General features: G+C 52.5%; 98 protein-coding genes and 1 riboswitch (2 of these 99 running past the window's edge). Of the genes, 32 read left to right on the top strand and 66 right to left on the bottom strand.

What is annotated here, in order from left to right; all coding sequences use genetic code 11:
* The 4 genes from GYMC10_RS07145 to GYMC10_RS07130 all read right to left on the bottom strand — a co-directional run.
* On the bottom strand, window positions 1-91 hold the 5' portion of the coding sequence (locus tag GYMC10_RS07145; protein ID WP_015733939.1) for a hypothetical protein. The gene continues 266 nt to the left of window position 1, outside the view; 91 of the gene's 357 nt are visible here — the first part of the coding sequence; it begins with the start codon at window positions 89-91; its stop codon lies off the left edge, out of view.
* Window positions 92-175: 84 nt separating this feature from the next.
* Window positions 176-880, bottom strand: a complete 705-nt coding sequence (locus GYMC10_RS07140; RefSeq protein WP_015733938.1) for a glycosyltransferase family 2 protein — start codon at window positions 878-880, stop codon at window positions 176-178.
* A gap of 354 nt (window positions 881-1,234) precedes the next feature.
* The gene (locus GYMC10_RS07135) at window positions 1,235-1,816 is read right to left on the bottom strand and encodes a WIAG-tail domain (RefSeq protein ID WP_015733936.1); all 582 of its coding nucleotides are present in this window, start codon (window positions 1,814-1,816) and stop codon (window positions 1,235-1,237) included.
* A gap of 72 nt (window positions 1,817-1,888) precedes the next feature.
* Window positions 1,889-3,034, bottom strand: a complete 1,146-nt coding sequence (locus tag GYMC10_RS07130) for a glycosyltransferase family 4 protein (protein ID WP_015733935.1) — start codon at window positions 3,032-3,034, stop codon at window positions 1,889-1,891.
* A gap of 283 nt (window positions 3,035-3,317) precedes the next feature.
* On the opposite strand from GYMC10_RS07130, the gene GYMC10_RS07125 reads away from it, so the two are divergent.
* On the top strand, window positions 3,318-4,421 hold the full coding sequence (locus GYMC10_RS07125) for a YheC/YheD family protein (protein WP_015733934.1): 1,104 nt from the start codon (window positions 3,318-3,320) through the stop codon (window positions 4,419-4,421).
* 52 nt (window positions 4,422-4,473) lie between these two features.
* Here GYMC10_RS07125 and GYMC10_RS07120 read toward each other — a convergent pair whose 3' ends face one another.
* The 6 genes from GYMC10_RS07120 to GYMC10_RS32485 form a co-directional block, all read right to left on the bottom strand.
* Complete coding sequence (locus tag GYMC10_RS07120; RefSeq protein ID WP_015733933.1) at window positions 4,474-7,359, bottom strand: DUF5704 domain-containing protein; 2,886 nt, start codon at window positions 7,357-7,359, stop codon at window positions 4,474-4,476.
* Window positions 7,360-8,161: 802 nt separating this feature from the next.
* Window positions 8,162-9,364, bottom strand: a complete 1,203-nt coding sequence (locus GYMC10_RS07115) for an S-layer homology domain-containing protein (protein ID WP_015733932.1) — start codon at window positions 9,362-9,364, stop codon at window positions 8,162-8,164.
* Window positions 9,365-9,688: 324 nt separating this feature from the next.
* Entirely contained in the window at window positions 9,689-10,087 is a 399-nt protein-coding gene (locus GYMC10_RS07110; protein ID WP_015733931.1) for a helix-turn-helix transcriptional regulator, read from the bottom strand.
* 114 nt (window positions 10,088-10,201) lie between these two features.
* Window positions 10,202-10,933, bottom strand: a complete 732-nt coding sequence (locus tag GYMC10_RS07105; RefSeq protein WP_041621941.1) for a hypothetical protein — start codon at window positions 10,931-10,933, stop codon at window positions 10,202-10,204.
* 185 nt (window positions 10,934-11,118) lie between these two features.
* A complete protein-coding gene (locus GYMC10_RS07100; RefSeq protein ID WP_015733929.1) occupies window positions 11,119-11,844 on the bottom strand; it encodes a hypothetical protein in 726 nt (241 codons plus the stop codon).
* Between the two features lie 260 nt (window positions 11,845-12,104).
* Window positions 12,105-12,263, bottom strand: a complete 159-nt coding sequence (locus tag GYMC10_RS32485; protein WP_009591751.1) for a hypothetical protein — start codon at window positions 12,261-12,263, stop codon at window positions 12,105-12,107.
* A gap of 222 nt (window positions 12,264-12,485) precedes the next feature.
* Between GYMC10_RS32485 and GYMC10_RS07095 the strand changes: the two genes are divergently transcribed.
* The 6 genes from GYMC10_RS07095 to queF all read left to right on the top strand — a co-directional run bounded on the left by GYMC10_RS07095 (window position 12,486) and on the right by queF (window position 16,493).
* Window positions 12,486-12,938 (top strand): cell division protein ZapB, encoded by a 453-nt coding sequence (locus GYMC10_RS07095; RefSeq protein WP_015733928.1) that lies wholly within the window; start codon window positions 12,486-12,488, stop codon window positions 12,936-12,938.
* Between the two features lie 54 nt (window positions 12,939-12,992).
* Window positions 12,993-13,697, top strand: a complete 705-nt coding sequence (locus tag GYMC10_RS07090) for an AIM24 family protein (RefSeq protein WP_009591651.1) — start codon at window positions 12,993-12,995, stop codon at window positions 13,695-13,697.
* A gap of 110 nt (window positions 13,698-13,807) precedes the next feature.
* A riboswitch (PreQ1 riboswitch) is annotated at window positions 13,808-13,839 on the top strand.
* A 135-nt stretch (window positions 13,840-13,974) separates the two neighbouring features.
* Window positions 13,975-14,652: a 7-cyano-7-deazaguanine synthase QueC gene (gene queC / locus GYMC10_RS07085; protein ID WP_015733927.1), complete on the top strand. Its 678-nt coding sequence runs from the start codon at window positions 13,975-13,977 to the stop codon at window positions 14,650-14,652.
* Window positions 14,649-15,140, top strand: coding sequence for a 6-carboxytetrahydropterin synthase QueD (gene queD, locus GYMC10_RS07080; RefSeq protein WP_015733926.1), 492 nt, complete (start codon window positions 14,649-14,651; stop codon window positions 15,138-15,140). The genes queC and queD overlap by 4 nt, the downstream gene beginning before the upstream one ends.
* Window positions 15,133-15,927, top strand: coding sequence for a 7-carboxy-7-deazaguanine synthase QueE (queE, locus tag GYMC10_RS07075; protein ID WP_036662526.1), 795 nt, complete (start codon window positions 15,133-15,135; stop codon window positions 15,925-15,927). Before queD ends, queE begins: the two co-directional genes overlap by 8 nt.
* Before the next feature lie 68 nt (window positions 15,928-15,995).
* A complete protein-coding gene (gene queF, locus GYMC10_RS07070) occupies window positions 15,996-16,493 on the top strand; it encodes a preQ(1) synthase (RefSeq protein ID WP_009591586.1) in 498 nt (165 codons plus the stop codon).
* A 112-nt stretch (window positions 16,494-16,605) separates the two neighbouring features.
* Here queF and GYMC10_RS07065 read toward each other — a convergent pair whose 3' ends face one another.
* From GYMC10_RS07065 to GYMC10_RS07055, 3 genes are all read right to left on the bottom strand, one after another.
* Window positions 16,606-17,511 carry an EcsC family protein gene (locus GYMC10_RS07065; protein ID WP_015733924.1) on the bottom strand — a complete coding sequence of 302 codons (906 nt, stop codon included), beginning with the start codon at window positions 17,509-17,511 and terminating at the stop codon, window positions 16,606-16,608.
* A gap of 196 nt (window positions 17,512-17,707) precedes the next feature.
* The gene (locus tag GYMC10_RS07060; protein ID WP_015733923.1) at window positions 17,708-18,181 is read right to left on the bottom strand and encodes a Dps family protein; all 474 of its coding nucleotides are present in this window, start codon (window positions 18,179-18,181) and stop codon (window positions 17,708-17,710) included.
* A gap of 205 nt (window positions 18,182-18,386) precedes the next feature.
* Complete coding sequence (locus tag GYMC10_RS07055) at window positions 18,387-19,835, bottom strand: potassium/proton antiporter (RefSeq protein ID WP_041621940.1); 1,449 nt, start codon at window positions 19,833-19,835, stop codon at window positions 18,387-18,389.
* Between the two features lie 212 nt (window positions 19,836-20,047).
* Here GYMC10_RS07055 and GYMC10_RS07050 point away from each other — a divergent pair, with 212 nt between their 5' ends.
* On the top strand, window positions 20,048-21,157 hold the full coding sequence (locus tag GYMC10_RS07050; RefSeq protein ID WP_015733921.1) for a GNAT family N-acetyltransferase: 1,110 nt from the start codon (window positions 20,048-20,050) through the stop codon (window positions 21,155-21,157).
* Between the two features lie 292 nt (window positions 21,158-21,449).
* On the opposite strand, the gene GYMC10_RS32480 is transcribed toward GYMC10_RS07050, so the two are convergent.
* Together GYMC10_RS32480 and GYMC10_RS07040 are read right to left on the bottom strand one after the other, a co-directional pair.
* A complete protein-coding gene (locus GYMC10_RS32480; protein ID WP_186326487.1) occupies window positions 21,450-21,728 on the bottom strand; it encodes a hypothetical protein in 279 nt (92 codons plus the stop codon).
* Between the two features lie 103 nt (window positions 21,729-21,831).
* The gene (locus GYMC10_RS07040) at window positions 21,832-22,509 is read right to left on the bottom strand and encodes a general stress protein (protein ID WP_009591703.1); all 678 of its coding nucleotides are present in this window, start codon (window positions 22,507-22,509) and stop codon (window positions 21,832-21,834) included.
* Window positions 22,510-22,744: 235 nt separating this feature from the next.
* Between GYMC10_RS07040 and GYMC10_RS07035 the strand changes: the two genes are divergently transcribed.
* A complete protein-coding gene (locus tag GYMC10_RS07035; RefSeq protein WP_015733919.1) occupies window positions 22,745-23,698 on the top strand; it encodes a hypothetical protein in 954 nt (317 codons plus the stop codon).
* 72 nt (window positions 23,699-23,770) lie between these two features.
* Window positions 23,771-24,010, top strand: a complete 240-nt coding sequence (locus tag GYMC10_RS07030; RefSeq protein WP_015733918.1) for an NHLP leader peptide family RiPP precursor — start codon at window positions 23,771-23,773, stop codon at window positions 24,008-24,010.
* Window positions 24,011-24,101: 91 nt separating this feature from the next.
* Here the strand turns inward: GYMC10_RS07030 and GYMC10_RS07025 are convergent, their stop codons facing one another.
* The 3 genes from GYMC10_RS07025 to GYMC10_RS07015 form a co-directional block, all read right to left on the bottom strand.
* A complete protein-coding gene (locus tag GYMC10_RS07025) occupies window positions 24,102-25,991 on the bottom strand; it encodes a sensor histidine kinase (protein WP_015733917.1) in 1,890 nt (629 codons plus the stop codon).
* 154 nt (window positions 25,992-26,145) lie between these two features.
* A complete protein-coding gene (locus GYMC10_RS07020; RefSeq protein WP_015733916.1) occupies window positions 26,146-28,059 on the bottom strand; it encodes a sensor histidine kinase in 1,914 nt (637 codons plus the stop codon).
* Window positions 28,060-28,341: 282 nt separating this feature from the next.
* A complete protein-coding gene (locus GYMC10_RS07015) occupies window positions 28,342-29,793 on the bottom strand; it encodes a SulP family inorganic anion transporter (RefSeq protein WP_015733915.1) in 1,452 nt (483 codons plus the stop codon).
* A 341-nt stretch (window positions 29,794-30,134) separates the two neighbouring features.
* Between GYMC10_RS07015 and GYMC10_RS07010 the strand changes: the two genes are divergently transcribed.
* The 4 genes from GYMC10_RS07010 to GYMC10_RS07000 all read left to right on the top strand — a co-directional run bounded on the left by GYMC10_RS07010 (window position 30,135) and on the right by GYMC10_RS07000 (window position 32,774).
* Window positions 30,135-30,833, top strand: a complete 699-nt coding sequence (locus GYMC10_RS07010) for a hypothetical protein (RefSeq protein WP_015733914.1) — start codon at window positions 30,135-30,137, stop codon at window positions 30,831-30,833.
* A 281-nt stretch (window positions 30,834-31,114) separates the two neighbouring features.
* The gene (locus GYMC10_RS32475) at window positions 31,115-31,291 is read left to right on the top strand and encodes a hypothetical protein (protein WP_015733913.1); all 177 of its coding nucleotides are present in this window, start codon (window positions 31,115-31,117) and stop codon (window positions 31,289-31,291) included.
* Between the two features lie 96 nt (window positions 31,292-31,387).
* Window positions 31,388-31,780, top strand: a complete 393-nt coding sequence (locus GYMC10_RS07005; RefSeq protein WP_015733912.1) for a hypothetical protein — start codon at window positions 31,388-31,390, stop codon at window positions 31,778-31,780.
* A 271-nt stretch (window positions 31,781-32,051) separates the two neighbouring features.
* On the top strand, window positions 32,052-32,774 hold the full coding sequence (locus tag GYMC10_RS07000; protein ID WP_036662507.1) for a peptidylprolyl isomerase: 723 nt from the start codon (window positions 32,052-32,054) through the stop codon (window positions 32,772-32,774).
* A 180-nt stretch (window positions 32,775-32,954) separates the two neighbouring features.
* Here the strand turns inward: GYMC10_RS07000 and GYMC10_RS06995 are convergent, their stop codons facing one another.
* Window positions 32,955-35,063, bottom strand: coding sequence for a class I SAM-dependent methyltransferase (locus GYMC10_RS06995; protein ID WP_015733910.1), 2,109 nt, complete (start codon window positions 35,061-35,063; stop codon window positions 32,955-32,957).
* Window positions 35,064-35,235: 172 nt separating this feature from the next.
* On the opposite strand from GYMC10_RS06995, the gene GYMC10_RS06990 reads away from it, so the two are divergent.
* The 5 genes from GYMC10_RS06990 (at window position 35,236) to GYMC10_RS06970 (ending at window position 40,953) form a co-directional block, all read left to right on the top strand.
* Entirely contained in the window at window positions 35,236-35,955 is a 720-nt protein-coding gene (locus GYMC10_RS06990) for a 3-ketoacyl-ACP reductase (protein ID WP_015733909.1), read from the top strand.
* A gap of 319 nt (window positions 35,956-36,274) precedes the next feature.
* On the top strand, window positions 36,275-37,198 hold the full coding sequence (locus GYMC10_RS06985) for an AEC family transporter (protein WP_015733908.1): 924 nt from the start codon (window positions 36,275-36,277) through the stop codon (window positions 37,196-37,198).
* A gap of 33 nt (window positions 37,199-37,231) precedes the next feature.
* Window positions 37,232-38,413, top strand: coding sequence for a MalY/PatB family protein (locus tag GYMC10_RS06980; RefSeq protein WP_015733907.1), 1,182 nt, complete (start codon window positions 37,232-37,234; stop codon window positions 38,411-38,413).
* A 167-nt stretch (window positions 38,414-38,580) separates the two neighbouring features.
* Window positions 38,581-39,846: an MFS transporter gene (locus GYMC10_RS06975; protein WP_261979611.1), complete on the top strand. Its 1,266-nt coding sequence runs from the start codon at window positions 38,581-38,583 to the stop codon at window positions 39,844-39,846.
* Between the two features lie 12 nt (window positions 39,847-39,858).
* Window positions 39,859-40,953: an ArsR/SmtB family transcription factor gene (locus GYMC10_RS06970; RefSeq protein WP_015733905.1), complete on the top strand. Its 1,095-nt coding sequence runs from the start codon at window positions 39,859-39,861 to the stop codon at window positions 40,951-40,953.
* Window positions 40,954-41,129: 176 nt separating this feature from the next.
* Here the strand turns inward: GYMC10_RS06970 and GYMC10_RS06965 are convergent, their stop codons facing one another.
* The 8 genes from GYMC10_RS06965 to GYMC10_RS06930 form a co-directional block, all read right to left on the bottom strand.
* A complete protein-coding gene (locus tag GYMC10_RS06965) occupies window positions 41,130-43,049 on the bottom strand; it encodes a DUF4855 domain-containing protein (RefSeq protein ID WP_015733904.1) in 1,920 nt (639 codons plus the stop codon).
* Window positions 43,050-43,220: 171 nt separating this feature from the next.
* Complete coding sequence (locus GYMC10_RS06960) at window positions 43,221-43,928, bottom strand: N-acetylmannosamine-6-phosphate 2-epimerase (RefSeq protein ID WP_015733903.1); 708 nt, start codon at window positions 43,926-43,928, stop codon at window positions 43,221-43,223.
* Between the two features lie 47 nt (window positions 43,929-43,975).
* Window positions 43,976-44,809 (bottom strand): carbohydrate ABC transporter permease, encoded by an 834-nt coding sequence (locus tag GYMC10_RS06955; RefSeq protein WP_015733902.1) that lies wholly within the window; start codon window positions 44,807-44,809, stop codon window positions 43,976-43,978.
* Window positions 44,809-45,738 (bottom strand): carbohydrate ABC transporter permease, encoded by a 930-nt coding sequence (locus GYMC10_RS06950; RefSeq protein ID WP_015733901.1) that lies wholly within the window; start codon window positions 45,736-45,738, stop codon window positions 44,809-44,811. The genes GYMC10_RS06955 and GYMC10_RS06950 overlap by 1 nt, the downstream gene beginning before the upstream one ends.
* Before the next feature lie 88 nt (window positions 45,739-45,826).
* Window positions 45,827-47,143: an ABC transporter substrate-binding protein gene (locus tag GYMC10_RS06945; protein WP_015733900.1), complete on the bottom strand. Its 1,317-nt coding sequence runs from the start codon at window positions 47,141-47,143 to the stop codon at window positions 45,827-45,829.
* 255 nt (window positions 47,144-47,398) lie between these two features.
* The gene (locus tag GYMC10_RS06940) at window positions 47,399-48,361 is read right to left on the bottom strand and encodes an ROK family protein (RefSeq protein ID WP_015733899.1); all 963 of its coding nucleotides are present in this window, start codon (window positions 48,359-48,361) and stop codon (window positions 47,399-47,401) included.
* 102 nt (window positions 48,362-48,463) lie between these two features.
* Window positions 48,464-49,333: a MurR/RpiR family transcriptional regulator gene (locus tag GYMC10_RS06935; protein WP_015733898.1), complete on the bottom strand. Its 870-nt coding sequence runs from the start codon at window positions 49,331-49,333 to the stop codon at window positions 48,464-48,466.
* Between the two features lie 190 nt (window positions 49,334-49,523).
* Window positions 49,524-50,051, bottom strand: coding sequence for a hypothetical protein (locus tag GYMC10_RS06930; protein WP_015733897.1), 528 nt, complete (start codon window positions 50,049-50,051; stop codon window positions 49,524-49,526).
* 173 nt (window positions 50,052-50,224) lie between these two features.
* Between GYMC10_RS06930 and GYMC10_RS06925 the strand changes: the two genes are divergently transcribed.
* The 4 genes from GYMC10_RS06925 (at window position 50,225) to GYMC10_RS06910 (ending at window position 53,067) form a co-directional block, all read left to right on the top strand.
* Window positions 50,225-50,818: a M15 family metallopeptidase gene (locus GYMC10_RS06925; protein ID WP_015733896.1), complete on the top strand. Its 594-nt coding sequence runs from the start codon at window positions 50,225-50,227 to the stop codon at window positions 50,816-50,818.
* 269 nt (window positions 50,819-51,087) lie between these two features.
* Window positions 51,088-51,474 carry a GntR family transcriptional regulator gene (locus tag GYMC10_RS06920; protein WP_015733895.1) on the top strand — a complete coding sequence of 129 codons (387 nt, stop codon included), beginning with the start codon at window positions 51,088-51,090 and terminating at the stop codon, window positions 51,472-51,474.
* Window positions 51,464-52,342 carry an ATP-binding cassette domain-containing protein gene (locus tag GYMC10_RS06915; RefSeq protein ID WP_015733894.1) on the top strand — a complete coding sequence of 293 codons (879 nt, stop codon included), beginning with the start codon at window positions 51,464-51,466 and terminating at the stop codon, window positions 52,340-52,342. The genes GYMC10_RS06920 and GYMC10_RS06915 overlap by 11 nt, the downstream gene beginning before the upstream one ends.
* On the top strand, window positions 52,339-53,067 hold the full coding sequence (locus GYMC10_RS06910) for a hypothetical protein (protein WP_015733893.1): 729 nt from the start codon (window positions 52,339-52,341) through the stop codon (window positions 53,065-53,067). The genes GYMC10_RS06915 and GYMC10_RS06910 overlap by 4 nt, the downstream gene beginning before the upstream one ends.
* A gap of 85 nt (window positions 53,068-53,152) precedes the next feature.
* Here GYMC10_RS06910 and mmsB read toward each other — a convergent pair whose 3' ends face one another.
* From mmsB to GYMC10_RS06870, 8 genes are all read right to left on the bottom strand, one after another.
* Window positions 53,153-54,319 (bottom strand): multiple monosaccharide ABC transporter permease, encoded by a 1,167-nt coding sequence (gene mmsB, locus GYMC10_RS06905; protein ID WP_009591707.1) that lies wholly within the window; start codon window positions 54,317-54,319, stop codon window positions 53,153-53,155.
* Window positions 54,320-54,321: 2 nt separating this feature from the next.
* A complete protein-coding gene (mmsA, locus tag GYMC10_RS06900) occupies window positions 54,322-55,854 on the bottom strand; it encodes a multiple monosaccharide ABC transporter ATP-binding protein (RefSeq protein ID WP_015733892.1) in 1,533 nt (510 codons plus the stop codon).
* 43 nt (window positions 55,855-55,897) lie between these two features.
* Complete coding sequence (gene chvE, locus GYMC10_RS06895) at window positions 55,898-56,983, bottom strand: multiple monosaccharide ABC transporter substrate-binding protein (RefSeq protein WP_036662480.1); 1,086 nt, start codon at window positions 56,981-56,983, stop codon at window positions 55,898-55,900.
* Window positions 56,984-57,349: 366 nt separating this feature from the next.
* Complete coding sequence (locus GYMC10_RS06890; RefSeq protein ID WP_015733890.1) at window positions 57,350-64,192, bottom strand: invasin domain 3-containing protein; 6,843 nt, start codon at window positions 64,190-64,192, stop codon at window positions 57,350-57,352.
* Window positions 64,193-64,453: 261 nt separating this feature from the next.
* Entirely contained in the window at window positions 64,454-65,671 is a 1,218-nt protein-coding gene (locus tag GYMC10_RS06885) for a response regulator (RefSeq protein WP_015733888.1), read from the bottom strand.
* On the bottom strand, window positions 65,668-67,611 hold the full coding sequence (locus tag GYMC10_RS06880) for a sensor histidine kinase (protein WP_015733887.1): 1,944 nt from the start codon (window positions 67,609-67,611) through the stop codon (window positions 65,668-65,670). The genes GYMC10_RS06885 and GYMC10_RS06880 overlap by 4 nt, the downstream gene beginning before the upstream one ends.
* Window positions 67,592-68,599 carry a substrate-binding domain-containing protein gene (locus GYMC10_RS06875; RefSeq protein WP_015733886.1) on the bottom strand — a complete coding sequence of 336 codons (1,008 nt, stop codon included), beginning with the start codon at window positions 68,597-68,599 and terminating at the stop codon, window positions 67,592-67,594. Before GYMC10_RS06875 ends, GYMC10_RS06880 begins: the two co-directional genes overlap by 20 nt.
* A gap of 244 nt (window positions 68,600-68,843) precedes the next feature.
* Window positions 68,844-69,434 (bottom strand): TetR/AcrR family transcriptional regulator, encoded by a 591-nt coding sequence (locus tag GYMC10_RS06870; RefSeq protein WP_015733885.1) that lies wholly within the window; start codon window positions 69,432-69,434, stop codon window positions 68,844-68,846.
* 189 nt (window positions 69,435-69,623) lie between these two features.
* Here GYMC10_RS06870 and GYMC10_RS06865 point away from each other — a divergent pair, with 189 nt between their 5' ends.
* Window positions 69,624-70,334, top strand: a complete 711-nt coding sequence (locus tag GYMC10_RS06865) for a futalosine hydrolase (protein WP_015733884.1) — start codon at window positions 69,624-69,626, stop codon at window positions 70,332-70,334.
* Complete coding sequence (locus GYMC10_RS06860; RefSeq protein WP_015733883.1) at window positions 70,331-71,188, top strand: 1,4-dihydroxy-6-naphthoate synthase; 858 nt, start codon at window positions 70,331-70,333, stop codon at window positions 71,186-71,188. Before GYMC10_RS06865 ends, GYMC10_RS06860 begins: the two co-directional genes overlap by 4 nt.
* Window positions 71,189-71,404: 216 nt before the next feature.
* On the opposite strand, the gene GYMC10_RS06855 is transcribed toward GYMC10_RS06860, so the two are convergent.
* Together GYMC10_RS06855 and GYMC10_RS06850 are read right to left on the bottom strand one after the other, a co-directional pair.
* Window positions 71,405-71,920 carry a mismatch-specific DNA-glycosylase gene (locus GYMC10_RS06855; RefSeq protein WP_015733882.1) on the bottom strand — a complete coding sequence of 172 codons (516 nt, stop codon included), beginning with the start codon at window positions 71,918-71,920 and terminating at the stop codon, window positions 71,405-71,407.
* Between the two features lie 41 nt (window positions 71,921-71,961).
* A complete protein-coding gene (locus GYMC10_RS06850; RefSeq protein ID WP_015733881.1) occupies window positions 71,962-72,465 on the bottom strand; it encodes a hypothetical protein in 504 nt (167 codons plus the stop codon).
* 154 nt (window positions 72,466-72,619) lie between these two features.
* On the opposite strand from GYMC10_RS06850, the gene GYMC10_RS06845 reads away from it, so the two are divergent.
* The gene (locus GYMC10_RS06845) at window positions 72,620-73,138 is read left to right on the top strand and encodes an RNA polymerase sigma factor (protein ID WP_015733880.1); all 519 of its coding nucleotides are present in this window, start codon (window positions 72,620-72,622) and stop codon (window positions 73,136-73,138) included.
* A complete protein-coding gene (locus GYMC10_RS06840) occupies window positions 73,135-74,106 on the top strand; it encodes a DUF4871 domain-containing protein (RefSeq protein WP_015733879.1) in 972 nt (323 codons plus the stop codon). Before GYMC10_RS06845 ends, GYMC10_RS06840 begins: the two co-directional genes overlap by 4 nt.
* A 236-nt stretch (window positions 74,107-74,342) precedes the next feature.
* On the opposite strand, the gene GYMC10_RS06835 is transcribed toward GYMC10_RS06840, so the two are convergent.
* The gene (locus tag GYMC10_RS06835) at window positions 74,343-75,224 is read right to left on the bottom strand and encodes a DUF6612 family protein (RefSeq protein ID WP_015733878.1); all 882 of its coding nucleotides are present in this window, start codon (window positions 75,222-75,224) and stop codon (window positions 74,343-74,345) included.
* A gap of 125 nt (window positions 75,225-75,349) precedes the next feature.
* On the opposite strand from GYMC10_RS06835, the gene GYMC10_RS06830 reads away from it, so the two are divergent.
* Window positions 75,350-75,910 (top strand): DUF1273 domain-containing protein, encoded by a 561-nt coding sequence (locus GYMC10_RS06830; protein WP_015733877.1) that lies wholly within the window; start codon window positions 75,350-75,352, stop codon window positions 75,908-75,910.
* A gap of 15 nt (window positions 75,911-75,925) precedes the next feature.
* Here GYMC10_RS06830 and GYMC10_RS06825 read toward each other — a convergent pair whose 3' ends face one another.
* The 13 genes from GYMC10_RS06825 to GYMC10_RS06770 form a co-directional block, all read right to left on the bottom strand.
* Window positions 75,926-78,523, bottom strand: coding sequence for a TPM domain-containing protein (locus tag GYMC10_RS06825; protein ID WP_015733876.1), 2,598 nt, complete (start codon window positions 78,521-78,523; stop codon window positions 75,926-75,928).
* 185 nt (window positions 78,524-78,708) lie between these two features.
* Entirely contained in the window at window positions 78,709-79,827 is a 1,119-nt protein-coding gene (ald, locus tag GYMC10_RS06820; RefSeq protein ID WP_015733875.1) for an alanine dehydrogenase, read from the bottom strand.
* Window positions 79,828-80,118: 291 nt separating this feature from the next.
* Window positions 80,119-81,618 carry an alpha-glucosidase/alpha-galactosidase gene (locus tag GYMC10_RS06815; RefSeq protein WP_015733874.1) on the bottom strand — a complete coding sequence of 500 codons (1,500 nt, stop codon included), beginning with the start codon at window positions 81,616-81,618 and terminating at the stop codon, window positions 80,119-80,121.
* Window positions 81,619-81,725: 107 nt separating this feature from the next.
* Window positions 81,726-82,643, bottom strand: a complete 918-nt coding sequence (locus GYMC10_RS06810; RefSeq protein ID WP_015733873.1) for an AraC family transcriptional regulator — start codon at window positions 82,641-82,643, stop codon at window positions 81,726-81,728.
* A 156-nt stretch (window positions 82,644-82,799) separates the two neighbouring features.
* On the bottom strand, window positions 82,800-84,788 hold the full coding sequence (locus tag GYMC10_RS06805; protein WP_015733872.1) for a methyl-accepting chemotaxis protein: 1,989 nt from the start codon (window positions 84,786-84,788) through the stop codon (window positions 82,800-82,802).
* 6 nt (window positions 84,789-84,794) lie between these two features.
* Window positions 84,795-84,917, bottom strand: coding sequence for a hypothetical protein (locus tag GYMC10_RS32895; RefSeq protein WP_255250579.1), 123 nt, complete (start codon window positions 84,915-84,917; stop codon window positions 84,795-84,797).
* 220 nt (window positions 84,918-85,137) lie between these two features.
* Window positions 85,138-85,806, bottom strand: coding sequence for a response regulator transcription factor (locus GYMC10_RS06800; protein WP_015733871.1), 669 nt, complete (start codon window positions 85,804-85,806; stop codon window positions 85,138-85,140).
* A gap of 57 nt (window positions 85,807-85,863) precedes the next feature.
* Complete coding sequence (locus GYMC10_RS06795; protein WP_015733870.1) at window positions 85,864-88,296, bottom strand: PAS domain S-box protein; 2,433 nt, start codon at window positions 88,294-88,296, stop codon at window positions 85,864-85,866.
* Window positions 88,297-88,703: 407 nt separating this feature from the next.
* On the bottom strand, window positions 88,704-89,504 hold the full coding sequence (locus GYMC10_RS06790; protein WP_015733869.1) for an ABC transporter ATP-binding protein: 801 nt from the start codon (window positions 89,502-89,504) through the stop codon (window positions 88,704-88,706).
* Window positions 89,491-90,501: an ABC transporter ATP-binding protein gene (locus GYMC10_RS06785; RefSeq protein WP_015733868.1), complete on the bottom strand. Its 1,011-nt coding sequence runs from the start codon at window positions 90,499-90,501 to the stop codon at window positions 89,491-89,493. The genes GYMC10_RS06790 and GYMC10_RS06785 overlap by 14 nt, the downstream gene beginning before the upstream one ends.
* A gap of 7 nt (window positions 90,502-90,508) precedes the next feature.
* On the bottom strand, window positions 90,509-91,345 hold the full coding sequence (locus GYMC10_RS06780; RefSeq protein ID WP_009591588.1) for an ABC transporter permease: 837 nt from the start codon (window positions 91,343-91,345) through the stop codon (window positions 90,509-90,511).
* Between the two features lies 1 nt (window position 91,346).
* Window positions 91,347-92,357: an ABC transporter permease gene (locus GYMC10_RS06775; protein ID WP_085981266.1), complete on the bottom strand. Its 1,011-nt coding sequence runs from the start codon at window positions 92,355-92,357 to the stop codon at window positions 91,347-91,349.
* A 103-nt stretch (window positions 92,358-92,460) separates the two neighbouring features.
* A complete protein-coding gene (locus GYMC10_RS06770; protein WP_015733867.1) occupies window positions 92,461-94,284 on the bottom strand; it encodes an ABC transporter substrate-binding protein in 1,824 nt (607 codons plus the stop codon).
* A 246-nt stretch (window positions 94,285-94,530) separates the two neighbouring features.
* Between GYMC10_RS06770 and GYMC10_RS06765 the strand changes: the two genes are divergently transcribed.
* On the top strand, window positions 94,531-95,784 hold the full coding sequence (locus GYMC10_RS06765; protein ID WP_228468782.1) for a sensor histidine kinase: 1,254 nt from the start codon (window positions 94,531-94,533) through the stop codon (window positions 95,782-95,784).
* Between the two features lie 68 nt (window positions 95,785-95,852).
* Here the strand turns inward: GYMC10_RS06765 and GYMC10_RS06760 are convergent, their stop codons facing one another.
* Both GYMC10_RS06760 and GYMC10_RS06755 read right to left on the bottom strand, forming a co-directional pair.
* Window positions 95,853-96,197, bottom strand: coding sequence for a hypothetical protein (locus tag GYMC10_RS06760; RefSeq protein ID WP_015733865.1), 345 nt, complete (start codon window positions 96,195-96,197; stop codon window positions 95,853-95,855).
* Between the two features lie 173 nt (window positions 96,198-96,370).
* Entirely contained in the window at window positions 96,371-97,669 is a 1,299-nt protein-coding gene (locus GYMC10_RS06755; protein ID WP_015733864.1) for an alpha-glucosidase/alpha-galactosidase, read from the bottom strand.
* A 191-nt stretch (window positions 97,670-97,860) separates the two neighbouring features.
* On the opposite strand from GYMC10_RS06755, the gene GYMC10_RS06750 reads away from it, so the two are divergent.
* On the top strand, window positions 97,861-98,745 hold the full coding sequence (locus tag GYMC10_RS06750; protein WP_015733863.1) for a helix-turn-helix transcriptional regulator: 885 nt from the start codon (window positions 97,861-97,863) through the stop codon (window positions 98,743-98,745).
* A gap of 72 nt (window positions 98,746-98,817) precedes the next feature.
* Here GYMC10_RS06750 and pepT read toward each other — a convergent pair whose 3' ends face one another.
* The 11 genes from pepT to GYMC10_RS32470 all read right to left on the bottom strand — a co-directional run bounded on the left by pepT (window position 98,818) and on the right by GYMC10_RS32470 (window position 109,429).
* The gene (gene pepT / locus GYMC10_RS06745) at window positions 98,818-100,050 is read right to left on the bottom strand and encodes a peptidase T (protein ID WP_015733862.1); all 1,233 of its coding nucleotides are present in this window, start codon (window positions 100,048-100,050) and stop codon (window positions 98,818-98,820) included.
* Window positions 100,051-100,195: 145 nt separating this feature from the next.
* Window positions 100,196-101,032, bottom strand: coding sequence for a MetQ/NlpA family ABC transporter substrate-binding protein (locus GYMC10_RS06740; RefSeq protein WP_015733861.1), 837 nt, complete (start codon window positions 101,030-101,032; stop codon window positions 100,196-100,198).
* A gap of 56 nt (window positions 101,033-101,088) precedes the next feature.
* On the bottom strand, window positions 101,089-101,787 hold the full coding sequence (locus tag GYMC10_RS06735) for a methionine ABC transporter permease (RefSeq protein ID WP_015733860.1): 699 nt from the start codon (window positions 101,785-101,787) through the stop codon (window positions 101,089-101,091).
* Window positions 101,780-102,541 carry a methionine ABC transporter ATP-binding protein gene (locus GYMC10_RS06730; protein WP_015733859.1) on the bottom strand — a complete coding sequence of 254 codons (762 nt, stop codon included), beginning with the start codon at window positions 102,539-102,541 and terminating at the stop codon, window positions 101,780-101,782. The genes GYMC10_RS06735 and GYMC10_RS06730 overlap by 8 nt, the downstream gene beginning before the upstream one ends.
* Before the next feature lie 145 nt (window positions 102,542-102,686).
* Window positions 102,687-104,657: a tetratricopeptide repeat protein gene (locus tag GYMC10_RS06725; protein ID WP_015733858.1), complete on the bottom strand. Its 1,971-nt coding sequence runs from the start codon at window positions 104,655-104,657 to the stop codon at window positions 102,687-102,689.
* A 212-nt stretch (window positions 104,658-104,869) separates the two neighbouring features.
* On the bottom strand, window positions 104,870-105,367 hold the full coding sequence (locus GYMC10_RS06720) for a DUF3995 domain-containing protein (RefSeq protein WP_015733857.1): 498 nt from the start codon (window positions 105,365-105,367) through the stop codon (window positions 104,870-104,872).
* Window positions 105,368-105,539: 172 nt separating this feature from the next.
* A complete protein-coding gene (locus tag GYMC10_RS06715) occupies window positions 105,540-106,214 on the bottom strand; it encodes a response regulator transcription factor (protein WP_015733856.1) in 675 nt (224 codons plus the stop codon).
* 93 nt (window positions 106,215-106,307) lie between these two features.
* Window positions 106,308-107,294: an ATP-binding cassette domain-containing protein gene (locus GYMC10_RS06710; protein WP_015733855.1), complete on the bottom strand. Its 987-nt coding sequence runs from the start codon at window positions 107,292-107,294 to the stop codon at window positions 106,308-106,310.
* Between the two features lie 15 nt (window positions 107,295-107,309).
* Complete coding sequence (locus GYMC10_RS06705) at window positions 107,310-108,110, bottom strand: ABC transporter permease (protein WP_009591717.1); 801 nt, start codon at window positions 108,108-108,110, stop codon at window positions 107,310-107,312.
* A complete protein-coding gene (locus tag GYMC10_RS06700) occupies window positions 108,107-108,883 on the bottom strand; it encodes an ABC transporter permease (protein WP_015733854.1) in 777 nt (258 codons plus the stop codon). Before GYMC10_RS06700 ends, GYMC10_RS06705 begins: the two co-directional genes overlap by 4 nt.
* A gap of 408 nt (window positions 108,884-109,291) precedes the next feature.
* Complete coding sequence (locus tag GYMC10_RS32470; protein WP_187293012.1) at window positions 109,292-109,429, bottom strand: hypothetical protein; 138 nt, start codon at window positions 109,427-109,429, stop codon at window positions 109,292-109,294.
* A gap of 396 nt (window positions 109,430-109,825) precedes the next feature.
* On the opposite strand from GYMC10_RS32470, the gene GYMC10_RS06695 reads away from it, so the two are divergent.
* On the top strand, window positions 109,826-110,269 hold the full coding sequence (locus GYMC10_RS06695; protein WP_015733853.1) for a hypothetical protein: 444 nt from the start codon (window positions 109,826-109,828) through the stop codon (window positions 110,267-110,269).
* A gap of 566 nt (window positions 110,270-110,835) precedes the next feature.
* Here GYMC10_RS06695 and GYMC10_RS06690 read toward each other — a convergent pair.
* Complete coding sequence (locus GYMC10_RS06690) at window positions 110,836-111,747, bottom strand: LysR family transcriptional regulator (RefSeq protein ID WP_015733852.1); 912 nt, start codon at window positions 111,745-111,747, stop codon at window positions 110,836-110,838.
* Between the two features lie 119 nt (window positions 111,748-111,866).
* Here GYMC10_RS06690 and GYMC10_RS06685 point away from each other — a divergent pair, with 119 nt between their 5' ends.
* On the top strand, window positions 111,867-113,261 hold the full coding sequence (locus GYMC10_RS06685) for an MFS transporter (protein ID WP_015733851.1): 1,395 nt from the start codon (window positions 111,867-111,869) through the stop codon (window positions 113,259-113,261).
* A gap of 300 nt (window positions 113,262-113,561) precedes the next feature.
* Here GYMC10_RS06685 and GYMC10_RS06680 read toward each other — a convergent pair whose 3' ends face one another.
* Window positions 113,562-115,343: the 3' portion of an ABC transporter ATP-binding protein gene (locus GYMC10_RS06680; protein WP_015733850.1), read on the bottom strand. 81 nt of this gene lie beyond the right edge of the window; the window shows 1,782 of its 1,863 coding nt (coding positions 82-1,863); the start codon falls outside the window, past its right edge; it ends in the stop codon at window positions 113,562-113,564.

Below are 115,343 nucleotides of genomic sequence, written 5' to 3'. Positions count from 1 at the left end.
CTGCTGCATGACGCTGAGCTTCTAGAATGCGCGCTAATTGCTGCTGGGAGTGCGATAGGTATTCGACCATATCATCTATTTTTTTCTCCACGACATAACTCTCCTTCGCTCATCATATTTTTCAACATATGCTTCGACAAGCTTCCTGGTGCCATCAATAATGCCATCCTTCGAATCAAGTGAATAGATCCTTAGCTGGCAACATCGTTCTATATTGCTGCGGAACTCGCCCTAACCATTCGCTTATGCTTTCCTGTAATGATGGAAGCCCCTCATCTAGTCCTCCAACCTCCGTTAACAGCTCGGGGCGGAACAGAGCACAGCATGCATTTAACCGGTTATGGATATCCGCTTCGTCCCCGGAAAGTACGGGGGTTCCTGACTGTGCAAAACTAACGCAAACCGTTTTGATAGCGGGTGCATGTTCCAGCTCATCCATCAGACCGCCGATCCAGTTATCCATAACAGGTGTACAGCCATATAGAATAACTAACTTCTTCCCGTGTGCAGCACGAAGTGCCTTATTAAGAACAACCGCTATGCCTTGACCACTTCTCTCCATAATGTGTCGTACCGCTCCGATCCGGCCGCGCACATATTGCCTGGTTCCTTCCGAGGAGCCGGCATCAGCTATGAGCAGCTCATATGGATGCGGCGTTAAGGCTTCGATTCTTCTAATCTTGCCAATGGCATCTTCGTTTGGATCATGAATGGGAATGATGATGCTGATGCCCTCAAATGAGGCTTCTCCGTTTTTTTGTCCGTGTTGAACGCCATAAGAATAGCCAACGATAAATCCATCCTTCCGTCCTTCAACCGGATCAGCTTTGGGAAGAGTCGCCGATAAAGATGTCCGTAAGCGAGTGCCGCGTCTCTTCATCGTAAAAAGTCCTTCATATACATTCCGCCTCCCGTTTCTCATCACTGCGTGAGGACCGAATAATCATTTGGCAATTCATTTCTATTGTATGTTGACTTTCTCGCTTCGTGACGGCATCCACAGGGACCATTCCATTCTCTAAACGTATGATCATCTTCCATATGTAAACAACACTTGATTGGAGTAACATGTTCGTAAATGAGCGTCATTCGGAGAACTCCTTAGTATTCACTTTCGCGGATGATTGCACTGAGGCTCTTTCGGAACGGCATCTTCATCATGTTGACGAATGGGACCTCCCACGGTTACTAAAAAGGATGGGTGGAATCTCGCTTCCCCCATCCTTCTCCTCCATTATGTTGCCATCCGGCCTATTGAGATCCAGTACAGCCAGCCTTCTGAGATCACAGTGCCTGCCGGCCGCGTAATTCCGATGGCCACCTCCGCATGCTGCCGTTTTCGAATGCCAGCTTGAAACACCGGATCACTGCACGATGCCACCACTACATAATGTTCATCTTGATAGGAGGTCTGAAGCGGTATTGCAATTTCGATCGTTTCTTGTTCATCAGAAAAGATGAAGGGGAAATATCCAAACTGCTGAAGTAAAGGCATATCAGGAATCCCTTGAACCGGATTAAAGGAAAGATGACTCGGTTGAACCGATTCAAGCGCTAGTTTGGAAGAAATAATGGATTCGGATGACAGATGAATACTGTGTACGGCATAATCCTCAATCGCTTCACTTCTTACGCTGCGATGCTGCAGATGGGAAGCACTGATTACATCATCAGCCAACGCGTGATCCATCACATCATTATCTAAATCTGACCACTTGCCGGAAGTTCCTCTGATGGCTATCTTCTTATTATAGCCATCGTACCGCCGAAAGGGCCTTCCCCTTCTTATCCTGGTGATCCTTCTGGCTTTGTTCACTGTCAGCTCTCTCCTCTGCTTCTAATCGTTACCTTCATCCTATTCAAGAGAAGGGGCTACTGCCACAGTCGGTTAGATGGTTTGCATCAGGTTAGCCCATCGTTCTGCCGTATGATCCCATCTGAAACGCTGACGTACCGTTTCACGGCCAGCCATCCCGATTCGGGTACGCAGATTCTCGTCCTGAAGCAATCCGTTAATCCGTTCGGCAAGCCCGCCAGGAAAATCATCCCTTTGAACCAGGTAGCCCGTCACGCCGTTCTCCACGATCTCCGGGATACCGCCTGCATTCGCAGCGATGACGGGAACTCCTGCAGCCATGGCTTCCACGTTCACGAGCCCAAAGGCTTCCCTCGGCGCTGAGGGGACAACCACAATATCGGCAAGCGAGTACCAGTCTGCAATTGCGGGATAAGGGATAAAGGGGCGGAAAAATACCCATTGGGTATAAGGTCCGGCCGTTCTTTTCAGTTCCCGTACATATGCGGTTTCCCGATCGGATCCGTAGGCTGCACTCCCGATGATAAGCAAAAGAACATCCGGATGCTTGTCAATGATATGAGGCAATGCGGCAATCAGATGGTGAACCCCTTTGTCAGGGATGAGCCGTCCCGCAAACAGAATGATTCGCCGTCCGCTCCATCCGTAATGAGCAAGCTTTGCCTCTCTTAGTGCCTTGGCAGCAGGACTGAAAGCAGGAGTAAAATGATCAAGACTCACACCAAGATGATTAATCGTGATCTTCTCCAGAAGCCCAGCATGTCTTGAAGTGATATCCTCCAGCAGGAAACGGCTGTTCACCACAATGCCGTCCATCCAGCGAGCAATGGTCCCAAAACGCTGCTCGCTCATATACGGAGGTGAAATAAATGTATTGGAGTGAAGATTCAATACGATTTTCACATCCGGCAGATGCATTTTGAGGCGCTGCGCCAGCAGCGGCCGATTGTGAACTTCGATAATATCCGGTCTCCACTTCTGAAGCCTCCGCAGCAAGGAAGGATAATAATTCGTTCCAGATGGCAGGCGGTAGCACGGAACGCCGTTGATCGTGTCTTTTGAAGGGAGCCCTTTTCCCAGTACTCCGAATATGCGCACATCCATGGCACCCTGCGCTAATGGAATGGTCTGCTCTACTACCCGCTCGACGGAGCTGCTCCTCCCCGATGGAATGACAAACGATCCCGGCGTCACAACCGCCACCTTCCGCAAACCCATAACTCCACATCCTTCTCACATCTTATCTATATGAAAAACACCTACTGATATATCAAAGGTTCCCCCTTGACCCGTAGTGTTTCGTTGCCATATCCAAAATGCGCATACCTGTTCATTTGTATGGTTAGATACCTTAACATATACCGAATCAGGGCCTGTTGGTGACTAATTCCCGACAAAGAATAGGCCAACCACGGGCGACACCCGTCCATCCGGGACAATCATCCTCACGCATACGATATGGTACAAAGACTACAGGATTATGGTGACAAGGAGGGTGACCATGCATCTGGAATATGTCGGCATTCTGCTCAACAACAATACGTATCGCAGAATTTCCAGCGGGGGAATCGGCACTGAATCACTGGCCAACTACGAAGAAGCTGCTGCCATGAATGGGTTGGTTCCTTGTTTTTTTACAATCCATCATATTTCACTAGAGACTGGAAAGGTGACTGGTTTTGTTCCGGCTCCAGCTGGATATTCGCAAGTGCATATTCCCATCCCACGCGTTATTCATATGCGGGCTATTTATCATAAAAAACAGGAGCAGGCGCTGATTGATCAACTGATCAAGCGCGGGGTATTCGTTTATAACGGGCGTACGCGTTACGGTAAAAACGTTATACATCATATGCTGGAGCAGGACCAGGGGATATTACCATCCCTGCCTCATACGGTAGAAGCTACCCCTGCCTCGATTCGCTCCATGCTGAGCCAGCACGGGGATCTTGTTCTAAAACCATGTAATGGAAGCATCGGGGTTGGTATCATGCGATTAAAAGGTAACTCTTTACGCAGTCAATTCACTTACTCCCGCTCATCCCCATCGGCCAAGGGCTGGCGAACGGTTACCTTGCCGCCCGGTAAGCTCCATCCTCTGATCTATCAGCGGATTAGGCAAGCTCCATTCGTTGTACAGCAGCGCATACCGCTTGCCGAATATGATGACCGCCCCTTTGATATCCGAGTTACCGTTCAGCGCGGGGGAAGCGGGCGCTGGGAAGTCGCCGGCATGTTCGCCAAAACATCGGCTCCACGAACGTTTGTCTCCAACATTGCTCAAGGCGGCTCAGCCTATCGGGTCCCGGACATACTCGCCCGCTGTATGCCTGACTTGCCTGTAGGACTTACCATCGAACGAATTGCTGAGTTTTCCCTCCATGTCGCCAAGACGCTGTCCTTGTATATTCCGTACGCAGCTGATTTTGGAATGGATGTCGGCATTACCGAGAATGGAAAGATCTATTTCATTGAATGCAATGGCTGCGATCAACGTTATGGATTTCGGGAAGCCGGAATGGAGGAAGTTTGGAAATACTCATACTACAATCCGATGGCTTTTGCCCGGTATCTTTATGATAACGGGGTCTGGCCGCATTATTGAATGGAAAAAACCAGCCTCTCCTGAGAACGGGAGAGGCTGGTTCATGACGATTTTAATGGGGAACCTGGGAGTTGAAATCCCCTTTACTGGATTGATCCGCATGGTAAAATACGACATCCCCATCCAGCAGGGTAAATCTTTTGCCATACGGATCGGTATAGGTTCGGCTGTACCCTTCAAGCTGCCACTGATTCATGAGCGGTGCATGAATGTATTGCAGATGGGGCTTGGCCGTATTGCCCTCCCGGATCGTCTCGATGTTGAAATTGACCACGATATACCCCTTCTTCAGAAATACAGAGGACTTCTCGTCCAATCGGTTACTCCGCCCATAAGCCGCCAGATCCGTTCCTTTCTTCACCACATAGACGTCGGCAGGAAGGCTGTATTCACCGTACCAGCGCTGAACAGCGGCGTTGGCCCGCTCTCCGTCAACGGAGGTTGGCAGCCCCGACTTTGGCCCAATCAATGTTCGAATGCCGGAAGGCAGCAGCATCCAGTCGAGCCGGCCTACCCAGGTCTTGCTCTTGCTGATCTTCTCCATGTACTGCTTCGCGTAGGCCGCCGGGGACATTCCCGCCGGTGCCCCACCGTGGTTGTATAGATACGAAGCGGTATCCTGCAGTTCCTCTTGGGGTACATTGCGCAGCCTTTCATTCAGAATGACGTAACGCTTCTCTGTATCCTGAGGGGAACCGATTCGAATGAACTTCCGGTTTCCACTGTGGTAATACAGATCGACAGGCTGACGTCCGCTGCCGTCTTTATTCACGAAATAAAAGCTCGGCGTAACCGAAATGCCGTCCTGCGCCCCGAACATATTGCCCTTCGTCTTCAAATCGAATTTGAAGTGGTATCCTGTCTTCACGGCCGCATTCTTATACCCCTGTGCCGGATGCTTGCCCGGAGCGATGGGAAGCGTATAAGGCAGCGCGTTCCCCCGGGCCTCGCCGTCAATGCCGCGGAGTCCTGTCCAATAGGACGCCCCGCTTGGTGACGCATTCCCTTTTTGTTTGCGGAAGACCGTCTCCCAGTTATAATCGGCAATATCCGTGATATGAAAATCATACACGCGCCCGATCACTTCTACAGGTTCTATATCCGTAGCCACATGGTGGGATAAATTCGTGTTGGCATCGGGCTGCGTCGTATAGTCGGGCGGCGCGTTCTCCGCAATCGTACGGAAGTACACCTGGTAATCGCCCTCATCTACCCACACCGGCAGAAAAAACTCCGTGTCCAGCTGTGCCGTCGGGATCGTGATCCAGGTGTCTTTTGGATAGAAGGTGCGCTTGTCGCTGCTGTACACATCGAACGGAAAATAAACCTGCTTCGATCTTACATACTTCGCATAGTCCCGGTTTCCGTATCCCTGAATGTTCCGATGCTGGCCTGAGGTAGGGATGCGTACCGTAAACGGCCGATCCAAGATGAAGGCGGACCGATTCGGATTGGGGGTCGTCTTCTGGTTGTGGGCCTGATCATCCGTTACGGAGGAATAGTTGACGACCGGGGTGTGGACCGTGACGGTGTTTATGGCGTTGACCGGGAACGATTGAGGGGACCCGCCATTAATGTTGCCCGGGATGAGCTCGTAATCAATCGTACCGGTGCTCGCCGTATTTGCTTTATTCAACAGCGTACTGCTGATAAGATAGTTTCTGCCGTACAATACGTCTCTTTGAATCGTCGCTGCCGGAGGGATAATCCCTGGTGATGGCGCCGTTCCCTGTGCCCAGCTGTCACTCATGACGGTAGATCCGTTAAACAGGACTTTGTCGTTTCTTACCTGGTTTTGGCCCACGGCCGACTCGGCTGCGGACGTAAAATCAGTTGTCGGCACCGCCGGTCTGCTTGAACCGCCTGGAACGGTTTCCGTCCCTAAATCCACTTCTTCGCATGAAGCAGGCTCCACATGATCGTCAAGACTCGTGCTGTGATCGGACGTAAGAACGGGAGGTGTGTAACCGGCTGGAGTGAGGCTCACCGAACCGCCTGGTAAAGCATAGTTGCTGACAGTCGTTTTGGACAGCTTATAAACCTCCAGGTTATCGATTTGCCAGTAGGAGTACGGCCTCGTTATCGTCACCTGTTCTTCTACCGGAACCTCTTCTTCCATAGGTTCATCGGGCGTGCCGGGATCATCCGGTCCTGAGCTTGGCGTTCCCGGGATCGTCCAGGTGAGAAGGTATGTTTTTTTGACGGGAACGGTGTAGGTGATCTCCCCCGTCATGTTCGCCCATTGGTTCTTGTACAGATAATTGAGGCCAAACACATTGACGTACAGGGATTCCGAAGTCGGTATCCCGTCAAGAACATCAAACTTTTCTGAATCCCGGTTATCCGCCTTAATGACACCCGTTGCCACGGGGTCCATTACCGTGTGCGAAGTAACAGTTCCCTTTCTAGCAGCACCGATTTGGATCCCGCATGTGTTGGGCGGACCGCCTGAGCCTCCATCTCCACCGCCGCCCCCTCCTCCGTTATTTCCGCACGTTGACCCTGCCCCCACCTGAATCATGGCATCGTCGGTTTCGTCCAAGGCTTGGGCCGTGTCCTTAAAATGAGCCGTAATCGTCGCTTGCCCCGTCGTTGCCACGGCTGTAACCACACCGGAAGCGTTCACGGACATGATGCTGTTATCCGAGCTTCGCCAAGTCAACTTATCGTGTCTTTGCAGATTGTATGTACTTCCGTCTACCTTCGTTAATTTCGCTGTAAGTTGAACGGTACCGGCCGGCGGAACACAGGTGGGGCCGGTAATTTCCAGGCTTGATGTTCCATCTGCAAAGGTGGCTCGGAGGAGTTTGTCTTTGTACATATAAGTGTAGGAATCAAAAGACACCCAAAACTTAGCAAAGTACCATACCTGCTTTGCTCCTGGATTTGCCCAGTATCGGTTGTAAGTGTCATTGTTGAATGTTTGAGTATAATACATCCTTATACTATCAATTGAAGTGACATCTGCTATTTGCCCTACTAAGGTGCTTGGATCAGTTGTCCCAGTAGATCCATGAACATCTGGAATTCGTGATGTATTGTCAATCTTTGTATTTGAAGAACTTATATCATTAGTAGAGATAGCACTATGTTTTATCCACGTCCCTTCCAAGGTATGCCCGGTTTCACTTATCAAAAAAGCAGTAGTTCGATTGATAGGTAAAGATAATTTATTATCCGTACAGCCAGGATATTTAGGAAGTTGGTGTCCTTGAATTGTTTCTTTTTCTACATAACCATTACAGTTTCTATTATCCATGATAGTTCCATTGGTACTTGATGCTTTCCATAATTGGCCAAAGTTATGACCTGCATCTGTTACTGACCACCTATCCCAATAATATACGCCACCATAATTGGTATTATCTACTGATGAAACCTTTAGTCTTGTACCACTTAGAGAATCCTTTCCAGCCCATGTTGTAGAACCAGGAGTAAACCCTTTGACTGTTCTGATAGGGTTATTAGTACTCTTATTTATCCATTCAAGTTTTTTTATTACTTTTCCTGCGGGAGCATTTACACTAATTCTTGTGGTTTCTAGCTCCTTTTTAGATGAAAATAATATTCCACTATATTCGTAATCTTCAGTAGTTGTTACAAAATCATACGTAATATTCTGTGTAGTATCAGCAGCATCCAAGGTGTCGATCGGAGGAATGCAAATAGAGACTATAGACAATGAAAGAAAAAAAATCGCTGTTTTAAATAAATATTTATTCTTAATCATGTTGAGTTACCTATCGTATGAGCTTTGACTTTGATAGGGTACTCTGATAAATCGGAGCTCCAGCCGAGATAGTTTCTACTAAGACCCTAATGTTTCCGTCTGTGCTAAAACCAGTTTTCGGGATAACTAGACCATTAATTTTTCTTTTTGGATCTTTGGATTCAACAAGATATGCCATATTCAATAGTTCTCCAGTTGGTTGGCCGTTATATCCCAAGATTGCTAGATTCAATTGATTAATTGGGTAGGACTTAGGCTTTTTATTTATCGGCAAATGTGACTTCAATACGATTACATAAGCTTGAAGATCATTAGTAAAAAGATTTTCTTTCGAACCAAATTTCCATACTAGTTTATCTTTACTTGGCAATAGCTTGCGATTCGGATCTTTCGGATCATTCCAATCTATTGCAATAAGTTCATCAACTTGGGCTACTATGGATCCATCCGGCGCTCCGAAACGCAATTTGGATGTTTTCCATGAATCAATTCCAAAATTTTTGTTATGATTATCCGGCCCATTAAAAATCTCCGGTGCCACCGAGAAAATATTCGTCTTGTGCCAATACCCCTCAGCTGCAGCTACTGCATATTTATCCACGGGTAGCTCCTTGCCGCTTTTTACCTGAAGCAGTCGCTCAATGACCGCAATCGCTTGAGCTCTTGTGGTAGCGCCTGTTGGTGATATTACGCCCGGGGCGGTCCCGGATATGATGCCATCCTTGGATGCAAGATACATCCACTGCTTATCCTCTACATTTTTGTACCCCAGTGCTTTTACCGCCAGTTTGGACATTTCTTCACGCGTCATCCGTTGAGTCAGGTTACCGTCGGCATAATCGCCGACTTTATAGATCCCTGCCGATTCTGCTGCCGTCACGTAAGGAGCATACCAGGAACCTGAACTTGTAGAAGCTGCCTCAAGCTCCAGGGCCGACACCGCCATTTTGATGAATTCCGCTCGGGATACCTGTTGGTTAGGCAGGAATCTTTTATCCGGGTACCCATCCACATAACCTCGTTGTACCGCATCTTGAATAGCTGCCTGGGCCCAGTGGCCTTGAATATCCGTAAACTGGATAACCGGGGTCTCACGAGACTCCACCGCTTTGCCGATCGTATTGTCTTGGGCCGCCTCCGCCACGGCCGAATTCAAGCTTCCGACGATCACGGTTAGCACCGTTAATACACTCATCAAAATCTTCTTTTTCATGCATATCCTCCTGAAAATCGTTATAGATAAACCCTATGTCATTGCTTCATATCTCCTTTCTACGCCCTTGCTTAGGGACATCTACCGAGACTCTCACAATTACACAATGCTTACAGTTTTGTATGGATGAGAGAAATTGTAGTTATTTTATCATATAATCCACTATTTTGGTATAATATTCCTAACCTGATTCTAGTTGACTAGTTGATTCATCATCTCTATTCACGACCGCAGTTGCACCCTGAACATGACAAAACCTCGACGATAGTCACATGAATTTGTGTCCATTCGTTCGAGGTTTAATTGTTACATGTAGTGAAAGTGTTATAAACCGGTAGTGGATTCTTCCCGGTCCCCGGCCTGAATTTCAGCCTTCTCCGCGCTTTGCTTATATACAGCAGCCAACACCTTTTCATAAGCGCTTTCAAATTCATCCGGCAGGATCGGCTTGATTTTGTCCATTACATTCAGCAGTTTAAATAATGCCTGTACCTCCTCTTCCGTTAAACCAAGGGGGTACATTGCAAAATGTCCAATGAAGGTATAGCCGCGGCCGCGGCCTTGGTGAGTGATGGGGATATGCATGGCACTGAGGGCATCCATATCCCGATAAATGGTTCTTTCACTGGTTCCACAGCGTTCGGCAAGCTCCCGAGCAAGTATTCCTGGTCTTGCTTGTACAAGGGTAATGATTCTCATTAGTCGGATCAGTCGGTCTGTCATATGGCATTCTCCCTATCTTTCTAGTAAATTAGACATATTTTTGTTGACTGCTAAATAGTACATTCGACCCTGATATCATTTTTCCTTTTTTATATAGGGATTCTTGTTTCCTGGTTATGACTTAAGTCTAAAGTCCCTTTTCCAGTTCGCATTTTCAGAATAAAACTGCTGATATGTATTCTTATATAGAACACTAAGTTTATAAAGGACTTCGGCCTCCTTTAAATATTCCGGATCTCGAAATCGGGTTGCGTATAAAAGCATCTCATCTGCCTGTCTACGAATCAGATCTTCACCTTGAGTCAAATTCCCCTGTTCCAGCTCTTCTCTTGCCTGCTCCAGGATGAAAGCATTCTGGTATAATTTCAGTACTTTCTCTACCCGGTAATCTGCTTTTCGGTATCTCAATGTCGTATGATTGCTGAATTGAAGCGGTATCGTTCGGGACGGCTGCAAAACCACCTTCTGCTTTAGAACATCCATATAGGTCCATAAAGCAGTAACGATCGGATACACCCCCGATTGACGAGCACCGACACTCAGCTCAAGAACCAACTGCTTGGTTCTCCCTTCGGACAAAGAGCCTAAAGACAACGAGATGTTGCGATCATTCAGAACCTCCCCTTGGCAGCCATACATCTGTTCCACTTGAACGCCTTCTCCTAATTGAAGGTGCAGCTGGACTTCTTCGGCTATGCGCCGACGAAGTCCATTGGACTGCGTTTTCTGCTTCTGGACACCAGCCCTCCACTCGATCAGCAGAAAGACTTGATTAGTGCCGCCAGCGAACACATGGCTGTGGCTCCATGTATAATCCGAATACAAGCCTGACTGCAATACATCCACCTCTTTCCTCTTCTTCTAATAATGTACCAATAGAGAGGGACATCTTACTGTCACGGAACATATGTTCCCATCCTAATTTCGACAAAAAAAGACCACAGCCCTTATGAGCTGCGGTCTTTCGTGGATATGCTTTATGTCAGTTCGCGTACAAGGAAAACTGCGGCTAACCTCGGAATGCCCTTCCTTTACAATAAAATGGTGTTGACGACGGCAAGCAGCACAACATATATCCCTAAAGCGATCCCAATGAATTTGACCAGCTGGGTTGAGCCGATCCGGTACAACTCGATTGCGGCGGCGCTGTTTGCTGCCAATCCGGTCATTAGAGCAAATACAAGGAGGAAGAAAGCCGGCTTTACCAACAAGAAGCTGAGCAGTCCACTAACGATAAGCACCGTTCCGAACGGCAGCTGGAACGAGCCCATTTTGGCGATGTAATCCTTCATGTCGAGCTTTTGTTTGGTCATCATGTTCCCGGCAAGCCAGAACGAACCCAGCAGGATGACGGTTGAGAACAATCCCAGCAAAAGAAAACGGCTCCCCATGCCGAAATCGCTTAACAAGGCGGACATCATGCCCAGTCCGGAATAGAACATCCGCTTGACTCCAAGGCCGAACAACCAAAAACCGAGGATGCTGGAGGCCATCCCGATCAGGCCATAGATCATGCCTGTTTGATCCCCCCGCATGTTCAGGGCGCTCATCGGATTTTTCAATAGATTCAGCAGCACCTGACCATCGACTTGAACGGCCGATGAAGTTTTGGCATGCGAGCCTCCGGCCGATGCGGAATCGGGACGCCCATGTTCCGGCTCCGCATCGGCCGCCGTGTATTTCGCCGAGATGTCGTTAGCGCATTGATGTGCGACGCCATCCGTTAATTCTTTACCGCAATGAATGCAAAAGCCCATTTTCTTCAAAACTCCTTTTCTCCTGTTATGGTTTATGTATACTGATTCAAGTTACGACCTAGTATAAAGGATAAATGTATTATTTTGTAACTGTTTCTGCCATAAAACGTCAGATTCAGACGATATTTTCTGTTTGTTTAGGATACTCCCATCCTGCAGCAGAATGAAAACGACTTCGATAGATTAACGCCAACCAACGCAAAAAAGCCCGGAGCGTTCTCCGGGTTTTAAAGGCTGCTTATTTGAATATACGGGATCTACTAACCTATTACCGCTGCCGAAGCGGACTTCGTATCTCCCATAAATCTTTCAGTGCGTTGAATGGGCGCGTACGTGACTTTATCGATTAATAAGCCGTTGCCTACGGGCTTTCCATTCACCGTTATCATAATTTTCTTCACGTTGTTATCTTTCATCATAATCGCAATCTCCTTTTTATCTGTTAGATCATTTTATGTTCATTTCGTATGGGATGGCCTCTATGCGCTTGCTTGAATACATTACCCGCCGCATTGGCAAGTTAAACAACTTAGCTGCGAATGGATTCACTTCCCATGCGAATGTGGGTAATATATATTAATAGAAACCTGTCGAAATCTGATTCGTATTTACTATAAATAATCGAATGGTGGTGACCCCGCATGTTTAAGCCGTCAAAATCCAGGCTCATCCAACTTTCATTTATTCTGCTGGTGGCAGGAATCGCGTTGCCGGCCGGAGGACGGACCGCCAGCGCCAATTATTTCAATAATATGTACGATAATATCCAGCAGTTCACGGGACTCCCCGATGAAATAAACCAGCTTAAGAGCAACTATAACCAAGCCCTGCAAGAGCTTGATAAAGCCAAGATCGCTTCCGAACGGCTGCAGCAGCAAAATCTGACCCTGGCGGAACAGAACTCCAATCTTGCAGAGCAGAACCAGCAATTAACCCAAATGGTAAGCCAGTTACAGGAGGCTGAAGCCGCACGAAAGCGCGGGGCGGAACGTTTAAAAACGGTAGCGATCACCGCCGTGGCGTTGGCTGCCGGATACTTTGTCATCATTCGTGTCCTGCGATTCGGCATGCGCCGAACGAACCGTTCGAGATAGGACAAGCTCTTATCCAGTTCCATACCATTCAACCAGGCAAAAGGAGGCGCGGCGATGATTATCCGAATGGAAGATGCGGCCGGCAGCGGAGCAGGTCAAGCGGTTACGTTCTCCTTGACGGAGGGGGACACGGCGCATGTCCTTCATCCCGAGCAGATCGTTGCCTATCGGGGACCCTCCTCCGGGCGCAGCGATCGACTTATGAACGTGAAGGGCATCTACCGCAAAAAAAAGCTGATCCGTGCCGACATTACGGGACCCAGCCAGTTTACGGCTGCGCTTCCCCCGGGCTTCAACATGCATGAAATTCAGCTGGAAGGCGAACAGGACATGCTCTATGATTTTCGTCATGTTTTCTTTTACACCCGGTTTGTTACGATGCAGACAAGAATACTGAAAATCAAAAACATGCTGGTCACGCGAGATGCCATTAAGATGAAGTTTTCCGGGAATGGCAGCATCGGCATTCTGACCCAAGGCCCGGTATGCAAAGTCAAGCTGCATCCTACCGAGCCGCTGTATGTGGACGCCGGAAGCATCATCGCCTACCCCGAAGCCGCTAAGCTGGATCTGACCGTATACGGCAATCATCTGGCCAGCCAGCACATGAACTATCACTGGAAGCTGACTGGCGACGGTTATGTTCTGTTTCAAGCGGGACGCCAGAATCAGCGGCTCGTGAACGATTTAAACGACGAAGGCATCATCAAGCGATTCCTGCGGGAAGCAATTCCCTTCGGCGGAGTGTTTATCAAATAATCCGGCCGTGTTATAATGGAGGGCGTAATCGGACTGCATGCCGGTCACGGCTCTCCATGCGGTCACAAGGACAACAGAAGACAATCCATGCGCCTGCATCGGTGCGTGGGAGAGGTTCGTGAACTCCCTCTATAAAAAACTATCGTGTCTTATTCGGTGTTACACCCTAAGAATAAGGCTTGTTTTTTTACGGATTCAGTTCAATGAACTTCTCTTTCTTCTACGGGATCGGCCCTCTGGGGCTGCTCTTAAATTATGAAGGATGAGAGGTTTTTTTATGCTTAAAAATGAAAAAGCAGTCGTTGTTTTCAGCGGGGGGCAAGACAGCACCACCTGCCTGTTCTGGGCGAAGGAACGCTTCGCCGAGGTGGAAACCGTAACATTCGATTATGGACAACGCCATAAGCTTGAAATAGAATGCGCGGCACAGATTGCCAAGGAGCAAGGCGTGAAGCAGACGGTGCTTGATATGAGCCTGCTTAATCAGCTGGCACCGAATGCATTAACGCGCAGCGATATCGAGATCGCCGAAGGCGACGGCTTGCCTACGACGTTTGTGGATGGCCGAAACCTGCTGTTCCTCAGCTTTGCAGCCGTGCTGGCCAAGGGCGTCGGAGCGAAGCATCTGATCACGGGCGTATGCGAGACGGATTTCAGCGGTTATCCCGACTGTCGGGACAGCTTCATCAAATCGCTCAACGTTACGTTGAACCTGGCCATGGATTACCCGTTCGTCATTCATACTCCGCTCATGTGGCTCGACAAATCCGAAACCTGGGAGCTTGCCGACCAGATGAATGCGCTCGAATATATTCGCGATCATACGTTAACCTGTTATAACGGCATCAAGGGAGACGGCTGCGGGGAATGTCCTGCATGCCAGCTGAGAAAAGCGGGGCTCGACAAGTATATGCAGCGCCGCAGCGGCATCTCCGAGAGGGGGCGCCTGGTATGAGCCGCGAGCCCGGGGCTTTCCGCATTGTAGAGCATCTGCAGAAGCTTGGCGAAGACATCGATGCCGGAAGCCTGCGTTACCATCGGAAGCGGGTGCTTGTTTCCAAAGAGTTTACCTTCGATGCTGCGCACCACCTGCATTGCTATGAGGGAAAATGCAAAAACCTGCATGGCCACACGTATAAAGTGGTTTTTGGTATCAGCGGAACTCCAAACGAGGTCGGCATTACCGTGGATTTTGGAGACATCAAGGATTGCTGGAAAACGAGTATCGAACCTTACCTGGATCACCGTTACCTGAACGAGACCTTGCCGCAGATGAATACGACAGCAGAGAACATGGTGGTCTGGTTGTTTGAGAAAATGGAGGAGGCCCTCCGCAGCAGAGAATCCTACGAGGAACAAGGCATGCGAACGGAATTCGTTCGCCTGTTCGAGACGCCGACCAGCTATGCCGAGGTCAGACGGGAGTGGATGATCCATGAATAATGTGCATGAAACGCCTGTTACGGATTCAAACGGGGGCTCCTCCCCTGCCATGACGGTGGACCGTCCGATTCCCGTGATGGAAATTTTCGGTCCTACCGTTCAAGGCGAAGGCATGGTCGTTGGCCGCAAGACGATGTTCGTTCGGACGGCGGGCTGCGACTATCGCTGTTCCTGGTGCGACTCCGCATTCACATGGGACGGTTCCGCAAAGGACTCCATCTCGCTGTTGAGCGCTGATGAGATCTGGCAAGAGCTGTACCGTCTGGGCGGAGAACGCTTCGATCACGTCACCCTGTCCGGCGGCAATCCCGCTCTTCTTCCCCAGCTTGGTGCGCTTGTGGATGAGCTGCATCGGCACGGAATTACCGTTGCCGTGGAGACCCAAGGCTCACGCTGGCAGGACTGGCTGAATCATATCGATGAAGTCACCATTTCCCCCAAGCCGCCAAGCTCGGGCATGGATACGGACTGGGGCAAGCTCGACGATATCGTCTCGCGTTTATCCGCCCGTCCGCCCGGCAGAACCTTCAGCTTGAAGGTTGTGGTCTTTGACGATAAGGACTTGACCTACGCGGAAACGGTCCATGAACGATATCCGAACGTGCCATTTTACTTGCAGACCGGTAATCCCGATGTAGGCACTGGGGACACGACTTCGCTTGTCTCCCATCTGCTGGACCGGTACGAGTCGCTTGTTGATGCGGTCATGCAATCCGACCGGTTAAACGATGTGCGCGTCTTGCCGCAATTGCATACGCTCGTCTGGGGGAATAAACGCGGCGTATAGCACGGCATCAAGAATTTACCGATGATTGGATTGAGTTTGAATTCATATACATGAAGGAGTTATCATAAATGGCTGGAAGACAAAAAGAAGAAATGGAAGACGTTACCCTGCTCGGCAACCAAGGCACGAAATACACCTTCGAGTATGATCCCGGCATTCTGGAGAGCTTTGACAATAAGCATCCCTACCGCGACTATTTCGTCAAGTTCAACTGTCCCGAATTTACAAGCTTATGCCCGATCACAGGCCAGCCGGACTTTGCGACCATCTACATCAGTTACATTCCGGATATCAAGATGGTGGAGAGCAAGTCCTTGAAGCTGTACCTGTTCAGCTTCCGCAATCACGGGGACTTTCATGAGGACTGCGTCAATATCATCATGAATGACCTGATCAAGCTGATGGATCCGAGATATATCGAGGTATGGGGCAAATTCACCCCGCGCGGCGGCATTTCCATCGATCCGTACTGCAATTACGGTCGCCCGGGCACCAAATACGAGGAGATCGCCGCGAATCGTCTGATGAACCATGACCTGTACCCCGAAAAGGTGGATAATCGGTAAGAAACCACCTTTATGGGTTGCGTCATGATATTTTCCGATGTTGATTAAGTAAAGGGATGTCCGCGCATGGCGGGCATCCCTTTTTGTCGTGTCGATCCGTGTATATCCTTGATTACAGCGGATATTCCATATTCCGAAGACGGTAATGAACACGCCGCTTCTTGTACAGCATTTTCCCGGCTTCGGCCACATCGCTTATAGTGCCTTTGTTGCTGATCGAACCGAATACGATCCCGGCGATCGGAATCAGCTGAAACAGCTTTTTCATCCCGAAGTTATCGGTATACGACTGGACGACTTCACGCCAGCCCTGCAGTTGCGAGAAGACCTGCTCCGTCGCCTGGACGTCGTCAAAACTGGCAAGCTCCTCCAGCACCGCTTTCTTTCCGACGATGTCGGCGGATGCAAACTGCAGGCATTTCACGATAAACACCCGCTCCCGGGGATCGTTCGGATCATACCCGTAACAAAGGGCCATCTCCTGAAGCACCTTGAGCGATTGACCGAGCACCATGGGAAGATCGGCCGCTATCGTAAATACGCCTCCGATTCCCGTTGCCGCCCCTTGGGCCGCCGCGAATTTGACCCGCTTTACCGTCAGCGTATCCGCTGCCGCATCCATGACCTGGAGCGGCAATTTCGCGGCTGCTGCCAGCGTAAGTCCGGAAGCCACCGCCTGCTCCTCTCCGTTCCCAGCCCCGCCCGACTCCGCCTCGCCTGATTTCGCGGAAGGGTCGTTCACCGCGGCTGAACCTTCCAATCCAGCGGTCTGAGCCAGAACGTTCATGACCGACTTCTCGCGAACCAGATGCTTCCCGCCGCTTTGAATAAATCCGCCTACCTCGTTCAAGGCGCTTCCGATTTTCTCTTGAACAGCCTTGGGCGTGAGGCGATCCAGCAACATAAAGGGAATTCTTCCGAGCTTCTCCCAGAACATGACGTCCTTCTGTTCCTTCTCCCATTTCAAAATCTCTTGAAGCTGCGACTCCAGCTGGTGTCGTGATTCCATCTCTGCCATCCTCACTACTCCTCTATCCGAATTAAAACGATCTATGAAGGTTATACGCATAAAATTGAAGAAAGGCGCAATAAATTTCAAATTGAATCTTGCAACAGCATTCGCAAGGCGAACAAAAAAAGAGAACGACCCTTATCAGGTCGATCTCCCTTTGCTTATGTTAGCCGTCATGAAACGGCAGCAACGGATATGAACTTTATTTGCCCAAAAATGCGTTCAGCATCCACGAATGCTTCTGCACATCGCTCACCATGCCGGTCAACAGATCGGCTGTCGCATCGTCGCCCTCTTGGTTTGCTGCCTCGATACCGGACTTGAGCTCTCCGGCCACTTTCTCGAAATCCGCAACCAGCTGTCCGACCATCTGCTCGGCCGTGTTTTCATTCGAGACCTCCTGCAGCGTCGTCAGCTTCAAATATTGAGCCATGCTGGCGGCCGGTTTGCCGCCGATGGCCAGCATTCGCTCTGCCAGCTCATCCACATAACCAGCGGCCGTGTTGTACAGCTCCTCGAATTTCTCGTGCAGCACGTAGAACTGAGGACCTTTCACATACCAATGATAATGGTGCAGCTTCACGCCAAGCACACTCCAGTTGGCTACCTGCGTATTCAGAATTTGTTGAAGTTCATCGGTCGTATTTCCTTGTGCTTGTTGGGTTAGGTTACTCATCTATATCGTCTCCTTTGATATTGTATTTAGACTTATTCTAAATCCTTGAATTAATCATAACAGATTCTTGTCTCTTTTGCAAAGGAAATCGAAACTTCTCGGATGAAGATAGGATGAAGAAATTACCTCCGATTTATACCTATCCTAAATTATTTTTAAGACCGTCTGCTGTGATGGGCATCATATAGCTTCAGCTGCGAAATCCCTAGGATAACCCCAGAATTGATTTCATTTCCTTCCGTTTTTGCTTCGGATTCATCACGTACAACGTGTCCCCTGCCTCAATGACGGTGTTTCCTCTCGGCGTGATGATCCGCTTCTTCCGAATAATGGCCGTAAAGAGGATGTCGTCCGGCAGATTCAGCTGCTGAATCTCCTTGCCGACGATGGGCATATCCCCATCCACCAGCACGTGGCTGATCTCGGAATCCGTTTTTCCTAGTGCCATCAGCTCCAATAAGGACGGAGCCTTTGCTTTATCCTTCTCCACCAGTGCAAGCCTTTGCGTGAGCGGAGAGATTGTGGTGCCCTGGATCACCGCTGAAGTCAAAACAACAAAGAACACGACATTAAAAAACAATTCCCCCTGCCTGATTCCCGCCAGTACGGGATATGTAGCCAATACGATCGGTACGGCCCCGCGGAGGCCGGCCCATGAAATCAATATTTTCTCGCGGACGGCAAATTTGGCGAACAGCAGACTGCTGAACACGCCGATCGGCCTGGCGATGAAGATGAGAATCAAGGACAACAGGAGTCCTTGCCATACGACCTTCGACAGCTCGTTTGGGAAGACAAGAAGCCCGAGCAGCACAAACATCACGATCTGCATCATCCACGCGAAACCTTGGTTGAATGCTTGAATCGTCTTACGGTACGTCAGCTCGGTATTGCCGAGCAGCAAGGCCATAACGTATACGGCAAGCAAACCGCTGGCTCCAAGCCATGCGGCGGCGGCATACGTCAGCACGGCAAATCCTAAAGCGGTCACGGGGTATAGCCCCGAAGAATCGAAGTTGATGCGATTGATCACATAAACGGCCAGCATGCCGACAAGAATGCCGACAACCAGTCCCAATCCCATTTCCATGACAAAGGAAAAAATAAGCCCGAACAAATTTAGGCCCGGATGTTCTATCCATTCGATTAAGGACACGGTTAGAAACACCGCCATCGGGTCATTGCTTCCGGATTCGGCCTCGAGCGTCATTCGAAGCCTTTTCTTCAGATTCGTTCCGCCAAGAACCGAGAATACGGCTGCCGCATCCGTCGAGCCGACGATAGCGCCGATTAACAGCCCTTCTTTCAAAGAAATATCAAGCACGAAAGAGGCGCATAGTCCGATTACAACGGTTGTCAGCAGGACGCCTATCGTGGCAAGCGAAATGGCCGGACCCAGAACCGGCTTGATTTCTTTGAAGTCGGTCTGCATCCCGCCCTGAAACAAAATGACGATCAGTGCGAATATGCCGACCAACTGCGTGAGCTGCGCATTATCGTAGTAAATGAAACGGCTGAGAATCATCCCGATCGCGATAAACAGCACCAGAGCGGGCATGCCGAAACGGGAAGAGAACTTGGTGGTCAATACGCCTGTCAGAAGCAAGGCGCCGCACAGCAAAATCATGGAATCAACAAAACTTGGCAAGCTCATCCCTCCGGCGTCAGATTCGTTCATTTATTATTACCCGAAAAACACCGCCTTTTCGCATGCGCCTAAACCGTAAAACGCTTCGCTGCAGGGCTGGCTAACTCCGCCAACCGGACAATTCCGAATAGCCTTAGAAAACGTTTACTGGAAATTCCCTGCCCAATGACTTTATACTGGTAATAACAAGCGACATACATAGGGGAGGCGTCAATCGAGTGAAGATTTCTATGATGAAAAGCGATCAATTGCAACAAGCCGTCGAGCTGTCCGACCGTATTTTTCTTAAGCAGCCGGAGCAGCCTTCAATGGGGGTATCCTTCCCTCCGATATTCTCGCCGGGCATCAGCCATTCCTACGGTGCCTGGGATCAGGACAAACTGGTGTCTTTCATGGGATTCGTGCCGTTCACCATCCAGACTCGCGGTGCCAGATTAAATATTTTCTCCATCGGCTCCGTCTGCACGGACCCGGATTACCGGGGTCAGCGACTTGCAGGCAATCTCCTGGAACAGTGCATGCGGCATGGCGAGGCTTCCGGTGCATCCCTCATCCTTATTTCCGGCGGCAGATCCCTGTATACCCGGGCAGGCAGCCGTCTATTCGGGCGGGCGCTCCGGTTCCGTCTATCTCCGGCCGTCGTGGAGCCGCTGCGTGCTGCAACGGGAAAAAAAGTGAACATCCGGGCCATGCAGCCGCACGATTTGTTCCAGATCCAAAGACTGATGGAACAGCGGGAGGCTGGATATGTTACGACGGCTTCGGAGCTTAACAAGCTGCTGGATGCAAGCGCATACTCCAACGTGATCCGCCTTAACCAGCAGGTGCTTGTCGCCGAAGAAGACGGGGCGCTGACCGCTTTTGCCATCATCGCCGTACCCGGAGACACGATGACGCCTTCCAGGGAGTCTACCCTCGTCGAGTGGGGAGGAAGCCCTGAAGCAGCCGCACTGATTATAGCCGATGCCGTCGCATCCTTCAGCCTTTCAGAGCTTACGGTTCCGCTGCCTTGGCAGGATAAGGAGCTTGCCGCTTTAATCCAATCTGCCGGTACCCTGCCTGAGTATATTCGCAACGAGGGAACCATTTATTTGGTAAGCGGCCCGCAGCTGCTTCGTCAGCTGGCTCCTCTGCTTCCGGAGGGGTTGATCCAGGCGGACGGCGAACATGGTCCGTACCGTCTTACCCTGAGCCATGAAACGTTGGAGCTGGATGACGAAGGTTTGCTTTCCATCCTGTTCGATCCGGAATCCCCGTATCGGGCTAACGGGAGCGTAACCTTCGATCCTGTCCCTCTCCCTTACGCAACCGGACTTCAATATATATAATGGAAGAACTAAAGGTGCATCTGATCCTTTCCCTAAGCAGGAGAGGTCATATGCGCCTTTTTTACTTTCGCTTGAGATTGACTAACCTGGAACCTGTTCATCCCAAGCAGAACCAGCGTCGGTACTCGCATCCCGAGGAGTGGCCGTCCGCCTATTTTTCCCAGGATAAGTGCCCTTCCTCTCCGCTTCCACATAGAATGGGATAACCGATCTGATAGAAAGAGGTGCAAGGCCTTGAGTCATCAACCGAAAAGAGGGCTTCAATCCCAAACAAGCCTCGGTATCCCGGGTCTCATCCCTGGATACCCTTACTATCCTTATCCATACTATCCACCGTTTTATCCGGTCTATCCGTTTCCTCCGTTTTACCCGGGGTATCCCGGATTCCCCGGACATGGGCATGGGCATGGGCACGGTCCTTGGCATCCGGGACATGGCCCAGGACCGTGGCATCCGGGTGGACCTGGACATGGCCCCGGTGGACCTGGCGGTCCTGGACATGGGCACGGCCCCGGCGGTCCCGGGTACGGGCCGAGGGGTGCGAGAATGCAGCGCAACAAGCGTTAAACACGACTTCAAGCAAGCCCCGTGAAGCCGGATTGTCGCCGCAAACAAACCGCCCGGAAGAATCCGGGCGGTTTGTTCATCGTTCATGATGCATATGAGAATAACCCTTATCGTCTCTTCGTGGTTTCTTCACGATCCGGGCTAACAATGTTAGGACTCACGGCGCCGCCATTGCCATCGCCATAGCCTTGATACAGGTTAGGGTCCGGCACGGCATCCTCGGTGGCAGCAGCCGCTTCAGAACGCGAATCTACCGGTGCTCCTGTACCGCTGTAGGTACCTTCTTCACGGTAATGATGTTCATTGAGCGCGCTGTTGCTGCGGAATATATCATATACCTGGCCACCGTTCGACTCATCGGCATCCACCATGACCAGAATATGCCCTTCATCGACGTAGCCCCCATATTCCTCCGCTTGATCTTCCGGAATGCCAAGGCCGATCAGGCCTCCTACCAACCCGCCTGCACCGGCACCCACGGCGGCGCCCGTCAGCGTTGCCGCGATCGGTCCAGCGGCAATGATCGGACCAATGCCCGGAATGGCCAATGCGCCAAGACCTGCGAGCAATCCGGTGACGCCGCCCAGCACGCCGCCGGTAGCCGCTCCGGAGGCCAATCCCTCGGGCGCTTTGGTCCCGGTCTCGTCCTGAATATGGGAAGATTCGCCGCGATCCTTGGCAATGACAGAGATTTCATCGGCTCTGAATCCTTGCTGCTTTAGTTCCTCAATGGCTCGGGTTGCTTCCTGCTCCGTCCGAAAAGCTCCTACAATTTTCTGAGTCATATGAATTCCTCCTATTTGGTCATTTTCGGTTATCGCTGTACATCCCTAAATTAAACGCCCGCCGCCATAATCAAACAAGGAAACCGAATAACCGCTTGTAAAGAACCCCGTCGCAGAGCCGAAACTTCCACATATCGCCATGGAATGGGACTGGTAATATTTAACTCCATTAGCATTCATGTTAATATAGCAAGTAAGCACTTGTACCTTAAAAATTGAATAGGTTGGTGATTCCATGAACTGGTTCAAGCCTTTCGAGGACGATCTTGCCGCCGCTTTCTCGGCCTGCGAAGCAAGGCTGTCCGAATTCCCTGCTCCCCTGAACCAAATCGGTCTTTCATACCTCAGAAAGTTTGACGTCTTTGAGCAGGACAGTTCCAAAAATTACATCTGCTATCTGCTTCCCTTCTGGATGAAAGAACGGACCGCACTCCCTGCCGAGATATACCGTGATCTCTCCACGGCCAACATTATCGGCATGTTATACTACTTCATTCAAGACGACATCATGGACTCGCCTCATGACGGCCAGTCCTCTATCGATCCGAAACACCATCTCGCGCTTGCCAACCTGCTGTATTACGAATTTCTCACATCCTATCAACCCTACTTCCCGGCAAATTCAGAATTCTGGTCTTATCTCAAACACTATACGCACGAATGGTCGGAAGGCGTCATCCATGAAACCCGGGAGGATTACTTCAAGCACGACAGGGCCATGGTTGCCAAAAAGGCGGCTCCCGTAAAGCTGGGAAGCACCGCCGCACTGCTTCTATCGGATCAAGCAGACCTTATTCCACGAACGAACGATGTGATGAATCATGTGCTGCTTACCTTGCAGATGATGGACGATTGGACCGATTGGAAGCAGGATCTTGCAGATGGCAGCTACAACTGCCTGCTCTCCCTCATTAAATCGGAACGGGGGCAACCGCAGGACGCTGTTCTAACGATATCCGAAGTGCAGGAAGCCATCTTTATCAACAACATGCTGAAGCCTTATGCAGAGATTGCCGCTGCCACCCATGCCCATCTCTTATCGGTTGATATAGAGGCTCCGCATCTGATTTCCTTCCATCAAACCATGGTGGATGAACTTCAGAACGAAGCGAATCATATCGAAAATAGTAAAAAAACCTTGTCTTTTGGCGGGTTAAATTACCATTTGTCTATTCTAAACAAAAAATAATAGATTTTATATTTGTTCCATGGTATTCTTTAAGAGTAAAAAATAACCAATTTATTTGAAAGGGTGATTCTTATGACGACAGAAGCCATCTTTCAAACACAATTGATTCAAAAAGCCTGGGAGGATCCTAGCTTTAAGGCAAGACTGCTGAGCGATCCAAAGTCCGCGATCAAGGAAGTTCTTGGTGTACGGATTCCCGACCACATCGAGATTCGAACGCTTGAAGAGAATCCGGGCGAGCTGTATCTGGTCATCCCTCCGAATCCGACTAGCGTGATCAAATCGGAAGCCAAGGAAAGAGCCATCTGGTAAAGACTACATAACAGCCTGGACATTTCATAAATAGATGAATAGGTAAAAAGAGTGGGGACGGTAACCGCCATCGCTGCCGCAGCTTAGCGAATCATTCGCAAGCTGCGGGAAGCGTAATGACGGCATCGGTCCCCACTCCTTGTTTACTCGTAAAATAAATGTCCCCATCCATGGCCTCGATAATTCGGAAGGTCACCATCAGGCCAAGGCCCGTACCCTTCGTTTTGTTAGAGAAATAGGGCTCTCCCAGACGTGCCAGCACATCCGGCCCCATCCCCTCTCCATTATCCACCACATGAATAAACACCTGGCCTTGCTGGCGATAGCAGCGGATATGAACCAGCCCTTCGTCGCCCAGCGCCTCAATGCTGTTCTTCACGATGTTAATGAAGGCCTGCTTGAATTTCGAGGAATTGCCCCGAATCGTAATATCCTCCGGAATATCGACGGTAATTCTGCCTCCTTGCAGATGAGCCAGCGGGCCGAGTATGCCTTCGATATGCTTGAACTCCTCGGATATCCGCAGCACCGTGTCTTTGCCGAATTCCGGCTTGGCAAAGGTTAAGAAATCCGTAATGATGCCCGAGGCACGGTCCAGCTCGACCAAGGCCAGATCCAGATACTCCCGTTCGGTGGACTGGGCTTTTCCGGTGAGGAGCTGCAGGAATCCCCGCGTCACTTGCAGCGGGTTGCGAACCTCATGCGCGACCGATGCCGCAAGCTCACTGATGATCTCCATCTTCTCCGAACGCTGCAGCTCATTGTTGAACATCTCAAGCTCTTTGGAGTATTGAAGCATCTGTTCGTGATTTTTGGCAAAATGCCGTCCGAGAATAACGATGAGCGCAATAATGAAGCTGACGATGCCCCATTTCCAGAGGAACAGATTGTAGCTGCCCCGGGTCAGGAAAAACTGCAGCAGCTCGCCCAAACCCACAATGGCAAACACCGCAAAGCCAGCGTTGAAAATAATGGCGTCCTTATTTCCCTTAACGGCATAGTACATCGAGCTTCCGACCAGCAATACGAATTGAACAATCATGACAAAACCCAGGACCTGAACGGAGAAGAAATAATACAGGTCGAACCATTGATTAAAGGCCCATTGATTGAAGATCAGGAACAGGCCGCAGAACAGCGAATAGAATACCTGGAACTTCCGAAGTTTGCGCAGCACGCCCCTCCAGCCGGGGCCGAAGATTTTTTCAAAAAAGAGACTGAACGAAGGAAGTAAAATAAATAATGAGATGTCATATAACTGAGTATATAAATTTCCATATTCATCAAAAATCGTATAAAGAAACGGGGAGTATGTAAATACCAGTATGCCAACGGATAAAATAATAAACGATAATGACAGGACGGTAATCAAATATTTTCTGTTCAGAAACACGGCGCAGATCAGCATCACCAATGCAATAAAAACAAAGGCGCTCCCGAGGATGATATCCACCAGATTCGACTTCACGAACTGGTTCAACAGATCATGATAGTTGCCGACCAGTATTTTCCCTTCCATCGTCACATGATCTCGCGCGGTTTCCAGCCAGATGTACAGATCCTTCCCGAGTAAGTCCTGGTGAAGGGGAAGCAAAATGTAGTTCAGCTCATAATTGTACGTACGGGTTGATTCGTAAATCTTCTCATGGTCCGCATATACCGCAACCTGCTGTCCGTGCAGCTTGTCAATCAAAATGCCGGGGGATGCCGATGATATTTCGGGAATCTTCATTTGAATCCATGCGGATGCCTTGGCATGCGGCTTGGAAGGCGTCGAAGCTCCGGTCGAAGTTACCAGCCAGTCATCCCTGTGGGCCGGTACGCTGTCCGGTACCCCTCGGGTTTCGGACCAAAGGATTTTCCACTCCTTAATCGCTGCCCGAGCTGCCGTTTCTTCGGTGGCAAAGACAAGCCCAGGTAACCCCTGGCTAAAAGCTATAACGATGATCAGGAACACAGCGATTCTCCATCCAGACCTCATGAACACACCTCAAACATTATAATGGGTGATTCTCTTACTGTGTTATTCGCTGCGGCAAAACCTTCCACCTTCTAATTTTCGGAAAAATGATAAAATTTTCTATTATTGATATAACAAAGAGAGATGCAGCGCGGCATCTCTCTTGATTGGAAATCTAAACCTCCAATGAATCAGGAACGGACGGAAAGCGAATGATCGCCTCGGTGCCGCTTCCTTTTTCACTGATAAAATGAATGGTTCCTCGCATCGCTTCGATGATTCGGAAGGTGACCATCAGGCCAAGCCCCGTCCCTTTCGACTTATTCGAGAAATACGCCTCGCCCAGCCTCTCCAGATCCCCAGCCTCTATTCCAATGCCGTCATCTTGGATGTGAATCACGACTTCACCTGATTCGGCATAGGCCCAGATGCGAATAACGCCTTCTCCATCCAGTGCCTCGATGCTGTTCTTGACGATATTAATCATCGCTTGCTTCAGTTTGGATGAATTACCGTTGATGTATAATTCCTTGGCGTCATCCAGTTCGATCGTGCCCCCGCTCAGATTCGCAAGCGGCAGCAGAATGCCTTTCACATGCTTCAGCTCCTCATACACGTTCAGCCTGGTCTCATGCTCCAATTCAGGCTTGGCAAACGTGAGGAAATCCGTGATGATCCCGGAAGCCCGGTCCAGTTCTTTCAGCGCCAAGCCAAAATACTCCTTTTCCGTCTGCTTGGAGTTCTCGGCCAAAAGCTGCATGAAGCCGCGCGTCACTTGCAGCGGATTTCGAACCTCGTGCGCAACCGAAGCGGCGAGCTCGCTGATGATCTCCATTTTCTCCGATCGCTGAAGTTCTTGATTAAACATCTCCAGCTCCCGGGAATATTGCAGCACTTGCTCATGGCTTCGGGCGAATTTACGCCCCAGCAATATGATCAGGGAGACGATCAGGCCGATAACGCCCCATTTCCACAGAAAGAGCTCATAATGCCCGTCATGGTAATAGAAGGCCAGCATATCTCCGAGCGTCGCTATCGCCATCATGCCGAAGCCTGCGGTAAAAATATAAGCGTCCTTGTTGCGCTTGGCAGCGTACAGAATCGTGGTACCGATCAGCAGCACCATCTGCAGGATAATCAGGATGCCGAGAATCTTCACGGAGAAGAAATAGTACATATCATAAAACGAATGATGGCTCAGAACATGTACCGCAAGGAAAACCAGGCAGATCCCGGAGTAGGCCATCTGAATTCTTCGGCCGTAGCGAATGATCCGGTAGGGACCGGGTCCGTAGATTTTCTCGAAATAGAAATACAGCGCCGGCAAAACGGTGAAAAGCGAAATATCAAATACCGAGACCCATACGCTGCCGAGTTCGCCATAAAAGGTGTACAGGAACGGCGAGTACGTAATTAGCAAGGCTCCGCTTGCCAGAATGATCACGCTCAGGGACAGCCAGCTGGATACCGTATGCTTCGGAAGGAACAAGCAGCAGAAGAACATGACCACCGCAATAAACAAAAAGGAGCTGCCTAATATAAAATCCTCCAAATCCTTCTTGATAAAACCTCTACGCAGATCATCATACTCGCCGAGCATGATCTCGCTATCGATGCCTAACGTCATATCGCTAGAACCGTTTGTCCATATATAAACGGTTTTGCCGGCATCATCCGGATGAAAAGGAAGCAGCAGCGAATGATTCGTATACATATAGTCCCGCTTGGCTTCATACACCGGTTCATCGTTCAAGAAAGCCAGAACATCCTGCCCCTTGATCCGGTCAATCATAATGGCCGATTGTTTCCAAGGAAGGTCGGGCAGGGTAAAACGATTCCATGCTGAAGATACCCCATCTGACTTTGGGGGTTCTTTGTTCTCTGGTGTCCCTGTCAGCCAACCGCTTGAATTCCGAATGCCGGCCGGCGAAACAACCTCCTGTTGTTCGTTATCCCACATAAACTGCCAATCAGGTATCACGGTATGAGCACGCTCAGCATCCGATTGTCCCGGTGATAAAATCGATATAATCAGCAGCAGCGGCACGACCAGCAGAAGCAGGAATATGGATTTGGGCATATCCTTCATCTAGTCAGCACCTCTAACCGTTATTGTCAATATAAATCCGCCTTCTTCTCCATCCTTTGCCGATTCGACAAACTTCGAGTTCATTTACAATCAATATAACATGAAATGCCATGTATCGTTTGTAAAATTTTATTTACGTTCATTGCGACAACAGGCCGAAAAGCAAGAATGGCGGTGCAAGGATCATATCCTTGAGCACCGCCATTTCTTCATTTGGCATGTTTTTCATCTGACAAACCTTACCTCTATTGAGCACACCTGCTTACAGAATGACTAATGCTTCTAATGCGTAGAGTTTGAAGCAAGGCCGACTTTATCGACCATCCGCTGGCTTTCGTCGTTCAACCCTATGAGCGTGAGGTCTTTCCCCGCTTCCTTGTACTTATGCCATACCTTCGAAATGGCATTCGTGGCTGACTGATCCCATACATGGGATTTGGAAAAATCAATCACGACATGTTCCGGATCATCGTTCACGTCAAACAGATTTACAAAATACATCATCGTTCCGAAAAACAGCTGTCCCCGGATTTCGTATACCTTGGTGCCGTTCGGCTGCATATGGGGCACGGCGTGGATTTTGGCCATCTTCCACCCGAAATTCAGGGCGCTTAAGATAATCCCGATCATGACCCCGATGGCCAGATTATGAGTCGCTACCACAATGATGACCGTTGCCAGCATGACGATGGCATCCCCTAACGGCACGCGGTGAAGCGTGCGAAGCGATCCCCATTCAAACGTGCCGATCGAAACCATAAACATGACCCCGACAAGCGCCGCCATCGGAATCTGTTTCACGACATCCCCGAGCACAATGATGAGGAACAGCAGAAACACGCCGGAAACCAAGGTGGATAACCGGGTGCGCCCTCCCGATTTCACATTAATCACCGTCTGTCCGATCATGGCGCAGCCCGCCATGCCGCCAAAGAATCCGGTGATCACGTTGGAAACGCCCTGACCGCGGATTTCCCGGTTCTTGTCGCTGCCCGTCTCGGTCATCTCATCCACGAGCGACGCGGTAAGCAGCGATTCCGTCATCCCGACGACAGCAAGAGCCAGGGAAATAGGCAATATCGTCATGATCATGTCCAAGCTGACGGTTACATTCGGAATGTGGAAGAACGGCAGTGCCTGGGTAATGTTGCCCATGTCCCCGACCGTTTGCACCGGAGCTTTGAACCAAACCGCAACGATGGTCATCACGATGATCGCAACGAGTGCCGACGGAACCGCTTTGGTTACCAGCGGCAATAAATAAATGATCAGCAGCGTGCCGATCACCATCAAGTACATCGGCCACGATTCGCCCTTGAAATTCGGAAGCTGGGCCAGAAAAATGATGATGGCCAGGGAATTCACGAAGCCGGTGATGACCGGCTGGGGAACAAACGTGATAAAACGTCCGAACTTGAGCGCTCCCATCAACCATTGCAAGATTCCCGTCAAAATCGTTGCCGCATACAAATACTCGATCCCGTGCATAGCCACAAGCGGTCCCATCAATGACGCCATGGCCCCTGTCGCCGCTGAGATCATGCCGGGACGGCCGCCGAAAAACGAAATGCTGACGGCAATCACGAAGGACGCATAGAGTCCCACCATCGGATCAACGCCTGCCATGATAGAGAAGGCGATCGCTTCCGGGATGAGAGCGAACGCTACCGTCAGACCCGATAAAATATCTTTGCGCGAGTTGCCAAAGAAGCCTTGTCTAATCCATTGAAACAAAGTCCTGATCACTTCCTGTTCTGTTGTTGGTTGTTGACAATCCACTCTCAGAATTGTCCCGGTCCGTTAGTCGCTTTTTCGATTATAACGGGATCATTTTAAAATTTCATTGTTCAATTTAAGGGAAATAATCCACGAAATCATTCATTTTCTCTCATTTATCTTGTGTTTGGTCCATTTTCCTTATTTGAAAATTTTCATAATACGTCAACCGACAGGGAAAGATAGAGCTTGCTTGGTTTACCATAACCTGAATGTTTCGGGATTCATTCTTGATTCAGCGGGTAAAGTCGAAGTATAGAAACCTATTGTAATTGAAAACAAGGAAGGAGATGGACACGATGCGAGACGAAAACAATCGGAATACGCTGGCAGATTTGACATATTTGGAATTCGAGGCCAAACGGAAAGTCGAGGATACGGATTTGATTCCGCAAGACGATCTGAGAGACGTCAACACCTATACGGAGCAAAGCCTAAGCAGCGAAGACGCGGATCATATCGCGTACGATCAGAGTGAAGCGGCTCCTGCGGATGCAAAACCGGAGGAGCGGATGAACCCCGATCACAGCGCCATCGATGCATGGGAAGCTACAGGTGCCGATCCGGATCAACGGACCATTGCCGATGAGCGGTTATCCTTGTCATCCGATGCCGGAGAAGCCGACGAGGTGCGGCTGGACCGTACCGCCGACGAAACGGTTATTCGCGATGTCGCGGACGACGAGACGGACCGGGAATGGCGGGCCATCGAGGGTGAGCCCCCAACTCGTCCGGGTGACGAGGTCATCGCCGAGTACACCGGCGATACGGAGCAGAGAGTCGCAGCCGACGCCGCGTTTTCAGGCAGCGGTACCGCCTTTCTGAATCAGGACATTTTTATGAATTACCCTTCGGGTGAAGAGGAGTATACGCCGCTGGAGGATGTGCCGGACGCGGACGCGATTGCGGCCAACAGCCCGGTGGATCCCGCCGCGCCTCCGACGGAACAGATGCACGGAACCGATTTGCTGAACGGCAGCAATGGCGAGGACGACTAAAACCTGCAAGACCCGCCTCTCCTTATAGGAAGGCGGGTCTTATACTAGCACTGTATGATCCCTCTATTTTCCGAATATGATATCCAGCCAGCCGAGAAATGACATCCACAACAGGATGCCGATCAGGGTACCCCATATGAGTGCCGTTAATATGTTGCCCTTTCTTTCCATGCCTACGCCTCCCATACAACCGTCTTTATAGTAAAACAGTATGGGTCAAGCTATCAGTTCTTATACCAGCCGTTCATTTCAAAGATTCGATTTCATAGGAGGAACAGCCGATGAAGAAACAACCTGACGAGAAGCACCGTTTAGTGACCGAACGCGACATCGATGAGGAATTCGGCCTGTTTGTCGAGGATTCCTATCCGGACAGCATTCCGATACCCGACAGCATCAAACACGAGAAGCCGGATGGCAGTGGTACGAGTAACCGCGGAAATCCTCCGTCATCCTAAACAACACCGGGCAGGAATCGTGATCCTCTTCTTTCACCCATGCCATACCTTCCAACATACACTACACCATACGACCCTGGAAGGATGATGCCTCATATGAAAGGATTGCCGATCCATCCCTGCAGACATAAGATCACCCTGCAGCAGCGACTGGCCTCGTTGACCGGACATCTGGTGGAAATCAACGCGCCGAACACCGGGTTGGAACCCGGACGGCTGCAGCGGGTATTCCCGAAAAATTTCATCAAGGTGCAGGGCGAGCTTTTTGTGCCGTCCAGTCTCAACTCGGTTCGGGTATTCGATGTCAAGCCGCCGGGCAAAACGGTGCGGGTTGGGGTACGGACCACCTTCCCGACGCGCGGCGCCTTCGACCGGATCCGGCTTGTCAGAATCGGAGCCGATTTCATCGAATTGCTTGCCAAGGACAAGAACCGTTCGCGGATTCTGCTCCCTTTAAACAAAGTGGAGGGCATATTTCCTGCCAAGTAAAGACGTACAATGCTCCCCATTTCCTGAAGCTTCCGGACTTGTACAGGTTCGGGAGCTTATTTTTTGCATTCTTAGCCGCTGGCCTTGATTCGTTAATCGCAAGGAAAACATCCTCTATACGCGGTCGGTCTTCTGTGACATAACGTTGATAACGGTTTCCTTAATGTATACTCCGCTATTTCGATTTTCAGTACTTGTCCAACCTGTGATAAAATATGATACAGATTACATGCTTAAGACCTGATAAGGCAAAGCACAGGAGGAGTCAATGATGTTGAAACGCAGAACACGCTGGATGACGGCCCTGCTCGTCATTCTTGGGCTGTTGTTCGTGATGACGGCATGCGGCCAGAATGACAAGGAAACCGAAAGCGGCGCAGGCGGCGGAACAGGTTCGACGAACGGCGCTGCGGCGCCCGAAGCGGAACCGCCGAAGGAAACCGAGGTCAAGCAGAACGTGCCCGACCCGAACGCTAGCCACCCCATCGTCACGATTGAAATGGAGAACGGCAAAACGATAAAGCTTGAGCTTTACCCGGAGGTTGCGCCGAATACGGTGAACAATTTCATCTCCCTGGTGGAACAAGGGTTTTACGATGGCACAGGCTTTCACCGCGTCATCCCCGGCTTCATGATTCAAGGAGGCGATCCTGACGGAAAGGGCACGGGGGGACCCGGCTACGCGATCGCCGGAGAATTTACGTCCAACGGGTTTCAGAATGACCTGAAGCATACGACAGGCGTATTATCCATGGCGCGCGCGCCGGATCCAAACTCCGCCGGTTCGCAATTCTTCATTATGGTCGCGGATGCGCCTTCGCTGGATGCCCAGTACGCCTCCTTCGGTAAGGTCATCGAAGGCATGGAAACGGCTGAGGAAATCGTGGGCTTGGAGCGGGATCAGATGGACAAGCCGCTTGAAGTGCCCGTCATGAAGAAAGTGACGGTCGATACGCTCGGGAAGGATTATCCGGATCCCGAAAAGCAGGAATAGCTTTTTTGGGATAAGCGCTACGGCTCAAGCGTATCAGCGAACCATTTTCCTTCCTCGCTTGTGAATGAGCACAGAATCCGGACGGCTTACCAAACAACATGCGAAAGAGGACCGAAGCACGCTTGAAATATAGCTGCGTTCCGGTCCTCTTTTTTTATAGATTACAGCAGGGTATGGCCTTTACGGACGGGCCGGCTTCTCGATCACGTAAAGGCAGGTGCTGTCCGGCAAAGTTACCGCCTTCCCATCCTCATCCATGAATTCGATGCGGTCAGCCAATGCCTCGGCATATCCTTCCTGAAGATAATGCTGCTGCACGCGGATCAGCGCTTCGGAGCCCAGCGTTCGGCGGATGCACTCCGCATACTGCGTAGGCGTGAAATATCCGAACTGCTCCTGCACTTCATGAACATACGCTTCGGGGCCCCAAGTATAGGTATACAGAAACTCCATCGCATCGTTGACAGGCATGCGCACCTCCGCGTCAGCCAGCTGCTCGTAGGATATGACCCGGCCTTTGAAATCCGAGGCATACCGGTTCAGCCATTCCATGCCGTCGTCCTCAAGGAAACGAATCCTTCTCCAGGTATCCTCGGGCTCGGTCATGATTCCGTCACGGATAATAATGCGACCCCCGGGTGCAAGCACCTCATAGGCACTGAGCAAGGCTGCCTCCACGGTCGCCGTATTGAAGCGCACACCGTCTGTTTCAATGTACGAATACAACTCATGCAGTATCGAGGAGAAGATGACTGTATCGACGCTTCCGGGTTTCACATAGTCCCTGAGATTCAGCGCGTCCCCCTTCAGGACCTCCCATGTTTTGTGCTCCAAACGTTTGCGTTTCTCCAGCGCTTCAATCACGTTCGAGGAGATATCGATCCCGACGGGGCGCGCGTGCGGCAGCCGTTCCTCGATCAGGTCAAGCAGCACGCCTCCACCGGGACCGATATCCAGTACCGCCGTTCCCGTGATATAATCCAGAATCACTTTCTTGTAATCTCCCGTGCTGTTCATATCGTTTAAATAACTCTCTTCGTTATGAAACCGGTCATAAGCATCCCGCCTCAGGCCAAACAGATCAAACAACAGCAGCACTGCCTTCTCGTAGAGCGGGGATTTCTCCGCCTCGATGCAAAAATCGATTAATTTCTCCGCGGCCTGCGAGAATTCGAAGGTAAAGAATACCGTATCCGGCAGCTCCGGCTTTCGTTCGATGCGGTGGCGCAGATGCGGGTTGGCACTCGCCTGCCCGCGGTGGCAAGCCTCCCAATCCGTCTGGCGCAAATATTGCTCGATCATTCTTTTCTTGTACACGTTCAGCTTCTTGACGCCCTTGTAATCGTAATACATATCGTTCATCAGCGGCTCAAAGCTCAGGTGGCTCACCGAATCCGAAGACAATTGATCCTCCGGGCTCTGTTTCTCCGGATGGAGAGCCAGCAGCAATACCTTCACGAACTCTTCCAACGAGAAATCCTGCAGGGCCGCTTCCACATACCAAAGCGTCATGTCCTGAAACCCATGCAGGGCAGCAGGCAGATCCGTCTGCCTCCGAATCTCCTGAAACTGCCTGTCGAAATCTTCTCCCCGGGCAATGGAAGCGGTCCGAAGGCGGCGCAGCCTTTCCTCGTAAGTCCACCGATCCGGGACGCTCCCTTGGGCAAGCTTGCGAATCAGTTGTTTGATTTCCTCCTCAACGGAATGCCATAGCTCCTCCGATACGGCAGCAATGATGCAGTGATTCAAAGGGATCAGCAGCCGGATCAGCTCATCTTCGGTCAGCCGTTCTTCCTCCGTAAGCTTAATCAGCGGCAGGTTTTCCTCGAAGGCGACTTCCCCCCGGATGTGTTGCCCGAGCAGTCCATGGGTAAGTATGAGAGTATGTACCATCTCTTCGTGCGATGACAGGGTTCCCCTGCCTTGCCGGATATGTCTTTCATACAGCTGCGCGGACCCGATATTATGCAGGAACAATTGGATGCCCGACTGCTGCCAGCGAAGGCGTTCCCTCATCGTTCCGCCCTTGGCCGTTTCCGCCCACACCAGGACATCTTCCAGCAGCTCTTTGATCCAATAGGAAACAGGCAGCGAATCCAGTATCTTCAATGTGCGTTCTACATAATCCAGCACGGGGTTGGCATGGGTCAATTGCCCGATGGACGTGATCCGTTCCAGATTGACGATTCGTTCCTCGGCCGATATCAGCTTCAATAGCCATGGATGCGTTCCCGCAGCCGATTCATCCCCCTGACGAAACGCGGTTATGATATTCAGCGCTTGCAGCATAGGTTGTTCCTCCACTTCCTGTTAAAAATGAACAAAGGTTATCTTGGTTTCGCTGCTACGATTATAACAAATTGTTTAGGGTGGATCGCGGGCATTTGGTAGTTGCGGATGGTACAGGGTATACTGGTCAACGAAACCATATTTTTTTATCAATGTGAAGGAGTGAATGTACATGAGCCTGAAAAATAAAACAGCCCTCATCACAGGTGCAGGCAAAGGGATTGGACGCGCCCTGGCCATCGCACTTGCCAAGGAAGGCGTGCACGTTGGACTCGTCGCCCGTACGGCAGCAGACCTGGAGCCGCTTAGCGCCCTGGTTGCCGAGCAATATGGTGTCAGAGCCGTCGCGGCGGTGGCCGACGTTTCCGTGCAGAGCGAGGCAGAGGCTGCTTTCGCGGCGGTAAACATGGAGCTGGGCTCGGTGGACATTCTGATCAACAACGCGGGCATCGCCCAGTTCGGCAACCTGCTGGAAATGGAACCGGAAGCCTGGAAGCGTATCGTCGACGTGAATCTGATGGGGACTTACTATATGACGCGCGCAGCGCTGCCCGGCATGATCGAGCACAACCAAGGAGACATCGTCAACATCTCTTCTACGGCCGGAGAACGCGGATTCGCCACGGGCTCAGCCTATAACGCTTCGAAATTTGCCGTGATGGGACTGACCGAAGCCGTGCTGCAGGAGGTCCGCAAGCACAACATCCGCGTGACGGCGCTGACCCCGAGCACCGTGAACACGGATCTCGCCGTCAATGCCGGCTTGAAGATCGGCGACGAGGACCGGATGATGCAGCCGGAAGACGTAGCCGAGCTAGTGCTGGCTGCGCTCAAGTTGCCGCAGCGCGTATTCGTCAAATCCGCCGGGATTTGGACTACCAACCCGCAATAAGGACGCGCCGACAGACGCGCCCATTGCAATAACCAATTCAAGGGTGTTCCTTGGTCAGGGGCCAAGGAACACCCTTTTTGCGTGCAGCCGGCGTGTAACGCGATGGTCTGCGCCAGTGAATCCTGCGCAAACCTTCCCTCAAAGTTCCGATGAAGTCAAGAACGTTTCGCTTAAAGGCCCGGCAAGATGCGTGTGCTTTGTTCTTTTTTCCATGCGGAATCAAGTGTCAACCATCCGTTGTCATGATATAATGACATGGCGTCATACGCACAGCCAGACCATTACCAAGCTATACTCATGGAAAGAAGATGACAACAGCATGATCGCCGACATTCTACTTGAAGTGGTACTTCCCATCTTTGTCCTGATAGGCTTTGGCATTATTATGCAATATGCCTTTAAGCTCGATTTGTACACACTCGCCAAAATCAACTTTTACTACATTACGCCTGCAGCCGTATTTATGAGTATGTACGAATCCAAGATGTCACCGCAGCTTCTGGGCATGGTGGCGTTATTTTATGCGCTTTATATCGGCGTCCTCTACTTGATCAGCATGCTGGTTGCCAGACAGCGCAAGTTCAACCGGGGGATGAGAGCCGCATTTACCAACAGCCTCCTGCTGGATAATTCGGGAAACTACGGCCTTCCGATCAATGATCTGGCCTTCAAGGGAGATCCGATGGCCGGCTCGGTGCAAGCGCTGATCATGTCTTTTCAAAGCCTCCTTACGTTTACGTACGGAGTTATTTCCATTCAGGGAGCCAAGACGGAGGGATTATACAAACAGGCCATTATCGGATTTCTGAAAATGCCCGTCCCCTATGCCCTCGTCATCGGCATTGTGCTGCATGCCCTGGCCTTGCCGCTTCCGGTCTTTATCTCGCAGCCGCTGACCTATGCGGACCAGTCCATGGTGGCGATCGCCCTGCTGACGCTCGGGGCACAGATTATTAAATATCCGCTGCGCCTGCGCCGGCTCGATGTTTACCTCAGCGTCCTGCTGCGTCTTTTGGTCGCGCCGGCTATCGGCATTCTGATCGTGCTGCTGCTCGGGCTAAAAGGCGTTCCGGCTCAAGCGCTCATCATCGCTTCCGGCATGCCCGTCGGCGTCAATTCGTCCATCCTGGCGGAAGAATATCAGAATGAGCCTGATTTTGCTGCACAAACTGTCCTTATATCGACCATACTAAACGTAATTACGATTACCGGCCTGATCACGCTGGCCAAATTCATAGCCTAAAGACCAACTCTACTCAGCTAGGAGGAATTACATATGAATTTTGATCTTGCGATTGACCGCACCTGCACCAACTGTCAGAAATGGGACAATGTCCCCACCGTCTTCGGCGTGCCGGACGCGCTTCCGATGTGGGTGGCCGACATGGATTTTGCCGCACCATCCGCCGTTGTAGAGGCGCTTCATAAACGGGTGGAGCATGGCGTGTTCGGCTATACGTTCCCGTCCGACTCTTACCGCGAAGCGATTAGCGATTGGATGAAGAAACGCCACAGCTGGAGCATTCAGCAGGAGTGGATTCAATTCTGTCCGGGCGTCGTCCCGGCTCTCAGCCTTATCGTGGATGCGTTCACCGAGCCGGGCGATCAAGTCGTCATCCAGACGCCGGTCTATCCGCCGTTCTACAGCGTCGTTCAGGACCATGGCCGTGAGCTGGTGCATAATCCGCTTCTTCTTAGCGAAGAGGGGGATTACACGATGGATTTCGAGGACCTGGAGAAGAGCTTTTCTACCGGCCATGTCAAAATGATCATTCTGTGCAGTCCGCACAACCCGGTGGGCCGGGTGTGGAGCCGAGCGGAGCTGGATCGTCTGGCTTCCCTCTGCCAGCAATACGACGTGCTTGTCGTATCGGATGAAATCCATGCGGATCTGGTGTTTGAACCCGGCGCGCATACGCCGTTCGCCGCGCTGTCCGAGGATGCCGCTGAGCGTTCCATCATCTGTACGGCTCCTAGCAAGACGTTTAATATCGCCGGCCTGAACACGGCGAACATCATCATCCCGAATGCGCAGCTGCGCAGCAAGTTCCGCAAAATATTGAACCGTTACGCCATCGGCTCCATCACGCCGATGGGTGCGGCCGCCACCGAGGCTGCTTACCGTGAGGGCGAACCGTGGCTGGATGAGCTTCTGGTTTACATCCGCGGGAACATGGAGCTGGTAGCCCAATATGCACAGGAACATCTGCCCGAGCTGAAGGTGGTTATGCCGGAAGCCACCTACCTGTTGTGGATTGATTTCCGCGGCATGGACATGTCCCACGAAGAGCTAAACCGCTTCCTCGTTCAAGAGGCGAAGCTCGGATTGAACAGCGGCGCCGCCTTCGGCAAGGAAGGCGAAGGCTTCATGCGCATGAACCTGGCCTGCACGCGCGCCACCGTTCAGGAGGCGTTGTCCCGCCTGAACAAAGCTGTCGGGGAATGGCGGAAGGCTTAAAAACATACAAGATCCCGGAATGAAATGATAAACGGAGTCAAGCCCAAGGCTGACTCCGTTTATTTTTTTATTTTACGATAACGGCTCTTTTATTAGATAATGATCTAAAATTATTATTGACCATCATCTAACAGTTATGTTTTACTTCTATCTAGAAAGGTGGTTAGATGATGGTGATACAAGAAAACGCTCGAGAGATTCGTTATCGGGATCTGTCATCCCAAAAGGAGTATCTGAAGTTAATGATGGCCAATGCCGTGAACCGGTTCGGCGATTCCATCGACATGATTGCTTTTTCCTTGATGGTATACCAGCTTACCGGTTCCGCCTCATGGGTAGCCGTTATTTTCGGCATCAATGCACTCCCTTCCATCCTGTTTCAGCCCTTTGCAGGCGCCATCGTTGAAAGACTTCACAAGAAAACCATCATGATCCTTGCGGATATCGGACGAGGAGTGATTGTAGGCGTCACTGCCGTCCTGCTTATGCTTGATCTGCTTCAGCCCTGGATTCTGCTTGTGCTTACGTTCATGAATTCCACACTGGAATCCCTTCGCATTCCCGCCGGGTTAGCCATCATTCCCCAAGTGCTTGATAAAGCCTTATATACCCATGGCATATCCTTAAATTCAACCATCAAGAAAATCGTGGAGTTAGCCGGTCTTGGCGCTGCCGCAGCCATCATCGGATTATTCGGCCTTGGGGTGGCTATTATAATCGATGCCGTCACCTTTTTACTGTCCGCCCTCTTCATTCTGGGCATCAACAGCAAGGAAACATGGCAGCGGAGCCCGATTCGGCTGGATTTGAAAGGCTATCTCCATGCGCTGGCCGAGGGATTCATCTATCTAAGAAAGGCAAAAGTCGTATTCGCCGTCTGCATATTAGGCGGCATCATGGGCATCTTTCTGATTCCCATTAACTCCATGATAGCTCCATACACGACGGGAGTGTTAGGACTGTCCGCCAAGGGGTTGTCCGTTGCTGGCATTTCCTCAACGATCGGTCTTGGCATCGGTGCCTTCTTGTTCCCTTACTTAAGAAAACATTTCTCTGCACGCATTCTGTTCATCACTGGCGGGACGTTCATTGGAATCTGTTATCTGGTATGGTTCTGGATATCGCACTATTCCGGACAAGTCATGCTGACCTATGTCATGTTGGCTTCTACCATGCTGATATTCGGTTTTTTTGCTTCCTTCGTGGAAACAGTGATCGGGGTATCCTTCATGGAACACATTGAGGAATCCTACTTGTCTCGCGCCGGTGCTATTTTTAACGCGATCGCAAGCTCAACCATTCCGCTCGGTTCGCTGATCGTCGCCACCGCGATGACGTTTATAACCCTTGAACAGCTATTTGTCGCTACTGGTATTTTTACAATTATATTGTTTGTTGGTATGCTCTTCATAAACACATTACGCCAGCTGTAAAGGAGTAATCCCATGAACATAACGGTATTGGCAAGGCCGGATATTCTCCGTGAATGCATCGAATTGCTCTATCGGTATACGAATCATGAAGACACACGGTCCGTGAAGAATGAACTCACGATGAAATATAATCTGGACTCGCCGGACCTATTGCAAACCTTCGACCCCATCATCGAGATAGGAGAGCTGGTTTACGGCCAACTGGAAGCAGCGCCTGATCGCATGGCTTTTTTCTTCGAAAGCCGGGGACAAGCGGGGTGGTGCTGCGCCAAGCTGCTATTGGATGAATATCTCCGCTCAGCGGGTACGAATGCGAATATCCTTCGGCTATCCTCTGTCATGCAGGATGAACGGCGGCGCAAATACGCGGAGTCTCTCTTCCGATTATTTATGGGGGATGCCGAAAGCCACGAATGCCCATCGACTCATACCGATGCCGATCTGACCAACATGATTGACGGACTCGAACTGGACGTTCAGGAAAAATGGACGTTACATCTCTTATATCAGAACTTCGAGATATACATGCAGGAATTGCAGAGCATCCTTGAACAGGCCGTGACCCTGTACGAAGAACAATTGCCCTTGCTAGAACCTCTGCTGGAGCGCTTTGCGGAAAGATACCATCAGGTGGTTCAAACCGAACCGCTGGAGTACATCAATAACCGATTCCAAATCCACCTCATGGATGATAAGGAAATCCGAATCGTTCCGCAAATCATGGGTTTCAATATGGTCACGCTCCATCCACAACAAAACGAGAATTCAATAGAAACGCTTTATATCGGCATTCTCTTTGAAGCTCTTCAAGAAGCGGTTAGCCGGGTCATCTCCGACGAGAAGATATGCAAAACGTTGAAAATGCTGAGCGATGCCAGCAAATTTGCAATTCTGAAGTCGATTTACCGTGAGCCGGCATACGGTTCGGAACTGGCCGACCGGCTGAATCTAACCACGGCTACCATCTCGCATCATATGAACGCACTTATACACCAGGGGTTTGTCATGATGGAAAAGCGGGCAAACCGCATCTACTACCGAATGAATCGGACGGCTGTCGAGACTTACCTGGAACAGCTGCGATCCAGCTTATTGCAGCAGGAATGAGCAGTCGTCCTTGCATGCCCGGTACGGGATTTATTCTCTCCGCATAAGGAAAAAGAAGGGTGAGCCAAGGTCTCTCCTTTGGCTCACCCTTCTTATGCAACTCTTTCTCTTCCAAAGCCGTTAGTCGCTTCGCCAAACGCAAATAGCTGTTGAGCGAACTCTTTTCCGTCTGTATGCTACTGCAAACGCTTCGCCAAATATTCGCCGTTTGCCTTCAGCATGGGATAGGCTTTGCCGGATACCGCCCCGCTCTCCTTATGGCTCTCAAGCAATTTCATAAAGCCGTCCATGTGGTGGGCCGCCTGCTGCTTGTTCCCCTTCTCTTCGAAGCGGATGACCGAATCCAGGTGCGCCGTAAGCGAGCGGGCAGCCCCATGGTTCGCAAACCCGCCTCCTTGCTCCAACTGATCGACCAGACGTTTCAGGTGCAGGGAGCTTGTATTCTCCAGCTGGTACGTTCCTGTAACAAACTGATACAACCAGTCATACATAATCCGGATATCCGGATCCTGGCTTGCCGCTGCATCTCTTAACACAGGCCCGGAGCCTTTGTAATACGCTTTGAAGGTATCGTTCATATAACCATACTTCACGCCGCCATCCAGGTACTCCTTATACCGGTTGCGGAATACTTCGTCGGTCAGCATCCGTCCGTCAAACTCGATCTCGACGCCCATCCCGAATCGTTTGGCCGTGTATGCGGCATCGTCCAGGCGCTCGCTGCTCATGTCTTCAAAGAAATAGTTCGGCTGGAACGCGACCGCGTCGAATCCGACCTCTTCCCACATATAACTCTTATAGGCCAAGAAATGAGGAATCCAGAAGGACTTTAAGCCTTCGACGTGAATTTGGCCGTTTACGTATTTCAGCATATCCGGACCGGAAGCGCTCGTGCTTACCTGTTCGGACAGCCAGTATAAACCGACAAGCTCCAGATTGGAATAATGGTTAGCCTCCCACCGCTGCAGCACTTCGTCCATCCACCAGCGGATCGCCTTTTGCCTGTTCGCCATGGCCGACTCCTCACCAACGGCCCCGGCGTTAAAATTTTCGGAGATTCCATCTCCGTCCACGTCACCGAAGTCGGTCTGATACTCGCCCGTATCCGGGATCATCACGACGACCTTGGTTTTATGGTCAGGCTGCCCCAGCTTGGCTCCCACCTCCTTGGTGGCTTCATTGAGCTGGTGCATCTCGCCGTCCGCATCAAAAGTCTTGTCGAGGTACCACTTCCAGTCCTGCAGGTTCGCGCCGCCGCCAAAGTCGCGACCATCCGGGGATATCAACCCAAGCGTAAGCACGCCGTCAAAAAACCAATCCACCGGCTCCCCGTTCTGGTCCACGTAGCTGATCTGAGGAATGATCTCCTCTTTGCTCCAGTCTCCATCCCCATTGGCATAATGACCATTGTATAGAAGGGACAAATCATGAATGCCGGCCGTAGCCTCTCCCGGCTGTAAATATTTAAATTCTTGCGGCGGAAGCTGCACCGCCCCAGCGGCTTTGCCATCAGTCCCCATGATCTCGATTTCGTCGATGAAGGTCCAGGCCCTTGTATGCATGGTGAAGCTTACCTTCACATAACGCGCGTAAGCGAACTCCCCATCTTCGAAGCCCGGCACGCCATCGGTCTGGCTATCCCAAGCGTACGTTTCGTCTACGGGCGGACCGTCCACCCATAACGTCTGGGTCGCTTTATTCGTCAAGTTCGCCCAATGAACATTATCGTCCGAGACATACATCGAAACCGTTAGCGGAAACAGAATCGCCGAGCCAGGCCAATCCTGCAGAAAACGCGCGTTGATGCCCGAGATGGATTTGGCCTCGCCAAGATCAAATACGACCTCACGCGTCTTCTTGCGTATATGACCGACCCATGCGGGATCCAGTACATTCCGCGTTCCATGTATTCCGTCGTTCAGTTTATGGCCAGGGTCGGGATAATTGGCTTCCGGGGCCTCCGACCACGAGTAGGTTGCATTTCTTGCCAGGTTTCGCACCTCCGATTGAGCCTCATCAGCATAAGCGAAAGGAATGATCGAGAACATCATGGCCACAATCATGGCTAACGATACCCGTTGTTTCATAGAACGCATATAAATTAACCTCCTCTTATCATGCTTCCTGATCTTCGCCGGTTTTCACCGGACTTCAGCCTTACGAACTCCAGCAATCGTGGGCCGGCGCCGTAACTCGCGCCATTGCCATGGTTTCGTCATCTCACCCCCTTCCAGTCATGGTCTGCCTTCATGCCTCCAATCCTATATTCAACCCCCCCTGCCCTTTCCTTCGTTCAGATCCACCTGCGCTTCAATCGATTTCCGATATCGTTCGGTTATATCCTGGGGACGCGTAATGGCGCTGCCTACCACGACAAACCGGGCACCCGCATTCAGAGCCTGAATCATGTCGTCCGCACTGGCAAACCTGCCTTCGGCTATAACCGGCAGCCGCGTTTCCTGAACCAGCCTTGCGACCAGCCCGATGTCGGGTTTCGTACTTTCCGGACTGTAGGCTGTATACCCCGACAGCGTTGTGGAAATATAATGTACGCCCAAATCGGCCGCATACAGCCCTTCCTCCAAGGTAGAAACATCCGCCATCACATGGATTCCCCGACGAATCAGCTCATCGACTACCTCTTTCAATTTGTTCCCATCCGGTCTCGGTCTCCGCGTCCCGTCCATAGCTACGATATCGGCGCCTGCCTCATGGACGGCTAAAGCATCCTCAAGGGTTGGCGTAATGTAAACGGGATAACCTTCGATCTGCCGTTTCAGCAGCCCGATGACCGGCACGCTCACCGCCGCTTTAATCGCCGCTATATCAGCCGTTCCATTGGCCCGGATCCCGATGGCTCCTCCCAGCACGGCCGCTTTCGCCATTTCAACCATATGCTGCGGTCCAAACAGCGGCTCTCCCTCATACGCCTGACAAGACACCACTAATCCTCTATCTGTAATCATCCGCCTCATATTTAGCTCCTACATCTGGTTTAGTATAAATTTGCGTCATCCTTTGTTTACTTCAACCCCGTAATCGTGATGCCTTCGATAAACTTCTTCTGGACGAAGAAGTATAGAACGATGATGGGAATCGTAAACAGCGTAGCGGCTGCCATTAAAGGCCCCCACGCCACCCCATTCTCCCGAATAAATTGCTTCAGGCCGATGGACAGGGTCCATGTTTCCTGATCGTTCAAGTAAATCAACGCTCCCTGGAAATCGCCCCATGCGCCCAGAAACGTAAACAGGCCGATTGTCAGAAGGGCCGGTTTGGCAAGCGGCAGCACGATTTGGGCGTAGATGCGAAACTCCGACGCGCCGTCGATTTTGGCTGATTCGGTGAGCTCCATCGGAATTCCGTTAAAAAACTGCCGGATCAGGAACACATTGTACGCCATTCCCGTCCCGAACCACGCCGACAGCACCAGCGGCCAGTTGGAATTCAGCAGGTTGACCTTGTTGAATACGACATACAGCGGAATCATCGTTACCTGCATAGGGAGCATCAGCGTGCTGAGCATCAGGATAAACAGCATGTTTCGGCCTTTAAATTGAATTCTCGAAAAGCCGTACGCGACCAGCGGCGACAAAATCACGACGCCTGCAACGCTCATCAAGGCAATCACGACGGTGTTCCAAGTGTATTGGATGAACGGAATCATGTTGACCGCGTTCACGTAGTTATCCCATATCCATTCCGTCGGAATCCATTGGATGGGAATGACGAAGATTTCCTCCTCGGTCTTAAAGGTGGTCAGCAGCAGCCAGGCGAAGGGCGCCAGAAACAGCAGGCCCACGAGGATTAACAGCATATGAGGAATGATCTTTCGGCCGATAAATGCTTCGTTCATTATTTTTCACCTCCATAGAAGACCCACTTGCTGGATGTTTTGAAGATTAACAGGGTCAGCAGCAGCACGATGATAAACAAAATCCAAGCCATCGCCGAGGCGTATCCCATCTTCAGGAACATGAAGGCGTTCTGGAACAAATAAATCGCATAGAACAAAATCGAGTTCCCCGGCCCGCCAATGGCCTGATTGCTTGATTCCGCAAACACGTAGCCTTGGGAAAAATATTGAAAGGAGCCGATCAGCCCCATAATGAGCTGGAAGAAGGTCATGGGCGAGATGGCCGGCAACGTGATATGCCAGAACTTATGCCACTTGTTCGCACCGTCAATGGAAGCGGCCTCATAATACATTTTGGGCACTTCCTGCAGCGCCGCCAAATACATGATGGTGATCGTCCCGGTCCCCCAGAAACCCATCATAATCAGCGACGGTTTGGTCCAGTTCTCGTCCATCAGCCAATTCGGTTCCGGCAGGCCGATCGCGCCCAGCATCTGGTTCACCAAACCATATTGCGCGTTCAACAGCCAAATCCACAGCAAGGATCCCGCTACGGCCGGGACCAGCGTTGGCAGGAAATAAATCGTCCGGTACAGGGACAGTCCCTTGACGCTCTGGTTTAGCAGCAGGGCAATGCCCAGCGCGTACGCAAGTTGGGGGAAGAATCCGAACAAAGCCATGAATGCGGTGTTGTACAGGGATGAGAACATTTTGCCGTCTTGGGTCATCTCCACATAATTGTCCAGGCCGACCCATTGGGGCGAGGTAAACAGGTTATACTCCGTGAAGCTGTAATACAATGACGTGATAATCGGATAGAGCTGGAAGATCAGGAAGCCGAATATCCATGGACTCAAAAACAAAAGTCCGATGATCAGCCGTTTTCTTTCCCTGCTCTTCATTCCGCTCCGGGGTTCCAAACGTTCCATGTGACCTTTTCACCTCCAAGTAAAAAACAACAACCTGCAGGGAGCGGCCAGCCTGCCTATCGTACTCGCCGCTCCTGCATCATCAAGATTATTTTTTGTCCGCGATCGGCTGCATTTTGCTCACGACATTATCCATCGCTTCCTGAGCGCTTATCTGTCCTTTGAGCGCCTTCTCCGTTTCTTCATTCAAGGTCTGCAAGTATTCGTTAATGTAAATGCTGTTTGGGAAGCCCTTCAAATTAGGATTTTTCGCACTTTCATAATAGTCCCAAAGTTCCTTCACCTCTTGGTTCTCCGTCAGCTTCGGATTATCAAGCGCTTTCATTAGAACGGGGATGGAGCCGCTCTGGATGCTGTATTCAATCTGAACGTCCTCACCGAGCAGGTACTGCATCACCTTCCACGCCTCTTCCTGATGCTTCGCCTTGGATGGAATGAACATGGCGATTGGACTAACCATGCCGGAGCCTTTAAGATCAGGGTTGGCTGCTGGGTAAGGGAATGGCGCTACGCCGACTTCCTTGCCTTCGCCGCGATGCTCGACATACCAGTTCTCCCAGCCGATAATCATGGCCAGCTTGCCGGTCAGGATCGGATCCTGCGGAGTTTCGAGACCGCCCATGCCCGATTTGAATTTATCGATGCTCTCCTGCCCGAATTCCTTATAATAATTCACTTGATAATCAATGGCCTTTACATTCGCTTCCTGGTTCGCGGTCAGCTTCCCGTTGCCGTCGTCCCATGAGCCGTTGAAGATGATCGGCCAAAACACGTTATCGATCCAAGGGTAATCCGGTATAAAGCCCATCTGCGTTATATTTCCTTTATCGTCCTTCTTGGTCAGCTTCTTCGAATATTCGAACAGATCTTCGAGCGTCTTCGGCGGAGCCGTGAGTCCTGCTTCCTCGAACGCCTTTTTGTTGTAAAACAATTTATTGGCCATGCTCATGGAAATCGGGAACCCGAAGACATCATTGTTGACCTTCATGCGATCCAGCGCCGCAGGAATGATCTGGCTGGTGTCGAATCCGTCCCGTTTGATGAATTCCTCCAGCGACTGCACCGCACCGGCAGCAGACCAAGGTCCGATGTTATTCCACTGCGTTACGATGAGATCCGGAGCGCTGCCCCCCGAAATCGCGGTTAGTTGTTTCTGATGATCCTGGTTGCTGAGTGTCTTGACTACGATGTCGTCCTGGCTTTCATTGAATTTCGCTACAGCATCCTCAATCGGCTTTGCGTTTTCTGCTGTGGCAGAACTCCATAATTGAATTTCAACCTTGCCGTCCTGGCCGGCCTTGCCGCCAGTGCCGCCCGCTCCGGAGCATGCGCTTAATACGGTGGAGAAGGCTAAGAGCAGCATAAGCAAAACGTGAAACGACTTCTTTCTATAGTGCTTCTTCAAATGACTCACCCTCCAACATTTCATGGTTTTATAATTTCATATCTGAAGAAAAATTCCTTCTAAACAGAAATTAATGGATAATTACTCTTTCGTCAATCCTTAATTTTCTGATTTTTGTTTTTGTCCGGACATTAAAAAAAGCAAGGATTATAATCATAATCCTTGCTGCATCTAGGATATTTCATGATAAACACGCCTAGATCAACATTAAAAATATTTTTTAGTTATTTTAATTATTTTGGAGAAATGATCCACCTATATGACGTATTGCATACATTCCATCTCACCGTAAAACCATACTTGGGCCGCCGCTCCTATAACGCCGGCGTCATTGCCAAAACTCGCAGCCATAATCCGGCAGCAGCTTCTCATATACGAAGACGTTCGAGCATCGATTTCCTGATCGAGCTCCTGCAAAAAACGGGGACCGGACTCCGCAACTCCGCCTCCGATCACAACGACCTCCGGATTAAAGGCATGAATATACCCGGCAACAGCAGCTCCCAGCGCCCGGATGACCACCCGCATGACCGCCGTGGCGGATGGATCATCCTGATGCCAAGCCCGAATAATATCCCGGGAATTAGGCCTCCATGCATATGAAGCGCTTTCATCCCTTTGCATTTCAAGACCTATTCTGGCAATCCCGCTTCCGGAGGCATACAGCTCGATGCATCCGTTATTTCCGCAGCTGCAGCGAGGGCCGTTAATGTCAACACTAACATGGCCGAGCTCCGCCGCCCCGCCAAAGACGCCTCGCAGAAGGCGTCCTGATTCCATGACGGCACCGCCGATGCCGGTGCCAAGAGCCAAGCACACAAAATTATCGCAGTGTTTGCCAACCCCGTACATCTTCTCCGCCATCGCAATGACATTGACATCATTGTCCACATACACACGAGTGTTATAACGCTGTGTTACCAGCCGTTTAATTGCCGTCCCCGTCCAGTCGGGAAGCGTATCTCCCGCGTATAGAACGGTCCCTTCCCGAAAATCGATCTGGCCTGCGCTGCCGATGCCGATCCCTTGCACCTCTCCCTCAGCGCCGGCCGATTTCATCATCATGTCGATGCCAAGCAGCACTTTGTGCATAAGCTGCTCTGGACCTTTATGGGCCTCGGTTGGCACCCGATGCCGGTTTATGATCTCCCCCCCTCGATCGATGACCGCAAATTGGACTTTCGTCCCCCCAATATCAACGCCGATGGCGTAACCCATAACAAGGTAACACTCCCTTCTGTGATCCTTAAAAAACGAACGAAAGATCACCCCGCTTTCGCCGATAATGAATAATGTGAATCGATTCAAGGAATCGATTCACTAGTACAGCTTATCCGCAACGGAACTTGCGGTTTTTTTCAACGATTCCGAGGCATCCTCTTTTTTCATCGTTAAGAGCGTTGTAAGAATGTTCAGCATATACGTCTGCATGAATTTTGTCGCCAGTGCCCCGCCCTCGGTCGGCATTTCCCGGGAAGACACGAGCAGCACCGTATCTGCGTATGTGGCAATCGGGGAGCGCAGGTGCCCGGTCAAGCAGATGACGTCCGCTCCATTCTTCTTCGCTTCCTTCACCGCATCCACCAGGTCGCGCGTGCTTCCGGAAGTGGATATGGCGAATACGAGATCGCCCTTCTTGACCAATGAAGCGGACATGGCAATAATATGCGAATCCCGGTGCGCTTCCACATTGAGTCCCAGCCTCATCAGCTGATAATGCAAATCCAGGGCGGTTATGCCTGAAGAGCCTACGCCATAGACATACACTTTGTTTGCGGCCAGCAGTTTATCAACCGCCATCCTCAGATTGTCGGCATTCACCAGATCCAGCGTATTCTTCAGTAAAATTTCATGCTGCATCGTCAGCTTGCGAGCCACCGTCATCAGGTCGTCCTGCTCATCGATAGAGGTATCGACTACGGATGGGGGACGATCCACCAAGTCCTGTGCAACGGATAGCTTGAACTCATGAAATCCCCGGAACCCCAGCTTGCGGCAGAATCGAATGACGGAGGTCTCTCCGACCCCTGCTTTCTCGGACAGATCCGTAACGGTGGCAAGGACCGTTTCCTCGGGGAAACCTTTTACGTAATCAGCCACTTTTTTCTCCGTCTTGGTCAGGGAAGAATAAATGCTTGATATCATCAGCAGCGTATTGGATTGATTCAGTCTTGGGCCTACTCTTGCCATTCCACATCCCTCATTTCTCTCTATCTGGACAAAAAAGAATATTTTCTCCTTAATTATATAATAAAAAAGAGTTTTCTTTCAATAACAAAAAAGAAGCTGTCAGCATCCTTATGGATCGGATACTGCAGCTTCCATCATGATTTCGTTGCATTAAGAAAAATTCTGTCCCACGCATCCTCTTCAAACATGCTTACATCATCGTTCCGCTGTCGTCCGTGCTTGAAGTCAGTTCCTCGATAGCCACTGCCCCGTTCAGGCCGCCGCCGGCCGTTTGCGCCCGTTCCATTTGGTACCCTGCGTCCAGCATCGAGCCATCCAGCCGATGCAGCTGCTGGCTGACTTGATCCATCTGTTTGAACAGCTGGCGATACTGATAGGCTTGCGCATACTCGCTCTGCTGCGCGGCCTCGTCCAGCTGCTCGAACATCGTTTTATTCTCGCCCAGCACCTGTCGGTACTGCTCCGCCGCAGCGGTTCGGATATCCTGCGCCGCCCCCATCATCCCATGCAGCACCATCCTGCAGTTCACCAGCTCCTGGCGCACGGCGGAAGAAGTTTCAGGCGTGACCGCAGCCTGCGCATTCTGAAGCTCGGCGTGGATCCCGCCGAGCTCGTTCACGATCATCAGGGCTTCGTCCATGCGGCCGTTCTGCCCTGCAGCAGCCAATTGGCTGGATAGCTGATTGAGTCTCATCGACATGTTTTGAATATTGCTCATTCGTTATTCCCCATTTCCGGACCAAGTCCTTTTTATGAACTAGGATGCGATAAACCATGGATTGCTATTCATTCCGGTATCTGGGCGTGATTGACGGCTGCTGGAATGCGGGGCGGGATGCCGATATAATAGAGTAAGCCATCATATGAAAGTAGGTAGATTAAAGAGTCCGCATGATCAAACGCAAAAAAACGACGCTTTTCCTTGTTGTTGCCTTATTGCTCGCCATATTCTACATGCAGCTGCAAACCGCCATACCGGGATTTATCAACGATCTCGATTTTGATTTTAATCGCAAAGAATCCCCTGAAATCACCCAGCTCCACCCTTATGTACTGCAGCAAAAGAATGAGCTTGTCCGTCTCACCAAGAAAAAAGGGATCACGATTGTCATAACGGACGGTTACCGGAGCCACGAAGAGCAGACCCGCATCTACAATCAGGGCCGCAGCACCGAGGGCAACATCGTGACGAACGCCAAGGCCGGGGAATCTCTTCACAACTACGGGCTCGCCATTGATTTTGCGCTGAGGCTGAAGGATGGCAGCGTCATCTGGGATATGGAATACGACGGGAACGGAAACGGCAAGGCCGACTGGATGGAAGTCGTGGAGATTGCAAAAGATTTAGGCTTCCAGTGGGGCGGAGATTGGGCCAACTTTCCGGATTATCCGCATCTGCAAATCGATTTTGGATTATCGATCCGTGATTTGAAACGGGGAAAGCTCCCTCCCATGGACGCTTCCGAGTATTCGGAAGCCAAATGAGATGATATTGCTATTTGTTTTTATTGAGCATCGAGGTTCGCATAGCATACTTTAGTTATACTCCAATATGACTGACGCATCAGTGAATAAATCAAGGCCGACCAGATCCTTCTGGTCGGCCTTTTTTGACGTTGTTCGCTGTTAAAGCGTCTCGATGGAGGTATGATATTCAACCAAATGCTTGACATGCCGTTCACGTTTTGGTTATATAGTCATATATATAAGCATATAACCTTAACAGGATAATGAAGGCAAGGTGGTGATTCTTATTGAGCGGTACCGTGCATCCAGATAATAGGCCCCTGTTCATCCAGATCAAGGAAAAGATCGAGGACCAGATCGTCAATGACCAATTGCTTGAAGGTGAACAGGTTCCTTCCACGACGCAGCTGTCCCAATTTTACAAAATCAATCACATTACGGTGTTGAAGGGCATCAACCTGCTGGTTGATTCCGGACTCATCTATAAAAAGCGAGGTGTCGGCATGTTTGTTGCTGAGGGGGCCAAGGAAATGCTGCTCCGGACCCGAAAGAGTGCATTTGCGGAACATTATGTGGTGCCTATGGTACAGGAAGCGGACAAACTCGGTTTGTCCACGGATGAGCTTGTTCAAATCATAACCCAGTTAAAAGGAAGTGAACCCCATGAATCTTGATGTACAGTTAGATCGGGTATCGGTGACATACGGCAGCGTCGAAGCCGTCCGCGATATTTCCCTCCGCCTCCCGGCCGGCAAAATTTACGGTCTCCTCGGTCGCAACGGCGCAGGCAAAACCTCGCTCCTGTCGATCCTGGCTTCATTTCGCGAACCATCGTCGGGATCGGTTACGATTGGCGGCGAGCAGCCCTTCGAAAATGCCAAAATCATGAGGGAAGTTTCCTTCATCTACGATGTCGACTATAAAGAGGAGACGGACAAGGTCAAGGCCGTGATTGAATCCGTTGCCAGGTACCGGCCCCATTTTGATACGGCTTATGCCCTGGAGCTTGCCCGCAAATTCAATTTGCCCCTGGATAAACAGCTCAAGCAGCTCTCCAAAGGCATGCAGTCCGCTTTTAACGTATGCATCGGCCTCGCCAGCCGGTCGCCGGTTACCATTCTGGATGAAGCTTATCTCGGCATGGATGCGCCGTCGCGCGAAATTTTTTACCGGGAACTGCTGAAGGACCAGGAGCGCCATCCCCGTACGTTCATTCTTTCCACCCACTTGGTATCGGAGATGGATTATTTGTTTGAGGAAGTCATTATCATCCACAAAGGCCGGTTCATTCTTCAAGACGATTATGAAAGCCTTACGTCCAGGGGTGTATCCATTACGGGCCCCGCGGCCAAGGTGGACGAATTCATCCAGGGCATGAAGGTGCTCAACGTGCAGCAGCTCGGTTCCACCAAGGCCGTCATGGTCTACGGGGATCTGGGCGAGGCATCTCAATCAGCCGCATTGAAGGCAGGACTTGAGATCGGGCCGATCTCGCTCCAGGACTTGTTTATCCATCTGACGGGGGAGGAATATTCCGCATGAAAAAGACGTCATCGCCCGTAAGCAAAGTATCGACGGAAATGTTTATTCAACAAGGCAGCTGGGCCTTGGGTTTTCTAACGATTGTGCTGCTGATCTATATTGGAGCCGGCATCGGCAACAGCATTGGCATCAATGTTCGGGAAGGAATATCAGATGAGGACTTCTTCTCCATCGCTTACCGCTCCACCAAAGGATTTATGCTTGTCATCGGCATCATTTCAGCTTACGGTTTTCTGAGCTATTATGTAAGACACGGCATTACGCGCCGGGATTTCTTTGGTGGTTCCGCTTTAGCGGCCGTCTATCTGTCCCTGGCATTTCCGGTTGCCGCGGCTCTGATCCAGTGGATTGTCTCGCTGTTTGCATCACAAGATGCGGGAAGCACCCGACTGCTGCAGGAGTTCGACAACAGCTGGCTGCTGACGCTCGTTTCCTACGGTATCCAAATCTTCATCTATTACCTGATGGGGTGGATGATTGGATCCGGATTTTACCGGTTTGGCTGGATTCGCGGCTTGGGATGGATCGCCGTTGCCCTCGTGTTGATCGGCTTTATGGATGCATTGTGGCAGTTCGAGCTGGCTTCCATATGGGAACAGTGGTTGCCGGTCACGACAGACTTTTCCGTCACGCTGCCGGTTTCGCTCGCAGGCTCCCTGGCCGTCATCCTGATTGCAATGATTCTGATTCGGCTGATCACCCGAAGAGTTACGATCAAAATGTAACCAATACGCAAAATAAATGGCTGATCCAGGGTAACACCTTCTACCCCGGAATCAGCCATTTTATGATATAACGCCACCGTATAGATTAAGCGGCACTGCTCTTCTTCTTATTGTAAATGTCGAAGGCTACCGCCGCGAGGAGAACCAGGCCCTTAATGCCTTGCTGCCAGTCGATGCCGAGACCTACGAGCGACATCCCGTTATTGAGGACGCCCATGACGAGCCCCCCAATGATCGCGCCGAAGACCGTCCCGATCCCGCCGGTGGCCGAAGCGCCGCCGATGAAGCTCGCCGCGATGGCATCCAGCTCGAAGTTCGTACCGGCTCTCGGCGTCGCCGCGTTCAAGCGGGCGGCAAAAATCAAACCGGAGATGGCGGCCATGACGCCCATATTGACGAATACCCAGAACGTGACCTTCTTGGTTTTCACGCCGGACAGCGCCGCCGCTTTTTCGTTGCCGCCAAGCGCATAAATATGACGGCCCATCACGGTTTTGTTCATCACGAAGGAATAGATGATAATGAGCACCAGCAGCAGAATCAGAATGTTCGGCAGGCCGGCGTAACTAGCCAGCATGAACGTAAAGGCATTGATCACGGCCGCGATGAGCACCAGCTTCAGAAGGAACAAGCCGCTTGGCAGAACGTCGAAGTTGTATTTTTTGTGGGCCTTTCGTTCCCGCAGCTCATTGATCAGGAAAATAACCGTAAAGATGATGCCGGCCAGAATCGCGATCAGGTTGGTGCCGGTGTTCCCGAAGTCCGGAATGAAGCCGGAGCTTAGCTTCTGGAAGCCGCCCGGAAACGGCGCAATGGATTGGCCCTCCAGCACAATCATCGTCAGGCCGCGGAACAGGAGCATGCCGGCCAGGGTTACGATAAAGGCCGGTATCCTCACGTAAGCCACCCAGAATCCCTGCCATGCTCCGATCAGACCGCCGACGATCAAGGATACGATGACGGCAATGACCGGATGCAGCTGCATATCGACCATCATGATCGCAGCAACGGCGCCGACGAAGGCGGCTACCGAACCGACCGACAAATCAATATGACCCGTAATGATGACAAGCACCATGCCGATGGCCAGTACGAGAATATAGCTGTTCTGGAGAATCAGGTTCGTGATGTTGATCGGCTCCAGCAGCAGCCCTCCCGTAATGATTTGGAAAAAAATCATAATGACAACAAGGGCGATGATCATCCCGTATTGGCGGATGTTGTTTTTAAACATTTTTTTGAGCGTCTCCATGCTTAAGCCCCTCCATTCTTGGTCATGTATCTCATCAAGGTTTCCTGCGAAGCCTGCTCTCTGCCAACTTCTCCGGTCATCCGTCCCGCGCTCATGACATAAATCCGGTCGCAGATCCCTAAAATTTCAGGCAGCTCCGAGGAAATGACAAGCACCGCCTTCCCCTCATCCGCCAGCTGGTTGATGATCGCGTAGATTTCGTATTTGGCCCCGACGTCAATCCCCCGCGTCGGCTCATCCAGAATCAGGATATCGGGCTCGGCATAGATCCATTTACTCAGCACAACCTTCTGTTGATTCCCCCCGCTGAGGTTCCCCGTCTTCTGGAGAATGTTCGGCGTTTTGATCTTGAGCTTCTTCCGCATGTCTTCCGCCACGAGAATTTCTTCCCGATCATCAATGACCATGTTCTTTGCCAGCTTGGACAGTCCGGTCAGCGAGATGTTGCGTTTGATATCGTCCATGAGGATCAGCCCGTATTCCTTCCGGTCCTCGGTCACGTAAGCAAATCCGTTTTCAATCGCCTCGTTGATGGATTGATTCCGGATTTCCTTGCCGTCTTTCCGAAGCGTACCCGTGATGTTCCGGCCGTAAGCCCTGCCGAAAATACTCATCGCAAGCTCGGTCCGGCCGGATCCCATCAGCCCGGCAATGCCCACGACCTCCCCCCGGCGGATATTCATGCTCACGTTGTCAATCACTTTTCGGCCTGCTTGCAGCTCGTGATACACCGTCCAATCCTTAACCTCCAGGATGACCTCCCCGATCTTCGGGGTCCGCTCCGGATAGCGGTTCGTCAAATCCCGGCCGACCATGCCGCGGATGATCCGATCCTCGTTCACTTCGCCGCCTCTCATATCCAGCGTTTCAATGGTTTGGCCGTCACGCAGAATCGTGATGGAATCCGATACCTTCGACACCTCGTTCAATTTATGGGAGATCAGGATGCAGGAGATTCCCTGCTTCTTGAATTCCAGCATCAGCGCAAGCAAATTCTCGCTGTCGTCCTCGTTGAGCGCCGCCGTCGGCTCGTCCAGAATAAGCAGCTTCACCTTCTTGGATAAGGCCTTCGCAATTTCGACCAACTGCTGCTTGCCGACGCCGATGCTGCCCACCTGCGTATTCGGGTTCTCGCTGAGTCCCACCTTATCGAGCAGCTCTTTGGCCCCCGTCATCGTCTCATTCCAGTTCATGATTCCCTTCTCGGCACGCTCGTTCCCCAAATAAATGTTCTCGGCAATCGACAGATAAGGGATCAACGCAAGCTCCTGATGGATGATAACGATGCCCAGGTCTTCGCTTTGCTTGATGTTTTTAAATTCACAGACGCTGCCTTTGAACAGAATATCTCCCTCATAGCTGCCGTAAGGATACACGCCGCTCAGTACTTTCATCAGCGTGGATTTGCCCGCTCCGTTCTCCCCGCACAGGGAGTGGATCTCGCCTTCGCGAACCTTCAGATTCACCTGGTCCAGCGCCTTCACCCCGGGAAACGCTTTCGTAATGTTCCGCATTTCAAGAATGTACTCTGACATCTGGCTTCACCTTCCTATCCTTTCGTGTTCGCTTGCCTAAAGACTATTTCAATCCGATTTCTTCCTTGGAATAGTAGCCCGTCTCCACAACCTCTTTCTCCACGTTGGAAGCATCCACGGATACAGGGGGAAGCAAATAGGCAGGCACGACCTTGATGCCGTTGTCGTACGATTCCGTATCGTTCACCTCGGCCTCTTCTCCCTTCAGCACGCTCTCCGCCATCTTCACCGCCTGCTCGGCGAGCTGGCGCGTATCCTTGAACACCGTCTGGGTTTGCTCACCGGCCACGATCGATTTAATGGAAGCAAGCTCCGCATCCTGACCCGTGATAATCGGCAGCGGCTTGCCTGCCGTCCCGTAGCCTACGCCCTTAAGCGAGGAGATGATGCCGATGCTGATCCCGTCGTAGGGCGACAGCACCGCGTCCAGATTCTCGCTGGAATAGTTGGCGCTGATCAGGTTATCCATCCGCGACTGGGCCAGGGCGCCGTCCCAGCGCAGAGTCGCAATCTGGGCCATCGTGGTCTGTTTGCTCCGAACGACAAGCTTGCCCGAATCCATGTAAGGCTTGAGCACGGACATCGCGCCGTCATAGAAGAAGTAAGCATTGTTATCGTCCGGCGATCCGCCGAACAGCTCGATATTGAACGGCCCCTTCCCTTCCTTCAGGCCAAGCTTCTCTTCAATATAGGAGGCTTGCTGAACGCCGACCTGGAAATTGTCGAAGGTGGCATAATAACTCAAATGCTCGGTGTTGCGGATCAACCGGTCGTAGGCGATGACCTTGATTCCCTGATCATGGGCCTTCTTGATCACGTCGGTCAGCGTATTGCCGTCGATCGAAGCGATGACGATCACGTCGACCCCTTTCGTAATCATGTTCTCGATTTGGGAAATCTGGTTTTCAATCACGTCCTCGGCGAATTGAAGGTCGGTTTTATACCCTTTTTCCTGAAACAGCCGCTCCATGTTCTTCCCGTCAGCCACCCAGCGTTCGGATGATTTGGTGGGCATCGCAAGGCCGACGTAACCCTTCTCAGCATCGCCGGTTTGGCTTTCGGCGAGGTTGCAGGCCGTCAGGGCCAAGAGCAGCACCGCGATCAGCAATCCTGGCAATCCTCTCTTCATCGGTAGTTCCCCTTTCCGAAAAATGAAATCGAGAGCGCTTACAACCGAAGGTTCGAAAAGCCTCTCTGTACTAAAAAGGATACCTCCGTTCGGGTGGAGGGGTCTTTCCACGAAAACAACCTTTTTTATAATTTTCATACTTTTGTTGTTCGGCATTCTTGCGAGATGTGCACAATATGCTCCATGGGAACCGGTCCGAATGACTTTATCGTCATCAAAAAGAGCCCCCGGTTTGTTGTTTGCCAACGAACCGGAGGCTCTCTCCATGCTGCAGCGTATATCCGCCCGCAACCAGATGTTCTCTTTCCATGCATCCATGGAATTAAAAAGGCCGGCGGGCACTAACGCCCGCCGACCATACTGCGATCACATGCCCGATTGCAGCATTCTTGCCAGGATGGCCGCCGTTTCCGCGCGCGTTGCCGCCCGCTCCGGCGCCAGCCTGTTCGCTTGGTCGCCCGTCAACAGTCCTGCCTGCGAAAGCTGATCGACTGCCCCGCGAGCCCATGATGCAAGCTTGACATCGTCGGCATATTGCAGCGGCGCTCCCTCGGCCTCCTTGCCAAGTCCCGTCGCTTCCATCGCCCTTGCGATCATGACGATCATTTCCTGACGGGTCACGGCCGCATCCGGACGGAAGCTGCCGTGCGCATACCCTTGGATCAATTCCGCCTTATAGGCGGCTTGAACGTCGGCTGCAAACCATCGGCCCGCCACGTCGTTGAACGAAGCAGGAACCGCGGCCGCTCCGCTCGGATGGATCCCCAGCATCCTGACCAGCATGGCGGCAAGCTCCGCCCGCGTGATGGAGCGGCCCGGCTCAAAACGGCCGCCCTCCGTCCCCTGCACGATGAGCTTGTTCGCGAGCAGTTCGGCGTCGGCTTTAGCCCAATGCCCGCTCATGTCGGTGAATGCGCGGCGGCTCTCCAGAACGGTATAGGTTCCCGATGTCTTCAAAGTGAGAAGGGCATTCTCGGCCGAAGCGAAACGGGCCGGAACGTGTTTCCATCGTCCGGCGGCTTCATCGAGGTAAGCTGCCGTCAAATACCGGCCGTCGGCCAGCATTCGCTCTGAAGGCGCGAAGGTTGCGGATAATCGGCCATCTGCCAGCGGCTGCGCCGTTCCGTCCGGCTTCCACGCGTTCAGCGACACGGAGAACGGCTTAAGCCGCATACTCGCTCCCGTTTTTCGCGAGAGCTCCACGAGTCTCGTCTCCGTCTCGTCATCGGCCGTTCTGATCGTGAGCCCGATGAAAGCCGCAGATAAATCCGATGGCAGCTCGCCAAGTTCAGCCAGTGAGAAGACTAATACGCCCTGCGGCGTGCGCCACTCCAACACCGTGCCGCTGACAAGCTCCTGCAGCCGCTCCACGACGGCAGGCTTCATGAGCAGCGACCATTCCTTCGTTCCGCCCTTCGTTTCAATCACGATGCGGCCTGAACTCAGCTGTTCGTGCTCGAGCGTGATCGTCTGGCCGGATTCACCGTCGAGCACCAGATCGACGGTGAGACCGCGATCTTCCCCTGCGGGCGGTTTCACCCCGCCGGCATCGCCCGGCAGGCCGACGGCGTTGCCCGGGCTTCCGCCGGAACCAGGATCACCGCCTGAGTGAGCCGGCGGCAAAACGGCAACCTCGGCTGTGGTGCTTAAACCTTCGTAGGTCACGGTCATGGACGATTTCCCTGACCGGATGCCGTGCAGCCGGCCCGCTGCATTCAGGGATGCATAGCCTCTGTCTGCAAGACGGTATGCAGCTTCCGCGGTCACATCGGAGGAGGTGCCGTCCGAGTAATGTGCAGTTACCCGGATCTGGCGATATTCGCCCTCCCTCACTTCATACCGGGAAGCATCCAGGGTCAATCCGGTCGGCACGGCATAAACCGTGACGGGGGCGGCGGCTGACAGCCTTCCGGCATCAGCCTCATAAACGGCCTGCATGACGGTACGCCCGGTACGAAGACCTGTGACATACCAGGAACCGTCCTCGGCCCGCGCCACCCGGATCAGCCCATCATCATATTGAAAGCGGGCATCTGCGGTTACGTCCGAGGTAGCATCCCCGTAAGTCACCTCGACGACCGTGCGCACCGATTCGCCGATTTGAAGTCGGTACGAGGGCGGCGTAAACCATATGCCGTCGGCAAAGGTCACCTGCACGCCATCCCGAATCGGCTCGCCGCCGATCCAGGCGCGAATGTCGGCCACTCCCGGCTCGGTTGAACGGACTTCCGCCGTATACACGCCGTTTTCGCGGTACGTGGCTTCCGTCACGGTGCCAAGCGTTGTTTCAAGCCGAATATCGGCCCCGCTCCCCGTGTTGTTGCCAAAGGCATCCCTCACCGAGATGGTAATCGTCGAGGCAGCAGAGCCGTTAGCCGGGATTGCCCCGCTGTCGGCGTAAAGCTCCGATGCAGCGGCCGAAGCGGGACCCGGCAGAAATTCGACCTCCGCCGTATCTGCAAGCTCGCTATCGTCCACGGATGCCGTAATGACGGCAATGCCGGCCTCGGTTGAGATCAGCGATGCCGTGTACCGCCCCTCGGCCTCATATACAGCCGCGGAAACGGTGCCGATCGAGGAATGAATCCGAATGTCCGCGGGCCCGCCGTCATCCGGAACCGTATTGCCCGCGGCGTCCTTCAGCTGCACCGTAATCCGCGCGGATTGCTTGCCGTCGGCCGTCAGCCCGGTCCGGTCCGCATCGACCGTCGAGCGAAGCGCCGAAGGCTCGCCCGGCTCGAAGGATACCGTCACTGCCGAGGCGATCCGAATGCCGTCCAAGGTTCCGGTAATGACGGCTGTTCCGGCCCTATTCGATGCAACGCCGGCCGTGTAACGGCCATCCGCTTCGTACTTCGGCTCCGTCAGCAGGCCAAGCGTCGACGCCAGCTTAAGCTGGAGCGATCCGGCATCGGAGCGGAGCTCGTTTCCGTAAGCGTCCTTCAGCAGTACCGTCACGATTGAACGGCTTAGCCCGTCAGCGGTGACGACTGCCCGGTCGGCTGACAATATCGTTTGGTCCGCCGAAGCCGGGCCAGGCATGAACTGCACCGACGCCGTGTGCGCCAGCGGCACATCGTTGACCGTTCCCGTGATGACGGCCTCGCCTGCCGCCGTGCCGGCCGTCAATATGGACGTGTACGTACCGTCATGATGATCCGTCATCCGTCCCAGCGTTCCGGCCGTCGTCTCCACCAGGACCTTGTCGCCTCCTGCGGTCAACGCATTGCCGAAGGCATCCTTCAGCCGAATCGTGACAACCGTTGACGTGCTGCCGCCCACGGTGATTGCTTTGCTGTCCGTCTCGATGATCGATTCGGCCGCGGATGCCGCCCCGGCGAGAAGATCAACCGATACGGGGTGCTCCAACGGCACGCCGTTTACGGCACCCGATACGACGGCTGAACCGGAAACCGTGCCGGCCGTCAGCATGGCTGAATACGTGCCGTCGCCATGGTCTTGAACGCTGCCCAACGTTCCGGCCGTCGTGGTTAACACGACCGTATCACCGCCCGTCTTCAATTCGTTGCCGAAGGCATCCTTCAACTGCAGCGTCACGGTTGTTGTGCTGGCGCCGTCAGCCGGCATCGCCGGGGATGCTGCCGTCAGCAGCGATTCGCTCGCCGAAGCCGCTCCGGGCTCAAAATCAGCGGACGCGGTCTGCAATAGCTTCGCACCGTTCACCGTCGCGGTGATCGTTGCCGGACCGGCAACCGTCGGTGCCGTAAGCACGGCCGAGTATGTGCCGTCCCCATGATCCGTTACCGCTCCGATCGAGCCGGCGGTCGCGCTCAGACTCACCCTGTCGCCGCCGGACGTCAGGTTGTTGCCGTAGACGTCCTTCAGCTGCACGGTCAGCGCCGTTGTGCTTGACCCGTCAGCCGGGAGCGCGGACGCCCCCGCTGTGAGGAGCGATGTTGCCGGAGAAGCGGCGCCCGGAACATACGCGATGTCCGCCGTCTGCGTGACGGTCTTGCCGTTCAGCTCGGCCCGGACGACGGCCTTGCCGGCAGTCGTCGGCGCCTTAACGGTAGCCGTATAAGTGCCGTTACCGCGGTCCGTGACGGCGGAGAGCGTGCCTCCGCTTGTTTCGACGGATACCGCGTCGCCTCCTTGCGTCACCGGGTTACCGTAGGCATCCTTCGCTTGGACCGTAATGACGGCCGTACTGACTCCGTCTGCCGTAATCGAAGCCGGGTTGATCGACAGGCTCGTCGCTGACGGCGATGCCGCTCCGGCAACGAAGTTCAAGCTTGCCTTGCCGGCAAGTGCCGAGCCGTTGACAAAACCCGACACCGTTGCGGTTCCGGCGGTCGTGGGCGCCGTCCAGGTCGCGCTGTACGTCCCGTCGCCGTGATCCGTTACCGCACTCAGGCTGCCTGCAGTAGCCGACAAGGTTACGGTACCGCCCGAAGCAGCCAAACGATTGCCATGCGTATCCTTCAGCTCCACGGTAACCCTGGTCGTGCCGGTTCCGTTAGCCGGTACGCTTGCGTTCGCGGCGCTGATCGTGGATGCCGACAGAGACACGGGGCCGGGCACGATGCTTACGTTCGTCGTTTGCGCGAGCCTCACGCCATTAACCGATGCCGATACGACCGACATGCCCGTTGCCGTCGGCGCCGTCAGCGTCGCGGTATACGTTCCGTTGCCTTGATCCGCAACGGAACCGATGGAGCCGATGCTGGCCTGCATCGTCACGGCATCGCCGCCTGTCACGAGATCATTGCCTCGCGCATCCTTCAATTTTACGGTTAACGTCGTGGTCCCCGATCCGGCCTGGAGACTGCCTGAAGCAGAGGCAAGGCTGGATTTGTCCGCGGAGGCGGCCCCCGGGACGAACGAGACAACGGCCGTTTGTTTGATCAAAGAACCGTTCAATCTGGCCGATACTTCAGCGGTACCGGTCGTGGAAGCCGAGCTCAGCGTCGAGGTATAGGTTCCGTTGCCTTTGTCGGACACGGCCCCGATGGTGCCGCCGCTTGTGCTCATGGACACGGTACCTGCTGAAGCCGTCAACGCGTTGCCGTAGGCATCCCGGAGCCGTACCGTCAGCATCGTTTTACTGCTGCCGTCGGCAACGATCGAGACGGGAGCCGCTGACAGTTCCGAGGTTTGCGTGGACGCTCCCGCGGGAAGAATCTGAATCGCGGCCTTCTGCTGCATCGCCGCCCCGTTCACCGCGGCACTGACGGTCCCGCTGCCGGCGGCCGTGCCTGCCGTCAGCACAGCCGTATAGGTCCCGTCCCCATGGTCGGTTACCCTCCCGGCCGTGCCGTGCGAGGACTGGATCGTTACCGTGTCGCCTCCGGACACCAGCGGATTGCCGTGCGCATCCTTTAAGCGGACGGTCACCGCCGTGCTTCCGCTTCCGGCCGTGAGCGTGTTCTGCCCCAGGCTGATCGTGGATGCCGAAGCCGATGCGGCTCCCGGGACGAACGTGACCGCTGCCTTCTGCGCGATCGGCGTTCCGCCCAGCTCCGCCGTTACGGTTGCCGTACCGACGGAAACGGGCGCTTTCAGCTGTGCCGTGTACGTCCCGTTCTTCCGGTCCGTCACGCCGGACAGCGTACCGGCGGTCGTCTTCATTTGCACGGTACCGCCGCTCGTCGTCAACGGATTTCCGTTGCTATCCTTCAGCTGCACCGTCACGGTGGAGATACTGCTGCCGTCCGCCGGAATCGATGCCGGGCTCGCGGTGACCGTTGAAGTGACGGCCGAAGCGCCAAGCGGATTGAACTTCACCGTGCCGCTTGCGCTCATGGGATAACCGTTAATGATGCCCGTAATCGTTGCGGTTCCGGTCGTCTTGGACGACGTCAGTTCAGCCGTATACGTCCCGTCCCCGTGATCGGTGACCGGACCGAGCGTACCCGCTGTCGTGCTAAGCTGAACGGTCCCTTCGCTCCTGCCGATGTTATAGTTGCTTCCTTCCTTGAGCGTTACGGTGACCGTCGTCTTGCTGGTCCCGTCCGCGTCGATGGAAGCGGGACTGGCGCTGATTTGCGTCCGGGCCGGATATACTTGCAGCGCAGACGTGTAATATACCAAAGGGCTGGCATCCGATATGCCCAGTTCTCCCCTGCTGGTCCAGCCTGCGCCCCATACGGTACCGTCCGCATTAATCGCAAGGGCATGGTTGTCGCCGGCAGCGAATAGATCTGCGTCGCCGAGCAGCTTTGTTGCCACTTGGAGGTTCCGGTTCTGCATGCCCCACCACCACAGGGTTCCGTCGCTTTTTAGAGCCATGCTCAAGCGGCCGCCGCCGGATATCCGGACTACATTCGTAAGCGGCAAGGAACCCGCCTGCTGAACCTGAATCGCCGTGTTGGAAGAGGTCAGTCCCGGGTTGCCCAGGTTAAAATTCTCATTGTATCCCCAAGCCCAGACGGTTCCGTCTCCCTTCAGAGCCATGCCGCCCAATCGATTGCCTTGGATATCGGCAATGCCGGTTAAAGGCTGTCCGGCAGAATCGATCACCTGTACCGGATAGTCGGAGTCGGCCGTTGATCCGTTGCCCAGCGCTCCGAAGCCTCCGTAGCCCCAGGCCCATACCGTTCCGTCGTTCAGCAGCGCAACGGAATGGTATTCGCCCGCCCCTATGGCCTTCACGTCGTTGAGATAAGATCCGCTTGACGCCTTGATGCGTACGGCCCGGGGATTGATGACGTCATAATAATCGGTAAGCGTGCTGCTGGAATTGGATCCCCACCCCCAAGCCGATCCGTCTTCCTTGATGGCCAGAACATGGTTGTAAGCCGCGGCGATGCTGCGTACATTCGTTAGTGGCCCGCCGCCGGACTCCGTTACCTGCACGGCACGATGCTGATTATCCGATGCACCGTTGCCGAGCGTCCCATAGACTCCCCTGCCCCAGGCCCATACGGTGCCGTCATTCAGCAGCGCGACCGAGAAATAGTCTCCGCCCGTCACGAACTTCGCGTTTCCCAGCGGCGTACCGTCGAATTTGGTTACTGGCACAGGTCGGAATGCATTATCCGTTGTACCGTTGCCCAGTGATCCCGCACTGTTGTCCCCCATCGTCCAAACCGTGCCGTCTCCGGCAATCAGCAAGGAATGAAGGTATCCCGCTCCGATTCCTTTGATGCCGGCGGGGGCCGCGGATGAGGCATGCGCCGGCTGCGGCAGATTCGGCATGATCATCAGGAATGCGAGCAGAAGCATCGCGATTTTTTTCAATCTGCGCAATGGAACCTCCCCTTCTTGAAATAAATAGTAAGTAAATAGCACGGAAATGCATGTTGTCCATGATTCCACGGTCCTGACCGCCATTCTAGCAAAAAAGGATGTCAATAATAATTAACAAACGTTAACGATTCGACAAAAAATTTATCTCGAATGAGTCCCCCCTCGGATTGCAGGCAAAAAAAAGCGGGATTGCCATGGAACGCAATCACCGCTTCTCCGCTTCTTATCGCTACCTACCGTGGGCTCCGCTCTTCGTCTCGTCTATTCTTCCAGAACCGCTGCCCCTTTGCGGTACCGGTTCGGCGACACCCCCATCACCTTCTTAAAGGCCGTGCTGAAATAATGCTGGCTGTCATACCCCACCCGCTCCGCGATGTCCAGGATGCTCAGCTCGGTGGCGTTGAGCAGCTGGATCGCTTTCTGAATCCTCGTCTGGGTCATGAGCGTGATAAAGGACGTACCGAGCTCTTTCTTGAGCATCCGGCTCAGATAGACCGGCGATACCTGCAGGGCCTGGGCGAAAGATTCCAGCGTCAGCTCCCGAACGGCATACTGTTCCTGGATGAGCTGCCGGGCACGCCGTACCAGCGGAGACAGCTGCGCCTCCTTGAATACCCCTTCCCGGCAAGCCTCGTAGGCGGCCGCAACCGCTCCGTCCGCCCCTTCCGAAACCGGCTCCAGATGTACGTTCACGGCCAGCTTCAAGTACTTCTGGATCAACTGCTCGGCATCGGCCGCAATCTCCATATCCACTTCTCCCCAGCAGCAAATGCCGATCCAGCCGGTATGGTCCCGGAACAAAACGCAGGGTGCGGGATGAAACAGCTCGGCGATTATATTTTCCATCGCGAACAGATACAGCTGGCGGTCGCTTTCCTTCATCAACGGCTGCGGAGCCGTCATCTCCGGCCATCTGGCGATGCCGATCCGGGTGGGACGGCAAGGCGGCAGTCCCAGGAACTCCAGCTGCTCGATCGCCTCCTCCTCATCCAGCAGGCCATGCATCCATTCGAGGCAGAACCGTTCCCGAAGCAGCGGAATGTTCTTCTCGATTTGCTCCGACGCCTTCTTCAGGTAGCTTTCCTGGATTTGATGGTCGTTCAGCTCATCTCGAACGCTGCTGAGCACCTGAATCAGATGCTCCGCATTTACCGGCTTCAATATATAATCCTTAACCCCGAGCCGGATCGCTTCCTGCGCATAAGCAAATTCGTCATGGCCGGTAATAATGACGAACCGGCATGCGGGGCGTTCTTCCTTCATTCGCTTCATGAGCCCGATGCCGTCCAGGAACGGCATATTCATATCGACCAGCATAATGTCAATCGGCTGGCTGAGCGCAAGCTCCAGCGCTTCCTCGCCATCCTCCGCTTCGGCAGCCACTTCCATGCCGAGTGCCCCCCAGTCGACCGCATCCCGAATCCCTTCGCGGATAATCGGCTCATCGTCGGCAATCAAGACTTGATACGCTTTCTTCATCGTGAGTCTCTCCCATCATGATCGGAGGACGAAGGAACGGCATGCAGCAGCGGATGCGTAATCCGTACCGTGGTTCCCTCGTTCTCTATACTGTCAATCATAATTCCGTACGTCTCCCCGAACGTTAACTTGATACGGGCCTGTACATTCAGCATACCGTAGCTTCGGCTTGCACCCGGCCCTTCTTCGGGAGGCGCCTCCATGGCCGTTACCGGATCGGCAAGCTGCCTGCGAAGTGCCTCCAGCCGCTCCGCAGGCATACCTGCCCCGTCATCACGTACGGCAAGCACCAGCACATTATCCTCAACTTGTGCTTGGATCCAGATTCGCCCCGGGCCTCTCCGGGCCTTAATGCCGTGGTATATCGCGTTCTCCACCATCGGCTGGAGGATAAGTTTCAGGACGTGCAGTCTCTCGGCTTCAGGGGATAGCTCCATCTCAACCTGCAGCCTGTCGCGGTAACGCGTCTTCTGGATCTGCAAGTAACTGCTGATATGCGTCCATTCGTCGGACATGGGAATGATATCATCGCCTTTGCTGAGCCCGATCCGAAACAGCCGCGACAAGGATTCTACCAGATCCGATACGTCATCCGCCCCTTTCTTGCGGGCCATCCAATGGATCGTATCCAGCGTGTTGTACAGAAAATGCGGCTTAATATGCGCCTGCAGGCTGCGCAGCTCCGCTTCGCGCTTCTGCCTCTCCCGCAGCTCGCTCAGCTTCATCAGCTTGCGGATCTGCAGGAGCATGCGGTTAAAGCTGCGGCCGAGCATGCCCACCTCATCCTGCCGGTTTCCCCAGTAGCGGATCGTCAAATCCCCGGATTCGGCTTTTTGCATGAAGGACATAAGCTGCCAGATCGGCCTGGATATGGACTGCGAAAGCGTGTAGGACGCCGTAACCCCAAACAAGCACACTATAAACAAGAAACAGATCATATAAAAACGAATCTCCCGCACTTCATACACCGATTCGCTGGTTGGAAATACGCCGATCGTCCGCCAGCCGGTAAAGGAGGACGTGCCGTATATCAGTTGCAGCCGTTCCCCGTTCACCTCGCGGATCAAAGCGCCGCTCTCCTCTTCGGGAAACCACGATGGCGGAATGGACGGGATGATGGAATCCTCCGGGGTATAAATGCTCGAGCCGCCGGCCTCTGCGACCATCAAATATCCGCTTTTCCCGAGCGTGACATCCCGGACCGCCCTGGCGACCGCCCGCAGCTTCAAGTCGATCAATACCGCACCGGTCACTTCCCTCGTATCCGGATCCACAAACGAGCGTACGACCGACACCAGCTCCTCGTTGCCGTAATGAACGTGGGTGGTGACGTTACGGTCTGCCGGATGGCCGAGCACGGTAAAAATCCCTTCGTTTAAAACGGCCTCGCGGTACCATTCTTCCTCCGTCAAATTCGCCGGACTGCGCGCGTACATTTCGTTACTGATATAGGCTCCTTCGCGATTGACCAGAAGAATGGAGGCGATTTCCGGATACAGCGTCGTGAAGCCTTGAAGGTATCGCTTAATCTCGTAATTTTCCTCATTATCCTGCTTGACCGGGGACGTTTGCGGGCGATAGGTTCCCGAAGGAACATCGGCTCCTGCCGCCGGCTTATCCCCTTGAATGTCCCCTTGCAGAAACCGTTCCGTGCGAGGGTCGAAGCCGATCAAATACGTAATGTTCTGCAGATTCTCCATATCATTGTCCAGGGTCTGGTTGACCTTTCCGATCAGTTGAATGGTATTCGAGGTTACCTGCTGGTCCACAATGCGGTTTACCGTCCAATTGACAAGAACGCCAAGAGCGATTGAGGGCAGGATCCCAACCATGAGGAACAGGATGACCAGCTTGTATCTCAGCGGCAAATCCCCGAACCGCAGCCAACGGGAAATGCCTTTGCGCCAGGATTCCACTCTGTTATTTCGCATAATAATCATTCACATTCTCTCGGGTCACAATCGAGATTCCGGTGTCCACCCTCACGGGAAGCGGCGACACGTCATTCCCGAGCGTCGGGGCCGGTACGGTAAGTCCGTGATGCAGGTGAAATAAATACTGCAAGGACCAGTAGCCCATATTCCAAGTACCCTGGGCGATCGTAGCCGCGATGGTTCCGTCGGAAATCCGGTCCAGCGTCCCCTTGTTCGTATCGAATCCAATGATGGTCACCCGGCCCGCCTTACCCGCGCCGATAACGGCATCCGCCACGCCCATTCCGCCGCTGGCCTCCGTCACGAAGATCCCTTTGAGATTCGGGTGCTTGCCCAGCATGTCCGCCGCAGCCTCTTTGGCAACGAGGGTATCCCCTTTTCCTTCCCTGATCTCCACCACGGACATGGAAGGATATCTCTGCGCCAACGTGTCCCGGAAGCCCTCCGAGCGGTCGTCATGGTTCTGCTGCCCGGGCTGGGTCACAATTCCGATTTCCCCTTCCCTGCCGAGAAGCTGCGCCATCTTGTCCGCGGCCGCAACCCCTGCATTGTAATTGTTGGTTGCAAGAAAAGAATACGCTTTGCTGTCAGGTGCATCCGCATCGAACAGGACGACCGGAATCCCGGCATCCACGGCCTTATTGATCGTGGACGTCAGCGCCTTCGAATCGATGGCCGATAAGGCGATGCCGGCCGGACGCTTCGCGATGACCTGCTCCAGGACGGTAATCTGTTCCTCCACGTCATATTGCGTGGACCCGCGATAATCGACGGTTACGCCGAGCGCGTCCCCTCCATCCTCGAAGCCCTTCAATATATTTTTCCAATATTCCATCCCCGATTGAAATGTGACCATGACGTAATTCTCGCCCATGCTGCCGTGCAGCCCGCCTTCCTCCCAGGCCGAGGAGCGCTTGTCTTCCAGCCTGTACATGAACACATAGGTGAGAAAAGCCAATATAAGAGCGCCGTAAACCAGCATCATCTTCTTCATGAATGAGTCCCCCGATTCTTGATCCTTCGTGTGCCATCCACCAGTTGCAACCGGTTACATATCGTATAATGAATATACTGCAATTCTCTGAAAAAGATCAAACGCTTGCTAGAATTTGGCAACGTACAGCAGCAAAAAACAGGCTGTTCCAGGTTCCCCTTAACCATGTTCACAGCCTGTTTCTATGATTTCAAGCATCTGCATTTCGTTCCTGCATGAACGAGGCTTGGGTTGCCCGTACTGCTCACTTAGCCGGATAGATGCTAATGCCGTGCATAAATAAACTAACCACGTGACGCGCAAGATCCTCAGGAGTCCGCTTGCCTGTCAGCAGCTGCTGGGAGGTCAGCCTTTCGATGACGCCGACCAGGCACTCCGCAACGATGTGCATGTCGGAATCACGGTCAAAGTACCCGTCCTGCTGCTCTCCCTTCAGATTTTGCTCGATCATGGCTGCCATTTCAGCCTTTACGATGGCGGAATCATCCCCGATGAAAAAACCGATTTGCGTCAAATCCGGGTCCTTGCCAAGAAACGTGAACAACCCCGTAAGCACGCCAAGCAAACGCCCGGTCACATGAGCCTCATCGATTCCGCTCTCCAACCGGCTTCCCTCGATCAGGCCTTTAAGCTCCGAACGAAATTTCTCCATCAGCTCCCTGAAAATCGCCTCTTTGCTCTCAAAATACAAATAGAATGACGGCTGCGTCAATCCTGCCCGGGAAACGATGGTGCTGATCTTGGTCTGATGGTATCCTGTCTTCGCAAATTCATTGGCGGCAACAATCAGTAGTCTTGCCCGGCTTTCTTGTCCGTTCGCACCCTTCTTCCGCAAAGCTATCCAACCTCCGAATCTACCCATGATGTATGTATGCTAGTTACCCTTCATTATACTCTATATCGGAAAGTTGCTGCTACACATAAAGTGTCCCGCCTGAACCGAAGACTTTACATCGCCACCGGAACGTTATAACGTAAAAGGGATGAGATGCTTAACGTTTCAGCCAAAAAGGAGATAACTCACATGCAGGAACATACCCAATCCAACTCGGTAGATACAATCGAGTCATATAGCTCGGCTCCGCATTCCTCCAAGCGCGTGCTTATCGTCACGGCGGTTGATGCCGAAAAAGATGCCGTGTTGCGCGGCCTAAAGAATGCGTCCGGATTCGAGGTTATCGCGGGAGGAGTCGGTCCGGCGGCAACGGCGGCCGCGACTGCCCGACAGTTGATGCAAACCTCCTACGATTTCGTTGTCAGCGCAGGCATCGCCGGAGGTTTTGCCGGTCAAGCTGAGGTTGGCTCCATCGTCATTGCGGACCTCATCCTTGCGGCGGATCTCGGATCCGAAACCGAAGACGGCTTCAGCAGCGTTCAGGAGCTCGGCTTCGGAACGGATCGGATTCCGGTCGATGCTGCCGCTGCCGGCAAGCTTGTCGAGGCCTTGGAGGATGCCGGCGCAGCCGTGACCCTTGGTCCCGTGCTGACCGTATCCACCACGACGGGAACGGCGGCGACGGCCGCCAGCCTTCTCCGCCGGGTGCCGAACGCCTGCGCCGAAGCGATGGAAGGGTTCGGCGTAGCCACCGCTGCCGCTGCAGCCGGGGTACCCGTGCTTGAGATCCGTACCATATCCAATCAGGTCGGTCCGCGGGACCGCGGCGCATGGAAGATCAAGGAGGCGCTGCAGGCGCTTGAGACAGCAAGTTCATTACTACCGGAGGTGCTACGATGAAAATCGCTTTTTCCCCTTGCCCCAACGACACATTTGTATTTCATGCCTGGGTTCACGGTCTTATTCCCGGTGCTCCCGAGCTTGATGTATCCTATGCGGATATCGATATCACCAATCATTGGGCGGCCGCGGATCGGGAACATGACATCTTGAAAATATCCTATGCCGCACTGCCCTGGGTGCTGGATGAATACGCCCTGCTGCCCTGCGGGGGAGCGCTCGGCCGCGGTTGCGGGCCTCTCGTTCTGACGGCGGACAAGCTGACCGACGGAAAGACCCCGGACAGTCCGGCAGCGCTTTCCGGCCGGCGAGTAGCCGTTCCGAGCGAGCGCTCCACGGCTTATCTGTTGTTTCGCCTGTGGGCCGCCCAAAACGTACCCGGGGGACTCGGCGAAATCGTAGTGATGCCGTTTGACCAGATCATGCCGGCTGTCCGCGACGGTGCCATCGATGCCGGGCTGGTCATTCACGAAGCGCGATTCACGTACACGTCCTACGGATTGAAGCTGATGACCGATCTCGGCAGCTGGTGGGAATCCGATACGAATCTGCCGATCCCGCTGGGAGCGATCGTGGCCCGCAGGTCGCTGGATCTGGCCAGCATCTCGAGCTGGATCCGCTCCTCGGTCGAATACGCCTGGGAACATCCCGGGGAATCCCGGGATTATGTCCTCCGGCACGCACAGGAAATGGACCCGGACGTCGCCGATGCCCACATTGACTTATATGTCAATCCATTTACCGCAGAGCTGGGCGAAGACGGCTATGCAGCAATTTCCGCCCTGCTGAACCGCGCAGCCGATGAAGGGCTCGTGCCGCGGATCGATCCCGCGCTGCTGAAACGTCCGGAATAGCCGGAAGATAACCATCTAACGACATATTCTCTCGAAAGACCGACTGCATGCAGCGGAAGTTTTTCTTGGGAGAGTAGGAGGGGGTTCCCTCCGAAGTCAACACTGTATTTCTCTAAAAATAGAGGAACGCCCCTGAGCCCGACCAACCGTGTCCGGCTTCTCTTTTGGCGTTCCTCTTTTTCCTGCCTGCAAATCGTTTCATCCGAACTTTCCAAATCAGAACTCGTTCCTCGATATCCAATCATGCAGCTGCCTGTAAATTCCGATTATTTCATCCATGGGCATCCTCACCAGCCCGCTGGACGATGGAGCTACAAACTCACGGACTCCGTCTACGACGGAGTCCGGCTGGATTCCCCAGTCCGCCTTGGCCTTGCCGCTGTATTCGGTATACACGCCCTTGCCGACAAAACAGGCAACCTCCGGTCTGTATTCCTCCAGCTTCTTCCGCAGCGTCTCTCTTCCGAGCCTATACTCTTCGCGGGTAATGTCTTCCGCGCCCCGGGTGGGCCTGGCTACAATATTGGTGAATCCATAACCCAGTTTAAGCAATTCCCCGTCCTCTGCGGCTTCATATAAGCGTGGAGTCAAACCGGACTTATGCAGGATCCTCCAAAAATTGTTGCGCGGGTTTGCGTAATGGTGCCCCACTTCGCCCGATCGCAGACTCGGGTTAAAGCCGATAAATACAAGGGTTAATCCATAATCCAGATGATCGCTGACTTCGTCCAAGCTTGATTCCTCCTCATCATCTAATCTGGGTTCCCTTAAGTTTAATGAGAGCTCGAAGCGGCGGCGCTGTTGTTGCGTTTGCGTATTTGGTGAATGCCCATCACGACGGCAACGAGCTCCCAGTCATCGAGAACATCGCTCTCATTCTGCAGCTGATAGGCTCCGGCTTGGAGCCAGCCGCTAATGCGGGAAAATTGGGCGATGACCCTTCCGGTCTCATCCGTTATTTCATATTCATTGGAAAAGGCAGGCGAAGTGATCTCATACACGCCACGCTCCCCCGCATCGTATTCGAATTTTTTCGTAAAGAAACTCATCCGCATGCGCAGCAGACCCAGTTCTTCCCCATTGCCGCCCGTGATATTCCATTTGTTCGAGAAGAATCGGAACGAGCCGCTGCATACGGCCTCTCCCCCGGCGTTATACACGTCCAGCGAGGAGCCGAAAGCGCTCTTCAAGTCCAAGCTTCCTATTACGCGGCCTTCCCTATCCATAATATCTGTTATCCCCGAGCTAAAAAAGTTATCCTTAAAATACAAATGCATGCCCCTGCTCCCCTTCCTCGATTTCCTGCATCCCTGTTATTCATACAACGATTTGCAGGTTAAATTGTTTCAAATTTTTGCGGGAAATTCGGGAACCGATCCATGTTTCGATTGTCTAATATTCGAGGTGATGCTATTGGAGACCCTTAAATCTATGGTGGCCGTGAATGATCCAAGCACGCTGCTGAGCGGCTGGATGGAGTCCTTCGGCCAGGACGTGTGGAACTATGCGTTCTTCTTAACGAAACGCAAAGATGCGGCGGACGATATCAGTCAGGACGTGTTCCTTAGGGCTTATAAGCACTGGAATGATTTTGAGGGCCGAAGCTCGGTCAGAACGTGGCTGTTAACCATCACCCGCAATCTTTCCCTGAACTATCTCAAATCCTCCTTCATGACAAGGGTGTCTTTAACCGGCTGGATCACCTCCAAGCAGACCGAGCCTTCCGCGGAAAAAGAGTTCATGGATGCTGCGGCCGTCTCGCAGATCTGGAAATGCGTGATGGAGCTGCCGCCCAAATACCGGGAAGTGCTGATCCTGGAATTCCACTATCAGCTGCCGCGAAAAGAAATGGCCCAGCTGCTCGACCTATCCGAAGGAACGATCAAGTCCAGACTGCACCGGGCGCGCGCCCGGATGGAAACGATGTTGAAAGGAGCGGATATCCCATGAAAACCGAACAAGAGCCGCAGCCGGATTGGATGCAGGAGCTTGCTTCCCCTCCGTTCAACGAGCCGATGTTCACCGCGAAGATGAAATCCGATGTATCGCAGAGCGCCGCAACCGGCGCCATAAGCCGTAAACGACGAAGAGCTCCAGCGCGTCTTATCAGCATGACCGCGGGCGTATTGGCGCTGCTTCTCATAGCGGCGGTATGGGGATGGCGCGAGTCCCCTGCGCTTCAACGGATGATCCCCATCCAGGGCTGGGGATACGCTGCCAAGTGGACTCCCCGAAGCGTATACACGGTGGATGGCGTGGATAAACTTCAGGTTTTTCCGGGCGGGGAAGCTGCCGCGGGCTCTCCGGCCGGAGCCTGGTGGAATTTATTAACCCCGATTCAAGAGCTTGAAGGGAAAACGATCAGCATATCCGCCGTTCACCGGGATACGGGAACTACCATCCAGGAGCTTGCCGAGACAAAGATTACCTCCGATATGGCTTACAATGACTTGACACGAGTTTCTTCCCGTTTCGCACTGCCGCTTTCCGGTTTATGGCGTTTCGACGTAATGGTGGATCATGAGAAATACGGCGATATCGTTATTGATGTGCCGGATAGCAGCTGGGAGCCGAGCCCGAACTTCGTGTCCGGCAGTTATGCCATGAGCGGCGTCGAAGGGCGCTTGGGCTTTATATATCCAGACCTTATCGCTGGCAAGCCGAACAAATACATGTGGCATTTCTGGGGTCGTGACGAAGAATTAACGGGGGATCTGGTCATTACCGCGGTGAAACAAAATTCGTCCGAGATCATTGATGTATTTAAGGTTGCCGGTTTAAGGCCTTCCCCCTTAAACGGTGCCGATGCAGCCATACCCACCTCCATGTCACTTCCTTCCCCGGGACTTTGGCGCATTATGGTCTCGATCGACGGTCAATTGTTCGGCAGCGTCATAGTCGAAGTTGCTAAACCTTAAATTTGGCGATGTCGCAAGATACATGAGCCGCAGACCGTTAACACAAGCACGCCTCATGGCAAGCCTCTTCGTGCAATCATGGAGGAAACCGCTGCCTTGACCCTGCCGTTGAGATGAAACGAATTCCATTAAATAAGGCTGCCCCGGTCCGTAGAACATCTACGGAGAACCGGTGCAGCCTTTTTCAAGAGGAATATGACGGTTCATATTCATCTTGTTCCATCAGCCGAGATGCATTATTTCGCTTCCAATGCTTCCTTCGGCACTTCGATTTTGCTGATTTCGTTATGCTTGGAGTATTCGCTCTTCATTTTCATATCCAAGGATACCTTCTGACCCTCGGCTTCCATTGCCATCACCATGTCCAAATCCGTTGTTACAGGCAGGTAAGATTCCTTCTGCACGCCATAAGTAATATGAATGCTCTTGATATCCATTTGGTCCATCATGGCTTCCATCTGCGGATCGTTGCCCGCTTGGCTCATCATAGACTTGGCAAGCTCCTTCAGATTGTCGCCGGAGACATCCGCCGTCAGGACGTATGCGTCTCCGTCCTCCGTTACTTTGAAGTCCTTAGCGAGGGTCTTGAATTGCTCTACCTGCTGCTCAGGACTCGCACTGCTCGGATCCAGGCTGTCGCGGATCTCCTGCTCCGATTCCTTCGGAACCTGCATCCATTGACCATCCATGAGCATGTAGATGCCGTCTTCCGTTATATACTGCTTCATCTCGACCTTGCCTTCCGGCGAATCCATCACGACGTTCTGCATCATCTCCACCGGCTCGAGCGTAAGCTCCGAATCGAGCGACATATCAACGTTTTGCTCCTGTTTCTCTGCGCCTTCAACAACGATGTGCTGCTTGACATCGGCTTTCATGGCAAAGCTCTTCAAGTTTTTCGAAGCTTCGGCCGATTTTTGAAGAAGCTCGTCAGCGGTCGGCAAAGCCTCCTCCTTCGGCTCTTCTTTAGCCGGCGGCGTCTCTGCCGGAGTCGTCGTCCCTTGTTCCGCTGCAGGCGGTGTTGCTGCGGCATCATCTGCTGCTTTGTTGTCTTTGCCGCATGCTGTCATGCTCATTACCAAAATTGCCCCTAGTAATACTGCTGTCCACTTCTTCAATCGAATTTCCTCCTAAAATATGTATTCCGGATTACTTACCCATTCTATACGATTTGTAACATCCGTTGATCAAAATTTCCGAAAAAGGTACACTAGACCTAATTCTGTTCAGGAGGCGTGCTCGATTGGAAAACATTCTGATTACCGGATATCGAGCCCATGAGCTCGGTATTTACAATAACAAACATCAAGGCATTCCTTATATACGCAAAGCGATCGCCAATCGTCTGGTTCCCCTTCTGGAAGAAGGCCTCCAGTGGGTAATCACCCCCGGCCAATACGGCGTGGACCTGTGGGCCATTGAGGCGACAATAGAACTAAAGTCCCAATACCCTCACCTGAAATGCTCCATTTTGACGGCGTACCAGAATCCCGAAGAACAATGGAACGATGATAAGAAAGCTTATTTTCAGGAGGTCATGAAGGGGGTAGACTTCTACGCGCCGGTCAGCAAGAGTCCCTACCAGGGGCCATGGCAGTTCACGGCCAGAGACGATTTGCTCCTCCGCAAAACCGATGGCATTCTGCTCGTGTATGACGAAGACGGCGGGGAAGCCAGTCCCAGGTTCATCAAAGAACGCGCGCTAAAGAAGCAGGCCGCGGACGGCTACCGCTTCATCAGCATCGGTTCCGAGGAAATACAAGCGGTTGCCGACGAAGAGAGCATGTCGCAGGATGATTACTAGGTCGGCTCCCTCCGGTTACCACTTCGATCCACCGGAGGAATTGTTATTGTCCCAGCTTGATCCGCCGGACGAATTTCCGGATGACGAATCCCCCCAGCCGGAACCGCCCGAGGAATGCGAGGAACCGGAGGAGCTTCCCCAGCTGGAGCCCGATGACCGGCTGCTGTTCTGCGCTGCCGCTTTGCGGGCGTCCGCCGCGGCTCTTCTCGCTTGATCGGCCGCTCTTTGGAGCTGCTGGGCCGCCCTGCGCTGCTGCTCCAGCATTTCCTGATGGCGAATCTCCCTTTCTACCCGATCGATATATTCCGCGATATTCAACAGTTCATGCGAGGCTTCCGCATACATCCCCTGCTCAAACAACTGCTCGACTCGAAGCCGATAAGACTTGTAATTTTTCTTGAATCCCCTGCTGGCCCTCCGCGAAACTTGTTTGAAACGCTGCTCGATATGAACGGATAGTCGTTCGGCTTCCTCCTTCTGACGTACAATGTCTTGGACCCCGTAGGCAAAATGCTCGGCATCTTGGGTACAGCTCCTCGCTGCGCTCTCCAGATAATCCAGATCATACAACGGGGATGAGAGCGCATCGCCCACGGTCTGTACATTTCTCCAAAATGAATCAGGCAGCCCTAACAGAAGCGAGTGGTTGCTCGTGACTACGTTATGAATCTGCAGGGTCTTCTGCTGACTGACAAACACTTCTTGAGCTGCTGCCAATTCACGGCGTACAGCTTGCAGCCGATCATCCAGGCCTTCAAGCGTTTCCTTCATTTCCCGTACCCATTGCAGCACGCGGGCCATCGTCATCGATTCGTTCTCAATGATCTCGCTCGCCTCTTCGAACTCCTGCACCTCGTCGTGCGTCAAGCGTTCGGCCTCCGGAAGTTTACCGTCCGCCATTCGGACCTCCTGCGATTCCTTCGCCAAAGCCTGCTCCCAGCTTTGCCAATGTCTCGGTACATACTGGCTTCTGCAATGATTCAGCATCGATTGCAGCACGGAGCTTTCGTTATGAAATTGTTGTATTTGCCCATACAACCGATCCAGATCGTTTCGATTCTGCCTTCTCAGCTCCGCCTGCCGTCTAGTCATGCCCAGCGCCTCTTTCAGCATAGCGTGCGCACGTTCCGAAGACTTGCGAACTTCCCCCATATTCCCTTGGCGGAGATAATTTTCCAGTTGGTTCATCTGCTCCCGGGCATCATCCAGCCGCTCAAAAGGCCGGACCTTGATCCGATACAACTGGTGGGTTTCTATGATCTTAACAATCTCGGCGCGAATAGCCGCCGACTGATCCGAAAATTCATGAGCTTCCTTAACATAAACAGCCACGTCTTCGATGTTGCTCTTGCTCATGGAGTGCTTCTGCTCGGCTGCCTTTAGAACCTCCTGCGCCTCCAGCGGGTCAAACAGCTGAAGCTCGACGGCGCGCTGAATATCTTGTTCCATCCCTTCAAGCTCTTGGTACAAGATCGGAAAGGGATATCCCGTATCGGCTGCTGTCCGGTCAAGGGTTTGCTTAAGCACCGTGTAATCCGCGTGCAGCTCCGTGGTTCTCCCTTTCGCCGTTTTATCGGCATGCTCGATGACGGTAATCCGGTTATCTTCGGCCTTGATCCCATGCTCCAGCCGATCGGCGATTTTCGAAAACCGCTGGATGGCTTCATCCATGGAAGAATAACGCAGGATGAAAATCCGGGTCTCCTGCAGCTCGGTTTTACTCTCTGCGGCAGCCACCATAAACTCGGACAAACGATCTGCGATTTCCTGCACCGCTCTGCCTGTCTTGCCTTGAGCAATCCCCTGATAGGCGCCTACCTTCTCGAGACTTGCGTTGCATTTGACCAGCAATTCAGCGAACTGCTCCGAAATCATGGACAGTTTGCGCTTTTTAAGGTAACCCCTGATCAACATAAAGATCAGCGTGATTCCCAATCCCCCAGCAACCATTTCGATCCATGGGAGCTTCGGAAACTCGATCTTCAGAGGGGCGGCGGTATCTGCCGTGGACGTTGACCGGGTTGTTTCATCCGTGGATTTGACGCTCCCCTTGTTCTCGGTTGCCGGTGATACCGCCTCGGCCTTATGATCATCTCCCTGAACGGGATCTTCACCGGCGGGCAGAGCTGCCAGGCGATGGACCTGGTGGATCATGCTCGCGCTGGCCTTCGAGAAACTTCCCTCCTTCGCATGCGGTATGAAATAAGCGTCCAGCATGGCGGTTATGGCGGAACTGCCGGTACCCTTCCCCTTACTCCTGCTCCATTCGTCGATGGCTTGCTGCAGCCGCGGATTGTTAAAATTGAATTCCACGCTCCGGTCTCCCGAAGAGATCAGCAGCAAAACATCCGCCGTGCCCAAATTCCAGGCATCGTACGCTGCATTGGCATAATCCGTCGGACTTTGACCTTCCAAACCCGGAACCGTCAATACAAAGACACGGATCTTCTCCCCTTTGGCGATTTTACTCAAATACTGCCGCTGCGACGAATCAAACAAGCCGGCCGTATCTCGCACCAGCCCTTGTTTGGACGGAATACCCGCAGCCCATACCGATGTGCCGGTCCCTATGATCAGAACCAGCATGACAATCAACCATCGCATACGTTTCATTTCAAGCCCTCTCCCCCATTCGCTACAAACCAAAGACCTTTCTATATATATCGGATATCCAGGCCAACATAAAAAGCCATCTCTCAACTTTGCTCACGCTGGCTAAATCGTTCATCCCCAAGGTTTACGCAATATACCTCGGTATCGTGTCAAATTTTTGAAAAATGGCTCTTTTTATGTTTTTTCTATGCCAGCAGATAGTCGTCAATGCTGGTATGCGCATAACCATGAGCTGCCGCCACGGCTTCATAGGTCACTTTGCCTCCGATGACATTGATGCCCTTGGCCAGCGCCTTGTCGTGGCGGGCGGCAGACCGGATTCCGTTGCTTGCTATTTTCAACCCGTAGGGTGCCGTTACATTGGTCAATGCCATGGTGGAGGTACGGGCTACGGCGCCCGGCATATTGGCAACGGCATAGTGGATGACGCCATGTTTTTCATAGGTCGGATGATCATGGGTGGTGATCCGGTCGATCGTCTCGATCGAGCCTCCTTGATCAATCGCCACGTCCACGATGACCGATCCCGGGCTCATCTCTTTCACCATCTCTTCCGTGACGAGGCGAGGAGCCCGGGCGCCGGGAATCAACACCGCACCCACGACGAGATCGGCGGCCTTAACCGTTTCCGCAATGTGATACGGATCGGACATGATCGTTTTGACCCGCCCTTGAAAGAGATCATCCAGCTGACGAAGCCGGACGGGATTAATATCAAGAATGCTGACGTCCGCACCGAGTCCCAGCGCAATTCGTGCCGCATTGGTGCCGACGATGCCGCCCCCGATGACGGCGACCTTGCCCGGAGCAACCCCCGGGACGCCGCTTAGCAGCACGCCTTTGCCGCCATGCGCCTTCTCCAGGAAATGCGCCCCGATCTGAATGGACATTCTTCCCGCCACCTCGCTCATCGGGGTCAGCAGCGGCAAGCTGCCATCCGCCAGCTGTATCGTTTCATAAGCAACGGCGCTCACCTTGCGGTCCACCAGCGCTTTGGTCAGCTCCGGTTCGGGGGCCAGGTGCAGGTAAGTGTATAGAATCATTTCCTCCTGGAAGTAGTCATATTCCTCCTGCAGGGGTTCCTTTACCTTCACCACCATCTCGGCTTTCCAAGCCTCCGCAGCCGTTGCAACCACTTTGGCTCCGGCCGCCTCATAATCTTCATCGGTAAAACCGATACCCAGACCGGCTCCGGATTGGACAAGCACTTCATGCCCGGCATTCCTGAAACTGATAACGGTACCCGGCGTCATGCCTACGCGGTTTTCGTTATTTTTGATTTCTTTGGGAACCCCAATAATCATTCCCATGGCCTCCTTCGTGGTCAGCTTTGCCTATCTAATTGCATTGTACCCATTTTTACCCAAACTGTGTACCTGTCTAAGGTCAGGGATTGTCCATCCGAATTTTCATCTATATATCCGTAGTATATGCCGGGACAAGAGGAACGGCATACAAAAAATCACTCCCGGCAGACGGATTATAACGGATTTTTGTCCGTTATACCATCCTCTGCCAGAAGTGATACCATACTTGCGTATACATGAAAGACTTGCCTTGTAATCTCTGATTGCCTTCGCTGATGTGCAATCTGCTTACACTTTTTCGCGATCTTTCCCTTTATCGGATTCACCTGCGTTTTTATTCGCTTTCTCCCGATCGAGCTGCATCTCCTCCACCGTTTTCACCTTGAGTCTGGCTGCGCCTTCATACGAGCGGGTCGGGATCAGATTGCCGGCCGCCAGACGTTCCTTCGCCTCGGCGATCGAAGCCGAATACTGAGGAAGCCATGCTTCACCGGCTACCAGCATTTCATCGACCAGCTGCCAGATTTCCTTCGGATTGCATACCGCACCGACCAGCGGATCCATCATAAACGCCTGCCGAAGCAGCTTGTCATCTCCATGAACCGCCGCTTCAACCGCCAGCCGTTGAACGGATATGCTTACGCTGCATACGGCAGCCGGGCCAAGAGGCAAATTCCCGACAAGCGGCATGGAAATGCCATTGCGGTCAACGTATCCCGGTGCCTCGATGACGGCATCCTCCGGCAGGTTGGCGATAATGCCTTCATTCACCACATTAAAGTGTCCACGGTATACCCTGCCGGTCTCCAAGCCTTCAATGATGTAGGAGCCGTGCTCCTCTCCCCGGTGCTCCGGCTTGAATTCCATTGCCGGATCCTTCATCCAGTTCGGGAAATCGGTCTCGAACCAGTTGCGCCCCTCGGTGCAAACTCGCAAATACCCGCCCGTCTCTCCGTTGATCCAGCTGCTGAGATCAATCCACTCCGTAATTTCCTCCGGCCGTTTACGGTACCAAGGCACGTATTCGCTTAGATGGCCGTTGGATTCGGTGCTGTAATATCCGAAACGCCGGAGCATATCGATGCGGACCTTCTCCGTCCTGCTGTATTCGGGATGGCGCTCGAACGCCTCCAGCAGCCCGGCCGTCAAGTCTTTGCCTTGATGCGAAGCTTGAATATACCAAGTCTGATGATTGATTCCGGCACAGACAATATCGACGTCCTGTTTCTTTAAACCGTAAACCTCGGCAATCTGGTGGTGCCCATGCTGCACGCCATGGCATAAACCCACCGTCCGCACGCCTCCATACCGATTGCATGCCCATGTCAGCATGGCCATCGGATTCGAGTAATTCAGCAGCAGGACATCGGGCGCGCACACCTCGCGAATATCCCGGCAGATGTTCAGCATCTCGGGGATTCCCCGCTGGCCGTACATGATGCCTCCTGCGCAGAGCGTGTCGCCCACGCACTGATCGATGCCGTATTTCAGCGGAATGTCCACATCCGTGCGGAATGCCTCCAGACCGCCCACGCGGATGGTGCAAATGACGTATTTGGCATCCTGCAGTGCCTGCCTTCGATCCGTGGTGGACTGGATCGCAATCGACAGCCCGTTCTCATTAATGTCCCGCTGACATAATTCCGTGACCATCTCCAAGTTATGCCGGCTGATGTCGGTGAAAGCGACCTCGATATCCCGGAACTCCGGTACGGTCAGCAAATCGCGCAGAATCCCCCGGGTAAAGCCGATGCTTCCCGCTCCGATAAAAGCAACCTTAAATGACATTTTATCCTCTCCTAAGCTACTAATTAGATTGTACCCATTGTAGCAATGGAGGGGCGGTAAGCGTTATCAAAATCATGACCTCTTGGACCCTTCGGAGTCAAAAATCCTCACTTCTTATCGTCGACATCGTCTTCACCGTAGTTCCAGGCATTCCGGTCTTTCCGAAGACGATATTCCACCGGCGTGCTGCCCGTATACTTCTTGAATAACATATGAAAATACTGCCTGCTGCCCACACCCACATAATCCGATATTTCATGGATGGGGATATCCGTCTGCTCCAGCAGCATCTTGGCCTTTTCCATTCGGATCGTTGTCAGGTACTCGGTTATCGTCCTGCCTGTCCCTCTGCGGAATACCCGATGCAAATAACCGGGATGCAGATTCACTTCCGCGGCTACGTCCTTCACCTGAATCTGGCGGTCATAATTCTGATGTAAATAATCGACGCTTCGTTTAATATAGAAATCGCTCTGCTGCATGTCGCTGCGTTCTCTTTCTTCATACAAACGGGCGATGCATACCAGCAGCTGTATAAACAGCGCATGCGTCATCATCCTGCCGTCGGTACCTCTCTGATCAAGCTCAAGCACAAGGCTTTTCAGCACCGGATATACCTCCTCCTGATCAGCCAGCACCAAATAGCGGAACGGCCGCTTTAAGAGAAAAGATACCTCTTCTTCTTCTCCGACGATATGCCTTAAAGATGGCGCCATCCCTTCACTTTCCATAAAACCGAATTCCACGTTCAGCATTCGGCATGAGGCGGCCTGATCCACGATTAACCGATGCGGAACACCGGCATCCAGCACCATGAACTCTCCTTTCTTCAAAATGACGCTCTTCTCCGTATCGCCTGCCTTCACGTCAATCCGGCATACTCCGGAAATCATATACATGATTTCGGTTGAATCATGCTGATGGTAGGGCATTTCATAATTCATCCACTGTTTATAATAATAGGCATAAAAGCGCGGGACATAATCCCCCTCTTCCAGCATTTGCTGAAACAAGCTGCCGTTCACAACCACTCCTCCTCCCCTTTGTCATAAGCAGAACAGCATTCGGTTTATAAAAAACGCCCATCGACGCCACAAACTTACAGAACTCGGTGACCACGGTACGCGCATATAAAAAAGCCTGGCCCTTAGGCCAAGCTTATCATCATTATAGCAGTGGTGCTACGAGATTTTGAAAGCGGAGACGGTATGGTTCAACTCTTTGGCAAGCTCGGCAAGCGATTGTGCCGTTGCAGCGGATTCCTCGCTTGTAGCCGCCGTTTCCTCCGTGGAAGAAGAGATCGTCTCGATAGCCGTCGCCACTTCTGCAGCCTGGGCCGCCTGCTCCTCGCTGGCGGCGGCAATATCCATGACTTTGCCTGCCGACTCATTCACCATGCTTGTAATATGAGCAAAGGCTTCGCCCGCTTTTTCCGTATGGATGACGCCCTGATGCACCGCCTCCACGCTATCGGCCGTATTCTTCTGCATGCCTTTGATAATGTCGGCAATCTGCTTCGTGGCTCCGCCGCTTCGTTCGGCTAGTTTGCGCACCTCATCCGCCACCACGGCGAACCCTCTCCCTTGATCCCCTGCGCGTGCAGCCTCGATCGTGGCGTTGAGCGCAAGCAGATTCGTCTGCTTGGCGATATCGTCGATTACCTCGATGATTTCGCCGATACGCTGGGAGTCTGTCTCTAGCTTGGCAACATGCTCGCGTATCCGATTCATGCCTTCCACCGACTGCTGGACGATTCCGCTGCCTTCCGCTGCAATCCCGGAAGTCTGGTTCACGAGCTCGGACGCTGCCGATGCATCGCTTGCAACGGAATTGATGGCATTGGACCATTCCTGGAACAATTCGCTGACCGTTTGCACGGATTCAGCTTGGCTGCTGCTGCCCACCGCAAGCTCCTCGGCACCGGCCGACAGCTGCTGCGAAGCGGCGGCAACCGAGGATGCATTCATATTCACTTTGCCGATCATTTCCCTCATGCTCTCCAGCAGCTGAGCGAATACCCGGGACAGCGTTCCGATTTCATCCGCCCTGCGAAGATAATCCGCGGGTACCTCCTGCGTGAAGTCTCCCTTGGACATGGATTCGCCGATCGCTACGGAAACGCCCAGCGGTTTCACGATGGATCTCGTTAACAGGATCACGATGGCCGCCAAGGCAGCCAAGGTAATCACGCCTGCCGCTATGATGGAGATGATCAAAGCATCCGAATTTGCCGTAATCTCCCCCATCGGTATAATGATGGCGGCCGACCATGGCGTTTCGGTCAATCCGGTCTTAATCGGCGTATACAGCTTATACAGCGCGGAGTCTTCCTCGGTATAGACAGCCCCTTCCCGAATGGCATCCAGTATGAGGGGAACCGTCTTGCCAGGATATGCTTCTTCCAGCTTCTGTCCCATCAATCCGTCCTCCGGCGACGTTACGATCACGCCGGTATTCGAATAAATATGCGCATACCCCGTATCAAATAACCGGAATTGCTCCATGACGCTTTGCAGATGTGCGAGGGATACATCGACGCCCACCACGCCGACGGTCTTGCCGTTATCGATAATCGGCACGACGAGCGACGTCATCATGACATCCTCGTTGCCTACTTTGAACTCGTACGGATCCATAATGATCTCTTTGCCGCTGTTCTTCGCCAGAAGATAGAAGTCGCCTTCCCCTTCCTGCTCGTAATCCTCTATAATCGAACGCTCCAGACCCGCTTCCGTCCTTGCCCAGTAGGACATCATGCGTCCCGAATGGTCGCTGCCGAGTTTGTTTCGGTAATCGTTATCCCGGCCGTCGAAAGCATCCGGCTCCCATAACGTCCAGATTCCTTTCCAGGACGGATTATCCTCCAGGTTTCTTCTCAATATTTCATTAATGGCTTGACGATTCGTTGTGCCGGTCTCTTTCATGCCAACGAAGCTTACGGCCAAAGTACGTGCAGAGTTCATGACATCGTCAAGTTCGGCCTGGACCAGCGCGCCGATCTTCTCACTCGTCGTCACTGCAAGCGTCTTCGCCGAATCGAGAGCTTCTTCCGTTGTCGTCATGCTGATATAGGTCATCATGCTGCCTAAAAATATCGTGATTGCTCCCAAAATAATAAGCAGCATGCGACTTTGAAGTTTCATCGCAAACAGAGATTTCCATCGTTTCATTATGAGTCACCCTCGCTTCTTCCGGCTGTTAAATTCATTCCACTCTTCTTCAAGCTGCGCCAAAACTTCCTCAATCTCTTCCCGTGACAAGAGATCATCGACGCCATATTCAAATAGGTCCTTTGTCATGCCGCAAGTTACCACCCTTCCTACTTACAGACTATATCCATCCAGTAACATAAGCATATACACTTGCTTACCGTTCGTAACCGAAATTCTGTTGCGTGCTCACGCAAGAATTTTGCGGGATGCCTTGCGGTTTATTGTCGAATCTTCACGAAATGAATCGGAGTCATGTCGAAACATGCTTTGGATATCGTCTGAACTTATAGAAAAAAGACCGAGTTTATCAGCTTATCTGAACAAAATCGGAATCCGACAGAATCCCCATTTGCTTCGCTTTCAGTGCCGCTTCTATGCGTGACTTCACATTCAACTTTTGAAACAGGTTGGTTAAGCAGTACTCCAGTGAACGCTGGCTCATGATGACGGTGCCCGCAATTTCCTTATTGCTCTTTCCCCGAGCGATTTCCTTGAGAATGCTGTATTCTTTATCGGTTATAGACTGGGCTGCCGGCGCACCCGCCGTCCGTTCCGGGCCATTCGCGGTCACGCGGCGGAGCTGCTTCACAAGTGTCAACGGAAGAACCACTTCGCCTCGCAGCGCACATCGAACAGCCGTCACCAGCTGCTCTTTGCCTGACGTCTTCGAGACAAAACCAGCCAGTCCCGCCTCCATGATCAAGTTAAAATGATTGCTGACTTCAAAGCCCGTATAGATCAGCATCACCGCGTTCGGAGCGATCCGGAGGATCTGCTTGGCCAAATCGATTCCGTTCATCCCCGGCATATGCATATCGATCAGCATCACGTCAAAGCGCTCCGTATGGACCAGTTCCAGCGCGCGCTCCGGCGTATTCGCAAGCTTTACGAACATATCCTTTTCCTGTTCGAGCAGCACCTTGGTTCCCTCCATCACCGAGGGATGGTCATCCACCAATAAAATATCGATCTTCATAACCCTCATGACTCCTTTAGTCTGGTATCTTGTTTGCTGCTTTGCCGGTATTCATGCTTACTTTGCCGTTATCGATATATAGACAGCCAGCCCCCCGCTCTCCGATGAGTCGAACTGGATTTTGCCGTTCATGCTTCTCACCCTTTCCTTCATGCCGCCGATTCCCATACTGTTGAATTGATCCGGCTTCTGGCTGGGATCGATTCCGACTCCGTTATCTTCATAACTCAGATTGACCTCATCCGACTGGGTGGACAAACGAAGCTTTACCTCCGTCGCATTGGAATGCTTCGTGGCATTCGCCAGCAGCTCCTGAACGATCCTGTACAACCCAATCAAATGGTCGTCACTGATATCATCAACGAAGTTCGAGCAGTCGAACTGTATGGAGTAATTGGTGCGGAGCTGGGTGAATTCAAACAATGCCTCAAGCGAACGTTCCAGCCCCTCTTCCTTCAGCAGCGGTGGGCGAAGCTCATTGCAAGTGATTCGGATCTGATAAATGACATCCAGAAGCCCCTGCTCAATCTCCTCCAGCTGTGGACGCAGATGTTCCGGCAGATCAAGATCCGATGTAATCTGATTCAATTTCCTGTACCAGATAATCTGTTCCTGGAGCGCGGCATCGTGAAGATCCTGGGACAGTCGCTTCCGCTCATTCTCGGAGAGATGCAGCATCAGCCGCAGCAGCCAAAGGGGCATGATCTGCTGTGAGGATCCCAGCTTCTCCAGCTCCCTCGTCAAGTCCTCAATCACGCGAAAATTATCGTACAGGACGCTTGCATAGCGGGTAATCGTCTCCAGCCATATTTTCTTGGCCTGAATCATGAGCAGCGGAGCCTCGCCTGCGATGCAGACGATACTGCTGTCCCCGTTCATCTCCCCGATCTTGACGAAATATCCGTCGCACGTCTCAAACAGCTTGCAAAGCGGAATATGCTCGGGGCCGCATTTATGGATCGAGTGAAGCACCCTTTGCGGCAGCTCTTTGCTGCCGCCTTGAATCTTGATATGCAGGCTGTGGTGGTTGATCCGGATCAGGCTCACCCGGTCCGTTCCCAGCACTTTCCTGATCTCCTGCACGATCCGGGCGTTCAATTCGCTGATCTTCACCATCCCGAACAGATCCGAGGAGAATTGATCCAGGCTCATCTGAAGCCTGAAATACCGGTCCTCGCTCTCCCGGACAAGCCGCTCTGCCGCAATCCGCTCGCGTTCGGCCTGCTTCTGTTCCGTTACATCCCGAATAATGGTAAGCGCCGTATTATCGCCTATATAAGGGATCGGCGTCGTGATGGCCTCGATATCGATGATCATTCCATCCAGCCGGACCAGCTTATTTCCCGCGAGCTCGGAGGTAGTCCCGCTTTTGTACACATGTTCAACCTCAGACGCCACGAACTCGAGCTGGTCGGAAGGAATCACGTCCTGGAAGGAGGTGCCGTCCAATTGCGCGATGTCCGTAATTCCCAATAAGGATAAGCCAGCGGGATTGGCATAAATGTAAGAAAAATCGGAGTGCAGGAACATCGCGACCGGTGCGATATCCAGAATGTGGCGGTTGATACGGTCGCTCTCCATCAGAGCCCTTTCCGCTGATTTACGGGCGGTAATATCCTCGAAGAAAATTTCAATGGCGTCCGATTCCTCGTCATACAGGGCCGTCGCCACGACATCGACCCGCTCTCCGTCCACCCGCTTTATGGATAACTCCTCGGGCACGACCCGCCTGCTGCGAATCAGCTGCGTAAGCCGTTTGCGTGCCCACTCCTCATAGGGATCAAACACCCAGTCCCAAGGATCGGTGCCCAGGATCTTGTCGGGTCCAGCGGCTCCAAGGATCCGAAGTCCGGCGGGATTCACGTACATCAGCTTGCGTTCTTTGCACACCGCGATAGCAATAGGCGATAATTCCACGAGGCGGCGATACCGGTTCATGCTTTCCTTGAGCGCCTGCTCCATCTTCTTGCATTCCGCCATATCATACAGCGCCTCTTCCATGCGGAATCGGGTGGTGATGTCAATGGCAATGCCATCGGTACGGACGATTTGCCCGGACTCATTCATCGTCGGAATCATTTTCACCTGAACCCAGCGTACGTCGCCCTCCGCGTGGAGGATGCGGTATTCGGTATGGACCGCCTCGCCTTGCCGAAGCTTGTCAACCAAGGTTCGGAACAGCGCCATATCCTCGGGATGAATCATCGTTTCCCAGGAGAGCCCGTCCGAGAAATCGCGATGCGAATAACCCGTGATTTTATGAAAAGCCAAGGATGTATTTCGTATGGTCCTGGTGCCGACATCGTATGACCAAATCCCGACATCCAGCGTAAGCAGCATATCGTCAAGCATGCGGAACCTGCTCTCGGCCATGTCCAAGGCCCGATGGCTTAACTTCCGCTGATAACCACATCTGTATAAGATAATCAAGAAAAGAATCGTCATGGCGGCCAACACCAAAACGGTTGCCCCCAAGAAGTAGCTGTGCATGATGTTTGATAGTCTCCTTATGAAGCATACACGCAAGCCACGTCAGGGGCTTTGCGTTATGCCGAATGCAGGCTGCGGGACGAACCCAATGGCAGCCATATCATTTATCGGCAGATCCTTCACAAATGCGAAGATCAGGGACTAAGAAATTTTATGTCACGTTTCTGAGTGTCATATCTGCGAAAATACACGAAGCGCCAGCGGTCCTATGCAAGTGCATGCCCTAAGTGAAAATGGTCGATCGACGTACGTGCCAAGATGACAGACTACGTATCAAAGGGAGTTTTATTGCGTGTTCAGGAGGGTAAACCTGTGGAGATACTCCCGTTCCTTGTCTCTTGCCAAAATAAAAGCTCGAAGCGGTTTCTCGCTTCGAGCTTTCCATAAGCGTTCCATAGCTAACGGCCTTATGCCAAATCCCACTCGGAATGGATCTTGGGCACATCCGATATCAGCTGCTGCGTATACGGATGCTGCGGGTTCAGGATAACCTCTTCCGCCGGTCCGCGCTCCACGACTTTCCCCTGTTCCATAATATACAGCGTATCGCTTACATAATAAGCAAGCCCTACGTCATGGGTAATAAATATAATTGTCATGTTGTTCTCATCCCGCAGCTTCAAGAGCATATCAAGGATCGTGGACCGCGAGCACGCATCGACCATGGAGGTCGGTTCATCCGCAATAAGCAGCTTCGGATGAAGCATGAAAATCCGGGCGATCATCAGGCGCTGCATCTGCCCGCCGGACAATTCGAACGGATATTTATTGTGCAGCTCTTCGAATTTTAGATTGACGAAGGAACAGGCTTCCTTCATCTTGCGGAATTGCTCCTCCGCCGTCAGTTTATCTCCCTGCAGCTTAATGCAGTCGAGCAGCAGCTTCTCCACTTTGTAGAACAGGTTGAACGAAGAGAACGGGTCCTGGAAAATCGCCTGAATGTTCTTCCAATAGCGCTTGCGGTCCCCATGCCGCTTCAGCCGTCTCGGCTTGCCCATATATTCAATCGTCCCGCTGCTCTCTTTCAGCAAGCCCATGATCATTTTTGCCAGCGTTGTCTTGCCGCTTCCGCTCTCGCCGACAATCGATATGATTTCGCCTTCATGAAAGGTAAAGCTGACATCCTCCACGGCGGTTGTCTTCTGCTTCCCGTATCCGAACACCTTCGTGAGGTGCTCTCCCCGAATCAGTACGTCATTCCCCTTCATTCGCATACCACTCCTTAAGCACATCAGGCTCCACGATGCACCGATAGATTCGATCTCCCACGGTCCGGCTCGTTATCTTGCCCTTCCGGCAGGCATCCTGCACATAGGAGCAGCGGTCGGCGAACCGGCAGCCCTCCGGCACGTTCTTCAGATTGGGCGGGGTCCCCGGAATGGCGGCAAGCTTATGGCCCTTCATGCCCTCCTCGGGCACGATGATGGAGCCCATCAGCTTTTTCGTATACGGATGGATCGGGTCAAATATCATTTGCTCCGCGGTTCCCCGCTCCACGATTTCCCCCGCATACATGACGATGATGTCATCCGTTACATGATAGAGCAGCGGCAGCTCGTGCGTGATGAAGACAAGGGATTGGATAAAGCCGCGGTCCAGCAGGCTCTTTAGCAGCTTGATCACCGCTTTCTGCGAGGTTACGTCCAGCGCCGAGGTCGGTTCGTCCGCAATCAGCACTTTCGGATTCAGAATGGTGGAAATCGCGATGACCGTTCTCTGCTTCATGCCCCCCGACAGCTCGTTCGGGTAAGAGTTCAGCACCTTGGTCGACAAATTCAAGGTCTCGAACCGCTCCGCCGCCATATCCCACACCTGCTTCTTGTTGAGCTCGGGGCGGTGCTCCTTCATGATATCCTCGATGAATCGAATGATTTTGAGCGTAGGATTCAGGGCATTCATGGCCGCTTGCGGAATATACGATATCTCTCTTCCCGACACCCGGGAACGAAGCTGTTCCTTGCCGAGCTTCATAATGTCCGTGCCGTTGATGACAATCGAGCCGCTGCCGAAATGCAGCGGCGGAAAATAGAATCCCATCAGGCTGAGGGCAAGGGTCGATTTGCCGCAGCCCGATTCGCCGGCAATGCCAAGCGTCTTCCCCTTCTCGAGCGAGAAGCTCACGCCGTCTACGGCATATACATGCTCCTTCAGCCGGGTACGGTAAAAGGTTTTCAATTCGTTAACTTCCAGTATATTTGTGCTCAAGGCCCCATCAGCTCCTAATCTTCGGATTGAATATTTCATCCATGCCGGTGTTCATCATGTACAAGGAAAAGGTGATGATGGCGATGGAAATCGCCGCCGGGATAAAGGCCCACCAGGCCCCGGCAACCGGCGCTTCGAAGACGAGCGCCCAATTCATGATGATGCCGAGGGAAATCGTGTTGTAAGGGCCGAGTCCCAGCATCGAGATGGAAGCCTCGGAGAGAATGCCCGATGCCGTCTGCAGCACGAAAGCCATCACGACATAAGAGGCGATGTACGGCAAAATCTCCGAGACAATGATGCGCGGCGTGCTGTACCCGGATATTTTGGCGATGTTCACGTGATCCCGGTTTCGCAATGAGGAGGTTTGCGCCCTTACGGCCCTGGCCGTCCAGGGCCAGCTGGTGATGCCGATGATGACCGCCGTGACAAACGAGCTGCGCGAATCGATGCTGACCGAGATCAAAATCAGGATGACAAAGGAAGGAATCACGATGAAAATGTTGGTGATCGCGGTCAGCAGATTATCGATCATGCCTCCGATATAACCTGAGGCTAAACCGATCACAAGGCCGATAACGGTAGCAAATACCCCGGCAATCAGCCCCACCTGCAGGGAGGTCCGAATGCCGTAGATCAATTCAAGAAATAAATCCCTGCCGAAGTTATCCGACCCCAGCAGCAGCTTCGAGTCCGGCGGTTGATATGCCAGCGCGATCATTTCCAGCGGGTCATTGCGGTTAAAGAGCGGGTAGATCAGCACCATGCCGATCATGGCCAGCAGCATGCAGGCTCCGAACATAAACTTTGGCGATTTGATCAATATGCGAAAGGAACTGTTCATATTATTGATCCTCCATCTGAGCGGCCTTGATTCTCGGATCGATCCAGCCGTAGATTAAGTCGATCGTAAAGTTGGCCAGCAGCACAGCCAGGGCGATCAAGAGGGTGCAGCCCGAAATTAACGGATAATCGAGCTGACGGATCGCCGTGAACATCCAGGTTCCGATCCCCGGATAACTGAATACGATCTCGCAAATCAGAGAGCCGCCTACCATCGTGCCGATGGATAACGCCAGTCCCGTTATCTGGGGCAGCATGGCGTTCCGGAATACATATTTCGCGATCTTGGAATCCCGTATCCCGAGCAGCTTGCTGTACAGCACATAATCCGAATTGAGCTCATAGATGGACATCTCGCGCATGCCGATGGCTTGACCCCCGATGGTCACCAGCACGATCGACAGGAACGGAAGCGTGTGATGCCGAAGCACCGAAGCGAAGAATTCAAAGCTGAGCGTCGGCACCATCTGATAGTCGTAGCCGCCATGCAGCGGAAACCAGTTCAGGGACAGCGCGAACACGTACAGCATGATGATGGCCAGCGTGAAGAACGGAATGGAATTCACGAATAAAGCCACCGGAAAAATCACTTTATCGAACACGCCCTTGCGGTATGCCGCAACGGCGCCCAGCACGTTGCCGATGATCCAGCCAACCAGGATGGCCGGAAGCTGGAGACCGATCGTCCACGGCACTGCCGAGGCCAAAATCTCCGTGACCGGTTTCGGATACAGCCCGAACGAAGTGCCCAGGTTGCCGGTCGCCAAATTTTTCAGATAGATGAAGAATTGTTCCCATAAAGGCTTGTCGATGCCGAACTCCACGAGAAAGGTCTCATAGACCCGCTTGATCGTATCGCTGTCGGTCATCCCCTGCGTCATCTCGGACACGATCATGCTGACCGGATTCCCCTCAATCATCCGGGGCAACAGAAAGTTCAGCGTAACGGCGATTACCAGCGTCAGAAAATACCAGAAGAACTTCTTGACGATATATTTTCCGTAAACACTCAAGCAGCTCACCCCCATGAATCGCACCTTCGAATTTGGTGGAAAAGAGACCTATATCAGGGGTGCTAATCCACCAATACAGGTCTTCGTTCAATGAGTTATATCCTCAGTTATGAATCTGATACAGCGACTTGATGCCGGCCCCGTCCATGGAAATTTGAGGAGGGATGTTGCTGCCGTCCCCTTCGGTCGGGAAGCCCTTCCAGACCGATTCATTAACCGTATCGAATACCCATGGACGATACATGAGCGGAATCGACGGAATATCCTTCAACCAGATTTGGGTCAATTCGGTGTAGAGCGCTTTCAATTCGGCTTCGTCCGAAATGGTAGGAATCTTCTCGATGATGGCATCCGCCTGATCGTTCTTGTATCGGCCCCAGTTGTAGAATGCCATTTCGCCCATTGGCGCAACGCCTTTGGAGTACATGATGGTCATGGCGCGGTTCCACGGCTGGCTCGGGCTGACTCCGCCCGCAGGCGTGTTCATGATAATGTCGAACTTGCCGGTCTGAAGATCATTGGTCCATACCGGCGCTTCCGGGAATTTGGTCCGAATCTCGATGCCGATCGCTTTCGCGTTCTGGGCGACGATCTCAAGCGCCGCGTTCCAATCCGACCAGCCGTACGGACATTCAATCTCAAACGGACCGAGTCGGGTACCGTTCAGAACGCGGATGCCGTCTTTCCCTTTCGCGGCGCCGATGGAATCAAGCAGCGCATTGGCCGCCTCCACGTCCGTTGTCCACTGGAGCGGTTTGATGGCCGCCTGGTCCACATATTTCGCTTCGGCCTCCGTATTGAGCGTCAATGACGGCTCCATCGGGGCGGAGTAGCCGCTGATGGCCAGCTCCGAGATTTTGCCGTAGTCAATTGCCATGGCAATCGCTCTGCGAACATCCGCATTGTCGAGCCCTTCCTTAGTCATGTTGAAGAAAATCGACGGCATGGAGCCCGGCACATAATAAGGCGCCTCTTTGATATAGGTTTTGACCGGAGCTCCGCCCTCCCACATTTTCCATACCTGCGGAATAAACTGCTGCGATACGTCGACTTGGCCGCTCTTGAACGCCAGATCGCCCGCGGCATTATCTTTATAGATGACATGCGTGATGTACTTTGGAGCCGGCAGCTTGCCAAAGAGCTTCTGGCCCCAATAGTTATCGTCCCGTATAATCGTGATTTTCTGGTCATTGTAAAAATACATTTTATAAGGGCCTGTTCCGACCGGGTCCTCGTTGACTTCCTTCCGAATGGCGGCAAGGTCGTTATTGGCTTTCTTCTCGACCTCTTCCCAGACATGTTTAGGCAGCATCGGCATGATCTCAATGCTGTCGAGCACCGTCAACTTGTTCGGATTGTCTTTATTGAGTTTGATGTTCACCGTCTGCGGTCCGTCTGCCGTTACGTCCTCGATGTACGTCCAGAAGCTGCTCCAGTTGATGTCATACTTTTTGCCAAGTTGGTAGGTATAGACGACATCGTCGGAGGTGAACGGCTTGCCGTCGCTCCATTTGGCATCCTGGTTCAGCTCGATCCGCAAGTTGAGATCGTCGGTCCATTCGTACTTGGTCCCAAGCAGCGGCTCTAACTCGCCTGTGAGCTGGTTGACCATAAACAACGTTTCATACACCAGTTCCCTCGAATTTCCGTAGTTGATCGGAAACGCCGGGTTTCCGCTAAGCAGGTTGAAATTCGTGGGCGCTCCCCATTGCAAGCCGTTCACGTAAAGCGTTTCGTTTCTCGGCGTTGCTTTCGCATCGCCCTGCGGTGCCGGTTCTTCGCTTCCTCCGGGCGTCTTAACTCCTTCATTAGGCGGCGGTGTTTCTGATGCTGTCGGCGGCGGCGTTACGCTTTGGCACCCTGCGACAAAAAAAGACGCGGCCAGCAATAGAATGAACATGGGTCTCAGAACGGTTTTCAGCTTCACTTGTGAACCCTCCCATTCATGGAAATGTGTTCTCACTTAAGTGCTGAGTATCCGAGTCGAACATCGGTTGTCTGCAAGCGCTTTCTTGATGGATTTATATGTACCTCGTTTCGATCTGAGTACGAATTATTTTTTTTGTCATTTTTATTCAAGCCTCAAGGATTTTTCCATTTGACGTCGAACTTGAATGGACATGGTAATCTAGCGGACGATCCGATACTCTTCAAAGGGGTGGGCCTACTGCCTGTGATCAAAGATGTTTTGCTGCAGCTGTTGTTTGCATTGATGCCTTTTGTTGCATACAACATCTATTACAGAAAACTGACAGTCAACTATTCCCGTAATTTCATCATTGTCATTTGTTCGCTGTGCATGCTGCTGTCCATGACCTTTGCTTCGTCTGTCCAAAGCGGTCTGATCTTTGACGTACGGTATGTCATTATGTTCTTCGGCATGCTGTTCGGAGGGTTCCTGACAGGGGCAATTCTGCTCGTGGAATTTCTAATCTACAGATTGTACATTGGCGGATCCGGCACGATCGACGCCATTATAATCTTGATCTTTACGTTCCCGCTGTCCGTTCTGCTGTCATTCCTGTATCACCGAAGCAAACACAAATTATGGATCATTTTTATAGCCGGCATCAGCTTCTCGGTCCTTCCGCTCCTGGTACTCTATATAACCAAGCCTGACTACATCATGAATTACTTTGTTTTTAATATTTTAGCCATGCCGGTTCATAACTCGCTCGGGATATGGCTTCTCGTGACCCTGTTTAACAAGTCCGTATCCGACAAGGAGCTTTATCTGCGGTATATCCAGAATGAAAAAGCCGAAGCCGTGAATCATGTCGCCGCCTCCCTTGCCCATGAGGTCCGCAATCCGCTGACCACCGTGCTAGGGTTCCTGCAATTGATCAAAAGCGGCACGTTCCCTCCGGAAAAGACCGAACGATTCCTAGAAATCAGCATGGAGGAAATTCGCCGAACCGAACAGATCTTGTCCGAATACCTCTCGATCAGCAAGCCTCACTTGCCGTTCCAGCAGCGAATCGAGCTTACCGCCCAAATCAAGTCCGTCGTTGAGCTTATGACTTCATATGCCAATATGAGCAACGTCACCCTCAGCACGGACTCTCCCCAGTCGAATCTCTACATTTCGGGGAGTCCTGCAGAGCTCAAGCAACTGCTGGTCAACTTTATTAAGAATGCGATCGAGGCGTGCAAAGACGTCGACAACGGCATGGTCAACATTACCGTCTATGAAGAAACGGACCAGGTGGCCGTGGAAATCAAGGACAACGGGATCGGCATGACACCCGAGCAGCTAAGCCGTCTCGGTTCGATCTACTATTCCACCAAAATGAGCGGCACCGGGCTTGGGCTCACCTTCTCCTATCAAGCCATCCGCGCCATGAACGGAAGCGTCTCGGTACGAAGCTCGCCAAGATCGGGAACTGTGTTTCTCATCACGCTCCCGCGCGCGAAACTGAACCCGTAAGCGATGACGCACGAGGTCCGTTTTACGAAAAAGAGAGACGTCTTTCGCAGTGAAAGAGCGTCTCTGTTTTATTGGGCTTGCAGCATAATTTCTTTGGCCTCAAAACTTCTGTTGTTCTTGCTTATGTTCAACGGCTTTTTTAACGTGATGCGGATAAGATCGCCTTCCTTTAGCTCATCCAGCGTGATAGCTCCTCCTCCACTTGCCTTCAGGGAAGTCGATTCGGTGACCAGCACCTCACAGTGGTACCCCTCATCCGTGTGATTCTTCCGGTTACGATTCACTTCGTCGGAGCAATCCACGGCAATCCTGTCGTCTTCCAGCGAATAAACCGCGGACTCGAACACCGTTACATCACGGGTACATCCTGCCGTAAACAGGAACAGCAGGCACATAAACAGCCTCAGCTTCATACCGCAAACCTCCATATACCTGCTTAAGCAGTTTTCATTAACATAGAGTGACAGGCAAAACGAGTCATCATTAGGTTTAGTGTAACATCGGCCCATCCATTGCGCTTCAAAAAAAAGCAAGGAGCGGGGAGGATCCCCTGCTCCTTGCGTTACTTTCGTTCACCCATTCTTCCTTACTGGTATTTAGGAAGCCAGTCTCCGTGCGCTTCGATCAAGTCGTCGCACAGGCTCTTGATGTCATCCATGGACAATTCGGCAGCCGTATGCGGATCCAGCATCGCCGCATGATAGATATGCTCCTTCTTGCCGGTTGCCGCGGCTTCCAGCGTTAGCAGCTGGGTATTGATATTTGTGCGGTTCAGCGCGGCACACTGCGGAGGCAGATCGCCAACATAGGTCGGCGTCACGCCGCTGGCATCGACCAGACACGGAACCTCGACGCAGGCTTCCTTCGGAAGGTTCGTGATCAGTCCCGTATTCATCACATTGCCGCCGATTTTGAACGGAACATTGGTCTCGATCGCTTCTAAAATGTAGGATGCGTATTCATGGGAGCGGTTGTGCGTCAGATCCTGGTTGTTGACCAGATCCTCGCGCATTGCCTTCCATCCCTCGATTTGGTTCACGCAGCGACGTGGATATTCATCCAGCGGGATGTTAAAGCGCTCGATCAGCTCCGGATAGTTGCGCTTGATGAAATACGGATGGTATTCGGCGTTATGCTCGGACGATTCGGTAATGTAGTAACCGAAGTTCAGCATCATCTCGAGACGGACCATATCATGGTGCTTCTCCTTCTGCTTCTCCGCCGCACGCTTCTTGATTTCCGGATACAGGTCCACGCCGTCCTTCGTTACCTCAAGCAGCCATGCCATATGGTTGATGCCGGCGATTTTGGCCTGCACGCCTTCCTTGTCTATTCCCAAATTATCGAACAGATGCGGGATGCATGCCTGAACGCTGTGGCACAGACCTACGGTTTGCACGCCGCCCAGCGTGTTCATGGCATTGGTCAGCACTGCCATTGGATTCGTATAGTTGAGGAACAAGGCGTTCGGACAAACCTCCCGCATATCAGCCGCGAAATCCAGCATGACCGGGATGGTGCGGAGGTTGCGGAATATTCCGCCGATTCCCACGGTGTCCGCTATCGTCTGTCTTAGCCCGTATTTCTTCGGAACCTCGAAGTCCGTGATCGTGCACGGGTCATAGCCTCCAACCTGAATCGCGTTAATGACGTATTTTGCTCCGCGAAGCGCTTCCTTGCGGTCGCCGTATGATTTTACGACACAGGTGCTGCCGCTGGTTTTCTTTATGTTATTCAGCATGTTCTCCGAGTCTTTCAAACGAACGGGGTCAATATCAAACAAAGCAAGTTCAAATCCCTGCAAAGCCGGCGTCTGCATGCAATCACCCAGGACGTTTTTGGCAAATACGGTACTTCCTGCTCCGATGAATGTAATCTTAGACATCAATAAATGCCCTCCTTAAACTCCATAAATTAATACGCTTTCACATGACTAACTATAAGATAATCGGCCTTTTTTGAATATGGAGCAAAACAAGTGCCATATGGACATTTGTCGTGCGATTATGTAATCTAACTCTATCTCATATCCGCTCAATGATCGATTTCGCACACGTTTAAGGAGGAGCCAAAAAGATGTCCATTTTGCCGGACCACACCCTTTATACGATTGGCATGAACCCTTCGCCCGGGGGTCATGACCTGAACATTCTGTTCAGCGGCGAAGGCATGCCCGTACCCCGCCACAAAATCGGGCCCATCATCCATGATTACTGCCTTATTCACACCGTCCTGACAGGCCAAGGCGTGTTCGAATGCGCTGGCACGGTGCATCACTGCCGGGCAGGCGATACCTTCGTGATCCTTCCCGGCGTTCTGTTCAGCTATGAAGCGGACGACCGGAATCCCTGGCACTACAACTGGGTGGCTCTGCAGGAGAAAGGCACCAACCTGCTGCTGGCTGATATGGGCGTTACACCCGTCAGGCCGATTATCCGCTGCACGGAAGAAACCGAACTGAACGACCTGGCCGAGATGTACCGTCATCTGCGTCTCGGGTTTAACCAATCGGATCACCCTTGGCTGGAGGATCTTCAGGCATCCGGGTGGCTCCGATTGCTGCTCCATAAGCTGGCCATGTTAAACCGCGAGCATCTACCGTCGAGCTCCAATGACGTGCCGGATATTGAGCGGGGCGTGAGACAGACGGAGCGCTGGATTTCGACCCAATATCACCAGCAGCTGTCCATAGATCAGATGGCGAAGGCACTCGGCTATCACCGGGCCCATCTGTCCAAGATGTTCAAACAGCATACGGGCCTTTCGCCCATGCAGTACCTCATGAAGGTACGCATCGAGAAGGCCAAAGCACTCATGAGATCGTCCTTCTCCATCCATGAAATTGCCTCCTCCGTCGGTTTCAACGACGCTCTCTATTTCTCCAAGCAGTTCCGCAAATGGACAGGCATGACCCCCAGCGAATATAAGTACAGCCTGGAAAAAAGCTCGAATAAAACATGATCCTGATATGAAAAGAGCTCCCGGCATGAATGCCGGGAGCTCTTCTATAAATAACACCAACTGCCTTTTAACTTATGCCTGCGCCTCATACAGCTGGACAATCTCGATAATCGTCTGGACGGCCAGTACCATATTGTCGGCGGACACGTATTCATATCGTCCGTGATAGTTCTCCCCGCCCGTAAAAATGTTCGGTGTCGGCAGGCCCATGTACGACAGTTGGGAACCGTCGGTCCCCCCGCGGATCGGTTCGATGATCGGCTTGATTCCCAGCTTCTCCATCGCGGTCTGCGCGATGTCGACCACTTCTTTGACCGGCTCGATTTTCTCCCGCATATTGTAATATTGGTCTTTCATCTGAAGCACGATCCGCTCGGCTCCATACTTGTCCTGAAGCTCTTCGACGATGGAAGCCAGCTTGGCCTTCCTGCCTTCGAACAGCTCCCGGTCATGGTCGCGGATAATATAACGAAGCTCGGTCACCTCCACATCGCCTTCGATGGAAGTGAGATGAAAGAAGCCTTCATACCCCTCGGTATGTTCAGGCGCTTCTTCCGAAGGGAGCATGCCGTTCAGCTCCATGGCGATTTTCGCCGCGTTGACCATTTTGCCCTTGGCCGTTCCGGGGTGGACATTCTTGCCTTTGCAAGTCACGAGCGCGGCCGCCGCATTAAAGCTTTCGTATTGCAGTTCTCCCAGCGGCCCCCCATCCATCGTATACGCGTATTTGGCGCCAAAGGCCTCCACGTCGAATTTATGCGGTCCTCGACCGATCTCTTCGTCGGGCGTGAAGGCCACGCGGATTTTGCCGTGCTTCAGCTCCGGATGCTGGATCAGGTAATTCATCGCCGTCATGATCTCTGCAATGCCCGCTTTATCGTCGGCGCCCAGCAGCGTTGTGCCGTCCGTTGTCACGAGCGTATGTCCTTTGTAACCGCTCAGCTCCGGAAAATCTTGCGGGGAGAGGATCACGTTCTGCGCTTGATTCAAAACGATGTCTTGTCCGTCATATTGTTCGACGATCCGCGGTTTGACGCCGGCACCCTTAAAATCGGTCGCCGTATCGATATGTGCCAAAAAGCCGATGGTCGGGACGGGTTTATCCGTGTTAGCCGGAAGCGTGGCCATCACATAACCGTTCTCATCCATGGTGACTTCCTGCATGCCGATGCCCTTCAGCTCGTCCACCAGCAGCCGGCCCAGCGTCAGCTGCCCCGGGGTAGAAGGGCAAGTGTGGCTGTTCTCGTCGGATTGCGTATCCATCTGCGCATAGGTAATGAGTCTGTCGATTACTTCTTTTTTCATAAATTCTCAACTCCAATACGTATGGTATGTAAGGTGCACCTCTCAAATCCATCAAGAGTATACCATATTTGCCTGCGCTCAAAAAAATAACCGCTCCCCGAAAACCAGGGGAGCGGTCAGGCTATGGCCAAAATGAAACGTTGATTTATTCAAAAGCCGGGAGCGCGATCTCGGAATAGTTCTCCTCGAAGAATTTCTTCACTTCGGGGCTGGTCATCGCCTGGGCGAGCTTTTGAATCGGCTCGGAATCCACGTTATCCTTGCGGGCCACCAGCGTAATAGTGAAATCGGAGTCGTTGCCCTCGGTTACCAGTGCATCCTTCTTAGGCGTCAGTCCCAGAGGTTTGGCATAGGCCGGCGTCATGGCCACCATATCGACGTCGTCGAGGGTGCGGGCCAGCATCAGCAGATCCACCTCGGTGAACTTGTATTGATGCGGGTTCTCGACGATGTCGGCCTGCGTCGCTTGGATGCCGACGCCTTCCTTCAGCTCGATCAGACCGTTCTTCTCAAACATCACCAGGGATCGGCCGATGTTGGAAGGATCGTTAGGAATCGCTATCGTTGCGCCGTCCGGAAGCTCTTCGATGGTTTTGTATTTTTTGGAGTACGCGCCGAAAACGGCATTATAGATCGGCGTGACCGGAACCAGTTCCGACCCGTTGTTCGCATTGTACTCTTCCATGTACGGTACATGCTGGAAGAAATTCGCATCCACCTCATTATGGGCAAGTGCATTGTTCGGCTGCACATTATCGGACAGAATTCGGATGTCCAGATTGATGCCTTCTTCCTTCAGCATCGGCTTCACGAGCTCTAGCACTTCCGTCATCGGCGGAATGAGCGTTGCGACCTTCAGCGTCACTTCTTCTTTCCCTTCGGGCGCCGCGCTCTCCGGGGCTTCGTCCTTGGCTGGCTGCTGTCCGCAGCCCGCAAGCGCAAGCATGAGGGTCAGCAGAAGCAGCGATAATTTCTTATTCATTTTAGGTTACCTCCAGGTAAAAAATAGAATCTGTGCAAGCATGTTCAAAACCGCAATTATACTTTTCTTTTGTCCAGCAGCCTGGAAGCCAGGTTCCCGCCGAACTGGATCGATTGTACCAGAATGATCATGATGATGATCGTAAACGTCATGATCTCTTCCTCGAATCGCTGGTACCCGTAGCGGATCGCGAAATCCCCGACGCCGCCCCCGCCCACGATCCCCATGACCGTGGAGTACGAAATAAAACTGATCGTGGAGGTTGTCAGTCCGAGCGCAAGACCCGACCTGGCCTCCACATACAGGAACTTGAATATCATCTGGATCGTGGAGGCCCCCATGGAAGAGGCGGCCTCCATCACTTCCTTCGGCACCTCCAGCAGGGATTGCTCAACCAATCTGGAGTAGTAGGCAACTGCTACGACGGATAGCGGCACGGCAGCGGCCACCGTGCCGAGCGATGTACCGACAATCCACCTTGTGACCGGAATCATGGCAACGACAAGCAGCAGAAACGGAAATGACCGTATAACGTTGACCAGCGCATTCAGAATGGAGAACAATAGCCGGTTCTCATACTGCTGTCCTTTTCGGCACAGAAATAGCAGTGTTCCGACCGGAAGACCCAGTATTATAGCGGCAGCAATCGAAATGCCCACCATAATGAACGTCTCGCCGATCGCCCGCCATATTTCATGCTGATACTGGAGGACATAGGCCAAATAATCGTTCACGTATTGAATGATGTCATTCATAGAAGCCCAGTCCCCCCGTTTCTTCAGCACCGTTAGTTGGAGTTCCGGTACCTCGAGGCACCTCTCCATCCTGTTGGCGATTACGGTACGTTCGGGTCAAGCGGCCGTCCTCCATCACGGACAAATGGTCGCAAATGCCGTTCACCACGTCCATTTCGTGCGAGACGATGACGATCGTAACCCCCAGCGTCCGGTTAATATGTCTTAACACATCCAGAATATCCGCCGTCGTCCGCGGATCCAGGGAAGACGTCGGCTCATCGCACAGCAATACGGTCGGCGAATTGGCCAAGGCTCTGGCAATCGCTACCCGCTGCTTCTGGCCGCCGCTAAGCTGAGCAGGATATGACTTCGCTTTATCCTCCAGCCCGACAAAGCGCAGGACCTCCTGAACGCGCTCCGCACGGGCAGCCTTCGGTACCTTTGCCAGCTCAAGCGGCAGGGACACGTTGCCCCATACCGTCCGGTTGCTGACCAGTTGGAACAGCTGAAAGATCATGCCGATGGACCTTCTTGCCTCCCGAAGCTCCCTGCCGCCAAGGGCAGTCAGCTCCCGTCCATTCACCGAGACTTTGCCGGCGTCCGGTCTCTCCAGTACGTTCATGATGCGCAGCAGCGTCGATTTACCGGCTCCGCTGGCGCCGATGATGCCGTGTATGCTGCCCTCTTCAATATCGAGAGAGACGGCATCGATTGCCAGGTAACGGTCCGCGCCGTTGCCATAGCTTTTACTGACCTCTTGCAGCGAGATCATCCTAACATCCCCCTCCTTGCCACATGAAGAAAGCCCGCGTGGCGATACCGCCTGCGAGCACATGATGCTGCAACAACAATTGAATCATACCATAATTTTAGACAAAATGTGACACCCCTTGCCCACTGCCAGAAAGTGCATGCTCTCAAGATAAATAAAGCTGATGTCCATACATGCCCGTTAAGCGTTCAACCGCCTTATCCAGCAAACCTTCCTCAAAACCCTCCAGGCCTTCGATGGCTTGGATTTTCTCCGCAGCCGGCATCTCCTTCTGAAGATGCAAACTCCAGTTCACGATCGCCTGCACCGCATCTTCATGCTCAAACTGGCCGTAATAGATATGCGCTTTGTACAGATAACTCTCGGCATGCTCGGGCACCACCTTCAGCACCTCGTCAAAGGCAGCCAATGCCGCATCTTCGTCCTGATCCTTGTAATAAATCTGCCCCAGCCTGAAATATGCCCCGGGATGACCCGGCGAAAGCTCCAGCACTTGCAGCGTATCCTCCTTCGCGCGCGCGTAGTCTCCCATCGAATAATAAATTCCGCTTCGCAGGCTATACAGGCTTCCCTGCCCCGGGTTCAAGCTGAGCCCCTGAGCGCAGTCCGCCAATCCCCGCTCGAGCTGGCCGGTCTCCACGAAGCAAACGGCGCGGAATTCATAGAATCGCGGATTGGACGGATGCGCTTGAATCGCCTGGGAATACGCGTCGATGGCAAGGTCCCACATGCCCATCTCCTTGTAAATATGACCGCTGGCCGCCAGGTACGTCGGGTGCTCGGAGAAGGCTTCCTCCTGCTTAACCGCTTCCTGCAGCTCCAGCAGCGCTTCCTCGTTGCGTCCTTGAAGATAGAGCACGTAGCTGAGCTTGTTGCGGATTTCGGTCCCGTCCTGGAGCGCGGCCGCTTCCTTCAAAGCCTGCTCCGCAGACGGCAGATCGTTCATCTCCATATAAATATCGGCACGCTGCACATAATTGGGCGCGTCATCATGCTCAAGCTTAAGCAGCTTGTCATTGATCGCCAGCGCCTCCTCCTGGCGACCCAGCCGGTAGTAGCAGTCGGCCATCCAGTAGCAAGCCAGCGGGGAATCCGGCTGTCTCGCATACAGCTTCGAAATCAGCTCGAAGGCTTCCTCTTCCCGGGCATCCTCGCGGTAGATACGGGCCAAATCGAAATAAGCGCGGTAATCGTCCGGTTCCGCCTCGATCGCCCACTCCAAATCGGCTTTGGCCGCAGCTTTGCTGCCGGACCGGTTCAAGACCTCCGCCCTCTTTAAGTAAAGTTCGTACGAATCCGGATACCGTTCAATGGCCTCCGACAGATAGTGCTCGGCCTGCCCCAAATCCCCCAGCTGCACGTACAGATCCGCCATGGGCTTCCGGAAGGAATACGCCTCGCGCGCTTGCCGCTGAAACGTCTGGAATGCGCCATAGCTGTAGTTGGTGCTTCCCGCGAACAGCGCATATCCGCCATCCGCTTCCGCTTCATACCGGTCAGCCAGCTGGATTCCCTCCTGCAGGACGCCCACGGCTTCCTGCACATGATCCATCAGATCCAGCGACACCGACAGCATGTAGTAATACATCGGAATGGCGCGCTCCGGCTTCTGGATGCTTAAACGAAAATAGCGCGCCGCTTCCGCCGGGTTCCGGCTCTCGTAATAGGCCATGCCCAGTTCATAGTAGGTCGAAATTACCGTGCTGTCGTCCTCTCGCTTGATGCTTTCCTTTAGATCCCGGATCGCCTCGTCGTACTGGTTCAAATCCTTGTGCGCAATGCCCCGGGTATACCAATTCATATAATTGTCCGCATTCAATCGAATCGCTTCATCCAAATCCTCGATGGCCTCGCGCTCCCGGTTCAGCTCCCGCAAAATATGGGCGCGCCGCTCGTACGCGCGATGGCTGCCGCTCGTTTCGATCACGCGTCCCAGATAAGCCACGGCCTCATCCGAATAGCCGCTGTTGTGCAGCAGTTCCGCATAGTGCAACTTGTCATTAAAACTTGTAATGGCGCTTTCGCCTTTTCTCATATATTTAAGGGCTTGCTCAAAATCCCGCTTCTTCCTGTAATGGTTCCCGATACGGAACCAGATCCGCTTCATCAACTTCATGGTGGCTCATCCTTTGTATGTAGATGTTATTCTTGGGCTCCTATGATTAGAGCCGGGGCAGCTTTCGCCTTATCTCTATATTATACTTCCTCTATGTCCATTTGCACCCAAATTAAAGAGGAACCTCCTGCAGGCTCCTCTTTCGGTGTGTATCCTATTATATTGTATAAAGATACCAAAAATGTGCAATCCAAAATATTACTTCCGATTATTTAGTGAAATTGATCTTCCATTTTCCGCCAACGGGTTTTTCCGGCATGGTATGCAGCAATGCCTAGCGAAATTCCCCAGACCAGAAAGAGCGCATACCAGAAGTATCCCCACGCCGCCATGGGGCTTGCATCTTGAGCAGCGTGCATCGGGGCCGACTGAACGCGTCCAACCGCTAACAGATACTGCAGGGCGAAATAGATAAATCCCCATAATGACAACAACACCGAACCGGCTGTTGCCGGAACAACTAACATCCATTTCGGCAGTCGTCTCCCCCAAGGCCTGGTGAAAGCTAGCGCGAATACGGCAGCCAACATAGCGATGGTTCCCATTCCCCAGTAGCCGATCGCATGTGACCAAAAATCATCCGGCGTCTCCTGGAAATCCCCGGGGAATGCAAACCCAAAGCCAAGCCCCCACCAATAATGGGGGAGGGCATACAGCACAGCAGCAATGCAGGCAACAACCCCCGCTTTTTTCATTCTTGATTCATTCATTTCATCACCTCAAGCTCATCATACCTATCTAAAGAGAGCATTAAGTTGACTCGAAGTTTAAGTTTCGTTTAAGTTTCCGCCCAAACCATAGCCAAAGGCGCCGCTGGGAGTGGACTTCACTTCCCATTGCAAGTTCATTTCCTTTGTCTGTTCATAAGCGAGCGCCCCACATTCATGAGCACACCCGGTATCCGCCCCCCCGGATCGTTTCTATAATTTGAGGAGAGCTTGAATCGATCTCGATCTTCTCCCGTAAATGGCGAATATGCACCATAAGCGATTTATCGCCATGAATATACGGTTCTCTCCATACGGCCTCGTAGATTTGCTTTTGGGTCAATATTTGATTCAAATGATCGATTAAATACATGAAAATGTGAAATTGCTTCCCCGTAAGAACGATTTCATCCATCGTTTCCGTATTTAATATACGGTTCGTTCTCCGGTCAATATGTAAATGCTTCACCTGGAGGTTATCCGAAGCCATTGAACCAGAACGTCTTAACAGCACCTGAATGCGCGCAGCCAGTTCGTCGGGATGAAACGGCTTGGTCATGTAATCGTCGGCAAAGGATAGCCCTTGCAGTTTATCCTCCATTGACGTTCTGGCAGTCAGCATTAAGATCGGTACATCCGGACGGCGCTGCTTGAACCGCTGTCCGATCGTATAGCCATCCAATCCTGGGATCATGATGTCCAGTATGACCAGGCTGCACGTTTCAAAATATTCCATAGCATCATGGCCTGAAGTCCTCCAGATCACTTTATAGCCAAGTTCGATTAAAAAATCTTTGGACCAAGCGCCGATCTCCTTATCGTCTTCTATGTATAGAATAGTAAATCTCATCGTCTATGTTTGACTCCTTATGAGGGATATACTGGTAGTTTAGCATATTGGAGTGAAACGAGGGCTCCTATTTGAAGCCCTCTCCTGATTTTGTCAGTATACCTTATGAATCACGTCTTCAAAATCGGGATCTTCCATATCGATATCGTCCAGCTCGCCCCAACGGCCCAGCTCTTTAAAAATATCAAGCGTGTTCATCTCGCGGCGGTTCACCTCAATCGTGACGGTGTTATCCAGAGAACCTGTCACGCGGATCGGGACGGAAAGATTGCCTTCCCCCTGAAACTGCTCAGGGATAACAAAAGGTCCGCGGAAGGTCACGGTGATGACCGTAGGCAGCCCGATCGTCTCGCGCAGGGACTTCACCGTTCCATCATAGGAAAGCTCGCCGTTGTTAATGACCATTACGCGATTGCAGAGCTGTTCGATATCATCCATGTCATGCGTCGTGAGCAGGATGGTCTTGCCGAATTGCTCGTTGACCAGCTTGAGAAAATGGCGGATGTTCCGCTTGGCGTTCACGTCCAGGCCGATCGTCGGCTCATCCAGGAACAGCACGTCCGGATCATGCAGCATCGCGGCCGCGAGGTCGGCGCGCATGCGCTGCCCGAGCGACAGCTTGCGCACAGGCGTTTCCCAGAACGCCCGTAAATCCAGAAGTTCTGCAAACTGTCCGAGTCTGCGCTCCTTATCCTTCTGATCCACGCTGTACATTTTCGCCAAAATATCGTAGGAATCCTTCACCGGCAAGTCCCACCACAGCTGGCTGCGCTGACCGAATACGACGCCCAGATTGTTCACGACGCTGCGCCGTTCCTTGTGCGGATTCAAACCTCCGATCGATACGCTGCCCGAGGTCGGGTGGAGAATGCCGGTCAGCATTTTGATCGTTGTGGATTTGCCGGCGCCGTTCGGACCGATGTAACCGACGAATTCCCCCGGCTCTACTTGAAAGCTGATCCCCTTCACGGCTTCCTTCGTCCGGTATTCTCTCGTAAACAGGGTTCGCAGACCGGAGAAGCGCCCCTCCTTCACGACCGGCGTTTTGAACTCCTTGCGTATGTTGCTCACTTCAATCATGGACGCATTCCTCCTTTAGCTCCCTGTACTTTGATATTTCGTCAAACCAAACTGCCAGAATTTCAGACTTAAGATGAGACATAACAGGGCCGCTCCAGCCAACGCAGGCAGCACCCAGGCTCCGAGCTCGCCCCGAAGTATGTATAGCGACGGGACATAATTGACCAAACCGACCGGGACCACGATCAGCAGGATCGACGACATCCATTTGGGATACAACGTGAGCGGATACTGGGCCGCCGTCCGGGCCGCATCCTCCGTCAGGTTCTGAAGCTCGGTGATCCGGGTCGTCCAAAAACCGAAGGTTGCGGTCGCCAGGCCGATCGAGAACAGGATGACGGCACCCGTAACGATAATGTACAGCGATTGCGGCACCGCGCTCCATCCCACCTGACCTGCTGCCATCATGCCATGCAGCGACCACCAGAGCAGAAATCCGCCCTGCAGCACTTCGCCCAGCATGATCCGGAATTTCTGCGGCATGAGCGCCAGCAGCACCGGCATGGGACGGGTCAGCAGCTGGTCAAGCTCCCCGTTGACCAGATATCTCTCAAGATGATGCACTTCATCCGCAAGCGTCCGGTAGAGCGTCTTCGACAGCGTCATGACGGCAAACAAATACCCGATTTCATGCATGGACCAGCCCTGAATGGCTCCGAACTTGTAGAGGACGATGGCGACCATGAGAAACTCGGAAATTTGGATCAATGCGGCAAGAAACGAAGCCAGGATGAAATTGAATTTGTACTGCATGCGGCTTTTGATGCTCGTTCGGATCAGCAGCGCATACAGGGATAGCCAGGATCTCGCGGTCATCCTCCCTGCACCTCCACTTTCCGCCTTAGGAAGCCGGTAGCCAGCAGGCTTGCCAGCGTCATCAGCACGCACCATGACAACGTGCCCCACAGATGGGAAACGTCATCGAAGCCCAGATAGATCCGGGTCGGCACATAGAGCAGATACGGATACGGCGACCACCAGGCAATCGCTTGAAGCCAGCCCGGCAGCCATTCGATGGGAATGAAGAAACCGGCTAGGAGATTGATCATCGCGTGGTTGCCCCAATACAACCAAGACGATTCCGTTGTCCATAATGCCGATGCGCCGATGAGATAGTTGATGCAAATCGATAAGTAGGCGGCGCCTGCTAGCGCAATGGCAACGTAGAGGAAGGTGACTGCTTTTCCGGGCAGCTGCAGTGAGAAGGCAAAATAATACACCAGGTAAATCGGGATGGATTTGTAAACGAATTGGTAGGCGACTTGACCCCATTCCTTGGCCATCAAATGACTGAACAAATGAACGGGACGCATCAAATCCAGGGAAATATGGCCGGTTCGCACGGCTTGGGGAATGCCGAGGCCATTCGTGACGAAACTGGAAACCCAGAGCGCGGCTTGCGTAAAGGCGATGTAACCGACCATTCCCTGCGTTCCGTAATCTCCGAGCGCGTAATCGGCGCCGAGACCGAGCCAGATACAGGCATACATGAAGCCGAACATCGCACTGGCGACATTGTGCACCATGTGGGCGCCGCGGTACTGCAAATTGCGGGCATAGGCTTTGGAAGCCAATGTGAAATAAAGCATGAAGCACCTCCGATAAGCATTTTAGATGGCGGACCCATCCACTTCAGACAAGGCGAAAATGAGAGAAGGACAATAGCATACCAGAACGTTCCATTTCAGGCAAGGATTTTTTCGCAAGCATCTTTCCTTTTCAGTAATTGATATAATGAATTTCCAAGAGAATTTATCAAGGAGTTATGTTTTAGAAAAAATTAAGGCGGTCCTACTGAATGGGGAATAAAAACAGAAACCCGAGGATGAAATCCTCGGGATCTTTTACTTACTTTTTCTAGTTTTAGTGAATCCTGTACTTTGGATATAGCGTCTAGCTTTCTCATTGCGTAGGACATGGGTTCTATCTTCTCTACTTCTTAGGAGGTACACCAAGTCACAGTGACTTCTGGTGATCCTCTATAAATGAGATACCAATTATAAGTGTTCTAAAGCTTTCTCGGCTTTAGCACGTAAACTTGTTTTTCTTTTTTTGTTTTCTCCTTTAACATCTTTAGTAGTAAATTTCATCAGACTTTTGGTATCAATTAACTTATTTTCGATCGCATCCTCCAAAATTTTGAATTCTCCATAATCAAACTTTCTAATGCTAAAAAGTAATAGTTTTGATAATCGCTTACCAAACTTAATAGGAGCTCCACATCAATATCTTCTTTCTCACTAATCAAGAAAGCATATTTTTTATATAGAATATGCTCTTTTACTCCTTTAGGAAGAGGAGGTTTTAATATCAGAATATATCCTACCCCTGTTATAATTAACAACTCGTATTTAAAGGACTATAATCGATCCGAGAGTGATCAATTAAAGTGGGAGCAAACATATCAAGCATATAAGAATCTTAGAAATAGAAACACTCTAAATAAGGGTCAAAGTGATGCCTACCACTCTATAATTAAAAGATTAACAGATTTATAAGAATTTACGCTTGAAAATTGTGGGGAGTGCTGTATGTTCATAAATCGTATATATCAATCAAGAGAAGGCCTTATTCAAAAATTTAAAGTTATTGATGATAGTGCCGAAGCTATTTTTAAATTGAACAACGAAGTTTTATATTTAACTATAAAATCGAATTCAAATGATGAATTATTGCTAGAAATTAAGGATTTTAAAAGAATCGAGGATGCTCCACCGATTTCATTAGTGGATGAATCATTTTATTTGATAATGGATAATGTTAGTACAACGAACAATGGTGAGAAGTATTTAAAACCTATTTTGGATTTTTTAGAATCTATTCTTGCCCTTGTCATTTTTATCCCAGAGGTTAAATACAATGACATAGATCAGAAAACGCTTAATGTGTTAACCAGGGAATACCTTCCTGATCTATCATATGAAATTGATGGAAAAGAATATATGTTACTTCAATCAGCAAGTAATTTAGTGTAATTAATATTTAAATTAATCTCCAAAAAGTCATCGTAGATGACTTTAGAAATGCTTCCTTTACGTGAACAGGTGAAATATTAAAATCTGTTACTGTATGGGGAGCATTTTTTTTCTTTAAAAAGGAACACAAGCCGGGCCAGGTTAACAATTTAACCGCCATCCATTCCTCTGTTCTCACACCCAATTATTTTAGATTGCATCCGGAAAGATGACAATGAATCAGCTCCTACAGTTTGTTTTACTTTTGCCTGTACTACTAATGTGAACTCAAATCGGGTCTTGTCTATGCTAGAAAGGGATTCAATCGACAGGATGCGCTCCCCAGTACTGCCTGCTTATAGTGAACAGCGGGTGAATATCGGGCCGAAAAAAAAGAAGCCTTCTTCTCCCTAAGCCGGTTGAGAACAAACGTCATGGGTGTGCGAAGACCTCCTCATTGTCATGAAGAGTAACCAACGGGCGTGGCCATCTACTTCTCCCTGTTCTTTGGTCTATAAAACGGTATGAAGGGGATTCTCGCCTTATGTAGAAGGGAGGCGGCCGGGACAGGAAAAAGACGTGATTTGTCAGATCACGTCTTTATGCTTCATCGGCTCCTGAAACTCGCGGAAATAGTCTACCAGGAATGACTGGAACTCCGTTGCGGCCTTGGACAAGTAACGCCGCTCCAGCCAGGCTATGGTAAAGGTGCGGTAGCAGGAAGGCTTCTCAATGCGCACCATCGCGTACGGGGGCATGTCGTCCCCTTTGCATCCGGGTACAAATGCGGCTCCAAGCCCGGCCGATACGAGGCTGGACAATGCTGCCGGCTCATCGACTTCACATACGACTTCCCGGCTGATCCCGGCCAATCGGCAAAACTCTTCGTTCATTTTACGAAACGGATGGCCTGCCTTGTACTCGATGAAGGCCTCCCCCGCCACCTCCTGAAGGGAAATGCGGGACCGTCCCGCCAATCGATGGCCGTGAGGCACCGCCAGGAACACCTCCGCATGGAGGACCGGAATCTCCCGAATGTGGTCTTCGTCCAGGGCCGCCGCGGTAAAGCACAGATCGACTTCTCCGTTTTCCAGCATCTGCACCATCTCCATCGTGGAGTCGGGCGGAATCTGAATGATGCGAAAATTCACGTCAGGATATCGCGCGCGGAAAGCGCCCAGGGCTTTGGACAGCCGGGGCAATGCCGTCGTTGCTATGCGGATGCTCCCCCGCTCCATGCCTGCCAAATCGGACACTTCCCTCCTGCCTTCCTCTAGGGCCGATAACGCCGTATCGACGCTTTTCAGAAAAGCCTTCCCGAATGAATTGAGCTTGATTTGCCGGCTCTGCCGATCAAACAGAGGCACGCCCAAATCTTCCTCCAAGCGGGCAATCGTCTTGCTGAGCGCAGGCTGGGCAATGCGAAGTTCCTTCGCGGCCTTGGTCATGTGCTCCATTCGGGCCACCGTCTGAAAATAATGCAGCTGAAGCAGTTCCATGAGATTCTTCCTCCTTTATTGATACCCTTGAGTATATGAATGCATGTCATAATATATATTTTTATTTATTAACTATCGATTGTAGAATAAATCGTAACCAAAGGAAAGGGGGAAATCACATGAACGAGCATCAACAACCGCAACAGCCGTCGGCTGAAAAATTAATACGCATTCTGGCGTTTACGATGATTCTCTCGTCGATGAGCGCAACCATGTTTAATATCGTGCTTCCTGAAATCAGCCAGGAATTCCGGCTTTCCTTCGCCCAGGTCAGCTGGGTATCGTCGATTTACATGCTCATCTATGCCATAGGCTCCGTCCTGTACGGAAAATTGGCCGACACCTATAAACTCAAAAATCTGGTCACCTTCGGATTGCTTCTCTTCTTTGTCGGTTCCATCACGGGCTTGGCCGCACAGGCCTACTGGATGGTGCTGCTGGGACGAATCCTTCAGGCAGCGGGGGCAGCCGTCATTCCGGCAATCGCCATGATCATTCCTGTCCGTTACTTCCCTGCGGAAAACCGGGGCCGCGCACTCGGCATAACGGCGACCGGGCTCGCCATCGGCAACGCGATCGGGCCGGTGGTTTCCGCTTTGGTCGTTAGCACGTTCCATTGGAGATGGCTCTTTTTCATTCCGCTGCTCATCCTGGTCACCCTCCCTCTTTATCGCAAATATCTGGGCAATGAAAAGGGCCAGGGCGCACGGATCGATTGGCTCGGCGGCGGCCTTCTGGCCGGAACGGTCGCGCTGCTGCTCCTGGCGGTGACCCAAGGCGGCTGGATATTCGGTTTAGGCAGCCTGATCCTGTTCCTTGCGTTCCTTCTGCGCATTCGTTCGGCTAAAGCGCCTTTTGTCCAGCCCCGTTTATTCCGCAACCAAAGCTACACGGTCGGACTTGTCCTCGGCATGTTCATCATGAGCGTCGGCTATGCGCTGCCTTTTCTTACTCCGCAGCTGCTCTCGGATCTGAACGGTCTGGCACCGGGATGGATCGGATTTGTCATGGTACCCGGAGCCGTCGTCACGGCCATGCTGGGCGGAAGAGGCGGCAAGCTTGCGGATACCAAGGGAACCCGCTTTTTATTCTATGCGGCTTCCATCCTGCTGCTGCTGTGCTTTGCCCTGTTGTCCACCTTTGCTGGCGTATCGCCGCTCCTGATTGCACTGTTCCTGATCTTCGGCAATGTCGGTATCATGTTTATGCAAATCTCGCTCTCCAAGACGATTTCCTTATCGCTGCCCAAAGAGCAAACCGGCGTCGGCATGGGACTGTTCTCCCTGCTTAACTTCCTGTCCGGCGCGATTGCCACCGGGGTGTACGGCAAAGCCGTCGACCTTGGCGCCGGCACCTCCTGGAACCCGCTGAACATGGTACAGGGAGCTTCGACCTACAGCAACATCTATATCGTCTTGGTGGCGTTGCAAGCAGGAATCCTTCTGCTGTTTATGCTGCAATTTGGCAGAACGGCACAGCATAAGCTGCAGGTTCAAACCACCGGATCCAAATAAGGAACGGCAGCCAATGCGGGGGCGTTTGATGAAAACATGCCTGCCCATCCGACAATGATCCGGGGCTCGCATACAGGCTGCGCAGATCTGAATCCGCGCATGCCGACAAAAAAACCACCGGAGCAACGATTGGCTGTAAGCCGCTCCGGTGGTTTTGATAATGTCCTGATGCCTCTAATTTGTTAAATGCGATGACGATGCTATGGATGTACCTGCCTATACCTGGTAACCCTTATACGTCCAAACGCGGCTGCAGGCAGAGAAGAACATGCGCTTCTTCCTCTTGGTGCCACTCTAAAGTTACATGGCGGCGCGCTTCAGCTGTCCATGATATAAATCGCTGTAGAACCCTCCCTGCTTCAACAGCTCATCATGGGAGCCCTGCTCCAGCAGGCGTCCGTCTTTCAGCACCAGGATGCGGTCGGCGGAGCGGATGGTATTCAGACGATGGGCTATCACGAAGCTCGTCCTGCCCTTCATCAATCGCTGCAGCCCTTCCTGGATCTTGATCTCCGTTACGGTATCGATGCTGCTTGTCGCTTCATCCAGCACCAGCATGGAGGGGTTGGCCAGAATTGCCCTTGCGATCGCAAGCAGTTGCTTCTGCCCTTGGCTGATGCCGCTGCCGTCAGGCTTGAGCATTTTGTCGTAACCGTCCTTCATGCGCACGATGAACGAGTGGGCGTTAGCCAATTTTGCGGCTTCCTCCACTTCTTCGTCGGTCGCATCCAACCGGCCGAAACGGATATTCTCACGGATGGTGCCCTGAAACAGGAACGAATCCTGAAGCACAAAAGCCATCTGCGAACGCAGGCTTTCCCTGCGGATCGAAGAAATGTCCCGGCCGTCCAGGGTAATGCTTCCACTGTCCGGATCGTAAAACCTGGAGAGAAGCTGAATCAAGGTGGTTTTTCCCGCACCGGTCGGACCGACCAGCGCAATCATCTCGCCGGGCTTCGCTTCAAAGCTGATGCCTTCCAGGGTGTCCCCGTCTTTATCGTAAGAGAACGAGACGTTGTCGAACTTGACCGCCCCCTCTACGCTCTTCAGCGTGACGGCCGCTCCTTCATCCTTCGCTTCAACCTCTTCGTCCAGCACTTCGAATACGCGTTCCGCACCCGCAATGGCGGACAGCAGCGTATTCCATTGGTTCGCCAGATCGTTCAGCGGTCTCGTAAACTGCCGCGCGTAACTTTCGAATATAATGATGACGCCGATCGTAATATGCCCCTGGATCGCCAGGATGCCACCAATGCCCGCCACGATCGCAAAGCTCAAGTTGTTGAGCCCGTTCATCAGCTTCGGAATGAAGCCCGATATGCTCTGCGCCCAGAAGCCCGATAGACGAATCCGTTGATTGCGATCATCGAATTCGCGGACCACCCGTTCCTCCTGGGAAAAAGCCTTGATGATTCGCTGCCCGGACAGCGTTTCTTCAATGTAGCCGTTCAGATCCCCCAGATTGCGCTGACGCTCTTTAAACAGCGGGCCGGTTCGGCGGGTAATCCAGCGCATCCCCATCATCATCAGGGGCACGACCAGGAACGTCAGCAGCGTAAGCAGCGGGCTAAGCCATAACATGACGGTTAACGTGCCGATTAAAGTCAGCACGCTTGAGAAGATTTGAATGGCCGAGCTGTTGAGCGTCGAGCTCACGTTCTCGATGTCATTCGTCAGACGGCTCATGATTTCGCCCTGTTGGCGCTTGCCGTAGAACGGAATCGGCAGCCGGTGCAGGTGCGTGAACAGATCCATTCGCATACGGTACACGGTTTCTTGAGCGATACCGATCATCCAGACATTGTGCAGCCAGGTGGTTAAAGCCTGAAGGACATATACGACGGCCAGGCCAACCAGAAAGTACAGCCAGGCGGAATCGATGGAGCTGTCGGGATTTCTTACATCATCCAGAAATTTGTCCACCCCGACCCCGAGCAGATATGGACCCAGCAGCGCCAGGCCCGAGCTGAACATCACCATCAGCAGCACGAGCGCGAGTTTCCCTTTGCGCCGGGCAAGATAAGTCCATATCCTGGAGAGGGTGCCCGACCAGTTTTTCGCCTTGGCTTTCGGCTTGCCGCC

This window comes from Paenibacillus sp. Y412MC10 (genome assembly GCF_000024685.1).
Classification (GTDB): Bacteria; Bacillota; Bacilli; order Paenibacillales; family Paenibacillaceae; genus Paenibacillus_AQ; species Paenibacillus_AQ lautus_A.
The sequence above is the reverse complement of the archived record's forward strand: the minus strand, read 5'-3'. Positions and strand labels throughout refer to the sequence as shown.

Bases quoted from the DNA above. Each gene is read 5' to 3' on its own strand.
- GYMC10_RS07140 (WP_015733938.1), bottom strand. From the start codon at position 880: ATGAAGAGACGCGGCACTCGCTTACGGACATCTTTATCGGCGACTCTT.
- GYMC10_RS07130 (WP_015733935.1), bottom strand. From the start codon at position 3,034: ATGGGTTTGCGGAAGGTGGCGGTTGTGACGCCGGGATCGTTTGTCATT.
- GYMC10_RS07125 (WP_015733934.1), top strand. From the start codon at position 3,318: ATGCATCTGGAATATGTCGGCATTCTGCTCAACAACAATACGTATCGC.
- GYMC10_RS07120 (WP_015733933.1), bottom strand. From the start codon at position 7,359: ATGTATTATACTCAAACATTCAACAATGACACTTACAACCGATACTGG.
- GYMC10_RS07115 (WP_015733932.1), bottom strand. From the start codon at position 9,364: ATGAAAAAGAAGATTTTGATGAGTGTATTAACGGTGCTAACCGTGATC.
- GYMC10_RS07110 (WP_015733931.1), bottom strand. From the start codon at position 10,087: ATGACAGACCGACTGATCCGACTAATGAGAATCATTACCCTTGTACAA.
- GYMC10_RS07100 (WP_015733929.1), bottom strand. From the start codon at position 11,844: ATGGGCTTTTGCATTCATTGCGGTAAAGAATTAACGGATGGCGTCGCA.
- GYMC10_RS32485 (WP_009591751.1), bottom strand. From the start codon at position 12,263: ATGATGAAAGATAACAACGTGAAGAAAATTATGATAACGGTGAATGGA.
- GYMC10_RS07095 (WP_015733928.1), top strand. From the start codon at position 12,486: ATGTTTAAGCCGTCAAAATCCAGGCTCATCCAACTTTCATTTATTCTG.
- GYMC10_RS07090 (WP_009591651.1), top strand. From the start codon at position 12,993: ATGATTATCCGAATGGAAGATGCGGCCGGCAGCGGAGCAGGTCAAGCG.
- queC (WP_015733927.1), top strand. From the start codon at position 13,975: ATGCTTAAAAATGAAAAAGCAGTCGTTGTTTTCAGCGGGGGGCAAGAC.
- queD (WP_015733926.1), top strand. From the start codon at position 14,649: ATGAGCCGCGAGCCCGGGGCTTTCCGCATTGTAGAGCATCTGCAGAAG.
- queE (WP_036662526.1), top strand. From the start codon at position 15,133: ATGAATAATGTGCATGAAACGCCTGTTACGGATTCAAACGGGGGCTCC.
- queF (WP_009591586.1), top strand. From the start codon at position 15,996: ATGGCTGGAAGACAAAAAGAAGAAATGGAAGACGTTACCCTGCTCGGC.
- GYMC10_RS07065 (WP_015733924.1), bottom strand. From the start codon at position 17,511: ATGGCAGAGATGGAATCACGACACCAGCTGGAGTCGCAGCTTCAAGAG.
- GYMC10_RS07060 (WP_015733923.1), bottom strand. From the start codon at position 18,181: ATGAGTAACCTAACCCAACAAGCACAAGGAAATACGACCGATGAACTT.
- GYMC10_RS07055 (WP_041621940.1), bottom strand. From the start codon at position 19,835: ATGAGCTTGCCAAGTTTTGTTGATTCCATGATTTTGCTGTGCGGCGCC.
- GYMC10_RS07040 (WP_009591703.1), bottom strand. From the start codon at position 22,509: ATGACTCAGAAAATTGTAGGAGCTTTTCGGACGGAGCAGGAAGCAACC.
- GYMC10_RS07035 (WP_015733919.1), top strand. From the start codon at position 22,745: ATGAACTGGTTCAAGCCTTTCGAGGACGATCTTGCCGCCGCTTTCTCG.
- GYMC10_RS07030 (WP_015733918.1), top strand. From the start codon at position 23,771: ATGACGACAGAAGCCATCTTTCAAACACAATTGATTCAAAAAGCCTGG.
- GYMC10_RS07025 (WP_015733917.1), bottom strand. From the start codon at position 25,991: ATGAGGTCTGGATGGAGAATCGCTGTGTTCCTGATCATCGTTATAGCT.
- GYMC10_RS07020 (WP_015733916.1), bottom strand. From the start codon at position 28,059: ATGAAGGATATGCCCAAATCCATATTCCTGCTTCTGCTGGTCGTGCCG.
- GYMC10_RS07010 (WP_015733914.1), top strand. From the start codon at position 30,135: ATGCGAGACGAAAACAATCGGAATACGCTGGCAGATTTGACATATTTG.
- GYMC10_RS32475 (WP_015733913.1), top strand. From the start codon at position 31,115: ATGAAGAAACAACCTGACGAGAAGCACCGTTTAGTGACCGAACGCGAC.
- GYMC10_RS07005 (WP_015733912.1), top strand. From the start codon at position 31,388: ATGAAAGGATTGCCGATCCATCCCTGCAGACATAAGATCACCCTGCAG.
- GYMC10_RS07000 (WP_036662507.1), top strand. From the start codon at position 32,052: ATGTTGAAACGCAGAACACGCTGGATGACGGCCCTGCTCGTCATTCTT.
- GYMC10_RS06995 (WP_015733910.1), bottom strand. From the start codon at position 35,063: ATGCTGCAAGCGCTGAATATCATAACCGCGTTTCGTCAGGGGGATGAA.
- GYMC10_RS06990 (WP_015733909.1), top strand. From the start codon at position 35,236: ATGAGCCTGAAAAATAAAACAGCCCTCATCACAGGTGCAGGCAAAGGG.
- GYMC10_RS06985 (WP_015733908.1), top strand. From the start codon at position 36,275: ATGATCGCCGACATTCTACTTGAAGTGGTACTTCCCATCTTTGTCCTG.
- GYMC10_RS06980 (WP_015733907.1), top strand. From the start codon at position 37,232: ATGAATTTTGATCTTGCGATTGACCGCACCTGCACCAACTGTCAGAAA.
- GYMC10_RS06975 (WP_261979611.1), top strand. From the start codon at position 38,581: ATGATGGTGATACAAGAAAACGCTCGAGAGATTCGTTATCGGGATCTG.
- GYMC10_RS06970 (WP_015733905.1), top strand. From the start codon at position 39,859: ATGAACATAACGGTATTGGCAAGGCCGGATATTCTCCGTGAATGCATC.
- GYMC10_RS06965 (WP_015733904.1), bottom strand. From the start codon at position 43,049: ATGCGTTCTATGAAACAACGGGTATCGTTAGCCATGATTGTGGCCATG.
- GYMC10_RS06960 (WP_015733903.1), bottom strand. From the start codon at position 43,928: ATGAGGCGGATGATTACAGATAGAGGATTAGTGGTGTCTTGTCAGGCG.
- GYMC10_RS06955 (WP_015733902.1), bottom strand. From the start codon at position 44,809: ATGAACGAAGCATTTATCGGCCGAAAGATCATTCCTCATATGCTGTTA.
- GYMC10_RS06950 (WP_015733901.1), bottom strand. From the start codon at position 45,738: ATGGAACGTTTGGAACCCCGGAGCGGAATGAAGAGCAGGGAAAGAAAA.
- GYMC10_RS06940 (WP_015733899.1), bottom strand. From the start codon at position 48,361: ATGGGTTACGCCATCGGCGTTGATATTGGGGGGACGAAAGTCCAATTT.
- GYMC10_RS06935 (WP_015733898.1), bottom strand. From the start codon at position 49,333: ATGGCAAGAGTAGGCCCAAGACTGAATCAATCCAATACGCTGCTGATG.
- GYMC10_RS06930 (WP_015733897.1), bottom strand. From the start codon at position 50,051: ATGAGCAATATTCAAAACATGTCGATGAGACTCAATCAGCTATCCAGC.
- GYMC10_RS06925 (WP_015733896.1), top strand. From the start codon at position 50,225: ATGATCAAACGCAAAAAAACGACGCTTTTCCTTGTTGTTGCCTTATTG.
- GYMC10_RS06915 (WP_015733894.1), top strand. From the start codon at position 51,464: ATGAATCTTGATGTACAGTTAGATCGGGTATCGGTGACATACGGCAGC.
- GYMC10_RS06910 (WP_015733893.1), top strand. From the start codon at position 52,339: ATGAAAAAGACGTCATCGCCCGTAAGCAAAGTATCGACGGAAATGTTT.
- mmsB (WP_009591707.1), bottom strand. From the start codon at position 54,319: ATGGAGACGCTCAAAAAAATGTTTAAAAACAACATCCGCCAATACGGG.
- mmsA (WP_015733892.1), bottom strand. From the start codon at position 55,854: ATGTCAGAGTACATTCTTGAAATGCGGAACATTACGAAAGCGTTTCCC.
- chvE (WP_036662480.1), bottom strand. From the start codon at position 56,983: ATGAAGAGAGGATTGCCAGGATTGCTGATCGCGGTGCTGCTCTTGGCC.
- GYMC10_RS06885 (WP_015733888.1), bottom strand. From the start codon at position 65,671: ATGAAGAAAGCGTATCAAGTCTTGATTGCCGACGATGAGCCGATTATC.
- GYMC10_RS06880 (WP_015733887.1), bottom strand. From the start codon at position 67,611: ATGATTATTATGCGAAATAACAGAGTGGAATCCTGGCGCAAAGGCATT.
- GYMC10_RS06875 (WP_015733886.1), bottom strand. From the start codon at position 68,599: ATGAAGAAGATGATGCTGGTTTACGGCGCTCTTATATTGGCTTTTCTC.
- GYMC10_RS06865 (WP_015733884.1), top strand. From the start codon at position 69,624: ATGCAGGAACATACCCAATCCAACTCGGTAGATACAATCGAGTCATAT.
- GYMC10_RS06860 (WP_015733883.1), top strand. From the start codon at position 70,331: ATGAAAATCGCTTTTTCCCCTTGCCCCAACGACACATTTGTATTTCAT.
- GYMC10_RS06850 (WP_015733881.1), bottom strand. From the start codon at position 72,465: ATGCATTTGTATTTTAAGGATAACTTTTTTAGCTCGGGGATAACAGAT.
- GYMC10_RS06845 (WP_015733880.1), top strand. From the start codon at position 72,620: ATGGTGGCCGTGAATGATCCAAGCACGCTGCTGAGCGGCTGGATGGAG.
- GYMC10_RS06840 (WP_015733879.1), top strand. From the start codon at position 73,135: ATGAAAACCGAACAAGAGCCGCAGCCGGATTGGATGCAGGAGCTTGCT.
- GYMC10_RS06825 (WP_015733876.1), bottom strand. From the start codon at position 78,523: ATGAAACGTATGCGATGGTTGATTGTCATGCTGGTTCTGATCATAGGG.
- ald (WP_015733875.1), bottom strand. From the start codon at position 79,827: ATGATTATTGGGGTTCCCAAAGAAATCAAAAATAACGAAAACCGCGTA.
- GYMC10_RS06815 (WP_015733874.1), bottom strand. From the start codon at position 81,618: ATGTCATTTAAGGTTGCTTTTATCGGAGCGGGAAGCATCGGCTTTACC.
- GYMC10_RS06805 (WP_015733872.1), bottom strand. From the start codon at position 84,788: ATGAAACGATGGAAATCTCTGTTTGCGATGAAACTTCAAAGTCGCATG.
- GYMC10_RS32895 (WP_255250579.1), bottom strand. From the start codon at position 84,917: ATGACAAAGGACCTATTTGAATATGGCGTCGATGATCTCTTGTCACGG.
- GYMC10_RS06800 (WP_015733871.1), bottom strand. From the start codon at position 85,806: ATGAAGATCGATATTTTATTGGTGGATGACCATCCCTCGGTGATGGAG.
- GYMC10_RS06795 (WP_015733870.1), bottom strand. From the start codon at position 88,296: ATGCACAGCTACTTCTTGGGGGCAACCGTTTTGGTGTTGGCCGCCATG.
- GYMC10_RS06790 (WP_015733869.1), bottom strand. From the start codon at position 89,504: ATGAAGGGGAATGACGTACTGATTCGGGGAGAGCACCTCACGAAGGTG.
- GYMC10_RS06780 (WP_009591588.1), bottom strand. From the start codon at position 91,345: ATGAACAGTTCCTTTCGCATATTGATCAAATCGCCAAAGTTTATGTTC.
- GYMC10_RS06760 (WP_015733865.1), bottom strand. From the start codon at position 96,197: ATGAAGCTGAGGCTGTTTATGTGCCTGCTGTTCCTGTTTACGGCAGGA.
- GYMC10_RS06755 (WP_015733864.1), bottom strand. From the start codon at position 97,669: ATGTCTAAGATTACATTCATCGGAGCAGGAAGTACCGTATTTGCCAAA.
- GYMC10_RS06750 (WP_015733863.1), top strand. From the start codon at position 97,861: ATGTCCATTTTGCCGGACCACACCCTTTATACGATTGGCATGAACCCT.
- pepT (WP_015733862.1), bottom strand. From the start codon at position 100,050: ATGAAAAAAGAAGTAATCGACAGACTCATTACCTATGCGCAGATGGAT.
- GYMC10_RS06740 (WP_015733861.1), bottom strand. From the start codon at position 101,032: ATGAATAAGAAATTATCGCTGCTTCTGCTGACCCTCATGCTTGCGCTT.
- GYMC10_RS06735 (WP_015733860.1), bottom strand. From the start codon at position 101,787: ATGAATGACATCATTCAATACGTGAACGATTATTTGGCCTATGTCCTC.
- GYMC10_RS06730 (WP_015733859.1), bottom strand. From the start codon at position 102,541: ATGATCTCGCTGCAAGAGGTCAGTAAAAGCTATGGCAACGGCGCGGAC.
- GYMC10_RS06725 (WP_015733858.1), bottom strand. From the start codon at position 104,657: ATGAAGTTGATGAAGCGGATCTGGTTCCGTATCGGGAACCATTACAGG.
- GYMC10_RS06720 (WP_015733857.1), bottom strand. From the start codon at position 105,367: ATGAATGAATCAAGAATGAAAAAAGCGGGGGTTGTTGCCTGCATTGCT.
- GYMC10_RS06715 (WP_015733856.1), bottom strand. From the start codon at position 106,214: ATGAGATTTACTATTCTATACATAGAAGACGATAAGGAGATCGGCGCT.
- GYMC10_RS06710 (WP_015733855.1), bottom strand. From the start codon at position 107,294: ATGATTGAAGTGAGCAACATACGCAAGGAGTTCAAAACGCCGGTCGTG.
- GYMC10_RS06705 (WP_009591717.1), bottom strand. From the start codon at position 108,110: ATGACCGCGAGATCCTGGCTATCCCTGTATGCGCTGCTGATCCGAACG.
- GYMC10_RS06700 (WP_015733854.1), bottom strand. From the start codon at position 108,883: ATGCTTTATTTCACATTGGCTTCCAAAGCCTATGCCCGCAATTTGCAG.
- GYMC10_RS06695 (WP_015733853.1), top strand. From the start codon at position 109,826: ATGTTCATAAATCGTATATATCAATCAAGAGAAGGCCTTATTCAAAAA.
- GYMC10_RS06690 (WP_015733852.1), bottom strand. From the start codon at position 111,747: ATGGAACTGCTTCAGCTGCATTATTTTCAGACGGTGGCCCGAATGGAG.
- GYMC10_RS06685 (WP_015733851.1), top strand. From the start codon at position 111,867: ATGAACGAGCATCAACAACCGCAACAGCCGTCGGCTGAAAAATTAATA.